The organism is Flavobacterium sp. AK-301, from assembly GCF_058310215.1.
In genome coordinates, this window is record NZ_JBZEES010000010.1 from 1 (window position 1) to 101,499 (window position 101,499).

85 protein-coding genes and 1 riboswitch are annotated in these 101,499 nt (G+C 33.5%); of the genes, 30 read left to right on the top strand and 55 right to left on the bottom strand.

Annotated elements, in window-relative coordinates; translation table 11 throughout:
* The 4 genes from AC4FQX_RS12195 to AC4FQX_RS12210 form a co-directional block, all read right to left on the bottom strand.
* A partial coding sequence (locus AC4FQX_RS12195) for a leucine-rich repeat domain-containing protein (RefSeq protein ID WP_491167984.1) occupies window positions 1–2,097 on the bottom strand: 2,097 nt, incomplete at its 3' end.
* A gap of 444 nt (window positions 2,098–2,541) precedes the next feature.
* Complete coding sequence (locus AC4FQX_RS12200) at window positions 2,542–4,740, bottom strand: T9SS type A sorting domain-containing protein (protein WP_491167985.1); 2,199 nt, start codon at window positions 4,738–4,740, stop codon at window positions 2,542–2,544.
* Window positions 4,741–5,166: 426 nt separating this feature from the next.
* Window positions 5,167–7,851 carry a T9SS type A sorting domain-containing protein gene (locus AC4FQX_RS12205; protein WP_491167986.1) on the bottom strand — a complete coding sequence of 895 codons (2,685 nt, stop codon included), beginning with the start codon at window positions 7,849–7,851 and terminating at the stop codon, window positions 5,167–5,169.
* A 485-nt stretch (window positions 7,852–8,336) separates the two neighbouring features.
* Entirely contained in the window at window positions 8,337–8,831 is a 495-nt protein-coding gene (locus AC4FQX_RS12210) for a YkgJ family cysteine cluster protein (protein ID WP_491167987.1), read from the bottom strand.
* Window positions 8,832–8,963: 132 nt separating this feature from the next.
* Between AC4FQX_RS12210 and AC4FQX_RS12215 the strand changes: the two genes are divergently transcribed.
* Entirely contained in the window at window positions 8,964–9,683 is a 720-nt protein-coding gene (locus AC4FQX_RS12215) for a class I SAM-dependent methyltransferase (RefSeq protein WP_491167988.1), read from the top strand.
* 8 nt (window positions 9,684–9,691) lie between these two features.
* Here the strand turns inward: AC4FQX_RS12215 and AC4FQX_RS12220 are convergent, their stop codons facing one another.
* From AC4FQX_RS12220 to AC4FQX_RS12255, 8 genes are all read right to left on the bottom strand, one after another.
* Complete coding sequence (locus AC4FQX_RS12220; RefSeq protein ID WP_491167989.1) at window positions 9,692–10,321, bottom strand: 7-carboxy-7-deazaguanine synthase QueE; 630 nt, start codon at window positions 10,319–10,321, stop codon at window positions 9,692–9,694.
* A gap of 147 nt (window positions 10,322–10,468) precedes the next feature.
* Window positions 10,469–12,148, bottom strand: coding sequence for a tetratricopeptide repeat protein (locus tag AC4FQX_RS12225; RefSeq protein WP_491167990.1), 1,680 nt, complete (start codon window positions 12,146–12,148; stop codon window positions 10,469–10,471).
* A 17-nt stretch (window positions 12,149–12,165) separates the two neighbouring features.
* Window positions 12,166–13,113, bottom strand: a complete 948-nt coding sequence (locus AC4FQX_RS12230) for a PstS family phosphate ABC transporter substrate-binding protein (RefSeq protein ID WP_491167991.1) — start codon at window positions 13,111–13,113, stop codon at window positions 12,166–12,168.
* Window positions 13,114–13,115: 2 nt separating this feature from the next.
* Window positions 13,116–13,694, bottom strand: coding sequence for an energy transducer TonB (locus AC4FQX_RS12235; RefSeq protein WP_491167992.1), 579 nt, complete (start codon window positions 13,692–13,694; stop codon window positions 13,116–13,118).
* A gap of 249 nt (window positions 13,695–13,943) precedes the next feature.
* On the bottom strand, window positions 13,944–14,759 hold the full coding sequence (locus AC4FQX_RS12240; RefSeq protein ID WP_491167993.1) for an energy transducer TonB: 816 nt from the start codon (window positions 14,757–14,759) through the stop codon (window positions 13,944–13,946).
* Between the two features lie 36 nt (window positions 14,760–14,795).
* Window positions 14,796–15,347 (bottom strand): ExbD/TolR family protein, encoded by a 552-nt coding sequence (locus tag AC4FQX_RS12245; RefSeq protein WP_491167994.1) that lies wholly within the window; start codon window positions 15,345–15,347, stop codon window positions 14,796–14,798.
* A gap of 21 nt (window positions 15,348–15,368) precedes the next feature.
* Window positions 15,369–15,983 carry an ExbD/TolR family protein gene (locus AC4FQX_RS12250; protein ID WP_491167995.1) on the bottom strand — a complete coding sequence of 205 codons (615 nt, stop codon included), beginning with the start codon at window positions 15,981–15,983 and terminating at the stop codon, window positions 15,369–15,371.
* A gap of 97 nt (window positions 15,984–16,080) precedes the next feature.
* Window positions 16,081–16,905, bottom strand: a complete 825-nt coding sequence (locus tag AC4FQX_RS12255) for a MotA/TolQ/ExbB proton channel family protein (protein ID WP_491167996.1) — start codon at window positions 16,903–16,905, stop codon at window positions 16,081–16,083.
* 458 nt (window positions 16,906–17,363) lie between these two features.
* Here AC4FQX_RS12255 and AC4FQX_RS12260 point away from each other — a divergent pair, with 458 nt between their 5' ends.
* A complete protein-coding gene (locus tag AC4FQX_RS12260; protein ID WP_491167997.1) occupies window positions 17,364–18,905 on the top strand; it encodes a helicase HerA-like domain-containing protein in 1,542 nt (513 codons plus the stop codon).
* 329 nt (window positions 18,906–19,234) lie between these two features.
* Here the strand turns inward: AC4FQX_RS12260 and AC4FQX_RS12265 are convergent, their stop codons facing one another.
* The 3 genes from AC4FQX_RS12265 to kynU form a co-directional block, all read right to left on the bottom strand.
* On the bottom strand, window positions 19,235–20,572 hold the full coding sequence (locus tag AC4FQX_RS12265) for an FAD-dependent oxidoreductase (protein WP_491167998.1): 1,338 nt from the start codon (window positions 20,570–20,572) through the stop codon (window positions 19,235–19,237).
* Between the two features lie 156 nt (window positions 20,573–20,728).
* A complete protein-coding gene (locus AC4FQX_RS12270) occupies window positions 20,729–21,820 on the bottom strand; it encodes an agmatinase family protein (RefSeq protein WP_491167999.1) in 1,092 nt (363 codons plus the stop codon).
* A gap of 105 nt (window positions 21,821–21,925) precedes the next feature.
* Window positions 21,926–23,203 carry a kynureninase gene (gene kynU / locus AC4FQX_RS12275; protein ID WP_491168000.1) on the bottom strand — a complete coding sequence of 426 codons (1,278 nt, stop codon included), beginning with the start codon at window positions 23,201–23,203 and terminating at the stop codon, window positions 21,926–21,928.
* Between the two features lie 214 nt (window positions 23,204–23,417).
* Here kynU and AC4FQX_RS12280 point away from each other — a divergent pair, with 214 nt between their 5' ends.
* On the top strand, window positions 23,418–24,149 hold the full coding sequence (locus AC4FQX_RS12280) for an SIMPL domain-containing protein (RefSeq protein ID WP_491168001.1): 732 nt from the start codon (window positions 23,418–23,420) through the stop codon (window positions 24,147–24,149).
* Window positions 24,150–24,310: 161 nt separating this feature from the next.
* Here the strand turns inward: AC4FQX_RS12280 and AC4FQX_RS12285 are convergent, their stop codons facing one another.
* The 17 genes from AC4FQX_RS12285 to AC4FQX_RS12365 all read right to left on the bottom strand — a co-directional run bounded on the left by AC4FQX_RS12285 (window position 24,311) and on the right by AC4FQX_RS12365 (window position 41,381).
* Window positions 24,311–24,748, bottom strand: coding sequence for a hypothetical protein (locus tag AC4FQX_RS12285; protein ID WP_491168002.1), 438 nt, complete (start codon window positions 24,746–24,748; stop codon window positions 24,311–24,313).
* Window positions 24,749–25,000: 252 nt separating this feature from the next.
* Entirely contained in the window at window positions 25,001–25,201 is a 201-nt protein-coding gene (locus tag AC4FQX_RS12290) for a hypothetical protein (protein WP_491168003.1), read from the bottom strand.
* Between the two features lie 42 nt (window positions 25,202–25,243).
* Window positions 25,244–25,879, bottom strand: coding sequence for a hypothetical protein (locus AC4FQX_RS12295; protein WP_491168004.1), 636 nt, complete (start codon window positions 25,877–25,879; stop codon window positions 25,244–25,246).
* The gene (locus AC4FQX_RS12300) at window positions 25,839–26,381 is read right to left on the bottom strand and encodes a hypothetical protein (RefSeq protein WP_491168005.1); all 543 of its coding nucleotides are present in this window, start codon (window positions 26,379–26,381) and stop codon (window positions 25,839–25,841) included. Before AC4FQX_RS12300 ends, AC4FQX_RS12295 begins: the two co-directional genes overlap by 41 nt.
* On the bottom strand, window positions 26,381–27,835 hold the full coding sequence (locus tag AC4FQX_RS12305; protein WP_491168006.1) for a DUF3289 family protein: 1,455 nt from the start codon (window positions 27,833–27,835) through the stop codon (window positions 26,381–26,383). Before AC4FQX_RS12305 ends, AC4FQX_RS12300 begins: the two co-directional genes overlap by 1 nt.
* A gap of 292 nt (window positions 27,836–28,127) precedes the next feature.
* Window positions 28,128–29,177, bottom strand: a complete 1,050-nt coding sequence (queA, locus tag AC4FQX_RS12310; protein ID WP_491168007.1) for a tRNA preQ1(34) S-adenosylmethionine ribosyltransferase-isomerase QueA — start codon at window positions 29,175–29,177, stop codon at window positions 28,128–28,130.
* A 205-nt stretch (window positions 29,178–29,382) separates the two neighbouring features.
* Window positions 29,383–30,618 carry a 3-phosphoshikimate 1-carboxyvinyltransferase gene (gene aroA / locus AC4FQX_RS12315; protein WP_491168008.1) on the bottom strand — a complete coding sequence of 412 codons (1,236 nt, stop codon included), beginning with the start codon at window positions 30,616–30,618 and terminating at the stop codon, window positions 29,383–29,385.
* 251 nt (window positions 30,619–30,869) lie between these two features.
* Window positions 30,870–31,196, bottom strand: a complete 327-nt coding sequence (locus AC4FQX_RS12320; protein WP_491168009.1) for a nucleotide pyrophosphohydrolase — start codon at window positions 31,194–31,196, stop codon at window positions 30,870–30,872.
* A 1-nt stretch (window position 31,197) separates the two neighbouring features.
* Window positions 31,198–33,222, bottom strand: coding sequence for a transglutaminase family protein (locus tag AC4FQX_RS12325; protein WP_491168010.1), 2,025 nt, complete (start codon window positions 33,220–33,222; stop codon window positions 31,198–31,200).
* Window positions 33,223–33,231: 9 nt separating this feature from the next.
* Window positions 33,232–35,136, bottom strand: coding sequence for a DUF3858 domain-containing protein (locus AC4FQX_RS12330; protein WP_491168011.1), 1,905 nt, complete (start codon window positions 35,134–35,136; stop codon window positions 33,232–33,234).
* A 49-nt stretch (window positions 35,137–35,185) separates the two neighbouring features.
* Window positions 35,186–35,638: a D-aminoacyl-tRNA deacylase gene (dtd, locus tag AC4FQX_RS12335; protein ID WP_491168012.1), complete on the bottom strand. Its 453-nt coding sequence runs from the start codon at window positions 35,636–35,638 to the stop codon at window positions 35,186–35,188.
* 12 nt (window positions 35,639–35,650) lie between these two features.
* Window positions 35,651–36,619, bottom strand: a complete 969-nt coding sequence (gene rsgA, locus AC4FQX_RS12340; RefSeq protein WP_491168013.1) for a ribosome small subunit-dependent GTPase A — start codon at window positions 36,617–36,619, stop codon at window positions 35,651–35,653.
* Between the two features lie 93 nt (window positions 36,620–36,712).
* Window positions 36,713–37,237 carry a hypothetical protein gene (locus tag AC4FQX_RS12345; protein ID WP_491168014.1) on the bottom strand — a complete coding sequence of 175 codons (525 nt, stop codon included), beginning with the start codon at window positions 37,235–37,237 and terminating at the stop codon, window positions 36,713–36,715.
* A gap of 199 nt (window positions 37,238–37,436) precedes the next feature.
* Entirely contained in the window at window positions 37,437–38,519 is a 1,083-nt protein-coding gene (locus tag AC4FQX_RS12350) for a chorismate mutase (RefSeq protein ID WP_491168015.1), read from the bottom strand.
* A 10-nt stretch (window positions 38,520–38,529) separates the two neighbouring features.
* Window positions 38,530–39,387, bottom strand: a complete 858-nt coding sequence (locus AC4FQX_RS12355) for a prephenate dehydrogenase (RefSeq protein ID WP_491168016.1) — start codon at window positions 39,385–39,387, stop codon at window positions 38,530–38,532.
* 22 nt (window positions 39,388–39,409) lie between these two features.
* Window positions 39,410–40,555: a pyridoxal phosphate-dependent aminotransferase gene (locus AC4FQX_RS12360; RefSeq protein ID WP_491168017.1), complete on the bottom strand. Its 1,146-nt coding sequence runs from the start codon at window positions 40,553–40,555 to the stop codon at window positions 39,410–39,412.
* A 1-nt stretch (window position 40,556) separates the two neighbouring features.
* Window positions 40,557–41,381, bottom strand: a complete 825-nt coding sequence (locus AC4FQX_RS12365) for a prephenate dehydratase (RefSeq protein WP_491168018.1) — start codon at window positions 41,379–41,381, stop codon at window positions 40,557–40,559.
* Between the two features lie 608 nt (window positions 41,382–41,989).
* Here AC4FQX_RS12365 and AC4FQX_RS12370 point away from each other — a divergent pair.
* Together AC4FQX_RS12370 and gldA are read left to right on the top strand one after the other, a co-directional pair.
* Window positions 41,990–42,754: a hypothetical protein gene (locus tag AC4FQX_RS12370; protein ID WP_491168019.1), complete on the top strand. Its 765-nt coding sequence runs from the start codon at window positions 41,990–41,992 to the stop codon at window positions 42,752–42,754.
* Window positions 42,755–42,833: 79 nt separating this feature from the next.
* Window positions 42,834–43,730, top strand: coding sequence for a gliding motility-associated ABC transporter ATP-binding subunit GldA (gldA, locus tag AC4FQX_RS12375; protein ID WP_491168020.1), 897 nt, complete (start codon window positions 42,834–42,836; stop codon window positions 43,728–43,730).
* 251 nt (window positions 43,731–43,981) lie between these two features.
* On the opposite strand, the gene metF is transcribed toward gldA, so the two are convergent.
* The 14 genes from metF to AC4FQX_RS12445 form a co-directional block, all read right to left on the bottom strand.
* Window positions 43,982–44,935 (bottom strand): methylenetetrahydrofolate reductase [NAD(P)H], encoded by a 954-nt coding sequence (metF, locus tag AC4FQX_RS12380; RefSeq protein ID WP_491168021.1) that lies wholly within the window; start codon window positions 44,933–44,935, stop codon window positions 43,982–43,984.
* A 17-nt stretch (window positions 44,936–44,952) separates the two neighbouring features.
* Window positions 44,953–47,814 (bottom strand): methionine synthase, encoded by a 2,862-nt coding sequence (gene metH, locus AC4FQX_RS12385; RefSeq protein WP_491168022.1) that lies wholly within the window; start codon window positions 47,812–47,814, stop codon window positions 44,953–44,955.
* 2 nt (window positions 47,815–47,816) lie between these two features.
* Window positions 47,817–48,170, bottom strand: coding sequence for a four helix bundle protein (locus tag AC4FQX_RS12390; RefSeq protein WP_491168023.1), 354 nt, complete (start codon window positions 48,168–48,170; stop codon window positions 47,817–47,819).
* Window positions 48,171–48,444: 274 nt separating this feature from the next.
* The gene (locus AC4FQX_RS12395) at window positions 48,445–49,443 is read right to left on the bottom strand and encodes a homocysteine S-methyltransferase family protein (protein ID WP_491168024.1); all 999 of its coding nucleotides are present in this window, start codon (window positions 49,441–49,443) and stop codon (window positions 48,445–48,447) included.
* Window positions 49,444–49,518: 75 nt separating this feature from the next.
* A riboswitch (SAM riboswitch) is annotated at window positions 49,519–49,641 on the bottom strand.
* Between the two features lie 129 nt (window positions 49,642–49,770).
* Window positions 49,771–50,772: an alpha/beta fold hydrolase gene (locus AC4FQX_RS12400; protein WP_491168025.1), complete on the bottom strand. Its 1,002-nt coding sequence runs from the start codon at window positions 50,770–50,772 to the stop codon at window positions 49,771–49,773.
* Between the two features lie 61 nt (window positions 50,773–50,833).
* A complete protein-coding gene (locus AC4FQX_RS12405) occupies window positions 50,834–51,271 on the bottom strand; it encodes an OsmC family protein (protein WP_491168026.1) in 438 nt (145 codons plus the stop codon).
* Window positions 51,268–52,569 carry an O-acetylhomoserine aminocarboxypropyltransferase/cysteine synthase family protein gene (locus tag AC4FQX_RS12410; protein ID WP_491168027.1) on the bottom strand — a complete coding sequence of 434 codons (1,302 nt, stop codon included), beginning with the start codon at window positions 52,567–52,569 and terminating at the stop codon, window positions 51,268–51,270. Before AC4FQX_RS12410 ends, AC4FQX_RS12405 begins: the two co-directional genes overlap by 4 nt.
* A 463-nt stretch (window positions 52,570–53,032) precedes the next feature.
* Window positions 53,033–53,962, bottom strand: coding sequence for a hypothetical protein (locus tag AC4FQX_RS12415; RefSeq protein ID WP_491168028.1), 930 nt, complete (start codon window positions 53,960–53,962; stop codon window positions 53,033–53,035).
* A 59-nt stretch (window positions 53,963–54,021) separates the two neighbouring features.
* Window positions 54,022–54,951, bottom strand: a complete 930-nt coding sequence (locus AC4FQX_RS12420; RefSeq protein WP_491168029.1) for a hypothetical protein — start codon at window positions 54,949–54,951, stop codon at window positions 54,022–54,024.
* Between the two features lie 61 nt (window positions 54,952–55,012).
* On the bottom strand, window positions 55,013–55,942 hold the full coding sequence (locus AC4FQX_RS12425; RefSeq protein ID WP_491168030.1) for a hypothetical protein: 930 nt from the start codon (window positions 55,940–55,942) through the stop codon (window positions 55,013–55,015).
* A gap of 49 nt (window positions 55,943–55,991) precedes the next feature.
* Window positions 55,992–56,921: a hypothetical protein gene (locus AC4FQX_RS12430; RefSeq protein ID WP_491168031.1), complete on the bottom strand. Its 930-nt coding sequence runs from the start codon at window positions 56,919–56,921 to the stop codon at window positions 55,992–55,994.
* A complete protein-coding gene (locus tag AC4FQX_RS12435; protein ID WP_491168032.1) occupies window positions 56,918–59,734 on the bottom strand; it encodes a hypothetical protein in 2,817 nt (938 codons plus the stop codon). The genes AC4FQX_RS12430 and AC4FQX_RS12435 overlap by 4 nt, the downstream gene beginning before the upstream one ends.
* A gap of 2 nt (window positions 59,735–59,736) precedes the next feature.
* Window positions 59,737–60,213 carry a PAAR-like protein gene (locus AC4FQX_RS12440; protein ID WP_491168033.1) on the bottom strand — a complete coding sequence of 159 codons (477 nt, stop codon included), beginning with the start codon at window positions 60,211–60,213 and terminating at the stop codon, window positions 59,737–59,739.
* Window positions 60,214–60,224: 11 nt separating this feature from the next.
* Window positions 60,225–61,247, bottom strand: coding sequence for a hypothetical protein (locus tag AC4FQX_RS12445; protein WP_491168034.1), 1,023 nt, complete (start codon window positions 61,245–61,247; stop codon window positions 60,225–60,227).
* 571 nt (window positions 61,248–61,818) lie between these two features.
* Between AC4FQX_RS12445 and metK the strand changes: the two genes are divergently transcribed.
* Both metK and AC4FQX_RS12455 read left to right on the top strand, forming a co-directional pair.
* Window positions 61,819–63,069 (top strand): methionine adenosyltransferase, encoded by a 1,251-nt coding sequence (gene metK / locus AC4FQX_RS12450; RefSeq protein WP_491168035.1) that lies wholly within the window; start codon window positions 61,819–61,821, stop codon window positions 63,067–63,069.
* A 115-nt stretch (window positions 63,070–63,184) separates the two neighbouring features.
* Window positions 63,185–63,799 (top strand): deoxynucleoside kinase, encoded by a 615-nt coding sequence (locus AC4FQX_RS12455; RefSeq protein WP_491168036.1) that lies wholly within the window; start codon window positions 63,185–63,187, stop codon window positions 63,797–63,799.
* A gap of 221 nt (window positions 63,800–64,020) precedes the next feature.
* Here the strand turns inward: AC4FQX_RS12455 and AC4FQX_RS12460 are convergent, their stop codons facing one another.
* The 3 genes from AC4FQX_RS12460 to AC4FQX_RS12470 all read right to left on the bottom strand — a co-directional run bounded on the left by AC4FQX_RS12460 (window position 64,021) and on the right by AC4FQX_RS12470 (window position 68,190).
* Window positions 64,021–64,554, bottom strand: coding sequence for an inorganic diphosphatase (locus tag AC4FQX_RS12460; RefSeq protein ID WP_491168037.1), 534 nt, complete (start codon window positions 64,552–64,554; stop codon window positions 64,021–64,023).
* Window positions 64,555–64,656: 102 nt separating this feature from the next.
* Window positions 64,657–67,146 carry a DUF5686 and carboxypeptidase-like regulatory domain-containing protein gene (locus AC4FQX_RS12465; protein WP_491168038.1) on the bottom strand — a complete coding sequence of 830 codons (2,490 nt, stop codon included), beginning with the start codon at window positions 67,144–67,146 and terminating at the stop codon, window positions 64,657–64,659.
* A 66-nt stretch (window positions 67,147–67,212) separates the two neighbouring features.
* The gene (locus AC4FQX_RS12470) at window positions 67,213–68,190 is read right to left on the bottom strand and encodes a pyruvate dehydrogenase complex E1 component subunit beta (RefSeq protein WP_491168039.1); all 978 of its coding nucleotides are present in this window, start codon (window positions 68,188–68,190) and stop codon (window positions 67,213–67,215) included.
* Window positions 68,191–68,474: 284 nt separating this feature from the next.
* Between AC4FQX_RS12470 and AC4FQX_RS12475 the strand changes: the two genes are divergently transcribed.
* From AC4FQX_RS12475 to AC4FQX_RS12490, 4 genes are all read left to right on the top strand, one after another.
* Window positions 68,475–69,221 carry an electron transfer flavoprotein subunit beta/FixA family protein gene (locus tag AC4FQX_RS12475; protein WP_491168040.1) on the top strand — a complete coding sequence of 249 codons (747 nt, stop codon included), beginning with the start codon at window positions 68,475–68,477 and terminating at the stop codon, window positions 69,219–69,221.
* Window positions 69,222–69,290: 69 nt separating this feature from the next.
* Window positions 69,291–70,259, top strand: coding sequence for an electron transfer flavoprotein subunit alpha/FixB family protein (locus AC4FQX_RS12480; RefSeq protein WP_491168041.1), 969 nt, complete (start codon window positions 69,291–69,293; stop codon window positions 70,257–70,259).
* Between the two features lie 169 nt (window positions 70,260–70,428).
* Entirely contained in the window at window positions 70,429–71,049 is a 621-nt protein-coding gene (locus AC4FQX_RS12485; protein ID WP_491168042.1) for a bifunctional nuclease family protein, read from the top strand.
* A gap of 129 nt (window positions 71,050–71,178) precedes the next feature.
* Window positions 71,179–72,003, top strand: a complete 825-nt coding sequence (locus AC4FQX_RS12490; RefSeq protein WP_491168043.1) for a thymidylate synthase — start codon at window positions 71,179–71,181, stop codon at window positions 72,001–72,003.
* 252 nt (window positions 72,004–72,255) lie between these two features.
* Here AC4FQX_RS12490 and AC4FQX_RS12495 read toward each other — a convergent pair whose 3' ends face one another.
* Window positions 72,256–74,637, bottom strand: coding sequence for a T9SS type A sorting domain-containing protein (locus AC4FQX_RS12495; RefSeq protein WP_491168044.1), 2,382 nt, complete (start codon window positions 74,635–74,637; stop codon window positions 72,256–72,258).
* 220 nt (window positions 74,638–74,857) lie between these two features.
* On the opposite strand from AC4FQX_RS12495, the gene AC4FQX_RS12500 reads away from it, so the two are divergent.
* The 4 genes from AC4FQX_RS12500 (at window position 74,858) to porT (ending at window position 77,202) form a co-directional block, all read left to right on the top strand.
* Window positions 74,858–75,211: a 2TM domain-containing protein gene (locus tag AC4FQX_RS12500; RefSeq protein WP_491168045.1), complete on the top strand. Its 354-nt coding sequence runs from the start codon at window positions 74,858–74,860 to the stop codon at window positions 75,209–75,211.
* Window positions 75,208–75,702, top strand: coding sequence for a dihydrofolate reductase (locus AC4FQX_RS12505; RefSeq protein ID WP_491168046.1), 495 nt, complete (start codon window positions 75,208–75,210; stop codon window positions 75,700–75,702). Before AC4FQX_RS12500 ends, AC4FQX_RS12505 begins: the two co-directional genes overlap by 4 nt.
* Before the next feature lie 65 nt (window positions 75,703–75,767).
* Complete coding sequence (gene ubiE, locus AC4FQX_RS12510) at window positions 75,768–76,499, top strand: bifunctional demethylmenaquinone methyltransferase/2-methoxy-6-polyprenyl-1,4-benzoquinol methylase UbiE (protein ID WP_491168047.1); 732 nt, start codon at window positions 75,768–75,770, stop codon at window positions 76,497–76,499.
* Window position 76,500: 1 nt separating this feature from the next.
* Complete coding sequence (gene porT / locus AC4FQX_RS12515; protein WP_491168048.1) at window positions 76,501–77,202, top strand: type IX secretion/gliding motility protein PorT/SprT; 702 nt, start codon at window positions 76,501–76,503, stop codon at window positions 77,200–77,202.
* Between the two features lie 75 nt (window positions 77,203–77,277).
* On the opposite strand, the gene AC4FQX_RS12520 is transcribed toward porT, so the two are convergent.
* Window positions 77,278–78,012 carry a TrmH family RNA methyltransferase gene (locus AC4FQX_RS12520; protein ID WP_491168049.1) on the bottom strand — a complete coding sequence of 245 codons (735 nt, stop codon included), beginning with the start codon at window positions 78,010–78,012 and terminating at the stop codon, window positions 77,278–77,280.
* A gap of 38 nt (window positions 78,013–78,050) precedes the next feature.
* Between AC4FQX_RS12520 and tamL the strand changes: the two genes are divergently transcribed.
* The 3 genes from tamL to accD all read left to right on the top strand — a co-directional run bounded on the left by tamL (window position 78,051) and on the right by accD (window position 82,666).
* On the top strand, window positions 78,051–80,606 hold the full coding sequence (gene tamL / locus AC4FQX_RS12525) for a translocation and assembly module lipoprotein TamL (protein ID WP_491168050.1): 2,556 nt from the start codon (window positions 78,051–78,053) through the stop codon (window positions 80,604–80,606).
* Between the two features lie 46 nt (window positions 80,607–80,652).
* Entirely contained in the window at window positions 80,653–81,720 is a 1,068-nt protein-coding gene (gene fbaA, locus AC4FQX_RS12530) for a class II fructose-bisphosphate aldolase (protein WP_491168051.1), read from the top strand.
* A gap of 82 nt (window positions 81,721–81,802) precedes the next feature.
* The gene (gene accD, locus AC4FQX_RS12535; protein WP_491168052.1) at window positions 81,803–82,666 is read left to right on the top strand and encodes an acetyl-CoA carboxylase, carboxyltransferase subunit beta; all 864 of its coding nucleotides are present in this window, start codon (window positions 81,803–81,805) and stop codon (window positions 82,664–82,666) included.
* Window positions 82,667–82,991: 325 nt separating this feature from the next.
* On the opposite strand, the gene AC4FQX_RS12540 is transcribed toward accD, so the two are convergent.
* Complete coding sequence (locus tag AC4FQX_RS12540; RefSeq protein WP_491168053.1) at window positions 82,992–84,242, bottom strand: ABC transporter permease; 1,251 nt, start codon at window positions 84,240–84,242, stop codon at window positions 82,992–82,994.
* A 198-nt stretch (window positions 84,243–84,440) separates the two neighbouring features.
* On the opposite strand from AC4FQX_RS12540, the gene purH reads away from it, so the two are divergent.
* Genes purH through rodA form a run of 6 tightly spaced genes read left to right on the top strand, consistent with a single transcriptional unit; the run spans window position 84,441 to window position 91,497 of the window.
* Window positions 84,441–85,967: a bifunctional phosphoribosylaminoimidazolecarboxamide formyltransferase/IMP cyclohydrolase gene (purH, locus tag AC4FQX_RS12545; protein WP_491168054.1), complete on the top strand. Its 1,527-nt coding sequence runs from the start codon at window positions 84,441–84,443 to the stop codon at window positions 85,965–85,967.
* Window positions 85,968–86,023: 56 nt separating this feature from the next.
* A complete protein-coding gene (locus AC4FQX_RS12550) occupies window positions 86,024–87,052 on the top strand; it encodes a rod shape-determining protein (RefSeq protein ID WP_491168055.1) in 1,029 nt (342 codons plus the stop codon).
* 14 nt (window positions 87,053–87,066) lie between these two features.
* Window positions 87,067–87,891, top strand: coding sequence for a rod shape-determining protein MreC (mreC, locus tag AC4FQX_RS12555; protein ID WP_491168056.1), 825 nt, complete (start codon window positions 87,067–87,069; stop codon window positions 87,889–87,891).
* Window positions 87,884–88,390, top strand: coding sequence for a rod shape-determining protein MreD (locus AC4FQX_RS12560; protein ID WP_491168057.1), 507 nt, complete (start codon window positions 87,884–87,886; stop codon window positions 88,388–88,390). The genes mreC and AC4FQX_RS12560 overlap by 8 nt, the downstream gene beginning before the upstream one ends.
* Entirely contained in the window at window positions 88,387–90,243 is a 1,857-nt protein-coding gene (mrdA, locus tag AC4FQX_RS12565; protein ID WP_491168058.1) for a penicillin-binding protein 2, read from the top strand. Before AC4FQX_RS12560 ends, mrdA begins: the two co-directional genes overlap by 4 nt.
* Complete coding sequence (gene rodA, locus AC4FQX_RS12570) at window positions 90,244–91,497, top strand: rod shape-determining protein RodA (RefSeq protein ID WP_491168059.1); 1,254 nt, start codon at window positions 90,244–90,246, stop codon at window positions 91,495–91,497.
* 1 nt (window position 91,498) lies between these two features.
* On the opposite strand, the gene AC4FQX_RS12575 is transcribed toward rodA, so the two are convergent.
* On the bottom strand, window positions 91,499–92,329 hold the full coding sequence (locus AC4FQX_RS12575; protein WP_491168060.1) for a DNA/RNA non-specific endonuclease: 831 nt from the start codon (window positions 92,327–92,329) through the stop codon (window positions 91,499–91,501).
* Window positions 92,330–92,437: 108 nt separating this feature from the next.
* Here AC4FQX_RS12575 and AC4FQX_RS12580 point away from each other — a divergent pair, with 108 nt between their 5' ends.
* Window positions 92,438–92,893, top strand: coding sequence for a hypothetical protein (locus AC4FQX_RS12580; protein ID WP_491168061.1), 456 nt, complete (start codon window positions 92,438–92,440; stop codon window positions 92,891–92,893).
* Window positions 92,894–92,941: 48 nt separating this feature from the next.
* Here the strand turns inward: AC4FQX_RS12580 and AC4FQX_RS12585 are convergent, their stop codons facing one another.
* Together AC4FQX_RS12585 and AC4FQX_RS12590 are read right to left on the bottom strand one after the other, a co-directional pair.
* Window positions 92,942–94,048, bottom strand: a complete 1,107-nt coding sequence (locus AC4FQX_RS12585; protein ID WP_491168062.1) for an ABC transporter permease — start codon at window positions 94,046–94,048, stop codon at window positions 92,942–92,944.
* Window positions 94,049–94,064: 16 nt separating this feature from the next.
* The gene (locus tag AC4FQX_RS12590) at window positions 94,065–96,254 is read right to left on the bottom strand and encodes a carboxy terminal-processing peptidase (RefSeq protein ID WP_491168063.1); all 2,190 of its coding nucleotides are present in this window, start codon (window positions 96,252–96,254) and stop codon (window positions 94,065–94,067) included.
* 135 nt (window positions 96,255–96,389) lie between these two features.
* On the opposite strand from AC4FQX_RS12590, the gene surE reads away from it, so the two are divergent.
* From surE to AC4FQX_RS12615, 5 genes are all read left to right on the top strand, one after another.
* Entirely contained in the window at window positions 96,390–97,166 is a 777-nt protein-coding gene (gene surE / locus AC4FQX_RS12595; protein WP_491168064.1) for a 5'/3'-nucleotidase SurE, read from the top strand.
* On the top strand, window positions 97,159–97,431 hold the full coding sequence (locus AC4FQX_RS12600) for a hypothetical protein (protein ID WP_491168065.1): 273 nt from the start codon (window positions 97,159–97,161) through the stop codon (window positions 97,429–97,431). The genes surE and AC4FQX_RS12600 overlap by 8 nt, the downstream gene beginning before the upstream one ends.
* Before the next feature lie 13 nt (window positions 97,432–97,444).
* The gene (gene lpxB, locus AC4FQX_RS12605) at window positions 97,445–98,557 is read left to right on the top strand and encodes a lipid-A-disaccharide synthase (protein WP_491168066.1); all 1,113 of its coding nucleotides are present in this window, start codon (window positions 97,445–97,447) and stop codon (window positions 98,555–98,557) included.
* A gap of 358 nt (window positions 98,558–98,915) precedes the next feature.
* Entirely contained in the window at window positions 98,916–99,596 is a 681-nt protein-coding gene (locus AC4FQX_RS12610) for a C40 family peptidase (RefSeq protein WP_491168067.1), read from the top strand.
* Between the two features lie 507 nt (window positions 99,597–100,103).
* Window positions 100,104–101,499: zinc-dependent metalloprotease family protein (locus AC4FQX_RS12615; RefSeq protein ID WP_491168068.1), on the top strand; the 1,396-nt coding region annotated here is incomplete at its 3' end.

A 101,499-nucleotide genomic window follows, 5' to 3' on the forward strand; every position in this document is an offset into this window, starting at 1 on the left:
TGTTACGGATAATGGTAAACGATCGATCCAATTAGCCCCTATTTCACGTTCCACTATTTTCACCACGCCATCCTCTACAGTATACGGCATAACAATGTAATTTCCTTCACTGATTTCAAAAGGCACTTCGCACCTATAGGTATACTTATTTTTAGCAATGGTAATATCAGTCAGAAAAACACCATTTAACTCAAACAATCCAATACGTGTAGTAGCGTCTGAAGAAGGTAAATACACCTGAAAAGACGCTTCTACTTCTACCTGAAAAAGATTGTCCTGCGCTGTTTTCAGCTGTAAATGTTTTAATACGGTTGCTATTTTTAAATTAGCTCTTACTGCTTCCAAAACAGTAATAGGTAACTTATCAATTAAATGGGATCCTAACGGACGCACAATAACTTGTTTCTTTCCATCTTTTTCTATATACGGTTGGATAATATATTTCCCTTTTGCTATATTTTTGGGTATTTGACAGGTATAATGTTTACCTTCTCGGGAAAGTGTAATATCAGCATAAAAAACATCATTATTACTAAACAAGCCTATTTTTACCTGTTCTTGATTTTTTGAAACCTCTGCCTGAACCTGAAACACTTCATCTACTACTACTTCATAAAGATAATCTGTTCCTGTTTGTATAGTTAAATGGTCTTCTAACTCTTCATTTCTGTTATCTTTTATTGTGATGCGATATTCAATAATAAGATCAGAATATATCTGTGAATTTAACATGTTCAAAGATGAACCCGGATAACTAGCATTAGTCATTTTACAAATAAGAGTTACTCCGTCATAAACCTTTCCGGCAACAAACTTACCATTAGCAATCTGTTTCAACTCTATTGGTGTTCCCGATTCGGTATACCAACTATATACTGTTGTATTACCCTTAATCGAATATTCATTACTTAAATCAATCTCTTTTCCGGCATCTATAAACCCTCCTTCAATACTGTTTTGAGGGGCATAGTTAAACTGACGAAGTGAGGAAGACGAACTTTCTATATTATATAAATCCGAAAACATAAAATAATTCTGTAAACAATCTAGATCAGTTAATTGTACGTTCTTAGAAATATCCAAACGCGTTAACTGATTATATGGACAATCTAAAAATTTTAAATTTACGTTTTTAGAAACATCCAAACTCGTTAATTTATTATCACTACAAAGCAAACCTGTTAAACTTACATTATTTGAAACATCCAAACTTGTCAACTGATTAATATTACAATTCAAATTGATTAATTTTACATTCTTAGAAACATCCAAACTGGTTATCAAATTAGCATTACAATCCAAAAGCCTTAAATTTAGATTATTAGAAAAATCCAAATTTGTTAACTGATTATCCCAACAATCTAAAGTAGTTAATTGCGCATTCTTAGAAACATCTAAACTTGTTATTGAATTAGATCCACAATCTAATTCAACTAATTTTACATTTTTAGAAACGTCCAAATTCGTTAACTGATTAAATCCACAATTCAATTCAACTAATTCTACATTTTCAGAAACGTCCAAATCCATTAACTGATTATACCAACAAGACAAATATTCTAAATCAGGAGCTCGCGAAACATCCAATGATATTAGTTGATTAGAATAACAACTCAAAGCATTTAAATTGGTTGCTCCGGAAACATTCAAAGATGTTAACAGATTATTATCACATCGTAAATTGGTTAAGTTCACATTATTAGAAACATCTAAACTCGTTAACTGATTTGAAGAGCAATATAATGCTTCTAAAAAAATAAATTTACCGGCATCTAATGTTCCATATACTTTATTACCATCATAATCACCGATTATATCTAATTTTATTAATCGTTTGGGAGATGATGTATTCCAAGTACAAACGGAAGAGGCGTTGTTTGGATTTATTAGTTTGGCAACCCATGCTTCGGAAGTGTTCCAATATAATGTATCTGCTATAGTCAAACCTAATCTATGCAGATTTAACTGTCCTAATTGATTTGTCGGCTGACGAAGAAAAACACGTAATCCTTCTTTATCGTCTTCATGATACGTTTGTGCCTGCGCACTACCACACAGAAAAAACACAAATAAAACAAATAGTAAATTATTTTTCATAAAAAATAAATTAAATTAAACATAATTGAATTAACTAAAATTAAAGCGATTACTTTAACTATGAAAAGAAGTAGTATTATTATATAATTAAGATTCTAAAAGTTAATCTAAACAATATGTTATAGATCAGAAGAAATGTAAAGTATTCAGTTTCCTGTACTCAGTATTCAGTGATCAGTATTCAGTACTCAGTGATCAGTATTCAGTATTCAGTGATCAGTATTCAGTACTCAGTATTCAGTATTCAGTATTCAGTGATCAGTATTCAGTAATCAGTACTCAGTATTCAAACTAGTGTAGTACCTTTCTGTTAAAAACATAAAGCTGAAAACTATCAATTAAAAACTATAAAAAAAGTCCGGTATTCGAAAGTTCTTCGAATACCGGACAAACTATAAATAACACTTATCTTGATTTTATTCTAAAACAAGAAGTGTATGTTTTTTAATTCTTTATTATTTTATGACTGGTCACTCCTTTTGAAGTATAGGCTTTTAAAACATGAACGCCTTTTTGAAGATTGCCAACGGATATCCCCTGATTCGGTTGGTTTTCTTGTTTTACTAAATGCCCGTTTAGATTATAAATCTCTACTTTTTCAATCTTATCTGACGCATTGATATAGATAATATCCATTACGGGATTGGGATAAATCGTAAGTGTTGCTGTCTCTATACTTTCTTCAGACTCCGAAACAATTACTTTGGATTCGGGTTGCCATATATCTCCTTCTGTTACACATAATGGTAAACGATCAATCAAATAAGATCCCGGCTTACGTTCTGTTATTTTTACGGTTCCGTTTTCTATAGTATACGGCATAATAATAAACTCTCCTTCGTTAATTTCAAAAGGCACTTCACATCTGTAGACATACTTGTTCTTTGCTACGGTAATATCAGCCAGAAAAACACCGTTTAACTCAAACAACCCAATGCTTGTTGCTGTTTCTGAGGAAGGAACATATACTTCAAAAGGTTCTTCTACTGCTACCTGAAAGAAATTATCCTGAGCTGTTTTCAACTGTAAATGTTTTAACATGGTTGCTGTTCTAAAATCAAAACCTTTTTCTCCTAAAACGGTAATCGGTAACTTATCAATCAGATGGGATCCTTCGGGACGGACAGCAATTACTTTCTCCCCTTCTTTTTCTATATACGGCTGAATAATATATTTCCCTTTTGGAATACCAACAGGGATTTGACAGGTATAATTACTTCCTTCTCCGGAAAGTGTAATGTCTGTATAAAAAACACCGTTGTTACTAAATAGCCCTATTTTTATCTGTTCCTGATCTTCTGAAACTGCCGCCCGAACATGAAAAACTTCATCTATTGCTATCTCATAAAGATAATCTGTTGCTGTTTTCAATACTAGATGTTCTTTTAATGACAGTACAGTATTTACCGTAACATAATAATCAATAGTAAGGTCGAGATATCCGGCATTAGTCATTTTACAAACAAGTGTTAGCCCGGCATAAACTCCTCCAACAATAAACCTACCTCCGGCACTCTGTTCTAACTCTATCGGCTTCCCTGATTGTGTATACCATTTGTAAACCGTTGTATTACCTTTAAAATCATGTTGACTGCTTAAATCAATTTCCTGTCCTACATCTACAAAGCCTCCTTCAAAACTTTTCTGAGGAGCATAATGAAACTGCTGAAGCGAAGAGCGTGGACTTTCAATAGCAAACAGATCTGAAAACATAAAATTGTTATAAGAGCACTTTAACTCTGTTAAGTTTACATTATTAGAAAGATCTAACGAGGTTAACTGATTAGAAAAACAACGTAAAATACTTAAATTCAAATTCCTAGAGAGATCCAATGACGTTAATTGATTCGAATAACATCGCAAATTCACTAAATTGACCGCTCCTGAAACGTCCAATGAGGTTAGCTGATTAGATCGACAATTCAAAGTAGTTAATTTTCTATTTCCGGAAACATCCAGCGAGGTTAATTGATTAAAATGACAGTGGACATTGGATAAGTTTGCATTTTTAGAAAAATCTAAAGAGGTTAACAAATTAGACCCGCAATCTAAGTACCTTAAGGCTACATTATCAGAAAGATCCAATGAGGTTAACTGATTAGAAAAACACTTTAAAATCACTAAATTAGCAGCGCGCGAAACGTTCAACGATGTTAGCTGATTAGAATGACAATTCAAAGTGGTTAATTTTCTATTCCCGGAAACATCTAAAGAGGTTAACCGATTACCATAACACTCTAAAATGGTTAGCTTCGCATTCCCGGAAACATCTATAAATGTCAACTGATTGTTATAACAATATAACTCTTTTAAAAAAATAAATTTACCGGCATCTAATGTTCCGTATAACTTACTGACTCCATCAGAACCAGCTATGTTTAACTTTATTAAACGCTTGGAAGACACTTTTTTATTCCACATACAATAATCGGACAATTTAGCAACCCATGCTTCTGAGGTATACCAACCTAAAGTATCCGTCTCTACTAAACCTAATCTATGCAGATTTAACTGTCCTGATTGATTCGTTGGCTGACGAAGAAAAATACGCAATCCCTCTTTATCGTCTTCATGATATGCTTGCGCCTGTACACTACCATACAGCAAAAACACAAAAAACACAAATAATAAATTATTTCTCATAAAACATGATTTAAATTAAGTTTATTAAGTCAATTTCACAAAAATAAGTTTTATATTTTTATTTTAACTAATTAAAATAAGTAAATTTAACTAAAAATACAACAAACACACTTATACAATACAGATATTGAAGCTATAATGGAAAATATGTTATAATAATGAAAAATTACAAATTATAAATAAACCAAATATTATTATTTATTTACAATAATATCGTAAAAATAAAAACAACAATACTATTAAAAAAACATCTATTACCAATAAATAAAGACTCTGCTTATAAAATTTTGAAAACCCCGAAAGAATCCAGGCAAATAAAATTTACAATAAAAAAATCCGGCATTCGATTGGTTATCATCGAATACCGGACAAACTATAAATAACATTTATCTTGATTTTTTTTCTAAAACAAGGTGTTCTGTTTTTTTAATTCTTTATTATTTTATGACTGGTCACTCCACCGGAAGTATAGGCTTTTAAAACATGAATGCCTTTTTGAAGATTGTCAACGGATATTCCTTGATTCGGTTGATTTTCTTGTTTCACTAAATGTCCGTTCAGATTATAAATTTCCACTTTTTCAATTTTATCTGGTGCATTGATATAGATAATATCCGTTACCGGATTAGGATAGATCGTAAGCACTGCTGCTTCTGCAACTTCTTCTTGTGCCAAAGCCAACTTATACCCCCATATATCTCCTTCTATTACGGATAACGGCAAACGATCAATAAAATAAGATCCCACTTCTCGTTCTGCTATTTTCACAACTCCATCCTCTACGGTATACGGCATAACAATATAATTTGCTTCAACAATTTCAGAAGGAACTTCGCATGTATAGGTATACTTATTTTTAGCAATGGTTATATCGGTTAGAAAAACACCGTCTAAACCAAACAACCCAATTCTGGTAGTATTATCTGAAGAGGGAGCATATAGCTGAAAAGGTTCTTCTATTTCTACCTGAAAAAGATTGTCCTGCGCGGTTTTAAGCTGTAAATGCTTTAATATGGTTGCTACTTTTAAATCAGCTCCTTCTGCTCCTAAAACTGTAATCGGCAACTTATCAATTAAATGAGATCCTTCGGGACGTGTAATAATTTCTTTTTCTCCGTCTTTTTCTATATACGGCTGGATAACATATTTTCCTTTTGTGATATTTTCTGGTATTTTACAGCTATAATCCTTCCCTTCTCCGGAAAGCGTAATATTAGCATAAAAAACATCACTATTATCAAACAAACCTATCTTTACCTGTTTCTGATTTTTTGAAACTGCTGCCTGAACCTGAAAATCTACACCAACTGCTACTTCATAAAGATACTCTGTTGGTGTCTGTATAACTAAATGTTCTTTTAATTCCTCTTTTATGTTACCCTGTACAGTTATACGATATCCTATAACAATATCAGGATATCCGACATTGACCATTTTACAAATAAGAGCCACTCCATCATACCCTTTTCCGGCAATAAACTTACCATTAACAGCATGTTCCATCTTGATTGGTATTCCTGATTCTGTATACCATTTATACAACGTTGTGTTGCCGTTAATAGAGTATTCTTTACTTAAATCGATTTCCTCTTCAGCAGTTATAAACCCTCCTTCAATAACCTTTTGAGGCGCATAGTCAAACTGACGAAGTAAAGAAGATGAACTTTTCATATCAGAAAAATCTGAAAACATAAAATAATTATCAACGCACTTTAATGTCGTTAATTTTGTATTATTAGAAACATCCAAACTCGTTAACTGATTAGAAACACAAGACAGACTGGCCAAGTTTACATTATTTGAAACATTCAAATCTGTTAACTGATTAGAATTACAATTCAAAGTAGTTAAGCTCTCATTCTTAGATACACCTAATGATGTTAACTGATTTGAACCACAATTCAAATAAGTTAATTTTATATTATTAGAAACATCTAATGACGTTAACTTATTAAAAGAACAATACAAATTGGTTAAGCTTATATTATTAGAAACATCTAAACTCGTTAACTGATTTGAACGACAATCCAAACTCGTTAATTTTATACTACTAGAAACATCTAAACTTGTTAATTGATTAGACTTACAATCCAAAGTTTCCAAATTTAGACCACTAGAAATATCCAAACTCATCAACTGATTAGAACTACAATTCAAACTCCTTAATTTTATATTACTAAAAAGATCTAATGACGTTAACTTATTATTATAACAATTCAAAGTTGCTAAATTTAGATTACCAGAAACATCTAAACTCGTTAATTGATTAGAACGACAATCCAAACTCGTTAATTTTATATTATTAAAAAAATCCAAATTCGTTAATTGATTAGAACGACAATCCAAAGTTGTTAAATTTGCATTATTAAAAACATCTAATGATGTTAACTGATTTGAATAGCATTGCAAATTCACTAAACTAACAGCTCCGGAAACATTCAATGATGTTAACTGATTTGAATAACAATTCAAAGTAGTTAAGTTCACATTCTTAGATACATCCAATGATGTTAACTGATTTGAATAACAATTCAAACTCGTTAATTTTATATTACTAAAAAGATCTAATGACGTTAACTTATTATTATTACAATGCAAAGTTCCTAAATTTAGATTACCAGAAATATCTAAACTCGTTAATTGATTAGAACGACAATCCAAACTCGTTAAATTTATATTATTAAAAACATTCAATGACATTAACTGGTTAGAATCGCAATCCAAATACTTTAAATTTACATTCTTAAACACATCCAAAACCGTTAAGCTATTATTATAACAATATAATCCTTCTAGAAAAAGAAATTTACCAGCATCTAATGTTCCACTTACACCGGCAGAAGATACCGCTAGTTTTATTAATCGTTTGGGAGATGCTGTATTCCAGGTACAACGATTTGATAGTTTCGTAACCCATGCTTCCGAGGTATTCCAGTTTAAGGTATCTGCTGTAACTAAACCTACCCTATGCAGATTCAGCTGTCCCGACTGACTCGATGGCTGACGAAGAAAAACACGCAATCCTTCTTTATCATCTTCATGATACGTTTGTGCCTGTACACTACCGTACAGCAAAAACAAAACAAAAACAAATAGTAAATTATTTCTCATAAATATTAATTTTAATTAAATACATTAAGTTAATTTAACTAAAATAAGTATTAATTTTTTATTATACAAGAAATATAAATAATTAATTTAACAGTTAAATATGAGGTAATTCGATTTTAGTCACAGTATTCAAAATAACTCTGCGTTTCTGCTTTGCGAGCCTTGCATAAGTCTTTGTGTACATTGGGGTTAAAACGTTAGACTGTTTTTATACGGAAGGTCTTTTTTGATTCGGCTTTTTTCTTGTTTTTCTAAAAAGGAATATAATCCCGTTTTTAAAAACATATAGTACTATCAACAGAACAAACAGTAGTACTGTGGTAAAGAGTATTTCAAATATTTTTGCCGACAGACTCGACACAATTATATCTTGTGCTACAAAAAAATTAAGCACTGACAGTACTACTGAAATACAAAAAATAATAAATAGATTTCTTTTATGTTTCATTTCAACTGAATATATATCTTCCAGACCATAAATACTTTTACAAAAGTATTCTTTTTTTCATTTCTTCTACAATATTGAAAGCAGCAGGACAAATGGCTACGTTTTTTAGCGTTAGATCGGCTATTTGCTGAAACTTCTTTCTGTCGGTATGCGGAAATTCTCTGCATGCTTTTGGGCGTACGTCATAGATCATGCAATAGTTTTGATGATCCAGAAAGGTACAGGGAACATTTTGCAACACATAATCATTGTCTTCATCTACTCTCAGATACTGCTCAATGAACTGCTGTGGCTTCTGACGGAGGTATTTTGCGATCCTTTCAATGTCGGCAGAAGTAAATAAAGGACCTGTTGTTTTACAACAATTAGCACAGGTTAAGCAATCGGTACGTCTGAACTCTGCATCGTGTAACTCCTGCATTACATAATCGATATTTTTGGGCGCTTTCTTTTTAAGCTTATCAAAATACTTTTTGTTCTCGTTATGCTTATCTTTGGCAAGTTTTGGGAGTTGCTTCAGTATTTCATCCATATACTATTTATTAGTGTGCTCTGTTCTGAATTATGAAAAAACACTTTGCAAATTTACATAAAATAAGCTTTATTATCTGAAACCAAATTTCATATAATGTATACAATTAACCTTTTTTAATTCAAATTCAACATGAAAGATCTTTTTGGGAAAGCCATTTTAGATTATCAGACCAACAATAAACCGGAGGATATTATAACGGAAACTTCTATTTCTGAAGCGGATGAAATGTCTGTTGCTTATCTGTTCCGCTCTTTTAAAGAAATGCCGGGAATAGAACAAAAAGCACTACTGTCTGCTAAAGGAAAAACACTTGATGTGGGTTGTGGTGCGGGAAGTCACAGTCTTTATTTACAGAATGAAAGACAAATGGACATTACTTCTATTGATATATCTGCAAACGCAATTGAAGCTTGTAAACTCAGAGGCTTGAAAAAAGCTGCTGTTCAGGATGTAATGCAAATGGATGCTGAACGCTCTGAAAACAAATTTGATACAATCTTGTTATTGATGAATGGCGCGGGAATGTGTGGCAGACTGAAAAACATATCTGGTTTTCTGGAAAAACTAAAATCACTTTTACTACGGGGAGGACAGATATTACTGGATTCGTCTGATATTATCTATATGTTTGATGAGGATGGGGATGGTGGAAAATGGATCCCTACGGACACGGATTATTATGGGGAGGTAATCTTTAATATCAGCTATAAAAATCAAAAGGAAGATCCGTTTAACTGGATGTATATTGATTATAATACTTTACAGAATGCGGCGCATTCTACGGGTTTTACCTGCGAATTATTACTGGAAGGCGAGCATTATGACTATCTCGCCCGATTAAGCTTTTAAACGAACGATTAAGGTATATTCAAATATTTATGGGTCTGTAATGATATTCTCCATTTTGGATTATTCATTACATACTCAACAATTAATGGTGTCATTTCTTCTCTTTTACTCCATTCGGGCTGTAAAAACAAAACGGCTTTCCCGTTTACTTTTGCAGCTTGTTCTTCGGCAAAAATAAAATCATGTTTATTAAATACGATTACTTTTAACTCGTGTGCATTATCATAAACAACCTGTGTGGGTAATTTATTCTTCTTTGGGGAAAGACAAATCCAGTCCCATGTACCGGACAATTCGTAAGCTCCTGATGTTTCTATATGAACCCGCAGGTTTTTTTCTTTTAATTTTTGTGTTAATGGCGCCATATCCCACATTAACGGTTCTCCTCCTGTTACTACAACTGTATCTGCAAGGGAACTTGCATTCTCAACGATCTTTTCAATAGCTGTTGGCGGATGCAGTTCTGCATCCCAGCTTTCTTTAACATCGCACCAGTGACATCCCACATCACATCCTCCTATTCTAATGAAATAGGCAGCTGTTCCGGTATGAAAACCTTCTCCCTGAATAGTATAAAATTCCTCCATTAAAGGCAGCATCTGTCCTTTTTCAACTAATGCACTAAACTCTTGCTTCATGATCGTTCTAAATATATAAGTCTGCAAAGATACTTCAATAAATTATTTTTATATTGTCTAAAGACAGTAATTCTCTGTTCTGTAAAAACAAATGACGGATAGAGCTGGCTCCATCCGTCATATATATTCGGTAAATTGATCTTTTTATTAGCGTAATGCTTTTAAGGAATCAATTACATATTTATCATTTGGATCAAGCGCTAATGCTTTTTCAAAATTTTCAATTGCTTTTGCTTTATCTGAGATACCGTAATAAGCACCAATATAGGAATAAGCTTCTACAAGGTTTACTTTTGCTTTTGCTAACTCATCAGCTCCTTTTTCGGTTACTACTTTTATGTATTCTTCATAATGTGTGACCATTAATTGTCTTGATTCGCTTGTATCTAGTAATCTGTTTACACGTGCTCTGTATAAATGGGCATCCTGAGTGGTTGGTGAGGCATCAATAACTTTTGAAAATGCTACGTCTGCTTTTTCTAATAATGTTTTATCCGGTTCTCCTTGTCCTCCTGTCTGACTTGCGTATTCAAAATAAAGGGCATATCCTAAATAGAAATTATCATATAGGAAATTCTGAGATTTTGGATTTAAAACGGCAACTTCAAATATTTTTGATGCTTCTGCGTATTTTTTTTCTTTAAATAATTTTAAACCAACGCCATTTAACTCATTGGTAACTTCTATATCAATATCTGCTGCTTTTTGAATATCTGCCGCTGCCAGATTGAATAACTCAGTATTAATCTTCCCTTCTTCTTTGCTTGCCTGAGCTATTTTAGCTAAACCTAAGTAAAGGTAATCTTTACCGATAATACGTTTTGGTTCTACTTTTCCAATGAAATCCTGCAGTGCTTTAATACTGGCATCATAGTTTCCGTTCTCATAAGCTGAATATCCTAAATAACGTAGAATTCTAGGATTCACTTTATCCATCTGAGCCATTTTATTTGCTTCAACTTCTAAAGCTTTATAATCTTTGGACAGGATCAGGAAGTCAGCATAACGCATGCGGGAATCTAAAGAGAAATCGGTTAACGTCATGTATTTTGAATAATACTCTAATGCTTTTTTCGTATATTCATCATACTTTTTTCTGTCATGGTTTGCCCATAAATAATAGGTTTCTGCCAACTCTCTGTAAACGGGTCCGTAATTTGGGTTTTTAGCCTGAATAGAGTTGAAATCTTTTACAGCTTCCGGAAACGCTCTTGCATTTTTAGTAATTACTGCCATCTGAATCTGAGCTCTTAAAGCAGTGTTATCTACATCCAGAGCATTACGATAGGCTACATAAGCTTCATTATTATTTTTTGCTTTGTGGTAAGCATCACCTATTGCAATGAATACATCAACATCATTAGCATTAATCGATTTTGCTTTATTTAAACTGGCAACTGCTTTTTGATAGTTTGGATTATCAGAGTCCGTATAGGCTTCTCCAATATACATATACTCTAAATAATCTCTCTTTTTTAAATCTTTAATTGCTAAATTAAAATTTGTTTCTGCTGCTGCTGTGTTATTATTATTTAAATCGAGTTGACCTAAACCAATATAATTCCAGTTTGCATTGCTTTTAACGGCAATACCTTTTTGAAAGATCGCTTTTGCGGAATCGGGCTGATTCAGAATTAAATAAATATCTCCCAGAAAAAAATAATTTTTCCCGTCGTCTGCTTTATTCTGAATTAATCCTTTTAATATGGTTTTTGCTTTTTCATATTGTTCGGCATCTATGGCTTTTTTGGCTTGGTCTAAATCCTGACCGTAACTTACAGTTCCAAAAACCAATGCTACTAAACTCAAAATCATAGTTTTTTTCATGGTGGTTATTAAATTTATTATTTAGTTTTCTTTTTGTTTTCTATTTCTGTTCTAATCAGTATTTCTCTTCCCGGGGTTCTAACGGGATATAATCCTGATTTTAAAATAATTCTCTGACCTCTGTCTCCTGCAATGAAGGATGCAAAACCCATGCCTAAACCTGCTGTTCCCTGATAATTTAATAAATACAGTTCTCTCTTTAACGGATAAAAACCATTGGCTATATTGGTTTGACTGGGTTTATAATAATTATCATTTCCTGTTGCTCCTTTTACTCCGAGAACTTTAATATCTTTTACCATCTCTGTGGAAACTGTGGAAGGCTGTAGAATCCAGTTTACACCTACTACTCCGATCGCATCTTTATTATTAAAGATATATTTTATAACGTCATCATTGGTTTTAAAGGAATAAATTCCTTCTACGGGTTTTTCACGTAAAGTTCCTGCAATTTCATTCATATATCTATAGGTACTTGAATTTGCATTATCAAAAACCAGTTTAGTAATACTTTTTGATCCTTTGCCCTGCATAAAGTGAATCACTTCTTCTAAATCAATAACGGAGTCTGTGGCTCTTTGATTTACAATTAAAGCGATAGCATCTGTTGCAAATGGAGTAATGCGGGGTGTTATTTTTTTACTCCGGAAAACCTGAGATTCAGATTCTGTTAGTTTTCTTGGCAAAATTGCTATTCTGACGGAATCATTTAATAAAAGTCGGACTGCTTCTGCTTCCGGTTTATTCACTAAAGTGATCTTTGCATCATATTCATTTTGAAATACGGCAAGCTGGTCTTCTATAATAGGTCCAAAAGTTTCGTCTACTACTATTGTAGCAGATCCTTTAATAATAGTTTCTTTTTCTCCTTTTTCAGCCTCTTTTTTGTCTTTACAGGAAATAGCCAAAATGCTTAAGGTAATAATTCCTATAAATATCAATCTGTTTTTAAAGCTATTTATCATGATTATTCTATTTGAATATTAATAGGCAATGAATATCGAACTCTTACCGGATGTCCATCTTGAATCCCCGGTTTCCATTTTGGAGAACTCTCTAACACTCTTTTAGCCTCTTTTCCTGCTTTTCCTCCTCTGCTACTATCTCTGACAACTTGAATATCTGTTAATGAACCGTCTTTTTCAACAATAAAATTAACAATTACTTTTACAGTACCATCTATAGCATCTGTTCTGAAACTTCTCTTAATGTATTGGTAAAAATCAGGCATTCCTCCGGGAAAATCTGCTTTAACTTCAATACCTACATTTGAATATACTGTTTCTTCTGGTATTGTAGATTCAACTCTGACATTATTATAATCCTGATCTTCAATAAAACCTTCTTCATTTTCCTTGTCTTCTTCAACATCGCTCAAAGATATACTATTATCCGGTACTGCTCCTGAATCATTCAGTTTTGAAAGATATACTTCTAAAATTTCTTTAAGTGACTGACTTTCTGACTGCTGATCTTTTGAAAAAAAAGAGGTTAATAAAGCGGCAACAACAGCACTAATAAATATTCTCGTGGTTACACTCTCCATAAATTAATTATTTCTATCCTGAAAAAGTCTTATAAACCTTAAAAAGGAATAGACTATAAGTACGATCCCAAACAATGTTCGTTGTGTACTTGATAAAGCTAAAGGGAAATCTTTCCAGAAAATAACGATGAGTCCTAAAGCAAAATAAAGTAAAAAAAACAAAATTCCTATAACGACAAGAAATCGCTTTTGGGGCGATTTCTTATCTTTTCTATATCTATCAGAGTTAGACACTGTTTATTCTCAGTATTAATTCACTTGAATATTAATCGGTAATGAATATCGAACTCTCACGGGACGACCGTTCTGAACACCCGGTTTCCATTTTGGAGATCTTTCTAATACTCTTTTAGCCTCTTTTCCTGCTTTTCCTCCTCTACTGATATCTCTGGCAACCTGAATATCTGTTAATGAACCGTCTTTTTCGACAATAAAACTAACAATTATTTTCACTGCTCCATCCATATCATCGGTTCTGAAACTTTTCTGGATGTACTGATAAAATTTTTGCATTCCACCAGGGAAATCTGCTTTAACTTCGATCCCTGCATTTGAATAAATACCTGTATCTTCTGTTACTTTAGATTCTTTTGGTCCTTCTCCTACTGGTTTGTCAATAACGATGTCTCCATCGTCTGAACCTTTAATTGTTTTAGAACCCGGATTTGCATCTTTCAGTTCTTCTACTTTTGGTGGTTCTTCATCACGTACTTTTTCTTTTTCTACCACTTTAGGAGGCGGGAATCTTACTTCATCCACTGTACTCTTAGGTGGTTCCGGCGGCGGCGGCGGTGGTAAAACCTTATCTTCCTCCGGTGGAGGGGTTAAATCAACCATTGTTATTTCTACATCAATTGGTTTCTTTTCGTCTTCTTTTTCTTGTCCTGAAATAAGTCTTAAAAGAAGAGGAGTACTCAATAATAACGCGAATATAACAGCACCGATTGCCAATGCTTTTGTCATTGTTTTTGGGTTCTCCGCACGCAACTCATAGGCTCCGTACTTTTTATTACGACCCTCAAAAACCAAATCAAGCCATTGTTTTTTAAATATGTCTAATTTCATTTTTCTGTGCTTTCTTAATTAAGTTTTGAGGAGAGATTAATACAACCCTTCACTTTCTAACAATTTAATTTCATCCGGAGTAATATCTACAATTGCATAAGAAGGTACTTTTGTAATTGCCATTTCGTCCAGTACGTCAACCAAATTCCTATAACTTGATTTGTCACTTGGTTTAATAATTACTATTAATCCTTTTTCAGAATTCCCGGTTGCCTGAGGAACAGACTTCACACGTTCTAATAATTCTTTACGAACACCATCTTTACCGTATTTATCTTTTGTAGGACCTGAGATTGGTTCTGCTAAACGTCCCATATACCATTCTAACTGATTGTCTTTACCTAACAAAATTGTCAATGTACGGTTATCAGCTACTTCTATTACATCGTCTTTCTTTTCCTTATTTTTATCCGGCATTGCTAAACTCATCGACTGAGGTTTTGACAAAGAAGTGGTTAACATAAAGAAAGTGATTAGTAAGAAAGCTAAATCCACCATTGCTGTTAAATCAACACTGCCTCCTTTTTTCTTACTTCTAACCTTGCCTCCTTTTTTCTTATCTTCTCCGCCAGTATCTAATTGTGCCATTTTTACGGTTTTAAATTCTTATTAAAAATCATCACTTCTTAAACTTGTTACCAAGTTAAATTTATTGATTTTCTGATCCTGAAGGATATCAATCACTTTCTTGATCTCTGGATACTCTTCTTTAGCATCACCTTTAATAGCTACATTAAGATGTATGTTAGCCAATTCTTTTGTTGCTATACGAGCATTTAAAATCCATTCTCTCAACTGGTTGTTCGTAGAATCTGCTGGAATACCTTTTTGAATTCCTTCTTTATTTCTTTCTGAACTGTTTAATGCAATCAGATTCTTTAAATCACCTAGGGGAACACCAAACTCATCGATCAGAGCAAATCTGTTTGCTTCTTCTGGGGTAAAAGTAACTTTGTACTTTTCTCCCATTAGTTCAAGTGTTCTTTTTCTAACTTCTGTTCCTGTAACACCAAAAAAGTATTTTCCTTCTCCTACTGTAATTGTGGCTAAATCAGATTCAGGCAATTTTGTCTGAACTGTAGATGCCGGCATATCAACTGGTAAAGGTTCCGGAACTCTCGCTGTAGATGACATAATGAAAAATGAAAGCAATAAGAACGACACATCACACATTGCAGTCATATCAATAGCTGCACTCTTTTTGGATACTTTTACTTTCGCCATTAACTTTTATTTTTATTAATTAAGTTGCTGTAAGGTTTGTTTATAATAAACACCTTGCCCACTACTATTATACTGTTTACAAAAAATCTACTTAACGTTATGAACGTTTGTGTAAACGCTTGTAAGTTTCAGCGATAGAAAAACCTGCTTCGTCAATTGAGTAAGTAAGTTTATCAATTTTTGTAGTAAAAAAGTTATAAGACACAATTGCTAATGTTGAAGTAGCAATACCTGTTGCAGTATTAATCAAAGCTTCAGAAATACCATTTGCTAATGCTGCTGAATCGGGAGTACCTGCACTTGATAAAGCAGAGAACGCTTTAATCATACCTGTTACTGTACCTAATAAACCTACTAATGTACCGATAGAAACTAATGTTGATAATACCACTAAGTTTTTCTCTAACATTGGCATCTCAAGAGATGTTGCTTCTTCTATTTCTTTTTGGATAGCTTCTGATGCTTCTTCAGCATTTAACCCATCACGTTCTGCTTGTCTATATTTTTCTAAACCTGCTCTAATTACATTAGCAACTGATCCTTTTTGTTTATCACATAATGCCATAGCTTCGTCAATGTTTCCACCTACAATCTGCTTTTGTACATTTTCAACAAAAAGAGCTACATTTCCTACTCCTGCTGATTTGCTAATCACAAAATAACGCTCAATAGAAAATACTACTACCATAAGAAGTAATCCCATTAACACTGGTACAACATAACCTCCCATATAAACCATTCCTAAATAGTTTCCTGGAATTGGGTGTCCTGCTGCATCAAAGTTTGATGAATCTCCCATTACGAATCTCCAAACAAGAAATCCCACAATAAAACAGGCTACAATACTTAATCCTGCAAAAATACCTGACCCTTTAGAACCATTTTCTTTTTTCGCTATTGCTGCGTTTGATGCGTTTGCCATTTTTTTAATTTTAGTTTTTTTTAATTTTTAATTTTTTTAAGTTGCAATACCTATGTAAAACGTATAAACACCTCACATAAGAATGACAAATTTATATTTTTAGTAGATATAAAAAAATAAAAAATTACTTTTTATTGTTTATTAACAATAAATTATAAAATTATTAACCCTCGAATATAGTAAAAACACATACAAAGCCAGTATACATCACTATTTCCTATAAAATTTACTCTATAACTATTATACTCTTATTCTATTCGGGAAGAAGAAGAATAAATAAGAAAATACATAATTTTAATAGTATAAAATTAGAAAAACAAGAATCTACTTACACAAAAAAAGTGCACTAAAAACGCAACTTTCTGTCTGATTTCACTAATCTGAGAGAAAACTATAGTATTTTCGCATTAAATTTTTTTGAATTACAATATCAATATATTTAAAAGTATCTATTTATTATGGCAAACAAAACAGCGTTTACTGAAAGTATAATTAAAGGATATCAAACAAAGGGTGATGCTATAATTTTAGGAACGGCAATGCTTAATGGGGAAACAATCCCTGAAGCGCATATAAGTATTCCTTTAAAAACACTTAATCGTCACGGACTTATTGCCGGTGCTACGGGTACCGGAAAAACAAAAACATTGCAGGTATTGTCAGAACAACTTTCTGAAAACGGAATACCGGTTCTAATGATGGATATTAAAGGGGATTTAAGTGGTGTTGCGGAACCGGGAGTGGAAACCGATTTTATTACTGAACGTCATAAGAAACTAAATCTACCTTATTCAACTAAGGGTTTTCCTGTTGAATTAATGACTCTTTCTGAACAGGACGGAGTGAGATTGCGAGCTACTGTTTCGGAATTTGGACCTGTGCTATTTTCAAGAATTCTGGATCTGAACGACACGCAGTCAGGAATTATATCTATTATTTTCAAATATTGTGAGGATAATAAAATGCCTTTACTGGATCTGAAAGATATTAAGAAAGTTATTCAGTACGTTACGGAGGAAGGAAAGGAAGAAATAGAGAGGGAGTACGGACGTGTTTCAACGGCTTCAACGGGTTCTATTCTAAGAAAAATAATTGAACTGGAACAACAGGGTGCTGATCTGTTCTTTGGGGAATTATCTTTTGACATTGATGATCTGATGCGAATTGATAAAAATGGAAATGGATACCTTAATATTATCCGACTTACTGATATTCAGGATAAGCCAAAACTATTTTCTACTTTTATGCTTTGCCTGCTAACGGAAATCTACAATACTTTACCGGAACAGGGAGACAGCGGAAAACCGGAACTGATAATTTTTATTGATGAAGCGCATCTGATCTTTAATCAGGCAAGTAAGGCTTTATTAAATCAAATCGAGAATATTGTAAAACTAATCCGTTCGAAAGGTGTGGGTGTTTATTTTGTTACACAAAATCCTACTGATGTACCTAATGGGGTATTAAGTCAGTTAGGTTTAAAAATACAGCACGCTTTGAGAGCTTTTACTGCAAATGATAGAAAAGCAATCAAAATGACCGCGGAAAACTACCCTACTTCTGAATTTTATAAAACGGATGAAGTTCTGACTTCACTGGGAACGGGGGAGGCTCTGGTTACTGCACTGAATGAGAAAGGAATTCCAACTCCATTAGCGGTTACTATGGTAAGGGCGCCTATGAGCAGAATGGATATACTGAATCAATCTGAGATCGATTCTATTAATGCTAATTCTAAATTAGTACGAAAATATAAGGAAACTCTGGACAGAGAGAGTGCTCATGAAATCCTGAGTAAAAAAATCGAACTTATCGAGGAGGAAAACCGAAAGGAACAGGAGAAAAAAGCTTTGGAAAAGGAAAATAAAGCCAGCAGAACAACTTCTTCAAGGGGAGGAAGCAGCTCTACTGAAAAAGCGGTTATTAAAGTGCTTACCAGCGCTACTTTTATTAAAGGCTTTATGGGAGTAATCACTACTCTTTTCAGCAAGAAAAAATAGTTTTGTGAAATTGTGAAATGTTATTTGTAAAAAGTAAAATGTGAGGGGTGCCCGCAGGGCGGGGTGGTTTTTAATTTATAGTTGCCACAACTGTGTTAAAACGCACCTCTACGCATATCTAATATCGTAAAGTTAAAGTAATACCTACAAGGTCGAAAAAGACCTTGCAGGAGGATCATATATAATAATATCTTGACTCTTATCTCTTTCTTCTAAATATCTAACATCATAAAGTAAAGTATATCTAACAGGTTAAAAAAACGGGTTAGGATAACCGTATATTATAATCTCTTTCTTCTTGACTCTTTTCTCTAAAATGAACTCTGAATTTATAATTTACTGAGGATCATTTTCTCTACTTCTTCGCTATCCCAGATGGTCTCAATATTTTCTAAATCCATGATCTCATCCATGATCTCTTTTTGCTGGTCTCCTATTACTAGTGCTTCGGAATAGGGACGATGGGTAAAGGTAACTCTACTGTATAAAGGAAGCCATTTCTGAGGATGTTTATCGGAAAATCTTTTTTCTATTTTTTTACGCAGTAAAAATGTATTATCTGCTGTTTTTGAGCTCATTTCCATAAAATTGCGATAGGAAAGTTCTGCTATGGCATCTGCATTTGGTTTTCTTTCTTTTTGATATTCTTTAAAAACGGTACTCCAGTCATCTCCGAATTTTTTCATTAAATCATACAAAACGGTAATATCTTCGAATCCGGCATTCATTCCCTGACCGTAAAAAGGAACAATCGCATGGGCTGCATCTCCTATTAAGGCTACTTTATCTTCATAGGTCCACGGGTAACATTTCATGGTTACCAAAGTACTAACCGGATTTCTGAAAAAATCTTCTGTTAATGTTGGCATTATTTCTTCTGTATCAGGAAAATGTTCCCGAAAAAAGGTTTCTACTCTATTTCTGTCCGTTAAAACAGCAAATGAATTTTCTCCTTCAAAAGGCATAAACAATGTACTGGTAAAACTTCCGTCAAGGTTGGGCATTGCCATTAACATATAATCTCCTCTTGGCCAGATATGTAGTGAGTTTTTATTCAGTTTACAGGTTCCGTCCGGATTTGCAGGAATATACAGTTCTTTGTATCCAATATTTAAAAACTCCTGAGTGTAATTAAATCGGTTTTGTCGCTGCATACGATGTCTTATTCTTGAAAAAGCACCGTCTGCTCCAAAAACTATATCGAATTTTAATTCTTTCCATTCTCCTTTTTCGGTTTCTCCCACATGGAGGGTTGCGTCTGCTAGTGTAATATCCCATATTTTTGTATTAAAGAAAAACTCTACTCCTGCATTTTCTGCCAGTGAGATCATCTTTTTATTTAATGTGCCTCTGGAAATAGAATAAATACTTTCTCCTTCTTGACCATAATACTGAAAGGTAAGGGATTTGTCTTTTAGATGAATTGCTCTTTTTTCCATTGGGACTGCAATGGCTCTTACTTCATCTCCGATTCCTGCTTCATCTAATGCTTTCCACCCTCGATGGGACATTGCTAAATTTATTGATCTACCGGAAAATTCTATATTTCTAATATCGGGACTTCTATCATATACGGATACTTTATGTCCTGCCTTTTTTAAATAAATGGCAAGTAACGTACCTACTAAACCTGAACCAACAACTGCTATATTATGTATTTTCTGCATATCCTTTTTTATTAAAAACCGATTGTAAATTTAATTAATTTATGGTTGCTTTTTCATTAATCTACTGTTACTTTTCGGACTAATTCAACATAATAAAAAAGAGGCTGTCCGGAAAACATTTCCCGGACAGCCTCTTTTTAAAAAAATAATGTTTTCCTATTTCAAAAACTGAATCTTCGCTCCTACTTCCATTTGATTTGCTTTTGCAAACATACCACACATATGAAATAACATTCTCGCTCCTACATTTCCATCCCAGTCATCGTTTTCTCCGGGAGCAACTTCTACCAGATCAAATCCTATAATCTCTTTACCGCTCTCGGCTAATCTGGATAACAGATAGGCTGCCTGCTCAAAGGAAAAACCTCCGGGAACGGGTGTACCGGTATTAGGGCAATACCAGGAATACATTCCGTCAATATCAAAGCTTACGCATACTTTATGTGGTAAAGAGGAAATGATCTCTTCACATTGCTGCTTCCAGGTTACTCCGTTATAGCTTTCGGCTTTCAGATCCATATCTGTATATACGTCTACTCGATTAACTTGTTTTTTTACTACGGCTACTTCTTGTTCGCAGAAATCACGAATACCTACTTGTACCAGTTTGCTTACTTGTGGTAATTGTAATGCATTATACATAATGGAGGCATGGGAATAGGTAAATCCTTCGTAGGCTATTCTTAAATCCATATGTGCGTCTAAGTGCAGAATACCAAAACTATCATGTTGTGCTGCGAGTGCTTCATAATACCCTAAGGGACTGCTATGATCTCCTCCGAGAAGAGCTACTTTTTTTCCTTTTTTAGTCCAGTATAAAACGCGTTCTTTTAATTGTTCTTTTAACTCTGCACCTACTGCATTGATAGCATCCAAATCTTTCTTTAAAGAGGGATTATCTTCTATTTTCTCTCCTCTTTCAAGGGCTTCGATAATGGGCTGTGCTAATAGTTTATATTTCTCGCTGTTATCTGCCCATTGTGCGGTTTGTTCATTTAAATCTAAATAGATTCCCAGTTTCCATAATTCGGGAAACTCCTGATGATGTAAATCTACCTGAAAGGAAGCTTCTAATATAGCTTCGGGTCCTTGTGAGGCTCCTGCTCCGTAACTTACGGTTACTTCCCACGGAACGGGAATAATAATGATCTCACTTTCATCGGCTGTGAAGGGTAATCCAAAGATGCTTTCATCGGCTAAACCGGGCTGACTTGGATCAAAACTATCTATTTTTTCTAATTTGGTCATTTATTTTTGATTGTTAGATTATTCGACTATGGAACAATGTTATCGTAAGAGCTTATTTAATTCTTAGACAGACTCTTGTTATTTTGTGCAAATTTACATCTATTTCTACAGAAACATAATTCCTTGTTTTAATATCTGCCCGAATTCATATACATCTTCATAGGAACAATATAATGGTACGGGTGCTAACCGAATCACATTGGGTTCTCTCCAGTCAACGATTACTCCACTTTTCATCAAATAATCAAACAGACTTTTTCCCTGTCCATGTAACAGAACGGATAACTGTGAGGCTTTTTCTAATGGCTCTTCGGGTGTAATAATTTCAAATGTGCTGTTAACTTGTCCGGCAATATCTTTTAAAACAAACTCTAAAAAGGAAGTGATCTTATCTCTTTTTTCTATTAATGAACTCATCCCTATTTCGTCAAACATTTCTACGGAAGCAAGATAAGGTGCTAGTGATAAAACAGACGGATTACTCACCTGCCAGCCTTCGGCTCCGCAAATGGGATCAAATTTAGGCTCCATCAGAAAGCGTCTTTGTTTGTTATGTCCCCACCATCCTGCAAAACGAGGAATATCGGTATCGGTATGATGTATTTCATGTACAAAAATACCGGATGCATTTCCGGGTCCTGAATTCATATATTTATAACTGCACCAGGTGGCAAAGTCTACTCCCCAGTCATGTAATTCGAGTTTCACGTTTCCGGCAGCATGTGCCAAATCCCAGCCTACATAAGCTCCAACATCGTGCCCGGCTCTGGTTATGGTTTTCATATCAAATACCTGTCCGGTGTAATAATTAACTCCTCCTATCAGAATTAATGCTAATTCGTCACCTATTTCTGCTATTTTGGCTAATACATCTTCTGTACGAATAGTATGTTCTCCTTTTCTTATTTCTATTTCTACGATAGCTTCTTTAGGGTCTAATTTATGGAAATGAACCTGACTTTGTATCAGATACTGATCGCTCGGAAAGGCTTTTGCTTCGCAGAGAATCTTATACTTTTTTGGTGTCGGACGATAAAAGGAAACCATTAATAAATGTAAGTTAACCGTCAGGGTATTCATTACGGTTACTTCACTTGGCTTTGCTCCTACAATCCTACTTAGGGGCGCTGCAAAACGTTCCTGATAATTCCACCAGGGTTTATCAGCATAGAAATGACCTTCGACGGCTAATTTTGCCCAGTCTTCCATTATTTCATCTACATACTTTTTAGCCCGGACGGGTTGTAATCCTAATGAATTTCCGGTAAAGTAAATTACCTGCTTTCCATTAATCTGCGGAAACAGAAACTCTTCTCTATATTTATGTAGTTTATCTTGCCGGTCAAGCTGCTGTGCAAATTCTCTTGTGTTTTGAAATATCATTTTTGCCGATCTATGATTGTCTTGTAAATTTAAGGAAAATGTTTTATGTGAAATATGAGAAATCAAATGTTTTATGAAAGAGATCGTTATCAGTTTGAAACTCTAATCGTTTCGACTTATTATCTTTATTTTTAAAACATAAATTAAATATTTGTAATCATAAACTTAAAAAAAATATTTAAATTTGTAGACTTACGTCAATATTTATTTATTTATGAAAAATTATATTAGTGCGCTGATTATTGCTATTGCTGTAATTACATCAGCTTTTTTCTTTTCTTATGTTTATCAAACCCGAAATCAAAGTAATGATACAATAAGCGTTACCGGACTGGGTAAAAAGGATTTTGTTTCTGATTTAATTGTCTGGAACGGTTCTTTTTCTAAAAAAAATCTGGTCTTAAAAGAGGCTTATACTGAACTGGAAAATGACAGAACGGTTATCAAAGATTATTTGATTGCTAAAGGAATCGCTGAAAATGAGATTGTTTTTTCTGCTGTTTCGATCAATAAGGAGTTTGATTATCATTACAACGAGAAAAGCGGTATTCGCGATCAGACTTTTACCGGTTTTTCATTAACTCAGGGTGTGCAAATCGAATCGAAAGAGGTGGATAAAATTGAGAATATATCCAGAGAGATTTCTGAACTGATCGACTCGGGTATTGAATTTTATTCTAATCCACCGGAGTATTATTATACAAAACTTGCTGAACTTAAAATACAAATGATCGCTGAGGCTACTAAAGATGCTAACGCAAGAGCAGAGAGCATTGCCGAAAATGCTAACGCTAAAATAAACAGACTGAAAAAATCTGATATGGGTGTTTTCCAAATTACTGCTCAAAACTCATCTGAGGAGTATTCCTGGGGTGGTTCTTTTAATACCAATTCTAAAAAGAAAACAGCTACAATTACGGTAAAACTGGTTTATCAAGTTAAGTGATAGTTGATAGTTGATAGTTGATAGTTGATAGTTGATAGTTGAAATATACAATTTACGATATTAGATATATACTAGAGGTACGTTTTAACGCATCTTTACTGAAACAAAAAGCCTCAACGATGTTGAGGCTTTTTTACTTTATAACTAACTGTTTTGTGTAATTACTCCGGTTTCATCAATAAGGCTAGATTTCGTTGTAAAACGGTGTTTTCTTCTTCGAGATTTGCTATTAACTGTTCCTGAGCTACGGTTTTCTTTACTAATTCTGATAGTGAATTCATTTTTACTAATTGAGATTCGGAATCTTTATCTTTTTCTAAAAACAACTTGTCCAGAAATGCCATTTCACTTGCGGGATGTATTTTTAAACACATTTCGGACAGATAACGAATCTGTGAGGTGATCTCCGAATCTTCCAGAGAAGACAAATCGGAAATACTGTTTAGAAAACTAATGGTAAGGGTGGATAAATGATAATAACTATCTAACTCCATTGTAATGGTTCTCGGAGCATTACTCTGATTTCCTTTTAGTGTATTACAATAATGATCTGCACATTGTAAAGCTTCAAGGTTAATTAATTTTTTGATTGTACTCATAATGTGAAATTTTAGGTAAAAATAAGACCCGTATAGCTTAGCAGTCCTACGCTTTCACAAACGCTGGGGCGTTTCCGCTACCCACCACATACCATACGGGAAAATCATTTGTTGTGTTCATAATGTGAAATTTAGGAAGTACGAAGATAAAAAAATTGTCGACAGTAGAGGGTATAAATGTATATTAAAACATGTTTTTATTTATTATTTGCAAGGTTTTTAATTAAAATGCAGATGTGTATTAAATGTAAATCACAGATTAATACCTAACAGATTTAAAAAAAACCTACCGTCTAGACATATCTCTAAAAAGTGTCCATTCCTGCCTAATTGTAGTGAATTTTTGGTTTCTCCTTCTAATACTAGAATTTGCAGCTCTAAACATTCTAGTTCTCCTTCTGAAAAACAGCTTCCGGACTCCGTTTCTTCTTCTGTTGTATAGACAATTTGCATGATAAAGAGCTTTACAATAGTTTCAAGAATCATTAAAGACAGTTAGTTTGTGTACTGCTTATCTCCTCTCCATTTAATATCCTCATTGTAGATTTTATCCTTACAACCTTCACAATAAATAGTATCCTGATAATGGATATTATAATTTTTTACATCCGCAACCCATTTACAAGGATCCTGTTTGTCTCTCCAATACACAATAGAAATGATTTTATCATTAAAACAATCATCTTCCATTATATTACTGGAAAATCCTCCCGGATCTTCTGCTTTATCTATAAAATAGCTGGTACAACGGGTTTTTTCATAAAAACGATAACTACAAGCTTCAAAATTTAGTGGTAAACTGCATAAATCAATATGATTGACTTTAAAATATGTTACCATTTCCTGCATTAATAACTTATCGCCTTTTATGGAATGATTTACTAAATAAGTTTGGATATATATATATATATATCCTCCTCTTTTACTACTATAAGTAGAAGTTGTTTTACCACTTAATTTAGGTAAATAAATAAATTCCAGTTCTTTTTGTTGACACGAAAGAAATAGAAAAACAATAAATAGTATACTTAGTTTTTTCATTATTTTTGAGTTAAGCGTTCCTGTAAGCCTTCTTTGAAATGCTCTATAACTATTCCCATTGCTTATCTCCTCTCCATTTAATTTTCTCATTATAGATTTTATCCTTACAACCTTCACAATAAATAGTATCCTGATAATGGATATTATAATTTTTTACATCCGCAATCCATTTACAAGGATCCTGCTCATCTCTCCAATATACAATATCAATGATTCCATCATCCAAACAATCATTATATATTGATTCTTTAGAATAGCTTCCCGGACCTTCGGCATGTTCTATAAAATATTTTGTACAACGGGTTTTCTCATAAAAACTATAAGCATATGCTTCAAAATTTAGTGGTAATTCACATAAATCAAACCTGTTTTTTTTATAATAATCTATAATCTTCTGTGTTAATAATTTCCGGTCTTTATAAGTATTATCAACTAAACTCGTCTCTCTATATATATATATATCCCCCCCTCTTTTACTACTATAAGTAGAGGTTTTTTTACCGCTTAACTTTGGTAAATAAATAAATTCCAGTTCTTTTTGTTGACACGAAAGAAATAGAAAAACAATCAATAGTATACTTATTTTTTTCATTATTTTTGAGTTAAGCGTTCCTGTAATCCTTCTTTAAGGCTACCTGTAAAGGTTTTTTCAAAAGTCATTTTAGTTAAAAAAGGTTTATACCCTCTAAGGTGTTGTAGTATAAACCAGGATCGAAAACCGGCAATGTTATAAAAACCTTTATCCAAATTCATATCGGACAGATTCAGTCCAAAATGATCCCAAAGGGTAACCTGATATATTGCAGTATAGTTTTCACCGGAAAATTGTATCGTTTTTAAAATCACTTCAGTTGCCCAAATATCGTTTAAAGCCAACGTTCTTCCTTCCAGTAAATTATTATCCCGGGTATAAGGATATAATGGATTTGTAAAAATAGCCTCTTCTCCTGCTTTATCTTTTTTCCCAGTAACTTTATTTTTTCTTCTTCTTTTTGCCGGATCAAAAAAATCAGCTTCTATATCTTCTATTTTTTGAGCATCAGTAAAATAGTCTTTTATTTTCTGGGCTATATAGTTTTCTACCTGAATACAGTAGCGCTGAGTACTGGGATTACCCTTTATCGACTGTGTTAGTTTTTCATTTTCATAGATCCCTCCTTCATTATTTTGAAACTTTGTAATCATTTCATCCAGTACCGGAGATAATTCTCCCCATACCAGAACGCCTTTTAAGGCTCTAAAATTCGCAAATAAAACTGCATCGGAATCCTCTGCATTGAATCGCATCAGCTTCCCTAAATTAAGGATTAATTCCCGATCATAAAAAGCAGGATGTACAAAACCAGGTAATGGTTCTGTATTTGAAAAAAGAGCATGCTTTTGAACATCAAAACCGTTTTCTTCATATTCTTTTTTATATTTATTAACTATTGCAGTAGAAAAAACGATTTTATCGGGCATTCTGAACCCCTGCCCGTAACTCATATCTTCGGCAATATCGGTACCTTCTTCATTTAATCCGGGCATTTTATAACGATCAATAACAACCGGAAGAGATATTGTTATTCCTTTACAATTTAAACTGACCGAATCAATCGGTTTGATAAAATAAGCATAGAGCTTCATTTCTCTATAGGCTACAGAAATAGCAATATTCTCTCTGCTTTCTTTTACTGGAGAATAATCGACAGGGATTTCATAAATCTTTCCGCCTATTTTCATTTCCCATTTGAGACGTTTTATTTCTCCTTTTGTTGCTTTTCTGTTAAAGGAGGCTTTAAACCAATATTTTGTTCCGGGGATCGGTTTCTCTACTTTTTCATACTTATCATTAAAAGGACCTTCCAGCCTTGTAACCAGAACGGCATCTTCATCTATTTTATCGGGATCAAATTCTCCAAACTTTACTCCTCCGTTTTTCCCCCGTATGATAATTTCCTGAGCTGATGTTATTGTATAGCTACCTTTAGTAGCCCGAATAATGATTTCGCCTGCCTTCTTTTCGGATAATCCAAATATATTTCGCGTAATAGTCCCATATTCCATTTATTATATTTTAACTTTATCTATTGCAAAATAAGAATTTATTTTAAATATACTTCTAATATTGCACTTTACTTTTAGATAAAAAAGTATAAGAAAATAATATTAATTCCTGCTTTCCTTCAAGTAAAAGCAAACGTTTATAGTATCGTAAAATCAAATCTCTAATTTCATGAAAGAGTGTATCCGTTTCTGACTAACGTCATAATTATTATTTAATGTAGCTTTTTAAAAATAAAAGTCCCATTTCTATTACTAGAAACGGGACTTTATATATTGGGTTTTCTTATCTGGATTAGATGATTAACATCGCATCTCCGTAAGAATAGAATTTATATTGTTCTTTTATGGCTTCTTCATATGCCTTTTTCATTAAATCATGTCCACAGAAAGCGGAGATCATCATTAATAAAGTCGATTTTGGCGTATGGAAGTTGGTTATCATACAGTTTGCAATACTGAAATCGTATGGAGGGAAGATAAATTTATTGGTCCATCCTTCAAACGGGTTTAAGGTTGCTTGTGATGATACGGAACTCTCAAGGGCACGCATTGAGGTTGTTCCTACGGCACAGACACGTTTTTTCTGTACCTTACCTTCGTTTACAATATCGCAGGCTTCTTGGGTAATCTTTAGCTCTTCGGAATCCATCTTGTGTTTTGACAAATCTTCTACCTCAACTGGGTTAAAGGTTCCGAGACCTACGTGCAGTGTTACTTCGGCAAAATGTACTCCTTTTATTTCGAGTCTTTTTAAAAGATGTTTTGAAAAGTGTAATCCTGCTGTTGGTGCTGCTACTGCTCCTTCTTCTTTTGCGTAGATGGTTTGGTAACGTTCTGCATCTTCGGGTGTTACTTCTCTGTTAATATATTTTGGGATTGGAGTTTCTCCAAGCTCTGTCAGTTTTTTTCTGAATTCTTCATAGGATCCGTCATACAAAAAACGTAGGGTTCTACCTCGTGAGGTGGTGTTGTCTATTACTTCTGCTACTAATGAATCGTCATCACCAAAGTATAGTTTGTTTCCTATTCTGATCTTTCTTGCCGGATCTACTAATACATCCCAAAGTCTTTGTTCTGCATTTAGCTCTCTTAACAGGAATACTTCGATTCTTGCTCCTGTTTTTTCTTTGTTTCCGTATAAACGTGCCGGGAATACTTTCGTATTATTTAAAACCATCACGTCTCCTTCATCAAAATAATCAATAACATCTTTAAACATTTTGTGTTCGATTGTCTGTTTCTTACGATCAATAACCATCAAACGCGCCTCATCTCTATTCTCTGCCGGAAATTCTGCAAGTAATTCTTTTGGTAAATTAAACTGGAATTGTGATAATTTCATATTTGCTTTTTCTGTTTTATTAAATAATAAATCGGTATTCTGCTTCTTGAATAAAAAAACAAAGATTTATATCTTTTTCTGTATTTTTTATTCAGAATGCAAATATACTATCATCAGATAGGCGAAGTCAAGTGTTTTGCCTTATTTCTTTTCTATAACGGATATGCTATCAAAAAGTTATCGTTTTTAAAGAGTCTTTATAACGCTATAGCTCTTGTGTAATATGGAATCCGAGTTTTGTGAGATCATTCCAAAAATCAGGATATGATTTTGAAACTACTTCTGCTTCTTCTATGATTATGGGTGTTTTTATGGCTAATGGAGCAAAAGCCATTGCCATTCTGTGATCATTATAGGTTGGGATTGCTATATTTGGACGAATAACGGGAGTGGCTTTTAAGGTCAGACTGTCATTGGTTACGGTTATATCTGCACCGAGTTTTGTAAGTTCTGTTTGTAGTGCTTCGAGTCTGTCTGTTTCTTTTATTTTCAGGGTATGTAATCCTGTTAAATGACATTCTATCCCAAGTCCGAAACAGGTAACTGCTATGGTCTGAGCAATATCAGGAGTATCATTCAGTTGATAGTTGATGGTTGATGGTTGATGGCTGTTGATGGTTGGTTGGCGTTTTAACAGAATGGTATTTTCTTCAAAAATGGTTTCTACTCCCAGATGTTTATAAATTTCGACTAAAGCGGAATCTCCTTGTAAACTGTTTTGTTTATAGCTTGATAATCGAATTTCTGCATTTTCTGAAAGGGCAACAATACTGTAAAAATAAGACGCGGAACTCCAGTCGGATTCCACAGTTATGGTTTTGCTTTCTACTTGTTGTTTTGGTAATACTACGATTTTATTATCGCTGAATGTGGTTTCTATTCCTAGTTCGTTCAGTAAACTTAATGTCATATTAATATAGGGAACGGAGGTAATGGTTCCTTCGAGTGCTAACTCGAGTCCGTTATCTAATCTGGCAGCTATGAGAAGCAATGCGGATATATACTGGCTACTTACGTCTGCTGATAATGTGACTTTATTTAAAGTAATCTTCTTCCCTTCAATCTGTATTGGTGGAAATCCTTCGTTTTCCAGATAGATTATTTTCACCCCCAACTGACGCAGGGCATCTACCAAAATTTGTATAGGACGTTGTTTCATTCTCGCGGAACCGGTAAGGGTTACGGTTCTGTCTTGTCGGGTGGCAAAGAATGCTGTAAGGAATCGCATCGCTGTTCCGGCATGGTGAATGTCGATAACGGAGTCCTGAGTCGCAAGAGCCATCTGCATCACCTCACTGTCATCGGAGTTTGAGGTATTCTCTAAACTAATATTGGGAAACAAAGCCTGTAACAATAACAAACGATTGGTTTCGCTTTTTGAACCGGTTATATTAATTGAAGAATTGAGAATTGAGAACTGAGAATTAAGAATGGCTTTCATTTCGATTAGTTGATAGTTTTTAATTGATAGTTGATAGTTTTGTAAAATGTGATTTGTAAGAGGTTATTTGTGGCTTCGCTAACTTTGAAACTCTATAACTGTTGATCGTTTTAATTGATAGTTGATAGTTCTCCGGTTTATCTTTTAACCACAAAAAAGCGCAAAGATTTATTTCCCGCAAAGACGCAGAGCCGCAAAGTTTTTGAAATATCCTATATCTACTATCGTAAATCATCTCAATACTATTTCTACTATTTCAGCTTTTCATTATTATGATGACGGTCATGGTCTCTTTTGGATTTCAGATCCATCTTTTTATCAAAAGCCTTTTGAAGATCAATTCCTGTCTGATTTGCTAAACACAAAACCACAAAAACAACATCTGCCAGTTCTTCACCCAAATCTTTATTTTTATCACTTTCTTTTTCGCTCTGCTCTCCGTAACGTCGGGCAATAATACGGGCTACTTCTCCTACTTCTTCTGTAAGTTGTGCCATATTCGTTAATTCATTGAAATATCGAACTCCGTGTTCTTTAATCCATTTATCTACTTCTTGTTGTGCGTTTTGTATATTCATTTTATATTTTTTTAAGAACAATTTTCTCTGTCTGTTTTTCAAGCATTCTCTGATAAAAATCTTTTAAAGCCGGATAACCTTCTGCTCTGACAATTATATTATTAATATCCTGACTCATTACAACTTGAATATTTTTTCCTGAATTAACAACATTGTATTTAAATATACTCGTATTATCTTCTAATTGCATTACAAACAGCTCCGGAACAGATTCTACTTCATAACCTTCAGGTATCTGGATATTTATGGTATATTTCTCCTGATGGGGATAAACAAAATCTACGGGATATTCTCTATTGTCCTGTTTAAACGGATTTTCGGTTGTTACAGAAAACAACAAAGGTGAAAAATAAATTTTATCTCCGAGTATTTCGCCGTGTTTATTATCTCTAAAAGAATATGTTTCTACAACAGGCTTTGATATATCCACAGCATTGTCCACAATATACTTCTCTATTTCGATATGGTTTAATTTTTTCTCAAGTTGCTCTAAATAGCTATCTTCATTCACTCCGGTATATTTTTTCCTGAACAAAAAGGCATTATGATCTGTATATTGTGTTCTTAACTTTCCTTCAATTACTCCGCTTTCTAAAATCGCATAATTCATTATAGTGTTTTCTTTAGCATTACTCTTAGGCATAAGGTCGATTTCTACTGATGTTCCTTCCGGCCTTATCAATCTCCCAATCCAGTTAAGTGCTCTAACGGGTAATATATTCGGAGCACTGTATTTGTCCGTTGCGTCTAAAAGTATATAACCATTATTCTGTTCGACTGCTGCAATTACATAATTAAAACTGGTTCTACTGGGAAATAAAGAAATCCCATTGGATCTGGTACTTACAATCACCGGATCTGCTACAATACCGGCATATCTTAACATCGCTGTCAGCATCAGATTAATTTCGGCACTGTTTCCGGTTCTGCTTGTATAGGCTTTTCTTACTCCGTCATTACACGAATATCCATAATAATTATTCCAGTTCATTCTTGATTTAACATAATTGAAAATCAATGTTATTTTTTCTTCTCTATTATTTATTCCTGACAGCAACTCATCAATATCTTTCTCAAAGTATCCGGTTCTTTTTAATTCGGATCCAAAATCACTGTTGTTATTAATTGATTTAGCAACCTCATCCCAAGTGGTAGAATAAGACTTAAATTCACTATCAGGGAATCGTGTCATAGATAACTCATTCTGAAGACTGGCTCTATAATTATTTATATTATTAACATACGATTCTCCTTTTAATGCGGGTATATTCTTTAATGTATATATTGAACTCGTTTCGTTAAATTCTAATATTCCTGAAACTAAACGAGATCCTGAATCAGCCGTCAAACCACCTATTTTCGCAGATACTCTGCTGGAATAATTTTGCTTTTTTATTTTTTTCTCTGTTTGAATTTTTGGAGAGAAAAACCCTCTTGACCGCGTATTATAAACATAATATTCCGGAACAACTGTTTTATATTCTGAATAATCAACCGGAATACCATACTGAAACTTCCATTCCGGTAATGTTGCCGGATTAGGGGATTTTATAGTATACTGGTATTCAATAACAGAACCCTCTTTTACATTAGGCATTGTGATTTTCTTTTGTTCCCAATATTTATTTATAGATTGTGTAAACTCTCCTTCATTTTTTAATTTTGTTTTTTCAATTTTACCATCTACTAGATTATAGGTAAATGCTTTTGAAAAAGTAACGACTTCTTTTGGTGTGCCAAAAATATAATAATTGACTTCTCTATTTGCCCAGCCATATCCTTCTTTGGTATAAATTTTAATCTTCATCTCTACTTCGGTAACTACAGTAAATCCTTTTTCTGTACTATAATCAAAGTAGGTTTTTCCTCTACTAAATAGTATTGCTGCGGATGCTTCAGGATCTTTAGAGTGTTTTTGTTCTAAAAGTTCCTCAATAGTAACTTTTCCTAATTCCTGCTTCTGAGCAAAAAGATCACTAAATATAAATATATTTAGTAAAGTTAATAATAATGTAATTTTTCTCATAAGTAATAATTAGTTTTTTGTCAATATTAATTTTGTGCTGTCATAACGAACAATCTGTTCTCTGAATAATCGGTAATCATTATACTCACTACTCGCATATAAACCTTCTTTCATTAATATGGAGCGTTTATAGAGTATTGTATTATCTTCATTCCTACTAAACTCCAGTTTATAATCTCCATATTTGTTGCTTAACGCTACATTTTCCGGTATCATTTCGACATCAAATCCTTCGGGTAAAGTTATAATCACCTCATCTATATCGTAAAACCCTCTCTTTACCTCGAAAGAACTACTACGCTTTCTATATCTCTTAGGAACACTTGTATTTAAATTAAATGCATTTGCTACAAAAATTAATTTATCTCCTATTTTATCAGCGTAATTCACCGCAGAAAATCCAATTTCTTCTGTAAAAACAATTCCTTCTTTATCATTGTTTAATTTAAAATCATCTATCTTAAGATTATTGACATTATCAAAATAATATTTATAATATTCAATCCGATCTGTAGGTGATAATCTTTCTTTTGTTACTCTCTCATCATACTGAGAACCATTGGTAATAATAGATAGTCTGGCTTTAATATCTCCTTTTTCAGTAATTGAATAACGCCCTTTTGTTTCTTGTTTATTTACTTCTCCAATAAATGCTTTTGTAGTAACTATTTTGCTGTCATTCGGTTTTATCATCAGAACATCTCTGTTATCGGTAAATATTCCCTGAAACCCAAAAGGCTGGGTCTGGCTTGTGCATTCCAGCCATATTATATCTTCTCCATTCGGGATTGCCAAAATTGCATGGTTCCCCTGCATAGCAACAAAATCCGACTGGATATTTCTACTTGGTTCTCCACTATATACTAAAGTGTAATAGGAGGGTACCCCTACTACTTCTAATAAAGCTTTTGTATAATTTGTCAATGCCTTGCAATCTCCGTAACCCAAACGATCAACGTCTTTCGCTAACATTGGTTTCCATCCTCCAATGCCTATCTGAATACTTACATAACGTGTTTTATCTTGTACATACTGATAGATTATTTTTGCTTTTTTGACAGGATCTTTTTCTATACCTACGAGGTCTTTAATTTTATTTTGTGTTTCAATACTTAATTGGTCTGTACCGACTAATAAATTCTGGTAACACCAGTCTCCAAACTCTATCCATGTTTTTGCTTCTCCATTAACTCCTTCTAAATGAAATTTATTGAAAGTAATCATTAAATGAGGTGCGGTTTTATAGAAAGACGGGCTATATTCTTCTTTTTTTATAGCGGCTACATTCTCTATGCTATAACTTAACTTTCCTTCTTGTTCTTCTTTTTTTATTACATAATCGGATAGATTTACCTCTTTTTTTCGTAAACCCAAATCAGAAAGATAATTAAGATTAAAGATGTTTTTTTCTACACTTACAAAATACCCTTCTAAAGGGCGCCAATACGGTAAAAAAGCAGTATTAGAAGTTTCTATCTCACTTTCATATATAACTGTAAAAGGATATGCTATTGGAGTATAATCCAGATAGAGAATCCTGTCATTGGAAAAAACCGAGAAACCATCTACCAAACTGGTGTCTTTGAAATCTTTTTTGGTAATTTTTTTGATCTCTATTCCTGAAGCATTATAAATCACAGCTCCAATTTTTTTCACCTTATAGTTTGGGCTATACCTCTCGAAAGCGCTAATATGAATAATTCCTTTTTCATTTAAAACAGTTACTATTCTTCTGTTTTTTACAATAAGATTCTTCTGTGAGGAAAGATTGACATCGATCTGATTCAATCGAATAACAGCACTTGCATTCTCTTTAAGTTTGGAAGGGATTAAAGCAACTGATACATCTAATTTCTGGGCTTTTACTGATGAAAATTGGCAGAATAAAAAAAATAAAAAAACTCTTAAAGGCATGTTAAAACAATTTCGCCAAAAGTAGAGTATTTTCTTATATTTCCAAACTTTAGTCTCTCTTTTTACTGTCAATAATTATTGTAACAGGTCCGTCATTCAGAAGGCTTACCTTCATGTCTGCTCCAAACTCTCCGGTTTGTACCGATTTCCCCAGTTCTTTTTCAAATTGCCTGATGAATTGCTGATAGATTGGAATAGCTGTATCGGGCTTAGCAGCCTTGATATAGGAAGGTCGATTTCCTTTTTTTGTACTTGCCTGAAGTGTAAACTGACTTACTATTATTACTTCTCCGTCAATATCCTGAACGGAAAGATTCATTATATCCTGATCGTCTCCAAAAATTCGCATCTTCACAATTTTTGCAGCTAACCAGTCTATGTCTTCCTGAGTATCAGCTTCTTCAACTCCAACAAGAACTAACAACCCTTGTTTTATTTCACTTACTTTTTTGCCTTCAATGGTTACTAAGGCTTCGCTTACTCTCTGGATAACGGATTTCATAATGGGTATTTACTATTCTTGTTCGTCGGCTCGTTCTTCTCCATAAATATCAACCCGGTAATGTTCGTCATCACCTTCTAATATCTGGATATAACTTCTATAACGAGACCAAGCTATTTTGTCTCTTTCTAATGCTTCTTTTACTGCGCAATGGGGTTCGTCTTTATGTAAACAGTTGTTAAACTTACACTGATCTTTTAATTTGAAAAATTCAGGGAAATAATTACTTATTTCTTGTTTTTCCATATCAACAATTCCAAAACCTTTGATACCGGGGGTATCTATGATTCTGGCATCAAAAGATAAATCGTACATTTCTGCAAATGTCGTAGTGTGTTGCCCCTGTTTACTCTGTTCTGAAATCACTGTTGTTTTTAAATTCAGCGAGGGCTCCATTGCATTAACCAAGGTGGATTTGCCTACTCCTGAATGTCCTGAAAACATACTGACCTTACCAATCATCATTTTCTTTAACTCCTCTACTCCTGTTCCTTCTGTGGAAGATACTCTGAGGCATTTATATCCTATCTGAGAATAGGTATACTGTAAATACAGTTGTTCTTCTAATGTGGCTTCGTCAAAGGAATCTATTTTATTAAAAATCAAAACGGCTTCTATTCCGTAGGCTTCTGCTGTAACTAAAAAACGATCAATAAAACTGGTCATCGTAGGCGGATTATTAATCGTAATTAATAAAAAGACCTGATCAATATTAGAAGCAATAATATGCATCTGTTTTGACAGATTTACCGATTTTCTTACAATATAATTTTTCCTGTCATGGATGTGGTGAATCAGTCCTGTTGTTGTATCTGAGGTTTCTTCGAGATCAAAATCTACTATATCTCCTACTGCTATGGGATTGGTACTTTTAATTCCTTTCATACGGAATTTCCCTTTCATGCGACATTCCATAAAGGTGCCATCCTCAGCTTTTACTGTGTACCAACTTCCTGTAGATTTATATACGATTCCTGTCATACCGCAAAGATAATCAGATTTTTTTGGTTTAATAAAAAAGAAAGGGGCTATCTATTAATAGACAACCCCTTTTTTAAATACAAAAAGTTCTTTTTAATATTTATATGCAATTCCTTTTTTAATCGCCTGAGATCCTCCAATACTATTTGAACTCGCTCCAACTGTTGTTTTATCATCAGTCATTAAAACAAAAGGACAGCCTAGTTTTGCTGCTTCCATTTTTAATTTTTTCTCGGCTTTTTTATCTCCGGTATTTCCGGTCTGGAAATTAATCAAACCAGTTTTTCCTCTAACTTCTCCAGCTTTTTTCAAACCTGATGAATAACTCTTATCTTCAAGAATTACAACCTTTTCCCAATCTTTTTCTGATTTGATTTGAATTTTATCGCTTACCTCCTGAACACGACCACTCTTACCATAAGTAATCTTTTCAACAGCATATTTTCCAATTGTATTTTCGGCATCTTCATTAGCGTATTTAAATACAATTGTATACTCTTCAACTTTTACAACATTCCCATTAACTACCTCTCCATTATGTTTAATAATAACATCGGATTGTGCTTTTAATGTACTGAAACTAAAAGCTAAAACAAGCAATAAAATAATTTTTTTCATTTGTTAGAATTTAAAATTTAAAAACGCAATAGTACGAAAAAAATTACAAATAAAACATACTATTAAAAAAACACCTCTATAAAATCTAAAAGATTTATAAAGGTGTTTTGTGTTTTATAACGTAAAAAAATATTCAAGAAACAGGACAAATCCTATTTTAATCATTATTATAAACGAATTTATCCTGTTTTTATGATTTTTATCCGTTAATTATTTTTTCCTGATGGTTAATGGATTCCTGATGGATCGCTTTGAACATTCTTAGAATAAATTCTTCACTTAATCCTTTTTCATCTCCTTCTAACACCATTTTCCCAAGAATCTCATTCCAACGTTTGTTTTGTAAAACGGCTACGTTATTCTCTTTCTTTAATGCTCCGATCTGATCTGCTACTTTCATTCTCTCAGCCAGAATATTCAGTATTTTACTGTCTGCATCGTCAATTTTGATTCTTAATCCTGCCATTTTCTGATTGTAATCTCCTTCGCTTTCTGTTTCTTTACGAATAATCAGACTTTTAATGATCTGTTTTAAAGCAGTTGGTGTTACTTGTTGTGCTGCATCACTCCACGCATTATCCGGATCAATATGGGTTTCGATTATCAAACCGTCATAATTCAGATCTAATGCTTGTTGTGATACTTCCTGAATCATATCTCTTTGTCCGGTAATATGTGACGGATCACAGATTAATGGTAAATCAGGGAATTTATTCTGTAATTCAATAGCAACCTGCCACTCCGGAATATTTCTGTATTTTGTTTTTTCGTAAGTTGAGAAACCTCTGTGGATAACTCCCAGTTTTTTGATATTAGCATTGTATAAACGTTCTACTCCGCCTAACCATAAAGACAAATCAGGATTTACCGGATTTTTAACCAATACTATTTTATCTGTTCCTTGTAAAGCATCTGCAATCTCCTGCACTGCAAAAGGGTTAACGGTTGTTCTGGCTCCTATCCACAATACATCTATATCATGTTCTAAAGCTAATTTCACATGGGCGGCATTTGCCACTTCTGTTCCCATTAATAATCCGGTTTGAGCTTTTGCTTTCTGTAACCATTTTAATCCGATTTCTCCAACTCCTTCAAATCCTCCGGGACGTGTTCTCGGTTTCCAGATACCTGCTCTGAAAACGCTTACTTTTGAATCTTTTAATTCGTTTGCAATTGCTAATACCTGCTCTTCTGTCTCGGCACTACATGGTCCTGCGATCACTAATGGGTGAGGCAAATTGAAATCTTCTAACCATGTTCTCATTTCTTTACTGTTTTTCATAACTAATAATTTACTTCTTGATTTGTATTCCTTTTAATATTTCTTTTATTCTGTTTACGCCTTCCATCTCTTGATAAATGGCTTCATAATTATCGTCTTCTAATAATTGTTTGAATTGGGTAAGATTACTAATGTATTCTTCTAAACTCTGAACAACTTGTTCTTTATTCTGCTGAAAGATGGGTGTCCACATTGCCGGTGAACTTTTAGCAAGACGCACTGTACTTTCAAATCCACTACCTGCCATATCAAAAATATCTCTTTCGTTTTTCTCTTTATCGATGACTGTTTTCCCTAACATAAAGGAGCTGATATGCGACAAATGAGACACATAAGCTATATGTTTATCGTGTGCTTTGGGGTCCATATACCGAATACGCATCCCAATATCAAAAAACAACTGTAAAGCTTTTTCCTGAATCAAAAATGCTGTTTTTTCTACTTCACAGATAATATTGGTTTTTCCCTGAAAAAGACCTTTTATGGCGGCTGATGGTCCGGAAAATTCTGTTCCGGCTATTGGATGTGTTGCTATAAAATTTCGTCGTCTCGGATGATCTGTTATTGCATCACAAATTGGTTTTTTTGTAGATCCTACTTCAAAAACAATGGCTTCATCTGAGATCAAATCCAGAACTTGTGGTACTATTTTTAAAGCTATGTTTACCGGAACTGCTACAATAACCCAGTCTGCTTTTTTCAAATCATCAAAACCGGCAATCTCATCTATAACTCCTAATTTCTTTGCTTCTTGCAAATGATCTTCATTCTGATCAATTCCAAACACGATTGCCTCAGGATGCAAAGTCTTTATATCTAAAGCTAATGACCCTCCTATCAGTCCTATTCCTACTATAAATACGTTCACTTTAATTTTTTTTATTCAGCCTCTAAAACCGACTGATTGCTTCCTTAATTTTTTCTTCTTTTATACATAATGAAAATCGGATATATCCTTCTCCGTTACTTCCAAATATGGTTCCGGGTGTTATAAACAAATCTTTTGTATATAATATCTCATCGATAAAATCTTCTGCTGATTTTACTCCTTCGGGTAATTTTGCCCAAACAAAAAGACCAACGCTTTCTTTATCATAGGTGCATCCCAATTTATCTGCTAACTGAAACATCAGGTCTCTTCTCTTTTTATAGATTACGTTTAAGGCTTCAAACCAGTCTTTTTTACTTTTTAAAGCTTCGACTGCTCCTTTCTGAATACCGTAGAACATTCCACTGTCCATATTACTTTTTACTTTAAGTACGGCATCGATCGCTTTTGCATTTCCTAAAACCATTCCTACACGCCAGCCTGCCATGTTGAATGTTTTACTCAGAGAATTCAGTTCCAGGGCTACTTCTTTTGCTCCTTCTACTTGTAATAAGCTGATTGGATTATCATTTAGAACGAAACTATACGGATTATCATTTACTAATAATATGCTGTGCTTTTTTGCAAAAGCAATTAGTTTTTCAAATAAAGGAATAGTTCCATTCGCTCCTGTCGGCATATGCGGATAGCCTATCCACATCATTTTTACTTTTGATAAATCCTGTTTTTCTAAGGCTTCAAAATCCGGCTGCCAGTTATTTTCTTCTGTTAAATTATAATACAGAGGTATTGCTCCTACTAGTTTTGTCACAGATGTATAGGTTGGATAACCGGGATTAGGAATCAGAACGGCATCTCCTTCATTTAAAAAAGCCATCGAAATATGCATGATTCCTTCTTTGGATCCCATTAACGGCAATATTTCTGTATTGGGATCTACTGTAACATTAAAGTTCGTTTTATAAAAATGGGCAATTCCTTCGCGTAACACCGGCAATCCCTGATAACTCTGATACTGGTGTGCTGTCTCGTCTTCCATTGCATTCTGAATGGCGCTAATTACTGCTTTTGACGGAGCGAGATCCGGACTCCCAATACCCATGTTGATCACAGGCTTTCCTTCTGAAAGTAGTTGTCTTACTTCTCTCAGTTTTTTTGAAAAGTAGTATTCTTCTACTGTATTCAAACGTTGTGCTGCTTCTATCATATTACATTGCATTTTTATATTCTCCTAATACTTTAAATTCTTCTGCCATTATTTCCAGTAATGATTTTGCTTTTGCATAATCTTTATAGGTATCAAATGTTACATCTACAAAAAAGGCATATTTCCAGGGTGTTTCTATTTTTGGTAAAGATTGAATTTTAGTTAAATTCAATCGGCAATCACTCATAACATTTAATACGGTCGCCAAACTTCCTCTTTTATGATCTAGTGAAAATTTTAAAGAGGCTTTATTAATTTCTTCGTGTGATAGTACTGAGTTTTGCTTTTTAACAATCACAAAACGGGTCATATTATTTCTTATCGTCTGAATATCGGGAGCGATTATTTCCAGATTGTACATCACGGAAGCAACTTTACCTGCAATTGCTCCGATTCCTTTTAATTGGTTTTGCTCTATTCTTCTGGCTGTTTCTGCTGTATCTACATCTTCAACCATTTTAATATGAGGATACTGAGCAAAAAAATCGGCACACTGTAATAATGCCATCGGATGGGAATGCACTTCTTTAATATCCTGAATGGTCTGACCTTTTAAAGTCATCAAATTTTGTGAAATATCTAAATAATACTCTCCTATAATATGCAGATTATTTCTGTCAATCAAAGCATAGTTTGGAATGATAGACCCTGCTATAGAATTCTCCAATGCCATAATCCCCTGATCGGATTTATCTTCCATCATGTTTTTAACTAATGCATTAAATGAAAGACATTCTTCTACAATAACATCCTGATTGAAATACTCAAGGGCTACCTGATGATGAAAAGAGCCTTTAATACCCTGAATTGCGATTTTTGTGTTCATATATGAGCAAAAAAAAATCCCGATTTTCATCGGGATTTTATATTAGATTTATTTAATTACATTTTTAGATTAAATAACAATACGACAATCCCTTTCTTCTTTCCAGAAAAAATAAAATGAATTGCTAAAATAAAAACTGTTATTTAACATTGACTTGTTCTTTTATTGATTAACGTCAGGAGCAAATTTATAGAATAAAAACATAGGTTCAACAAAAAAATTAAAAAAAGTAGAAAATTAACTGATTTTTAAGTTTTAAAAATAAAATAGATACTTATTTAGATCTCTTATAAACATTCTTATCTATTAAATTTTGTAAATAAACCCAACAGCTAGACAAGAAAAGAATCAATAACATTATTTTTTTATGAAAAATAATCTTCTTTTTCAATTTTTTTCGTTATTGAAGATATTAAATTAACTTTCAACACCTATATTGATTACAATCTAAAAAAGATAATTCTCTTTTTTTTAATTAAAAAAAATTAAAAAATAATGTAAAAAATCAATATATATATATATTTAATCTTAAAACACAGCCAATTACACACAAAAACCTTAGATAACCATACAAAACCAATACATTTGCATAATTTTAAAAAATAAAAATGGAAATAAAGAGAATAACCTTATTATTGATATTACTGATTGTTGGAACAAAGTGTTTTTCACAAATTAAAATCGGAAATACAACTACTCCTAATGAACCTGAAACCCAATTAGACATCTACAGTAAAGGAGGTAAAGTCATGAAATTAGTAGACATTAATAATACAGAAATACTTACAATATTAGATAATGGTAATATTGGAATTTCTAACCAAAATCCAACTAATAGATTAGATATTAATGGAAATATTTCTATTAAAGGTAAAACCTATGTAAGCAAAACAACAGCTAAGCCTACAGCAGATGTGTCTCCGGTTGTAATTGATAATAGTACTGGAGAATTAATGTCTCTTGCACCATCTTCGTCTGGAAATAATAAGCATTTTTCCATTATAACTTATAAATTGGAAAATGTAGAGGGCGACTGGGTAGGAAATTTTGATACAAAAATACCGGTGAGCGAATATTCTGTAATAGTAACCTCAGCAACTTTTAACCTTCAAAATATTTATCCTAGTCATATAGATACTTCAAAGCCTCATTTTAATCCAGTAGAATATTATGCTTATGTACCTACTAGCTCCTCAACCTGGAGTCTTTACGCTGATTATGCTGGAGGTGCTCCTGCTAAAAACAGCAATGGTAGCTGGACTATCACCGCATTAGTAATCTCTAAAGCTTTTTCACAAGTAATTCCTTCAACAACATATAATCTTGGAGGAAAAAATACTGGTAATGCAAGTACTAAACCAAGTCAATTATAAATTAATTACTATTTTTAAATAGGAGCGTTTTAAAACCTAGTTCGTAATTTATTATTACTTTTGTCTAAAATCATCTATTATGTCAATAGAAGTCACTAATATCACTAAAAGCTACGGTAAGCAAAAAGCATTAGACAGCATTTCTTTTTCTATCAGAAAAGGAGAAATTGTAGGGTTTTTAGGTCCAAATGGTGCAGGAAAATCTACTTTAATGAAAATCCTTACTACTTATATTAGTGCTGATGAGGGACAGGCTTCTGTAAATAGCAGTGACGTAAGTACACAGCAACTTGCGGTACAAAAATCCGTTGGTTATTTACCGGAACATAATCCTCTTTATCTTGATCTGTATGTGAGAGAATATTTGGGTTTTAATGCTGATGTTTATAACGTTTCTAAATCCCGTATTCAGGAGGTTATTGAACTAACGGGATTAACTCCGGAAGCACACAAAAAAATAGGAGAACTTTCTAAGGGATATCGTCAGCGTGTGGGATTGGCAAATGCTTTACTACACAATCCGGAAGTATTAATTCTGGATGAGCCTACAACGGGTTTAGATCCGAATCAACTGGTAGAGATAAGACAATTGATTAAGAATGCGGGTAAGGATAAAACGGTTTTTTTATCTACGCATATTATGCAGGAGGTTGAGGCAATTTGTGATCGTGTAATTATTATTAATCACGGTAAAATTGTTACGGATAAAAAACTGAATTCTCTGATAACAGAGAAGGAACAGGTTATTGAAGTGGAATTTGATTATCGGGTTGAGGAAAAACTAATTTCCGGTATATCAAATATAACGGGGTATGTCAACACGCATGATTTTGTCTGGGAACTGACTTTTGCTTCTGATAAGGATATGCGTCCTGTTGTATTCGATTTTGCTCACGAAAACGGACTGAAAACACTACAGCTTAATCAAAAAAACAAAAATCTTGAGGCTCTTTTCAGAGAGATAACTAAGGGATAGTGCTCAGTATTCAGTAATTCAGTATACAGTTCTCAGTATTCAGTTTAATAAGACTACGGAAATGTAAAAGTCCATTCTATTAGTAAATTTAAAAATATCAAAGTGTATTTTTTACTGATAGAATATATCTTAAATCTCTGTCGTTTAAAAAATAGAAAACTAGCCTCCTTTTTTGTAAACTGAATACTGAAACTGTAAACTAATTCTCCTCTTTCTTCTTGATTCTTGATTCTTGGTTCTTTCTTCTAATTTTAGAATAATTCTGAAGCGATTTTTTTTACACTTTCTGCTTTGCCCATGGAGTAGAAATGTAATATGGGAATGCCTGCTTTTATTAATTCTTTTCCTTGTTGCAAACACCATTCAATGCCTATTTCTTTTATATTTTTATCTTCACTTTTTACAATGCTCATAATTAATTCATCGGGTAGGTCTACTTTGAAACGATGTGGAATCAGATTTAGCTGTTTTTTTGTTGCAATAGGTTTTAACCCGGGAATGATAGGTACTGTAATTCCTTCTTTTCTGCATTTTGCAACAAAATCAAAGTATTTCTGGTTATCAAAAAACATCTGGGTTACAATATAGGTGGCTCCATTTTTTATTTTTTGTTTCAAATAATAAATATCACTGTCTAAACTTGGTGCTTCCATGTGTTTTTCGGGATAACCTGCTACTCCTATACAAAAATTAGTTTCTGATAGATTTTGCAAATCACCGTCCAGATAAATTCCTTTGTTCAGATTATCAATCTGGGTTACTAATTCAGTTGCATAGCAATTCCCATCTTTTTCGGCTTTAAAATAGGTCTCACTTTTTACAGCGTCTCCTCTTAATGCTACTACGTTTTCAATACCTAAAAAATCGAGATCAATCAGAAAATTCTCGGTATCTTCTTTTGTAAAACCACCACACAGAATATGAGGAATAGCATCTACTTGATATTTATTCTGAATAGCGGAACAGATACCAACTGTTCCAGGGCGTTTTTTTACGACTTTTTTCTCTAATAATCCATTCGATAATTCTTTATAAACATATTCCTCTCTGTGGTAGGTCACATCTATAAAAGGAGGTTTAAACTCCATTAACGGATCTATTCCATCAAAAATAGATTGTATCGTCTGCCCTTTTAATGGGGGTAATATTTCAAATGAGAATAATGTTTTTCCTTGTGCGTTTTCTATATGTTCGGTAACTTTCATTTTTTTATATTATTTTATTAATCTGCAATATTTGGATTCAGCCACTTTTGAGCGGTTTCGAAAGGAATATTTCTCCTTTTGGCATAATCTGTTACCTGATCTTCTTTTATTTTTCCTAATCCGAAATATTTACTCTGAGGATTTCCAAAATAATAACCGGATACGGAGGAAGCAGGCCACATTGCCAGACTTTCCGTCAAAATAATTCCTGTTTCTTGTTCTACATTTAATAGTTTCCAGATCGTACTTTTTTCTAAATGATCGGGACAGGCAGGATAACCGGGGGCGGGTCGGATTCCTTCGTAACTTTCTTTAATTAAAGCCTCATTCGTCAGAACCTCATCAGAAGCATAACCCCATATTTCTTTTCTGATCTTTTTATGTAAATATTCAGCAAAGGCTTCTGCTAAACGATCTGCTAATGCTTTAATCATTATCGAATTGTAATCATCCTGATTTTTTTCAAATTCTGCTGCTTTTTCGTCTACTCCAAATCCTGTGGTAACACAAAAAGCGCCCATATAATCTGTTTTCTTCGTTTCTTTAGGCAAAATAAAATCTGCTAATGCAATATTGGGAGCTCCTTTTGTCTTCTGAGACTGTTGTCGTAATGTCAAAAAAGTAGCAAGTTTCTTTCCTTCTTCATCTGAAATAACAATATCATCATCATTGACCTGATTTGCAGGGAAAATACCATATATCCCTTTTGCTTCCAGCCATTTTTCTTTTATAATGGCATCCAACATTTTTTTAGCATCGTTAAATAATATTACTGCTTGTTCTCCTACTACTTCGTCTTTTAATATATTAGGATATTTTCCATGTAAATCCCAGGTTTTAAAGAAAGGTGTCCAGTCAATATAATCTATCAGAAGATCTAGATTGATCTCTATTTTTTGGGTTCCGATAAAATTAGGTTTTACAGGGGCATAATTCTCCCAGTCTAATTTTAATTTATTGGCTCTTGCTTGTTCTATATTCAGAAAGTTCTTATCTCTGGATCTGTTCAGATATCCTTCTCTTAAAGTATCATATTCCAGTCTTACTGATTTTGAGTATTCTAATTTTGAAGCAGGATGTAATAAGTTTCCTGCAACTGTTACAGCTCTGGAAGCATCATTTACGTGAACTACTGTTTCTTTATATTCCGGCGCTATTTTCACAGCTGTATGTGCTCTGGAAGTCGTGGCTCCGCCAATCATAATAGGGATTTTAATATTCAGCTTATCCATTTCTTTTGCTAAATAAACCATCTCATCTAATGAAGGTGTTATTAAACCGCTTAATCCGATAATATCTACATTTTCTTTAATTGCTATTTCAATAATTTTTTCAGGGGCTACCATAACACCTAAGTCAATAATCTCAAAATTATTACAGCCTAAAACTACTGCTACAATATTTTTACCTATATCATGAACATCTCCTTTTACGGTTGCCATTAAAACTTTTCCCGCCGACTGTGCCACGCCTCCTTTTTGGGCTTCGATAAAAGGTAAAAGATAGGCTACTGCTTTTTTCATTACACGGGCAGATTTAACTACCTGCGGTAAAAACATTTTTCCGCTTCCAAACAAATCTCCTACAACATTCATCCCGTTCATAAGATGAATCTCAATTACTTCAATTGGATTACGGACGCTTAGTCTTGCTTCTTCAACATCTATTTCTATAAATTCATCAAGTCCTTTTACTAAGGAATGAGACAATCTCTCTTCTACGGGTAAAAACCTCCATTCCTGCGCCTGTTTTTCTGTTACTTTATTTTCTCCTTTAAAGCTTTCTGCAAAATCTAAAAGACGTTCGGTAGCATCATCACGTCTGTCCAGTAAAACATCTTCTACATGTTCTAGTAAATCTTTTGGAATCTGATCGTAGATTTCGAGCATTTCAGGATTTACAATCCCCATTGACATACCGTTCTGAATGGCATAATATAAAAACACGGAATGCATCGCTTCTCTTACTCTGTCATTCCCTCTGAAAGAGAAAGAAACATTACTGACTCCTCCACTTATATTAACATAAGGCAGATTTTCTCTGATCCATTTTGTCGCTCTGAAAAAATCAATTGCATTTTGACGATGTTCTTCCATTCCTGTTGCAACAGGGAAAATATTAGGGTCAAAAATAATATCTTCTGCGGGGAAGCCTACTTCATCAACCAGAATATCATAGGATCGTTTACATATCTCTATACGACGCTCATAATTATCTGCCTGACCTTCTTCGTCAAAGGCCATCACAATTACGGCTGCTCCATATCGTTTAATTAATTTTGCCTGATGAATAAAATTTGCTTCTCCTTCTTTTAAACTGATCGAGTTAACAACACTTTTTCCTTGTGTTATTTTTAGCCCTGCTTCTATAATCTCCCACTTGGAACTGTCGATCATCACCGGAACTCTTGAAATATCGGGTTCGGACGCAATTAAATTCAGGAAGGTTGTCATGGCATGGACACCGTCTAACATTCCTTCATCCATATTAATATCAATAATCTGAGCTCCTCCTTCTACTTGTGCTCTGGCAATATCCAGTGCTTCTGAATATTTTTCTTCTTTTATTAATCTCAGAAATTTTCTTGAACCGGTTACATTGGTTCGCTCTCCTACGTTAATAAAGTTACTTTCGGGTGTTATAATTAAAGGTTCTAGTCCTGATAGTTTTAAGGTTTTAGTCTTATTGGTTGTTGGTTGTTGGTTGTTGGTTGTTGGATCCAAGCTGTTACCTACTGGTTCTTGGCTATTGGTTGTTGGTTGTTGGTTGTTGGTTGTTGGATCCAAGCTGTTACCTACTGGTTCTTGGCTATTGGTTGTTGGACCCAAGCTGTTGCCTACTGGTTGTTGATCAACCGTAATTATTTTTTCAGATAGCATTTTTACAATTTTTTATAATAATTGATAAATCCATTCACAAGTCTCTTGCAAGACTGAATGACTTCTAAAATGTTATTAAAATCATTCTCATTGATATATTTTTGATCTAAAGCGATATAACATTGTGTTTCTACTTCAAATAAAGAGCCTCTGGCAATATGAAGGAAATATATGGTTTCTTTTGATGTTTGTCTGCCACATCCTTCTGCTATATTTGACGGAACTGAAACGGAACTTCTCCTTATCTGATTCGTTAATCCGTATAATTCTTCTTTTGGAAATACTTTTGAACGCTCATATATTAAATTCGTTAATTTTCTACTTTCTAACCACACTTCTAATTTTGTATATCCCATATTGGTTGTTGGTTGTTGGTTGCTGGTTGTTGGTTACTGGTTGTTGGTTACTGGTTGTTGGTTACTGGGTATTAGTTGCTGGTTGCTGGTTCTGAACTGGTACATTTCGATTATCGGTTATTAGCTTATTTCGCTTTCGTAAATAAAATTCTATAGCTTTATATTCTTGTGTGTTTTTCATCCTTTTATTTAAGATTATTCTATTCTCTAACAATCATTAACTCATCCTTCAACGACTAACAACCAAATACCAACAACTATCAACCAATACCCATCAACCAACCACCACTCTCCTCGGCTCATACTGTGCTGCTAATTCAGCAATTAATCGAATATGTTCGGGATTTGTCCCGCAACATCCTCCGATAATATTAATTAAATCGTCTTCTAAATATTCTTTGATAAAAACCTGCATTTGTTCGGGTGTTTCATCATACTGACCGAATGCATTGGGTAATCCTGCATTGGGATGTGCTGAAATATTCAGTGTTGTATTTCTGGATAATCTTTTGAGATACGGTTTTAACTGATCTGCACCCAAGGCACAATTGAATCCGATACTTAATAACGGAATATGTGAAATGGAAATTAAAAAAGCTTCAACGGTCTGCCCGGATAATGTTCTTCCGGAGGCATCTGTAATCGTTCCGCTCACCATGATCGGAATATCAATTTTTCTGTCTTCTTTGACTTCTTCAATAGCAAATAATGCGGCTTTTGCGTTTAGTGTATCAAATATGGTTTCTACTAACAAAAGATCGGAACCACCATCGATCAACGCCTCTACTTGTTGTTTATAGGCTGTTTTCAATTCATCGAAAGTAATGGCTCTGTAACCGGGATCGTTTACATCCGGTGACATGCTCGCTGTTTTATTAGTCGGTCCGACAGAACCTGCTACAAATCTTGGTTTGTCGGGATTCTGAAGTGTAAATTCATCTGCCACTTCCCGTGCCAGTTTAGCGGATTCATAATTCAGCTCATATACCAGATCTTCTAAATGATAATCTGCCATTGCAATGGTTGTTCCTGAAAAGGTATTGGTTTCAACAATATCTGCTCCTGCTTCAAAATACTGACGATGAATATCACGAATAGCCTGAGGCTGGGTAAGAGACAATAAATCATTATTCCCTTTTAATGAATGAGGGAAATCTTTAAAACGTTCTCCTCTAAAATCTTCTTCAGAGAAATTATAACGTTGTAGCATAGTTCCCATAGCTCCGTCAAGGATGAGAATTCTATCTTGTAAAATTTTAAAAATATCGGACATAGAATGATAAACTTTAATTATTATCGATATGTCATCAGGAAAGAAAAAGGGGTTCTCCTCAGTGGAGTATTCTTTTTGTTATCTATCCGATATTTCCGGAAATAATCCGAAATTATGGTAGAATGTAGCACCTTCTTTATGGATAAAGGGTTGCTAAGGCTTCACCGGGTCTAATCCCTCTGCCTTTCGTGATAACGATCAATATTTGAAATGAACACTGCAAATTAATGTATTTTTATGCTACTAAGCAAGTTTCTTTTGTTTTTATTATATCTGTTATTTTCAGAATATCCGTCAATACATTTCCTATTCAAAATGATATTTACTTTATGAGTTGGCATAACTAATGATTTTTTGTTGATTAAAAATGGGTCCGATTATTTTTGACAGTTGTTCGTATTCTATTAAAAAAGCATCATGTCCGTGAACTGATTTTATCTCATGATAAAAAACATTTGATTTTACGGTTTGTATTGCTTCAAATGTTTCTCTATTTTCATCTGCTGTAAACAACAAATCTGTATCTACAGTAACCAAATGGATTGAAGACTTTATGGTTTGTACGACTTCTTTAAAAGGACTTCTTCCTCTTGTTATATCAATTGTTTTCAGCAAATGATTCATCAATTGGTAAGACGGCAATTCAAATCGTTTTTTCAGTTTACTTCCATGATGAAGTAACCATTCTTCAATCGAAAACAAATTCTCCTCATCGTTAAAAGAACGATCAAATTCTTTTCTGAAAGACTGCGGCGTTCTGTATAACATCATCGCATTTAGTCGGGCATCATAAACAGGATTTGTTGAATTCTTTAAAATTTTATCCTGCACCAGACAGCTTGCAATGACCCAGTTTGATGCCTTCCAGTCCGTTGCAACGGGAATTAAATGTTGTATATAATTCGGTTGTAAAGCAGCCATTTCCCAGGCAATGCCTCCGCCTAAACTTCCTCCGATTAATGCATATATTTTTTTGACCTGTAAATGCTGTAATCCTGAAAGAAAAAGAGAGGCAACGTCTCTGGCTGTAAAATCCTGATAATTTTCAATTAAATGATCTGCATCTCCATCAAAACCATTTCCGGGAATATTAAAAGATAGCACTGTGAATCGGTTAGTATCAATTATCTTATTTTCTCCTATTAATTTTTTCCACCAGCCTTTTGGACCTGCTACTTCTGAATTTCCGGTCAGAGCATGATTTACAACCACTACTTCTGCTGTTCCCAGAGGTAAACCAAAAGACTGATAGAATAAAGGAATTTGTTTATACAACTGTCCTTTTTCATTTAGAAAATCCGAGATAATTAACTTTTCTAACTGCTTCATAATTTTAAATACTATTTTCTTCTATATTCTGATATCAACCGCTACTAAATTGTAATTCTGATTACGAATGCGGGTTTATTAATGTCAGAATTACTACATTATTATTTACCAAATTATTCTGTACGGGATAACGCTCTTCTACTAATTGAATCCATTTTTGCAACTGACCAGATGTCGCATCCGTTGTTGGTTTCACAACAATCTCTATTTTTTTAAAACAGGATCTTTTAACACCTGCTTTCTTCTGATATTCAAAAGCTTCTGTTTCTCCTGAAATCTCAACCTGAAGCCCTTTTAGTGTAATTTCCAGCTCTTTTGCTACTAATTGTGCTACGGCATTAATATATCCTGCAAATCCTGCTAATAGATATTCTAACGGATTAGGCTCTTCTATCTCCGATCTTCTTTCGTTTATTTTTACATCAAACTTTTGTGATTTTACAAGAAATTGTTCTTCTCCTGCGATATACCCAAATGTGTTTATTGTTTTTAAGTTCATGACTCTTTTATTGTTTTCCCTTTCCTTATGGTCTCAAAAACTGATTTTAAATCTGCTTTTAAATCTTCTATATCTTCTAATCCTACGGAAAGTCTGATTAAATCTTTTGTTACTCCTGTTGTTACCTGTTGTTCATCGCTTAATTGCTGATGTGTTGTGCTTCCCGGATGGATAATCAGGGATTTTGTATCTCCGATATTCGCTAATAAAGAGAATAGTTTGGTTTCATCTGCTATTTTCTTAGCTGCTTCAAAACCTCCTTTGGGTCCAAATGTGACTACTCCGCTTTGTCCTTTTGGTAAATATTTTTTTGCGAGACTACGGTATTTACTACTTTCCAATCCCGGATAATTTACCCATGCAACCTCATCCTGATCTTCTAGCCATTTTGCTAATGCGAGCGCATTTTCACTATGTTTTTTCACTCTTACTTCTAGTGTTTCGAGTCCCTGAATAATCTGAAAAGCATTGAAAGGACTTAATGCGGCTCCGTAATCCCGTAGACCTTCTATTCTTACTTTTGCAATAAATGCCGCATTCCCTAAAGCTTCATGATATACTAATCCGTGATATCCTTCTGAAGGCTCTGTAAATTCAGGAAACTTACCGTTACTCCAGTTAAAATTTCCGCTATCAATAATAACGCCTCCTAAGGAAGTTCCGTTTCCTGAAATATATTTGGTCAGTGAATGAATCACAATATCAGCTCCATGTTCAATAGGATTTAGTAAATACGGAGAAGCAACGGTATTATCTACAATAAAAGGAACCTTATACGCTTTGGCTGCTTCCGAAATACCTTTCAGATCAATTACATCTAATTTTGGATTCCCTAATGATTCTGCAAAAAACACTCTGGTATTTTCTTTGGCCGCTTTCGTAAAATTATCAGGATCAGATGCGTCTACAAATGTTGTTGTTATCCCTAATCTTGGTAAAGTAACATTCAGCAGATTGTAAGTTCCTCCATATAAACTACTTGAAGCTACTATGTGATCTCCTGTTTTTAACAGAACGAGTAAAGCAGTTGCAATGGCTGCGGTTCCGGAAGCGGTTACTACTGCGCCGATACCTCCTTCGAGTTTTGCCAGTCGTTGTTCCAGAACATCATTAGTCGGGTTATTTAATCGGGTATAAATATAACCGGGTTCTGCGAGTGAAAACAAATTTGCTGCATGTTCTGAATTATCAAACACATAGGAAGAAGTCTGATAAATAGGAACGGCTCTTGTTCCACCATTTTTAGTTACGTCATGTCCTGCATGTAAAGCGTTGGTTGAAAATTTTAATGTACTCATAATTTCTATTTTTTAGGTTAGGTTAAAATCGTTGTAAAATAAAAAAGCCCTTTTGGAATGATTACCAAAAGGACTTTAAGGATTAGTATAAAACTAAGAATTAAGTCGTTCGCTTTTGGCAATAGCAACATCGGATACACATGTGCAACCTATTCATATTCATCATTTTTGCTATTACGGTTTTCATTATTAATTATAATTTGGTGTTAAACAAAAAAAGCCTCTGCGGTTTGCAGAGGCTTTTGCTGTATATTTTAAAAATTTAAAATTTAGGCAATAGTGTCCTCTGCGGAATTTTCCACATCATCATACACATATTGCAAATAGTAAATTTCATTTTTTCTCTTATTTAGTTTAACAAACTTCCGAACTATTTTTGGATTTACCAAATTTATTTTTAATTTTTTATTATTGTTATGTTTGGTTGCTGGTATTTGGTTGTTCGTTGTTGGATCAAAAAAACTTATCGAATCGGCTCAAAAGTACCACTGCCCTGTGGTTTATGAAGCATGAAATGAATATAAAAATCCGAATTATCATAATCATACATTAATGCATTCCAACCTCTAAATTCTTTATCTATTCTTTCTAATCTCACTAATTTACCATTACCATATAACACCATTTTATAATTTTCTATAGGATACATATTACCAGTACATCCTATATTTAGATTATTAAAATTATTTAAAGCTGTTTGATAAGCTTCTTGTGAATTAAAATAAAGAGAAATAGCCATCTCTTTATCGGCTGTTTTAGTTTTACTAAAAAAAACATTTGTTTTTCCTTTCTGCAATAAATCCCACATCTCATTATAATACGCCACTACTTCCTGTTCCAGTTCTTTTTGATCTAGTTTAGACAAATCAACACTGTAGCGCCAACCCTCCAGTTCATATGGTAAATCATTAATTTCAATTTCCCATTGCTGTTCATAATACGGTACCGGTGCCGGTAGTGTATCAAAAGTAAAACTATACAGTTCTTCTCCTGTTTTATAATCCATACCATCTTGTCTATAGTATTCAAAATTGTAAAGACGCATTGCCCAACTAAGACCTCCATCATGAATATCCTTAGGGTCAATCTTATCTCTGGTAGGAAGCAATGGTAAAAATTTAATTTTTATAGTATGTTTTCCATTGGTTAATAAAAAAGGATTAATTTCAAAAGTAGCATTCATCCCCCCCCCTTCATAGTTTCTATCAATAGGAAAGTCATCTAAATACAATTCATAATTAGTAAAGGCATTAATTTGTAAATCATAGCCTCGTTTTAGTTCATTAGTGTACGGATACGGTTCCATAGGTTCGAGTATATAGGTTTGATTGTTATTTTGTCCACAACTACTTAGGCTCACGCCTACTAATAGAATAAAGAATATTTTTTTCATAATCATTTGGTTACTGGTATTTGGTTGTTCGTTGTTGGATCAAATTATCATCAAAAAACTTATCGAATGGGTTCAAAAGTAGCACTGCCTTGAGGCTTATGGAGCATAAATTTTAACGAAGTATAGGAATCATCATAATCATACAGTAAAGCACCCATTCCTTTTAGATAATCATCTGTTCTTTCCAGTTGCACTAATTTACCATTGCCATATACCACCATTTTATAGTGTTCTATAGGAAGCATATTACTAGTACATTTAGTGTTTAATTCATTATAGTTTTCTATCCCTGTTTGATAGGCTTCTTTAGAAGTTTGATAAAGATAAACCGACATTTCCTTATTTCTTTTATTTCTTTTTATTTGATAGTCTCCTGCTTTCCCTTGCTGTAATAAATCTCGCATCTCATTATAATATGCCACTACTTCTTTTTCCAGTTCTTTTTGATCTAGTTTAGACAAATCAACACTGTTGCGCCAGCCCTCCAGTTCATACGGTAAATCATTAATTTCAATTTCCCATTGCTGTTCATAATACGGTACCGGTGCCGGTAGTGTATCAAAAGTAAAATTATACAGTTCTTCTCCTGTTTTATATTTTATTCCTTCCTGTCGATAATATTCAAAATCATATAATCGCATTTTCCAACGAATTGCTCCATTATAAATATCCTTAGGTTCAACCTTATTTCTAGCATGAAGCAACGGTAAAAATTTAATTCTTATAGTATGTTTCCCATTAGTTAATAAAAAAGGGTTAATCTCATAAGTAGCACTAATCCCCCCCCCTCTATACCATTTTTCAATAGGAAAATCATCCAAATAGAGTTCAAAATTTGTAGTACTATTAATTTGTAAATGATAACCACGTTTTATATCATTTATGTAAGGATAAGGTTCCATAAGTTCAGGGTTATAGGTTTTTGTTTTATTTTGTCCGCAACTGTTTAGGCTAATACCTGCTATCAGTATAAATAGGATTTTTTTCATAATCATTTGGTTACTGGTATTTGGTTGTTCGTTGTTGGAACAAATTATCATCAAAAAAAACTTATCGAATCGGTTCAAAGGTGTCACTACCTTGTGGTTTATGAAGCATGAATTTTAACGAAGTATAGGAATCATCATAGTCATACAATAAAGCTCCCATTCCTTTAAAATAATCATCTATTCTTTCCAGATATACTAGTTTACCATTCCCACACACTACCATTTTATACTTTTCTATAGGAAGCATATTACCGAAGCATTTAGTATTTAATTCATTATAATTGTCTATATCTGATTGATAAGCCTCTTTAGGTATTTCATAAGTACAAATACTTAATTCTTTATTTCTTTTTTTCCTTTTTATCTGATATTCTCCTGTTTTCCCTTCATTCAATAAGTCCCGCATCATAGTATAATACGCCACTACTTCCTGTTCCAGTTCTTTTTGATCCAGTTGGGATAGATCAACACTATTGCTCCAACCTTCTAACTGATATGGTAAATCACTAATTTCAATTTCCCATTGCTGTTCATAATAGGGTACTGGTGCTGGCAACGAATCAAAAATAAAATTATAGAGTTGTTCTCCCGGTTTATAATCCATTCCTTCCTGTCTATAGTATTCAAAATTATAGAGACGCATTTTCCAGCTAATTTCTCCATCATGGATATCACTAGGCAGTACCATCGTTTCTGCTGGAACACGAGGAAACAGCTTAATTTTCACAATATGTTTCCCATTAGTTAACAAAAAAGGATTAATCTCAACGGTTGCCTGAAATCCTACTCCTCTATATTCCTTTCGTATAGGGATATCATCCAGATAGAGTTCAAAAAAAGTACGGGCATTTACTTGTAAATCATAACCTCGTTTTACATTGGTAGTATACGGATACGGTTCCATAGATTCAGGTTTATAGGTTTCTGTTTTATTTTGTCCACAACTATTTAGGCTACTGCCTGCTACTAGAATAAAAAATATTTTTTTCATAATCATTTGGTTGCTGGTATTTGGTTGTTCGTTGTTGGATCAAAAAAACTTATCGAATCGGTTCAAAAGTGTCACTTCCCTGAGGTTTATGAAGCATAAATTTTAACGAAGTATAGGAATCATCATAATCATACAGTAAAACACCCATCCCTTTAAAATAATCATCTGTTCTTTCCAGATATACTAATTTACCATTACCACACACTACCATTTTATACTTTTCTATAGGAAGCATATTATTGGTACATTTAGTGTTTAATTCATTATAATTTTCTATAGCGGTTTGATACGCTTCTTTAGTAGTTTGATAAACACAAATCGATACTTCTTTATCTCCTTTTTTAGTTTGATTAAAAAATTCATTTGTTTTCCCTTCATTTAATAGGTTTCGCATCATAGTATAATATTCCACTACTTCTTTTTCCAGTTCTTTTTGATCCAGTTGGGACAGATCAACACTATTACGCCAACCTTCCAGTTCATACGGTAAATCATCGATCTCAATTTCCCATTGTTGCTCATAATACGGTACCGGTGCCGGTAGCGAATCAAAAGTAAAACGATACAGTTCTTCCCCTATTTTATAGTCCATTCCTTCTTGTCTATAATATTCAAAATTATAAAGACGCATTTTCCATCTCAATTCCCCATCATAGATATCATCAGGCAATACCATCGTTTCTGCCGGAACACGTGGTAATAGCTTTATTTTTATAGTATGTTTTCCATTCGTTAATAAAAAAGGATTAATTTCAACAGTTGCCTGAAATCCTACTCCTCTATATTCCTTTCGTATAGGAATATCATCCAAATAGAGTTCAAAAAAAGTACGAGCATTTACTTGCAAGTCATAACCTCGTTTTATATTAGTAGTATAAGGGTATTCTTCCATAGGTTCGGGTTTATAAGTTTCTGTTTTATTTTGTCCACAACTGGTCAGGCTTATAATGCCTACTAGTAATATTGCTATTTTTTTCATAATAAATTGACTTTCCAGCTTTCCGGCTCTAAAATGGTAATTATTTTTGGTTTTTCTTCTTTTGGTATTGTAGTGTTATTTCTATTTGTAGCTTTTAGTTTTATATATAATTCAGCATTTAAACCCTCAAAGGTTACCATTCCGGGGCAGGTATTGGTACGTTTATCATAGGTTGCTGTTATACTAAAACCTGCTTCTGCTTTTGCACTAATGGTAGCATTAATTGGTTTTACTTCAGGAATATTTATAGACGCTTTGCCTTCGGCAATAAGTCCTATGGTAAACTTAAAATCTAATTGTATTTCGACGCCTCCCCAACCGTCAATGCTGTGATAGGTTACTAAGGGTAAATCCAGATTAGCTTCTCCGAAAGCAAAAAGATCAAGACGGTATTCCAGATTTACAGCTCCGAAGGTAAGGAGCTTTACATTATCTGCAATCGTGGTTAGACTTTTTACAATCGCTTTTAATGGAGGGACTTGCTCGGCAAAGAACAGCATATCCAGTGTTCCTTTTATTTTTACTAACGGATTAAACTGTGCTTTAAAGGTATACATTGAACCTATTACGGCATTGTTTGTTTTACTGGGCGCATAACACCCATGTACTCCAATACTAAAGGAGGGCTTGGACACTTCTATTCGTATCGGTAATTCTTCTGTTCTTCTGTGTTTGTAGCGTCCTGCCATAATCCCTGTTGCGGCATTTTGTTCTTCTCTTTCGGTTTCATCGGCAAAGGTCAGCTCTCTTAACGTTTCGTAAGCGTCCAATAAAAAGTTAATCGCATTCAGTATCGGAATTCCTTTGCCGGTATCAAAGCCATAGGTTTGTCCGTTTACTTTATATTGTGCTTCTATTCCCAGTTTATAACCGTTGGTATTGAATCCGCTTTTTCCTCTTTCGGCTTGATAGTTTCCGTTTTTTCTTCTGTTTTGATTGGGTTCGGTAACAAATTCACGATGTTGATAATTGGGAGTTTGCTTTACATATAAAGGTGTATCGGAATTGTATTTTAGATTAACCCACCATTCAAAATCAGGGTATACTTTTATTCTTACGGTTTGATCAGGATAAGCACAACTATTGATCGGAATAATATACGGCATCGCATGACCGGGATTCATAATCATATAGCGCACAATCCAGGCAATATTGGTTTGTTTTAAACTGGCAACAGTAGTAATGGCGTCTACACCATTTCCCAGCCATTGCTCTGCTCTGGAATCATAGGCTTTACTATACGGATATTTTACAAAAAACGCCATTACATTACCATTGATACTATAATCAATTCCTTCTGTTAGTTGCTGTTCGGTCAGAATTTCTTTTTTGGTTGTTTCTTTGTTTAGAATATATTCTTCAAACAACGAAGGGTGAATTGTTGCTACTTTAAATACGTTTTTTGTATGAGTATGTTGGTCGTCTTTGTTTTGTATACGACATCGTTTAGCAGACAGATTCTCTAAGGTTATGGTTACTTTTTTTGTTTTTTCATCGCCTGCAATAATACCAAAAACGGTTCGTGTGCTATCTACTATACCTTCATCTGTTTCTTCAAAAGCAGTAAACAATCGCTCTCCTTCCTGTACTTCTATAGCGGTATATTTGCAGGGAAACCCGCTTTTTGCCTTTAATAATTCGTCCCCTACCGTAACAAACATATTGTTGGTTTTTGTTTTCTGTTGTTCCAGAATATCGCTTTGGGTATCGTATTGGATATAAAAATGATGTTTGGTACTAATATTCCTTACTGCTGTTTTCCGATAGGTTTCTGCATGCTGCCGCGAGAAAAATTCGTTTCTTTCTCTCGGATCAATTCCCATATGAGGAGCAAGGTTTTCGTTAAAACGTTCTATTTTCGTGTATTCTGATCTTACTTCCAAATCATTCGGTGCTCTGAAAACATGGGTTCTTTCTTTGTTCTGCGTCTGTTTTAGTATCGCTTCAAGATCAAATGTTTCCGCTTTCACCGGAGAACTCTCCGGTTGCTCTGTAATCGGTTTGGTTTTTTCATTATAATACAAAGCGGTTTCTATTTCGGCATAGAATCCCTCAAGCTCTCCGAATTGGTGGTTTACTTTTCCTCTCCATTCTTCTTTCGTTACAATGGGAATTCGGGTAACGGATTGTAAAGTATCAGAGCTTTTTTCTACGGACTGATAATACGTAATAGTTTCGGATACAGGCTGATAGGTCTTTTCGGAATAAATCGTAACTGCAAATACGCCAAAAGTATGATACTCAACCAGACCGTCGGGCATTCTGTGACTTTTCAGATAGAGATGGATCGGAGTGCCGTATTGTATAATGGGAACGGCAGTCTGAATTTCTTCTTTCGGATATAGAGTATGTTCTTTTTTAGAAAAACCCATTTCGATTACCTGCGGATCATCGAGAAAGGTAACATAAATTCCTTTTGGATTATCAGTTGTAGTAAACTCGGGATACTCAAAAAAAGGTTCGAGCCAGTAGAGCTCTCCCAACGTATGACGGGCATGACCGGATACGGATACGGTTTGACTTGTAGCATATTCATACGGAGTGCCGTCTACCTCTTTTGACAATCGGGTTTCTCCCTGCCAGCCTATTTCATCCCATTGCTCTCCGTTCTTTTTTGCAAAAATCCAGTTGATCCTTTTAAATTTTCCTTCTTCGGGTTTTGGGTTTTTAATTTTTAGTCGTACGGTTGCGGTCACTCCCTTTTTTACAAACAGAATACTTACCTGTTTGCCGTCAATCCGGACATCGTTATGAAGTTCCGTTTCTCCAAATACGGGGTTTTCTAATGCTATTTCATAATTTTTGAACCCCATAGTTATTGGTTTACTGTAATTTCTATTCCTGTAAAACTCCCTTTTTCTTCAATCGTAGCGGGATTGACTAACGGATTAATCTGACTGTGAACGGCTGTATTTCCATTCTTAAAATTTTGTCGGATCGGTTCTGCCTGCTGTCCGTGATGCACTATACTGATACAATCTGCTCCTCCAATGGGACAGGAGGCTTTAGAAACTTCGGTTATCATTTTCCCGACATTCTGTATTCCGCTATTAACAGGTTCACTCCAGGCGGTAACGACCGCAATGCAGACACTGTTATTCTGTTTTGAACAACTGCCAAAGGAATTGTTTTCAAATGTTGCTCCTATGTCTCCGGTCGTTGCCGCCAGTTTTTTTTCTGTTTTATAATCGTTATGATACACCTTTGTATGGGTTAGTACCTGTAATATATCGGTTGTTGTACCAAAGTCACATTGACATTCTGCTCCGTGTACTAAATATTTCTTTCCCATAGGTTTTATTATTATAGTCCGAAAAGTTTTTCAAACCAGGTTTTATTTTCTTGTTCCAGATACTTAGCATATTCTGCTTTTTCTTTTTCTCGCCTAAGTATATTCTGTTCATCTATCGCATCATAATCTACAAATGCTTCTTTTTCTCTCAACAGATATATATCCGCCCGGATAATGACCTCTTTTTCTGTTTCTGATTTCACTTTTTCTACTGTCGCTGTGATGTCTTCTATTCTGAAAGTACGATAGTGTAGGTTATATTCTACATTCAGTTCATACTGCTCTTGTTTTGGTATCCCGTTTTCGAGTATCATTCTTTTTGCGGTGCCTTTAAAACAGACCAACACACCTTCAAAATTATTATTTTGCGATTCTATCGTCTGCTCTCCTTCAAAACACAGTAAAGTAGCATAATCACCGAGAGGAATCTCTAAAAAAGTTTCTCTTTTTAAGGTTTCGGAATAAGAACCATAAAGGAAATGGGTATATAAAGCTAAAAACAGATCGTTTTTAGCAAAACAATCCGTTAATTCCTCATCATCCTCAATTATCGCTTCTGTTTTTGACAAATACTCTTCTACAACGGCACCTGCATAATTTTTTTGAAGCACCGCCTTAGTTATTTGCCAACGTTCCCGGATCTCTTTGTAGTTTACTATTTCTTGTTTACCCGTTACATGCTCCGATACAATGATTATGGGATAAAAAACTTCTGAACACTGTACCGCAATCTCATCTACTACTTTGTCCGGCTGAAATCCATTGATAAAAAAGTACTTTTTATACAACTCAATCGTTTGTTTCTCCCTGTTATAAGAGGGTATTTTTACACGAATATCATAATCCGCCTGTGTTTTCTGCTGTGAAAACTGTATTCTTGTTCTGTAATATTTCGTATCAAATGAACTTAAATAAATAGAAAAATCTTTATCAAACCGTACTTTTTCAGTATCAATACTTTCTCTTTTCTCTTTGTCTTTTTTAACGGGATACTCCGGATCATCATTAAAATATACTTTATTTCTATACTTCATTATTCTTAAATGTATGCTATTTCCGGTTCTTTAATTCTATAAAATAAATCACAATTCTCTTTTTTCAAATATAGAAAATGTTTTAAAATAATGAACTAAAAATAATAATTTTAGTTAAAACAAACAGTTTGACTATCACTTTCTGTTATTTTATTGTATTTTTTTACGATTTGTATAAAAACAAAAATTACTGTTGTTCCGATCAAAAAGCAGTGACTTACAACTAAAAATCAGGCTTTTACTATATTATATATTTTACAAAAATTATCCTGGAATATAAAAACCCGGTTTTCTTTATGTTTTCTTTAATTTTAATTCTCTGTTTAAAAACGCACCATAATTATTTGAAAAATACAGATATAAAACACAGATTGAAAGATGGTCCAAAATAAACGTTAAGCTTTCTTTCTTATTCAAATTGGTTTTATACCTTTGTATATTCAAAATAAAAAGAGGAAAAATTTGTACTGATTGCAACCTCATTAAAAAATGCTAAAGCAGATTTTCTTCTTTAGACATTTTGTTTTTGTGATCGAATATTTCCTTAATTCAATTTAAAACAAATACAATTATGTCCTATTTATTTACCTCAGAATCCGTTAGCGAAGGGCACCCTGACAAGATAGCCGATCAAATATCAGACGCATTAATCGATAATTTTTTAGCTTTTGATCCCGAATCGAAAGTAGCATGTGAAACTTTAGTTACTACAGGTCAGGTAATCCTTGCCGGAGAAGTAAAATCTAAAATATATCTTGATGTACAACAAATTGCTCGTGATGTAATCCGAAAAATCGGGTATACAAAAAGCGAATACATGTTTGAAGCTAATTCCTGCGGAATACTGTCTGCCATACACGAACAGTCTCAAGATATTAATCAGGGTGTAGACCGAAACAGTAAAGAAGAACAAGGAGCAGGAGATCAGGGAATGATGTTCGGTTATGCAACGAACGAAACGGAAGATTTTATGCCACTGGCTTTAAATTTATCTCATAAATTGTTACAAGAACTAGCTGTTCTAAGACGTGAAAATAAAGAAATCACTTATTTACGTCCGGATGCAAAATCACAGGTAACACTGGAATACGATAATAACAATAAACCGGTTCGTATTGATGCAATAGTAATTTCGACACAACACGACGATTTTGACGAAGAAGCGGTAATGCTTGCCAAAATCAAAAAAGATCTGGTAGAGATTTTAATTCCGAGAATTATAGCTAAAAATCCTCCGTACGCTCATTTATTTAATGACACAATAAAATATCATATTAATCCAACCGGCAAATTTGTAATCGGAGGACCACATGGAGATACCGGATTAACCGGCAGAAAAATCATTGTAGATACTTATGGTGGTAAAGGGGCTCATGGTGGTGGTGCTTTTTCCGGAAAAGATCCGAGTAAAGTAGACCGAAGTGCTGCTTATGCGACAAGACATATTGCAAAAAACTTAGTTGCTGCAGGTGTTGCCGAAGAAATTTTAGTACAGGTAAGTTATGCCATCGGAGTTGCTAAACCAATGGGAATCTATATCAATACCTACGGAACAAGCAAAGTGGGTATAACAGACGGACAAATCGCAAAAAAAGTAGAAGAATTATTTGATATGCGCCCTTATTTCATTGAGGAACGTCTAAAACTACGTAACCCTATTTATAGTGAAACTGCTGCTTACGGGCATATGGGACGCAAACCGGAAACGGTTACTAAAACATTCTATTCTCCTGACGGAAAAGAAAAAAAAGTAACTGTTGAATTGTTTACCTGGGAAAAATTAGATTTTGTCGATAAAATAAAAACCGCATTCGGATTATAATTGATTTTTTTCTGTTTTTTTAGGAACAAATAAAATCTTTCTTGATAAGTATCAGAACATTGACTAATTTTACCATAATCAAAAACAGTAAACCTATAAAAACTATTTTACTATAATGCATATAGCAGTAGCAGGGAATATCGGAGCAGGAAAAACAACCTTAACACGTTTATTGGCAAAACATTATAAATGGGAACCTCACTTTGAAGACGTGGTTGATAATCCTTATCTGGATGATTTTTATCACCAAATGGAACGCTGGTCATTTAACCTTCAGATCTATTTCCTGAACAGTCGTTTTCGCCAGATATTACAGATTCGTCAAAGCGGTAAAAATATCATTCAGGACAGAACGATTTATGAAGACGCCCACATTTTCGCTCCCAACCTCCATTCTATGGGATTAATGGCTAACCGCGACTTTATAAACTATAAATCGCTGTTCGAGTTAATGGAAAGCCTGGTTGAAGCACCGGATTTACTAATTTATTTAAGGAGTTCTATTCCTAATCTGGTAAGCCAGATTCATACGCGGGGACGTGAATATGAGAACTCTATAAGTATTGATTATTTAAGCCGATTAAACGAAAGATATGAAGCCTGGATCGAAAGTTATGATAAAGGAAATTTACTAATCATAGATGTGGATAAGGTCAATTTTGTAGACAACCCGGAAGATTTAGGCAATATAATCAACCGAATTGATGCGGAGTTCAACGGACTTTTTTAATTGATAATTGATAGTCATTAATTGATAGTTTAGAGGTTTAAAGTTAGACTCTCTGTAAGCCATTAACTTTAAGCCTTAAAGAAGATTACCCTCCATTATCAATCACTTCATTTTAAAATATAAAAAAAGGATCCATTGTAATAAATTACAATGGATCCTTTTTTATTGTCTGTTTAAAGCCAACTTTAAACCTTAAACCTTTATCTTTTTTTAAACAAAACTTAGTATCGAATACTGAAAGTTTGTTTTTTAGCTGCATCTAATGCCTGAAAACGTTTCGCACATTCTTCAATCATTTCTTTTGCTACTTTTACATCTCCCCAACCCTGAACATCTACTTTTTTGTTCTCAAGATCTTTATACACTTTAAAGAAATGTTCGATCTCTTCAATAAGGTGTGGATTCATATCTGAAATATCATTCAGTTTATTCATAATCGGATCAGAAACAGGTACACAAATGATTTTCTCATCTGGTCCTTTATCATCTGCCATTTTAAAAATCGCGATTGGTTTAACCTCTACAATACAACCCGGAACGGATGGCTCTGTAAACAGCACCAACACATCTAACGGGTCTCCGTCTAATGCTAATGTTTCCGGAATAAAACCGTAGTCTGCCGGATAAAACATTGCAGAATATAACATTCTGTCAAATCGTATTCTTTTTAACTCAAAATCATATTCATATTTATTTCTGCTTCCTCTTGGGATTTCGATTAACACATCGAAAGATTCTAATTTTACTGCGTCCATTTTACTTCTTCTATTATCTTTTCTAGTTTTAAAGGTTGCAAATGTATGAAAACAATATTTCGATTACAACTATATATGTTAGAGTCTTATATAATAAACACCTTAGAAATAAAAACCTAAAGAACCTTTAACACCAAACTTATTAGCATTTGGTGTATCCAGATAACTTCCTCTCCAGATAAAATCAATTCTGAAAACTTTAAAAATATTTCCTACACCTACATTATATTCCCAATATACATCCTCAGGAGCCACATATTTCAGTCCGGAAGCATTCAGCATTTTATTCTTATCAGAAACCGTTCCGTATATTCCTTTGACCCCCACAATCTCTCTTAAATTCAGATTTCTTAACCCCGGAATCCTGGATAAAATCATCCCGTTAAAATGATGTTCTATTCCAAGTGAAACGTAAGTGTCTGCTACAAACTCATAATAATCTAAAAGGCTGAAAGTATTCTTTATAATAAAATAAGACTGGTTACCGGGAACAGCTCCCATTAAACCTAATGGTACTTCTCCGTAAATCTTGCCTAATTCTAATGTAGTAAACAGTCTTCCAAGACCACCTATAACAATAGGTTGTCTATAATACAACTGTAATTTTTCATATTTAAAATCACTATCCAGAATACCTTTCATCCCCTGACTGTAACTAAAAAACAATCGGGTATAATTTTTATGCACTATCGTTCTTTCGACACCATATCCTATTGTTTTTCTTTTCGGAGTATATTCAACTCCAAAATTAACTTCAGACTGTTTTATCTCACTTGCAATCTTTGTCTGAGATAAATCTGTATAATAATCCAGACTAAAAAGATCAGATGATGCGGATTTCAGGGTTCTGTATGAAAAGCCCGTATGAAAGGTCAGATTCCTGATCGGTTCAATCTCAACAGAGAACACAGACATACTAATTGAGGTTAACTTACCATTATTTCCTGTAGAAAACAAAGCGGAGGACGCAAAACTTCGCCCGAGAACATCATTTGTTTCAGTAAGACTCGCTCCTATCTGTTCAACATCTCTTCTATGTCCGGCACTTAAAATAATTCTGTTTTTCTTATCTGCCAGCCATTTTCCGGAAAGTCCGTATTTAAACTGATTATCTTTAAATCCATAAGCGGTATATCCCTGCAATCTCCAGAGGTCATTCTGTCCAAAATAAGTTCTTCCTCCTACACGTAGCCTAAGTCCTTCTACTTCATTATAACCGAAAGTAGAAAGTAAAGGTCCATAATCTATAACTCCTTTTTGAATATAACCACTTCCTAAAATACTTACTAAATCATATAACTGCTTAAATTTCTTGACCGTCTTCAATGTATCCAGCATCTTATATATGCCTAACTCATCTTTGCTTAGTGTCTCAAACCTGTTTTCAGCCCAGAAATCATCACTTCTGTTATAAATATCTTTATCATAATAATTGACTTCTTCTTTATAGAACTTATCCGATTGTTTGATATTGAACTGATGATTCTGATACAAGGTAGTTCGTTTTCCGTAAATTCCTTTTGATTTTTCTTTTTTAGACAAACTGAAATCCGACATCATATAATCACGTGTCAGAAGAAATACAGAATCATTTAAAACATCAAATTCCTGTTCAATATAAATTTCTTTGACCCAGTTAATATTAGCACTTTTTGTTACTTCAAGATTAATCTTTTTAATTGCAAACGTGGTGTCATTTACCCAGAAATCTCCTTTAAAAGTCAACTCATTTTTTCGTCTCGGATAGTATACAATCTTGTAACAAAGCTTGTTATCTATATAAGCGGTATCTGCTAAAACATAATTATAAACATCAATTCCTGTTCTTGACAACGGACTCACAAAACTCTTATCAAAAAAATACAGATAATTATTATAGATATCATAATCAGCATACAGGTCTTTAATAAAAGCTGTTAACCGCTGATTATCACTAAAGCCGGAGTTTTTGATCCCTTTTGTAATTTCTTTTTTTCTTCCGGTTGTGTTATCACCATAGACTTCAAAAAGAGATTCATTAATAAATATTGGTAAATAAGTTTTTCCGGTAATTCTTGAAGTGTCTACTTTTTCAAAGATAAATTCCATACCTTTAAATATCTTACTCTTCATAAAGGCACTGTCAATAGTATTCATATCAAACTCAACCTTCTCATACTTCTCCATCTGATACTGATCGAACTGACGCAGACCATTTTTTCTTTTTCTTTCCCATATCTTTCTCAGAATATCTAAAGCCGGATTGTTTTTTTTAGAAGTTTTACCGGAATAAATAACCACTTCTTTCAGTTGTTCTCCTTCTTCTAGTATTACTTTCATATCATAAGTAACTGCTTTTTCCAGTTTAACTTCCTGAGAAGTATAACCTATAAAAGAAATTACCAGACTGGTCTGATTATCCTTAGATTCGACATAAAAGCGTCCGTCTTCATTAGTAATAACCCCTTCGCTTGTATTTTTAAAATATACGTTCGCAAAGGAAATAGGTCTATTATTCTGATCGATCACTACTCCGCTAACTTTAGTCTGAGCAACCACATTACTTGCTATTATCAATAATAGACAAATAGAATAAAATAGTTTCTTTTTCATAATACAAAAAACTTCATCCAAATTATTCGGATGAAGCTCAAATATAGTTTATATTTTTTTATTTTCTTATTTATACAAAACCTTTTTGACAGCCTTAATAACATCTTCAGAATTCGGCAACCATTCTTTTAATAAATTAGGAGAATATGGAGCCGGTGTATCGGCGGTTGTTATTCTCTGAATCGGCGCATCTAAGAAATCAAATGCTCTTTCCTGAACAATATAAGTAACCTCTGAAGCAACACTTCCAAAAGGCCATGCTTCTTCAAGAACGACTAACCTGTTTGTTTTCTTAACAGAATTTAAGATCGTTTCATGATCCATCGGACGAATCGTTCTTAAGTCAATAATTTCACAACTAATACCTTCTTTTGCTAACTGATCTGCTGCAATAAAAGCTTCTTTAATAATTTTACCAAAAGAAACAATCGTTACATCTGTACCTTCACGTTTAACATCTGCAACACCTAAAGGAATAATATATTCTTCTTCCGGCACTTCTCCTTTATCTCCATACATTTGCTCTGATTCCATAAAAATTACAGGATCATTATCACGAATAGCTGCTTTCAGCAAACCTTTAGCATCATATGGATTTGAAGGAACCACCACTTTTAATCCGGGAGTATTAGCAAACCAGTTCTCAAAAGCCTGAGAATGTGTTGCTCCTAACTGACCCGCAGAAGCTGTAGGCCCTCTGAATACGATCGGCATATTAAACTGCCCTGCTGTCATCTGACGCATTTTTGCAGCGTTATTAATAATCTGATCAATACCAACCAAGGAGAAATTGAAAGTCATAAATTCCACAATAGGTCTGTTCCCATTCATTGCAGAACCTACTGCAATACCTGAAAATCCAAGCTCAGCGATAGGTGTGTCAATTACTCTCTTAGCTCCGAACTCATCCAGCATCCCCTTTGAAGCTTTGTAAGCACCATTATATTCTGCGACCTCTTCGCCCATTAAATATATTGACTCATCACGACGCATCTCTTCACTCATTGCCTCACAAATCGCTTCTCTAAACTGTATTGTTCTCATATATAATTATTTTCTTTTAATCAATTTTATTCAAAGAGCAAAAATAAAAATTTTATACAACTTAAAAGCATAAACTAATTAAATTAAATAAACAATGTACAATAATCAGGAAAATAGCATTAAAAATCACTAAAAACAATGCTTAGCATAGGTCTTTACAGTAATGCTTAATTTTTTATTCTATTTTTTAGAGAAAATATATTTATTATGCACGCATAGTTTTTTATTCAAAAATAAATACTTACTTTCGTAAGCCTTATTAGAAACTTTATAACATAAATAAAATGAAAATATTAGTTTGCATCAGTCATGTTCCTGATACTACTTCAAAAATTAATTTTACAAATGGAGATTCAGAATTTGACACCAACGGCGTTCAGTTTGTCATTAACCCAAACGACGAATACGGTCTTACAAGAGCTATCTGGTTCAAAGAACAGCAACAAGCCACAGTTACCGTAGTAAACGTAGGTGGTCCGGACACAGAACCTACTTTGAGAAAAGCATTAGCAATCGGAGCAGACGAAGCAATTCGTGTCAACGCTACACCAACAGATGGTTTTTTTGTTGCAAAACAATTAGCCGAAGTAATTAAAAACGGCAACTACGATCTGGTTATAGCCGGTAAAGAATCACTGGATTATAACGGAGGAATGGTTCCGGGAATGATCGCAGGAATATTGGGATATAACTTCATCAATTCTTGTATCAACATTCAGGTTGACGGTACAAATGTTAAAGCTGCAAGAGAAATTGACGGTGGAAAAGAAACTATGAGCACCACATTACCAATAATCATTGGCGGACAAAAAGGTCTGGTTGAAGAAAAAGATCTGCGTATTCCAAATATGAGAGGTATTATGATGGCTAGACAAAAAGCACTGACTGTTTTAGAACCTGTAGGAGCTTCAAACAACACTAAATCTGTAAAGTTTGGAAAACCTGCACCAAAATCAGCTGTGAAATTAGTAAACGCCGATAATCTTGATGAATTAATTAACTTACTACATAACGAAGCAAAAGTAATTTAGATTATCTGAAAAGTAATTTATGTGGTTTTTTAAACTTTATTCAATCATTCAAAAAAATTAAATAGAATTATGTCAATACTTATATATGCAGAATCAACCGAAGGAAAATTCAAAAAAGTAGCTTTTGAATTAGCTTCTTATGCAAAAAAAATAGCGGAACAAACAGGAACAACTGTAACTGCACTTACTATTAATACAGGTGATGTATCTGCTCTGTCAAAATACGGAGTAGACAAAGTTTTAAAAGTAACGAATGACAAACTATCAACTTTTAATGCAAAAGCATATGCTGATGTAGTAAAACAGGCTGCTCAAAAGGAAAATTCTAAATTTATCTTATTATCATCCACAACAGATAGTTTATATCTTGCTCCTCTTGTAGCAGTATCTCTTGAAGCAGGTTATGCTTCAAATGTAGTAGCACTACCGGAAAGTGTATCTCCTTTTTTAGTAAAAAGAAATGCTTTTTCAAATAAAGCTTTTAACTTCACAGAGATTAGTACAGATATAAAAGTTCTTGCAATTGCTAAAAACTCTTATGGTATTTTCGAAAACAGTTCAACCGCAACAGAGGAAGATTTTACTCCTACATTAAACGATGCTGATTTCAATATAAAAATAGATTCAGTAGAAAAAACATCCGGTAAAGTAACCATCGCTGATGCTGAGATTGTTGTTTCAGGAGGCCGAGGATTAAAAGGTCCTGAAAATTGGGGTATGCTTGAAGAGCTTGCTTCTGTTCTAGGTGCTGCAACAGCATGTTCTAAACCGGTTTCTGACCTGGGATGGAGACCACATGACGAACACGTAGGACAAACGGGTAAACCGGTGGCTGCAAATCTTTATATTGCGATAGGTATCTCCGGAGCTATCCAACATATTGCCGGTATCAATGCTTCAAAAGTAAAAGTAGTTATCAATTCTGACCCGGAAGCACCTTTCTTTAAGGTAGCAGATTACGGCGTAGTTGGTGATGCTTTTGATATTGTTCCTAAGTTGACTCAAAAATTAAAAGAATTTAAAGCACAAAATTCATAATTTTTCATAAATTGTGCCTTCTAAAAAGGCTATCTAAACAAGATAGTAGTATCTTTGTTTAGATAGCTTTTTTATTTAACATAAAGCATTGATATTTATATCTTTAAATAAACATTAATTCTTTAATAAATCTAATTGATCTGTACAAAGTTTGTACACATAATGGCTTATGAGTTTAGTAAAATTAACAATAAAAGGGATTTCTTACAGTCAGACTCAGAATGGAGCTTACGCATTAATACTGAATGAAATTGACGGAGAGCGTAAACTACCAATTGTAATAGGTGCTTTTGAGGCGCAATCGATAGCTATTGCTTTAGAAAAAGAAATAAAACCTCCACGTCCGTTAACACATGATTTATTTAAAAATTTTGCCGATAGATTCGATATTGTCGTAAAACAAGTCATTATCCATAAACTGGTTGATGGCGTATTCTATTCAAGTATTATTTGCGAAAGAGATAAGATCGAAGAGATCATAGACGCCAGAACTTCTGATGCTATAGCTTTAGCATTACGGTTTAACGCACCTATATTTACCTATAAAAATATACTGGATAAAGCCGGAATTTATTTAAAAGTAAATCCACTGGAATCCGATAAAGAGAATGATGATGTACTTACTAATCCGGAAACTTTTGGCACAGAAGATGAAGAAATTACAAGCGGCATATATGAACAGTACAGCTTACAGGAACTAAACGAATTACTGGAAAATGCAGTCCAGAATGAAGACTACGAAAAAGCTGTTCAGATAAGAGACGAGATATCAAAAAGAGAATCCAAATAATCCGATAGTTAATAATTATTGGATAACACTTCTAAAGCTTCTTATATAATGTAAGAAGCTTTTTTTATCTTCGCACCATATTATAAGTTATTCACAAAATAACTTTATCCCAATTTATACAGAAAGATTATGAAGCAGTATTTAGATTTGGTTAAACATGTTTTTGAAAACGGAAATCAAAAAGGAGACAGAACCGGAACGGGAACAAAAAGTGTTTTTGGTTATCAGATGCGATTCGATCTAAATGAAGGCTTTCCAATGGTAACTACTAAAAAGCTACATTTAAAATCAATTATTTACGAACTGCTATGGTTCTTAAAAGGAGACACAAACATCTCTTATCTAAATGAAAACGGTGTAAAAATATGGAATGAATGGGCTAACGAAAATGGAGATCTTGGCCCTGTTTACGGTCATCAGTGGCGTAACTGGAACAGCGAGGAAATTGACCAGATTACGGAACTAATTGAAACCCTGAAAAGCAACCCAAATAGCAGAAGAATGTTGGTATCTGCATGGAATCCGTCCGTTTTACCGGATACCACTAAATCTTTTGCAGAAAATGTTGCCAACGGAAAAGCAGCTTTACCTCCTTGCCATGCTTTCTTCCAGTTTTATGTGGCTGACGGAAAACTATCCTGCCAATTGTATCAACGCAGTGCGGACATATTTCTTGGAGTTCCTTTTAATATTGCCTCTTATGCTCTGTTTACTTTGATGGTTGCTCAGGTTTGCGGATATCAACCAGGAGAATTTATTCACACTTTTGGGGATGCTCATATTTACAACAATCATTTTGAACAACTCGAATTACAGATCTCACGTGAGCCGAAACCTTTACCTAAAATGATCTTAAATCCTGAAATTAAAAATATTTTTGATTTTAAATTTGAAGATTTCACTTTAGAAGGGTATGATACACATCCGCATATTAAAGGAGTTGTTGCTGTTTAAAAATAGTATTCAGTATACAATTTTCAGTATACAGTATTTAAAAGAGTTCAAAGTTTAAGGTTTATAAAGTCCAATGTAAAAAGTCTGAAGGCTGTAGAAACGCAAAGTTTTTCTGAATACTGCAAACTGAGTACTAAGACTGATGACTTTTTACAGAAAACATTTCACATTTAAAAAAAATAGCCCGGTTTTCCTAATTACAGAAAACCGGAGCTACAATTATTACTATTGTACTGCTTTTAAAAACAAAAACTAATTTTTTATAATTTTATGACTGGATATTCCTTTATCTGTATACACTTTTAAAACATGTACCCCTTTTTGAAGACCTCCAACAGATATTCCCTGATCCGGGTGGTGTTCTTTTTTAACTAAATATCCGTTTAGATTATAAACTTCTACTTTTTCAATTTGATCCGGTGTGTCAATATAGATAACATCCATTACCGGATTAGGATAAATTGTAAGTCCTGTTGTTGCTCCTGCAACTTCTTTTTGTTCTGAAAAAGCAACTTTATTTTCCCATCCCCACATATCTCCTTCTGTTACAGACAATGGTAAACGATCTATAAAATGGGAACCCGCTGTGCGTTCTACTATTTTTACCTGTCCATTCTCCATGATATAAGGCATTATAATATAATTCCCTTCTGTTATTTCAAAAGGAACTTCGCACTTATAGGTATATTTATTTTTAGCAACAGTAATATCTGTTAGAAAAGCACCGTTTAATTCAAACAAACCAATACGGGTAGCCACCTCTGAAGAGGGAGCATTAACCATGAAGACTTCTTCTGTTTCTACCTGAAAAAAATTATCTTTAGTCGTTTTCAACTGTAAATGTTTCAATACCGTTGCTACTCTAGGCTCAAAATTGCTTACTCCTAAAACAGTAATCGGCAACTTATCGATCAAATGAGATCCTTCCGGACGGGTAACAATTTCTTTCTTTCCACCTTTTTCTCGATATGGCTGGATCATATAATTTCCTTTTAAAATATCTGAAGGGATCTGACAATTATAATTCCCCTCTTTTCCGGAGAGAGCTATAGCTCTATAAAAAATACCATTGGTACTAAACAACCCTATTTTCACTTCTTCCTGAGCTGATGCTACAGCAGCGCGAACATAAAAAAGATCTCCGGGTTTTACCTCATGAACATACTCTACTGCTGTTTGTAACGTTAAATGATTTTTTAACTCTCCTTTACTCTTCTGTATGGTAATACGGTATTCAACAATAAGATCGTGATATTTATTAGAACATGATACCGAATCCCATAGTTCTGACCCCGGGTAACTGGCATTGGTCATTTTACAAATCAGCGTTTCACCACTATAAACGGCATCCGCAACAAACTTACCGTTCCCTTTATCAGTTAACGTTATCGGAACTCCTGCTTCAGTATACCACTGAAATATGGTTGTATTGTCTTTAATACTATATTCACTGCTTAAATCAATTTCCTGTCCGGCAACAATATTCCCTCCTTCGATTCTATTTTGAGGACTATAGTGAAAAAGACTAAGCTTTGGCTCCCGAATTCCCATAGCAGATAAAGCAGAAAAAGTAAATCGATTATACTCTATTTGCAACTCATATACTTTTGTGTTATTGGAAACATCTACAAAACTTAAATCATTTTTTGAATAATCCAACCTTTGCAGATTTACATTCCTGGAAAGATCCAATGACTGTAATTCATTATTACCACACCACAAAAGGTCTAAATTAATATTCTTAGTAACATCTAATGATGTCAACTTATTATCACTACAGTATAGTCCTTTTAAATCGAGATTTCCAGAAACATCCAATGATTGCAATCCATTAATACCACACCATAAATCTTCTAATTTTAAATTATTGCTAACATCCAGTGACGTTAAATTATTAGCTTGACAACCTAACCTTTCCAAATTAATATTCCTGGAAAGATCCAAAGACGACAAACGGTTATAATTAAAATACAATACCTTCAAATTTACATTATTAGAAACATCTAAAGCTGTTATCCAATAGTTATAAGAACAATATAAACTTTCCAATTTTACATTCTTGGAAACATCCAATGTTGTTATATTATTAAAATTACACATTAAATACTCCAAATTAACATTCTTAGTAATATTCAATGACGCTATATTATTTTGATAACAATCTAAATACTTTAATTTCAGATTCTTAGAAACATCCAATGCTGTTATATTATTACGATCACAGCTTAAATGTTCCAAATTAATATTCTTAGTAACATCTAATGCTGTTAAATAATTAGAACTACAATATAACTTCTCCAAAAAAACAAATTTACCGGTATCTAATTTTCCCCAGAATTCATTACTATAACCATATAAATTTAATTCTTTTAATCGTTTAGGAGAATCTGTATTCCAGGTCAAAGTATTAGCAAATTTAACCTTAATTTTAGTAACCCATTCTTCTGAACGATACCAATCCAGTGTATCTGCCACAGTAAGGCTCGCACTGTGCAAATTCAGCTTTCCCTCTATATTAGTAGGTTGACGAAGAAAGACACGCAATCCTTCTTTATCATCTTCATGATAGGTCTGTCCCTGTATTGTTGTACACAATAACAATATAGAAAAACAAAATAGTATTTTTTTTCTCATAATAAAACAGTTTAAAATTAATATATTAATGAATTTTAACAAATATAAACAATACATATGCTATATAATAATTTTAAAAACAAAAAAATTAACAATATAGAAAATAAATACATAAATAATTATTACAATCCAAAAAACCACGACTAGAAACCTTTTTAGAATTATTATTTTCTACAATTCTTTTTTAGTATCTTTATTTTCTAAAATAATAACGGTATTTATGGAAAATAATCAGTTTGAATTATACGATTATGCACGCAGAAGAGTAAAACAGAAAAAACGTCTTTATTTTCATTTTATTCTTTTTCTGGTAGGCAGTGTATTTATGATTATCATAAATAAGTTTTTAAATATCGGGGCTCAGTATAACTGGTTTGTATGGGCAATAATTGCTTGGAGTTTTCTGTTTATTCTTCATTTTATAAAAGTTTTTATCACAGAGAGCTTTATGAATAAGAACTGGGAAAAACAACATATTGAAAAACTGGTTGCCCTGCAGGAGAAAAAATTACAGAAATTACAGAAAAAAGTTGAAGACGACTTTTCAAAAAACGCAAATACACCTATAGAATGATAATAATGATTGCTGCTGCTGCAGAAAATAATGCATTAGGTAAGGACAATACTCTTTTATGGCATCTGCCGGATGACTTTAAAAGATTTAAATCTTTAACTTCCGGGCATTACATTATTATGGGACGAAAAACATTTGAAAGTTTTCCAAAGCCTTTACCAAACAGAACTCATATTATCATCACCAGACAAAAAGAGTATCATGCAGAAAACTGTATAGTTACAGACAGTATAGAAAAAGCGATTGCCTCTGTTCCAAAAAATGAAGATACTTTTATTATTGGAGGTGGTGAAATATACAGTCTGGGATTAAAATGGACTGACAAAATTGAGTTAACCCGCGTTCATGCAACTCCTGACGGCGATGCTTTTTTCCCTGAGATCAATAAAAATGAATGGAAACTGGTAAAGGAAGAATTCCATCCGAAAGATAAAAAACATGCTCTCGAATTTACCTATCAAACCTTCTTAAGGAAAGAAAAAGAGATTTGAAAATTTGAAGATTTGAAAATCTGAAGATTATAAAGATTGTTCTATCTTTGCCCAAATTAAAAAAAATGTCAAAAACAATCACACCATATAAAGACTCTTCACTAGGCAAGAAAGAACAAGTAGCTCAAATGTTTGATACCATATCCGGAAAATACGATGGATTGAACAGAGTAATCTCTTTTGGTATTGATATTAAATGGCGCAAAAAAGTTTTAAAAATGGTCTCTAATACAAAACCTAAAACCGTTTTGGATATCGCAACAGGAACAGGCGATCTTGCTATATTACTATCAAAGACCAATGCAGAAAAGATTACCGGACTGGATATCTCTGCGGGAATGCTGGAAGTAGGTAAACAAAAAATAGCTGATAAAAATCTTTCTGACAGAATCGAAATGTTATTAGGAGACTCAGAAAATATCCCTTTTGAAGATAATTCATTTGATGCAGTTACAGTTGCATTTGGTGTTAGAAATTTTGAAACTCTTGAAAAAGGACTTGCCGAAATACTTCGGGTTCTGAGACCTAATGGTATTTTTGTTATTCTTGAAACTTCTGTTCCTGCAAAAACACCGTACAAACAATTCTATCATTTTTATACCACAAAAATATTACCTTTAATAGGAAAAGCTTTTTCAAAAGACAAATCAGCTTATGCTTATTTATCCGAATCCGCAAATATTTTTCCACATGGAGAAGCTTTGAACAATATTTTAAGAAAAATTGGGTTTATAGATGTTATAGCTAACCCACAGACATTTGGTGCAGCAACAATATACTCGGCATCTAAAAAATAGTATGAAAAAAATATTTATTTTTATTTTATTATCATTTGCCCTAAACGGATATGCTCAGTTTGGCAAAAAAACTTTTGGTAAAGACCCAATTATTAATCTTGAAAACTGGGACAAACAACGCGTGTACTGGGGCTATTACCTTGGTTTTAATGTTTATGATTTTAAATTTGATTACAAAAATGTAGGAGAAGATGTTTTGGTAAAACGAAGTACCGGTTTCAATGTTGGTCTTGTTGGCGATTTACGTCTTCAGGAATACATTAATCTCCGTTTTGAACCAGGTCTGTATTATACCCAAAGAGATCTAATGTTTCCTGATGCCCCTGTTAACCAACAATTAAGAGAAGTAAAATCGACTTATATTCATTTTCCTTTACTGGTAAAATTCTCATCTCTCCGTACAGGAAACATCCGCCCTTACATTGTTGGAGGTCTATCCACTTCCCTAAATTTATCCAGTAACGAAAATTCAAAAGATGATAATCTTGAAGAGCGTTTCAGAATGAAAACATGGACGTATAATTATGAACTTGGAGTTGGAATCGATCTGTATTTTGAATATTTCAAGTTCTCTCCTTCTATAAGAGGTGTATTCAGTCTTAATGACGAATTAGTTCCTGACAATGACCCAAACAGCCCCTGGACGGGCAATGTTAAATCTATGAAAACAAGAGGTATCTTTGTAAACTTTACTTTTCATTAATCTTTATATTAAATTTTGTTAGATTTTTGGATTATTTGATTTTTAGAAAGTTCGAATAATCCAAAAATCTAACCATTAATTAATAGATTTTCTTTTAAACTCGCTCAGAATAATTGCAGTAGCGGTAGCGACATTTAAACTTTCTGTTTGTTGCAAATCACCAAATCTTGGAATAGTCAGTCTCTTACTTATCATTTTTTCTATATCTGAAGAAATTCCGTTTGCCTCATTTCCCATCACAATAATTCCTTCCACAGGTAAAGCCTCACTATAAATAGCATCTCCATCCATAAAAGTTCCGAACACAGGAAGTTTTGTTTGTTTCAGATAAAACTCAAGATCTACATAATGTAATTCAACTCTGGAAACAGACCCCATTGTTGCCTGTACTACTTTTGGATTATAAAGGTCTACTGTCTGCTCTGAACAAATTATTTGCTTGATTCCGAACCAGTCACATAATCTTATAATAGTTCCTAAATTACCCGGATCTCGTATATCATCAAGAACAACAATCAATCCTTTATCTTCTATTTCTTTCTGCTTTGGAATTCTGAAAAGAGCCAGACAGTTATTCGGAGTAGTTAAAGCACTTATCTTTTTCAATACACTGTTTTCCGTCACAATTTTCTTTTGTGCAGGTACTTCTGTAAAAATATCCTCTGTAACAAATAACTGTTCTAAATCAAAGTTGGATTGTAACAATTCTTGAATTACTTTTATACCCTCAGCAATAAATAATTCATGTTGCTTTCTATACTTTTTTTGTTGTAAACTTGTTATTAATTTTATTTGGCTTTTACTAACCATGGAAATAATGTACTTTTAAATTAAATACTCTTAATCACTTGAAAAAGAATTTAGCAAAAATATCACTATTTATTCTAATTGGCACCATTATTTACTCCTGTAATAGTGTAAAAAGAGTACCCGAAGGAAAACATTTACTCACTAAAAATGTAGTTTCAGTAAATGGTAAAAAAATAAGCGATGAAAAAATAACGGATCAGATCTATCAACAGCCAAACTCTACAATAATGGGCTACAGACTTCGTCTGGGATTATATAATATCGCAAAACCAAATCCGGATTCTTCTTATAATGCCTGGCTTTACAAAAAACCGAACCGATATAGAAATCTTTCTTACCTTCTTTCAGAAAAACAAGTTGAAAGATTGGGACAGTCCTTTCTCGTTTCCGGTTTCAGTAATTTTCTTAAAAAAACAGGAGAACCACCTATCATTATAGATCAAACAAAAACAAAAAAATCAATCAACAGATTAAAAGCTCATTATTTTAATAACGGCTTTTTTAATGTTAGAACAAATTATACAATAGACACTACCAGTTTAAAAAAAGCACTGATTAACTATAAAATAGTAACTGGAGATCCCTATATTATTGATACCATAACGACAAATATCAGCACCCCTGCTCTTGACTCTATTTATCAAAAAATAAAATCAGCATCTCTTATCAAAGAAGGACAACAATACACTACTACTAATTTTGATCAGGAAAGAGATCGTATCACTACAAGTTTCAGAAACAGAGGAGCCTACTATTTTCAACAAAACTATATTTCGTACAATATTGACACTGTAGACACTAAACACAAAGCAAATATTGACCTAATCATTGCGGACCGGGCTGTAAGAGAAGGTGATTCTACCATGAAAAAACCTTTTAAACTATACAAAATAAGTAAAGTAAATATTTTTACAAACAATTCTTCAATAAAAAAATCTACAGATATTGCAGATAGTATCTCCTATAAAAATTTTAACTTATATAGTTCTGATAAACTAAACTACAGACCAAAGGCAATAACAGACGCTATATTTATCACTAAAGGATCTACTTACAGTGATTTCAGAAAAACACTGACCTATCGCTATTTAAGTAACCTGAGAATTTTCAATTATCCTTCAATACAATATATTGAAGACACAGAAGACGAAAAAGGAGAATCTTTAATTGCCAATATTATATTAACTCCAAGAAAAAAGTACAGCTTTGGAGCCGGTATAGACGTTACACATTCTAATATTCAGGATTTTGGTTTAGAAGCAACTACTTCTATTTCTATCCGAAATATTTTTAAAGGGGCAGAAACCTTAGAGATTTCAGCAAGGGGAAATATAGGATCTTCAAAGGATCTTGCAAACCCTAACGACGTATTTTTTAATTTATCAGAATACGGATTAGATTTTAAACTGAATTTCCCACGGATATTTATGCCTTTTAATACCGAAAAAATCATCCCTAAAACCATGATCCCTTCTACCATGATGAGTTTTGGATATGCAAAACAGCGAAACATTGGTCTGGATAAAGAAAGTTTCACAGGAATTGTCAATTATAACTGGAACCCGAAACGTAATGTGACAAGCCGGTTTGATCTAGTAAATATTCAATATGTAAAGAACCTTAATACAGCTAATTACTTTAATGTTTATACTTCTTCTTACAAACAATTAAACCGTTTGGCTCAACAATATAACACAAATCCGGATTATGTTGACGAGAACAATGACCTGACCATTGAACAGGGAACATCTGGCTTTATTAATGAAGTTCTGACAGGAAACAGCACTATTCCTCTAAACTCTCCCGATATGAAATCAGTCAGAAGTATTGAAGAACGACGCAAAAGACTTAGTGAGAACAACCTGATATTTGCTTCTAACTTTACCTATACAAAATCTACCAAAAGAGATATTTATGATGATGATTTCTATATTTTTAAAACAAAAATAGAAACTGCAGGAAATTTTCTGGATCTAATGGCAAATCTGGCAGGACAGAAAAAAAATGAAGATGGTAAACGCGATCTCTTTAATATTGAATATTCTCAATATGTAAAGACTGAAGTTGATTTTATTAAACACTGGGATTTTGGAAAAAAACAGGTATTCGCAGTAAGAGCTTTTAGTGGCATTGCCATTCCTTATGGAAATTCATCAAACATTCCTTTCTCCCGAAGCTACTTTGCAGGAGGATCAAATGATAATAGAGGCTGGCAATCTTATAGTTTAGGTCCTGGAAGCAGTGGTGGAATAAACGATTTTAACGAAGCGAATTTAAAAATAGCAATAAGTGCTGAATACCGATTTAGAGTATTTGGCAATTTCCATAGTGCACTTTTTATTGATACAGGAAACATCTGGAATGTATTTGATGATATTGAAGATGAAGCCTATACTTTTAATGGATTAAGATCGTTAGAACAACTTGCAGTCGGGTCAGGATTTGGATTACGTTATGATTTAAGCTTTTTTGTAATCAGACTGGATATTGGTTTCAAAACCTATGATCCAGGAAAAAGAGAAGGTGAACGTTGGTTTAAAGGCTACAACTTTAGCAAGTCCGTATTAAATATTGGGATTAATTACCCGTTCTAATCTTATAAATTATTATTTTTGTAAACTCATTTTAAAAACTAACATAATGGCTCACAATATTAAACCGGGAGTTGCGACTGGAAATCAAGTTCAGGAAATTTTCAAATATGCGAAAGAAAAAGGATTTGCACTACCTGCTGTAAATGTTACAGGATCTAATACAATCAATGCTGTCCTTGAAACAGCAGCGAAACTAAAAGCGCCTGTGATTATCCAGTTTTCAAATGGTGGAGCAGCATATAATGCAGGTAAAGGGTTATCAAATGAAAATCAAAAAGCTGCAATAGCAGGCGGGGTTGCCGGTGCAAAACATATCCACACATTAGCAGAAGCTTATGGTGCAACTGTAATACTTCATACAGACCATTGCGCTAAAAATTTATTGCCCTGGATCGACGGGTTGTTAGATGCCAGTGAAGTACATTTCAAAGAAACCGGAAAGCCTCTATTCAGTTCTCATATGATCGATCTTTCTGAAGAGTCAATCGAAGAAAACTTAACCATTTCTAAGAAATATTTAGAAAGAATGAGTAAAATGGGAATGACTTTAGAAATCGAATTAGGAATTACAGGAGGCGAAGAAGATGGTGTTGATAATTCAAATGTTGATAATTCAAAACTATATACTCAACCGGAAGAAGTAGCTTATGCTTATGAAGAACTTCTTAAAATAAGTGATAAATTCACTATTGCTGCTGCTTTTGGAAACGTTCACGGGGTTTATAAACCGGGAAACGTAAAACTAACTCCAAAGATTCTGAAAAACTCTCAGGATTATGTACAGCAAAAATATAAAACAGGATCAAATCCTGTAGATTTCGTTTTCCACGGAGGTTCAGGATCTACACTTGAAGAAATTAGAGAAGCTATTGGTTACGGAGTAATCAAAATGAATATTGACACTGATCTGCAATTTGCTTTCACTGAAGGTATTCGCGATTATATGACTGATAATATTGAGTATTTAAGAACACAAATCGGTAACCCTGACGGTACTGATCAGCCAAATAAAAAATATTACGATCCAAGAAAATGGATGCGAGAAGGAGAAGCTACTTTCATCACAAGATTAGAGCAAGCTTTTAGGGATTTAAATAATATTAATACATTATAACTATAGTTTATACATGATTATAATCATTGTTTTATTTTTAAAACTAATGATTATAATCATGTGTTAGCTAAAAATTTGAAATATGGCTTGGTTTAAAAGAACAGAAAAAGGAATACAGACAGCAACGGAAGACAAAAAAGATGTCCCTAAAGGACTTTGGTATAAGTCTCCTACAGGAAAAATAGTTGACTCTGCTGAATTAGCTAGAAATTTTTATGTTAGTCCGGAAGATGATTACCATGTAAGAATTGGCAGTAAAGAATATTTTGAAATATTATTTGATAACAATGAATTCAAGGAACTGGATAGAGGTATGACCTCAAAAGATCCTTTAAAATTTGTTGACACTAAAAAATATGCTGATCGTTTAAAAGAAGCTACAGAAAAAACCAACCTGAAAGATGCAGCACGTACAGCTGTTGGAAAATCAAAAGGAAAAAATCTGGTTGTATGCTGTATGGATTTTGCTTTTATCGGAGGCTCAATGGGAGCTGTTGTTGGTGAAAAAATTTCCAGAGGAATTGACTACTCTATCAAAAATAAAATCCCTTTTATGATGATCTCTAAATCAGGAGGGGCTCGTATGCAGGAAGCTGCTTATTCTTTGATGCAACTAGCAAAAACATCAGCAAAACTAGCTCAGCTTGCTGATGCAAAAATCCCTTATATTTCTTTATGTACAGATCCTACCACAGGGGGAACAACCGCTTCTTATGCTATGCTGGGAGATGTTAATATTTCTGAGCCCGGAGCATTAATTGGATTTGCAGGACCCCGAATTGTAAAAGATACTACCGGTAAAGATCTACCGGAGGGTTTCCAGACATCCGAATTTTTGCTGGAACACGGTTTTCTGGATTTCATTACTCCAAGAAAAGAACTAAAAGACAAAGTCAATCTGTATCTTGATTTAATTTCAAATCAACCTGTCAGACAAGATAAATAATCTTATATTAAAAAAGCTTCAAGATACTTGAAGCTTTTTTAATATATACTACTTGTGTTTTCTAATCAATTATTATATTAATCTGCTCTGCAAAGACTCTGTCTTTGTAGGAGTGACTCAAGGTCTCCTGACCTGTTTAACTATTATTCCGAAAGAACTTAGTTGAGACAGCTACAAAGTAAAGCGAGAATTCAATTATTAATTTAAGGCGTCCCTTAATCAACAATACCTAACAGGTTTTTTAACCTGTTAGGAGAATCGTATATCTCTTTCTTCTTGTTTCTTTCCTCTAAAATATCGTAAATCTAATATCGTATATTCCTTCTTACATTCCTGTACGAATTGCCTCAACAGGATCTAATTTTGAAGCTATTATTGCTGGCAATATACCTGATATCAATCCGATTATAGCAGCTAATGAAGTTCCTAAAAACATATTTTTGATACTTAATACAAATTCAAAATCTAGTAAATTAGTCATTAATAAAGCAATTATCCAGACAAAAATCAATCCTACAATACCTCCAATCACAGATAATATAACTGCTTCAAATAAAAACTGAAACAATATAAACTTGTTCTTTGCGCCTAACGATTTCTGAATACCTATCAGATTAGTTCTTTCCTTTACTGAAACAAACATAATATTTGCAATACCAAAACCTCCTACTAATAATGAAAAACCACTGATTATCCAACCTCCCAGATTTAACCCACCCAGAATCCCATCAATTAAATCCGTAAATCCAGACAAAACATTAATAAAAAAATTATCTATTTCTCCTGTTTTTATTCCTCTGTAATTCCTGAGTTTTTGTATTAATTCACCTTTAAAAGCCTCCATATCAATCCCTTTATCAGGTTTTACTATTATTACAGGAGTAAGTGCGGTATTATTATCTCCGTATAGTTTTCGAAGAAAATTAACCGGAAAATAAACGGTAATATCATTATCTTCTCCAAAGATCCCGCTCCCCTGTTTCTTTAAAACACCAATAACAGTAAAACGCTGTCCATATAGCCTGATTTTCTTCCCTATAGGATCAACACCTTCAAAAAGACCTTTTGCGACTTCATATCCCAGTACAATCTGAGGAACACCTGAATTGGATTCTGATTCGTTAAAAAATCTTCCTTCTTCAAATTCTAGTGACTGAATATCCAGAAATTCATAAGTTGTAGGTATAACCTTAACAGAACTTACTGTTTTAGCTTCATATTTTATATTTTCATTTCTGGTAAAAATCTGGAAACACAGTTTATCGGCATTATTAAGGCTTCTTTTCAAATACTGGTACTCATCATAAGTAACATCAGGAAACTGTTCTCTCTTCCATTGTGGTACATCGGACGGACCAAATGAAAAACGCATTAAATAAACTGTATTCTTATCTAAACTGCTCAGATCATTTTTAATTTTTTTATCTAAGGAATCAACGGCTGCCAAAACTGCTATTATAGAAAATATACCGATTGTTACTCCTAACAAAGATAAAAGTGTACGTAACTTATTATTGCGTAAAGCATTTATAGCAAAAGTGAAACTTTCTTTTAACAATCGGAAATAAACTACCATGGGTCATTATTTGAATAAATGTAAAATTCAATAAAAAATAGACAAAAACCTAAAATTTAATTATCAAAAAACAGGAAGACTAAAACGTAATAAAAGTATTAACAAATTTTTATAACAATATGCTATTTTATTGACTGCTTACTCGTTGAATGTTATATACTAAATACCTACTTTTGTGTTTTAATTCTAACTACTATAATGAACACAACAAAAACAATTCAATCTGCATTAATCTCTGTCTTTTCCAAAGATGGACTTGAATCAATCGTTAAAAAGTTACATGAACTTAATGTTACTATCTATTCTACAGGAGGAACAGAAGAATTTATCAATAAATTAGGAATTCCTGTTATTCCTGTTGAAGATGTAACCTCTTATCCGTCTATTCTTGGCGGCAGAGTAAAAACCCTACATCCAAAAGTATTTGGAGGCATCCTGAACCGTCAGGATCACGCAGAAGACGTACAACAAATGCAGGAATACAACATCCCTCAAATCGACCTAGTTATTGTTGACCTGTATCCTTTTGAAAAAACGGTATTATCCGGTGCATCAGAAGCTGATATTATCGAAAAGATCGATATTGGAGGAATTTCTCTAATCAGAGCAGCTGCAAAAAACTTTAAAGACACTATTTGTATTGCTTCTGTAAATGAATACAACACGCTCCTTGACATTATTACACGTCAAAACGGAACAACAACTATTGAAGACAGAAAATTATTTGCTACTAAGGCATTTCATGTTTCTTCTCATTATGATACAGCAATCTTCAATTATTTTAATACTGATGAAACAATTTATAAAGCAAGTATCGGTGATGGTCAGGCTTTACGATATGGTGAAAATCCACACCAGAAAGGTTTCTTCTTTGGAGAATTTGATACTATGTTCAGCAAACTTCATGGAAAAGAATTATCATACAATAACTTGCTAGATGTTGATGCTGCTGTTAATCTGATGCAGGAATTCAAGGATAGTGAGCCTACATTTGCAATCTTAAAACATAATAATGCCTGTGGACTTGCAACAAGAAATACAATGAAACAAGCATATCTTGATGCTTTGGCTGCTGATCCTACTTCTGCTTTCGGTGGAGTTCTGATTGCTAATAAAAATATCAATACTGATACTGCTAAAGAGATCAACCAATTATTCTGTGAAGTGGTGATTGCTCCAAGCTATGATAAAGAAGCCATTACAATACTAGAAGAAAAAAAGAACAGAATTATTTTAATTCAGAATAATATTATTTTACCTGCTAAACAGATAAGAACCTGTTTAAACGGAATTTTAATTCAAGACAAAGATAACGTTACAGATACTAAAGAGCACTTAAAAACCGTTACAGATACAACACCTACCGAACAAGAAATATCAGATTTATTATTTGCTTCCAAAATTTGCAAGCACACTAAATCAAATACTATTGTTTTTGCCAAAAACAATCAGCTCATTGCTTCAGGCACAGGTCAAACCTCAAGAGTAGATGCTTTAAAACAGGCAATTGATAAAGCAAAATCTTTTAATTTTGACTTAAAAGGGGCAGTAATGGCAAGCGATGCTTTTTTCCCGTTCCCAGATTGTGTAGAAATTGCACACCATGTAGGAATAACAGCTGTTATTCAACCAGGTGGATCAATAAAAGATGAATTAAGCATTAATTACTGTAATAAAAATAAAATTGCAATGGTATTTACTAGTATACGTCATTTTAAACATTAATTTCACTAACTTTGAGAGCTCATTTAATATAAACTTTTTTAACCTTAGAACAACTTATGGGATTTTTTGATTTCATGACTGAGGATATCGCAATAGACCTCGGTACCGCTAATACACTTATTATTCATAACGACAAGGTCGTAATCGATAGCCCGTCTATAGTTGCTCGTGATAGAGTTACAGGTAAAATAATTGCTGTTGGAAAAGAAGCAAGTATGATGCAGGGTAAAACTCATGAAAACATAAAAACCATAAGACCTTTAAAAGACGGTGTAATTGCCGATTTTGATGCTTCTGAGAAAATGATTAGTATGTTTATCAAAAGCATACCTGCTTTAAAAAAGAAATTGCTTGCTCCTGCTCTACGCATGGTAGTTTGTATTCCTTCAGGCATTACAGAAGTGGAAATGCGTGCAGTAAAAGAGTCTTGCGAAAGGGTAAATGGTAAAGAGGTTTATTTAATACACGAACCAATGGCAGCAGCTATCGGTATCGGCGTAGATATAATGCAACCTAAAGGAAATATGATTGTTGACATAGGAGGTGGTACAACTGAAATTGCTGTAATTGCTCTTGGTGGTATTGTTTGTGATAAATCTGTTAAGATTGCAGGTGATGTTTTCACTAATGATATTGTATATTATATGCGTACTCAGCACAACCTATTTGTTGGAGAAAGTACAGCTGAAAAAATAAAAATTTCAATTGGTGCAGCTACTGAAGATCTGGAAACACCCCCAGATGACATGTCCGTTCAGGGTAGAGATTTATTAACAGGCAAACCAAAACAGGTGGAGGTTTCTTACAGAGAAATTGCTAAAGCTCTGGATAAATCAATCCAACGAATTGAAGATGCAGTAATGGAAACCTTATCTCAAACACCTCCGGAATTAGCCGCCGATATTTACAATACCGGTATTTATCTTGCAGGTGGAGGTTCTATGTTAAGAGGACTAGACAAAAGAATCTCTCAAAAAACAGACCTACCTGTTTATATCGCGGAAGATCCTTTAAGAGCTGTTGTAAGAGGTACAGGAATGGCTCTTAAAAATATCCCAAAATTTAAAAGTATTCTTATCAAATAAATAAGTAAATATTCATGCAGCAAATATTTAATTTCTTATTTAAAAACAGTAATAAGTTACTGTTTTTGCTGCTTTTGGGAATCTCACTGATACTAACAATTCAGTCCCACTCATTACAGAGAAGCAGAATTGTTAATTCTGCAAATGAAATTACAGGGGGTGTTTATTCTAAAATAAATGCCTTTACTGATTATCTGAACCTTAAAGATCAGAATGAAAAACTAGCCTTTGAGAATGCACAATTAAAAAGTATTCTCTTTAATAAAGACTCTGTTAAAACTGTTTTCACAGACAGTATCATAGAAAACTATCCTATTAAAGTAATTCTGTCAAAGGTAATTCATAATACTTATAATGTTCCTGAAAACTACCTGACAATCAACAACGGAAAAGCTTCCGGAGTAAAACCATATATGGGTGTAATCAACGGTCTCGGTATTATAGGAATAATTGAAAACACTTCTAAAAACTATGCTACTGTAACCAGTATCCTGAATACAAAATCTCAGATCAATGCCAAAATTAAACAATCAGATCATTTCGGCTCACTAATCTGGAATGGAAAAAATACCGGTTTTGTACAACTGATAGATGTTCCTCGATTAGCTTCAGTTAGGAAAGGAGATACAATTGTTACCGGAGGTACTTCTGAAATATTTCCTGAAAATATACCTATCGGAACTATTGACAAAATTTATATTGATAGTAAAACAAACTACTATACATTAGACGTCAGATTATTTAACGACATGACTAATATCGGTCATGTATATGTTATACAAAACCCTGACAGAGAAGAAATAATCGAATTAGAGAAAGAAACAATTAGTAATGAGTAGTGTTTTAATAACAAATATCCTCCGTTTTATTTTACTACTACTTGCACAGGTAGCTATATTTAATAATATCAATCTTTTTGGTTTTATTAATCCATTCCCCTATATATTATTTATACTGCTTTATCCTGTAAATGGACCGCGATATGGTTTAATCTTATCCAGTTTTGTATTAGGGATTTTAATGGATATGTTCTGTAATTCAGGTGGAATACACGCCACAGCATGCATCATTATAGCTTATTTCAGACCTTCTTTTCTGAAATTCTCATTTGGAATTAGTTATGAGTATCAGACTATACGGGTAAATGACCGATTAAACCCTGAACGTTTTTCTTTTCTTCTGACAATGATCGCTGCACATCACAGCATCTTGTTTTTACTGGAAATATTCCGTTTTAGTTTAATGACAGATATTCTTTTAAGAATACTATTCACAACAATCTTTACGACTGTTCTGTGCATCATTATCATTTACATCTTTAAACCTGCAAGAAGATGAGAAAGATACTATTTCCTGTATTAATAATAGGAGCTTCAGTTATTCTTATTGGTAGACTTTTCTTTCTCCAGATTTTAGACAATTCCTTTAAAATCAAATCCGATAATAATGCTATCAAAATCAAATATGATTATCCTGAGAGAGGTTACATTTATGACCGAACCGGAAAATTACTGGTAGCAAATCAACCTTCTTATGATATAATGGTCATCCCTCAAGAGGTAAAAGAACTAGATACCTTAGAATTTTGTAATCTACTGAAAATCACAAAGCAGGACATTGACCGACAAATAGGAAAAGCATGGAAATATAGTCCCAGACTTCCTTCTGTATTTTTACCACAATTAAATAAAAAAGAATTTGCTGCTTTTCAGGAAAAAATCAGAAAATTCAAAGGTTTTTATATTCAGAAAAGATCACTCCGTGATTATCAAGTAGATGTAGCTGCAAATGTTTTTGGCTACATCACTCAGGTAAATGACAATAATATCAAGACCAATTCTTACTACAAGAGTGGTGATTTAATTGGTATGCAGGGAGTGGAACAAACCTATGAAGAAATCCTAAGAGGTGTTAAAGGAGTAAAATATATTCAGAGAGACCGTTTCAATAGAGAGATTGGAGCATATAAAAACGGAGCATATGATACTATTGCCGTACAGGGGCAAGACATACACCTTTCTTTAGACATAGAACTTCAAAAATACGGAGAATCTTTAATGATCCACAAAAGAGGTGGTATTGTGGCAATTGAACCTAAAACGGGTGAAATATTAGCTCTGGTCACAGCTCCTTCTTATGATCCTTCTATCCTTGTAGGGAGAGAACGATCTAAAAACTATACCGCTCTATACAGAGATTCAATCGCAAAACCTTTATATGACAGAGGGCTTCTCGCAGAATATCCTCCGGGATCACCTTTTAAAATCTTAACAGGACTGATTGGATTACAGGAAAAAGTTATCGATGAGAATACCACTTTTGTATGTAATCATGGGTTTTTCTACGGTAAAGGTGCTTTTATGAAATGTCATGATGCAGGCGCTTTTAATTTACATCAGGGTATCTACAGATCCTGTAATACTTATTTTGCCAATACTTATAAAAAAACTATTGAAAAATATTCAAAACCGGAAGATGGTGTGAATGCCTGGAGTAATCATCTGGAAAGTTTTGGATTAGGTCAGTTTCTAGGGTATGATCTACCTCCGGGAAGAAAAGGACATATCCCTAATTCAAAATTTTATGACCGCTACTATCCTAAAGGGGGATGGAGAAGCACAACAATTATATCTAATGCTATTGGACAGGGAGAGGTTCTTACCACCCCTATTCAATTAGCTAATGTAATGGCAGCAGTAGCAAATGAAGGCTATTACTATACTCCTCATATGATTAAAAATATTGAAGGTCAGAAAATTGATGAAAAATTCACTACAAAGCATATTACTACCATAGATAAACAATATTTTAAACCTGTAATTGAAGGTTTGTACGATGTATATAATATGGGAACTGCTTCCAGATTCAGAGTAGAAGGGATTGATATTTGTGGAAAAACAGGTACTGCTGAAAATTTCACAAAGATTGATGGTAAAAGAACACAACTGACGGACCACTCTATCTTTGTTGCTTTTGCACCTAAAGATAATCCGAAAATAGCAATTGCTGTTTTTGTTGAGAACGGATACTGGGGAGCCCGATATGCCGCACCAATAGCCAGTGTTATGATAGAAAAATATCTAAAAGGAACGATTACACGTACTGATCTGGAAAAAAGAGTACTGGAAGGAAGTCTGGAAAGTGAATATGCAAAAGCAATAAGTGGCAAACCTTTTTCAATAAACAGATAAATGAGAAATCAGAACGTCATCAATAATATCGACTGGATAAGTGTACTATTATATATTGTATTAGTATGTATGGGATGGGTCAATATCTACTCTGCTTCTTCACCTATTGATCAAACAAACTTTGATTTCACTCTGATCTATGGAAAACAGTTTATTTTAATAACCCTGTGTATCCCTCTCATATTTATAATATTAACCTTAGATGCTAAATTTTATGAACGGTTTGCCAGCGTTTTATACGCTTTAGCTCTTCTTTCTTTAGCTGGATTATTTGTCTTTGGAAAAACCATAAAAGGACAAACCAACTGGTATGCTTTCGGAAGCTTTAGTATACAACCTTCTGAATTTGTAAAAGTAGCAATAGCGCTCGCTCTTGCAAAATACTTAAGTGACATACAAGTCAATCTTGATCATTTTGGAGATCAGATAAAGGCTTTTCTTATTATTGGAATACCTATACTTCTTATACTCGGACAACCTGATGCCGGTAGTGCAATCATTTTACTTGTATTTGTATTAGTCCTTTACAGAGAAGGTCTGCCTTCTTGGTTTTTATGGGTAGGATCTATAAGTATTTTTCTGTTTATACTCTCTCTGGTAATAGAGCCTATATATATAATTCTCGGAGCATTTGTAGTGAGTTTATTCTTTTATTTCAGAGTAAGAAAACCACATAGAAACCTGATCTTAATATTTATTTGTTTTCTGCTGACTTCGGGGTTTGTATTTACGGTAGATTATGTGTTTGATAATGTACTTCAGAAACATCAACAAGACAGGCTGAACATCTTATTAGGAAAAGAAGTTGACCTTCAAGGAATTGGATATAACACCAATCAGGCACAAATCGCTATTGGTTCAGGAGGCTGGATCGGAAAAGGTTTTTTGGAAGGTACACAAACAAAAGGAGACTTCGTTCCGGAACAGCATACGGATTACATCTTTACCACAGTAGGTGAAGAATGGGGATTTGCAGGTTCCGTCTTTATTATAATCTTATTCGCAACCTTAATTCTGAGAATACTTTATTTAGCAGAACACCAGAAAACAAAATTTGGCAGAGTATACGGATATTGTGCTGCTGCAATTCTATTTATACATTTCTTTGTGAACATAGCAATGGTCATTGGAATATTCCCAACAATCGGAGTACCGTTGCCTTTCTTTTCATATGGAGGATCCAGCCTCTGGGCATTTACAATACTGCTCTTTGTTTTTCTGAAATTAGACGCCAATAGAGTTAATGAATGGTAGGTCATTTAAAACTCCATTCTTTATAGTCATCGTCTTTTTCCAATCGATTTTCAATATCATCCGGTAATGCAGGAAAAAAATCTATTCCTGTCAACTTTTCAATACTGTCTACACTAACAACAAAATCATAAATTGGCTGTGACGTGTCTTTATGAGGGACAAGAAAAGCAATCATTCTGTAATGTCCATTTTTCTTATTAAAGAGTATTTTATAAAAATATTTTGGAACGGCTACTTTCTCTGTACCTATCGTTTTCAGACTTTTTGTAAGAACACCTCCTGTAATTACATAAAGTGTATCATATTTTGTTGCCCAATAACGAACTTTCTGCTCTAATCTGTTCCATATTCCGGCATTAAACCTCGATAGTTGTGGAGAAATATTAGAAGTATAAAAGGTTTCATTATACGCTTCTCTTGAAAATTCCCTATCTCCTGCGGGACAGAGATGTCCTTTATCATATCCTGATTTTCTATAATTTCTCCAGTCTGCAGAACGGGTTTTCACTAAAGGATCTTCAATGAAATAAGGCCTTTTGTAATTATTATTCACTATCTGGCTTTTTGTTAATTTATACGCCACCCATTCTGCCTGCTCATATGGTTCTGCATAAGATAATGTATAACTATTATGCTCTACGATCTGATTTGTTGTTGAAGTTGGAAAATAATTAAATTCACCCTGAAGTTCTTTGGGTAATGTTACTGAAGCAGATATGCTGTTATTGTCTGAAATAAAATCAGAAAGATGGATTCCTTCTTCTTTACAATAGAACACTATTCCGGAAACAAACAGTAAGAGTGCTGTCAGATAAAATTTATACTTTTTCATTCAAATTATTATCATTGTATTAACATTGCAAAGTTAATCTAATGTTTATCTTTCACCCACATTTATCAAGTTAATTAACCCCCCTAATTATTAAATCAAAATTAACCAATGAAGAACAAATTTTTATTTATCGTTTTACTTACTTTGTCATTCCATATTTTTTATGCACAGGAATCTATTGAAGATCAAGAGATCGCCTTAATGAAACAACAAGAGCAAATTGATCTGACAAAACAAAAGGAACTGATAAAAGCAGAAAAGGCAAAAATAAAGGAAGCTAAAGAATTAGAAAAAGAGCATAAAAAAATTGAAAATGCTCAGAATAAAATTGAAAAAAAGAAACAATTAATTGCTGAACGAGAGCAGGAAATAGAAGAAACAAAAAAGAAGATTAGTAAGGAAGAAAATAAATTACAGAAAGAAACTCAAAAATATACTGCAAAAAAAGCAGAAGGTATCCTGTCAACCGATGCAGTCACCAAATGGGAAATTCGACTTAGCAAACAGGTAACAAAAATAAACATTCTGAAAGATAAACTTCAGAAACAACAAGTCAAAATTTAATAAAAACTGCCTTATAAGGCAGTTTTTATATTTTAACAATATCAATCTTTATGTTTTTACATCTAATGCGTCTCTTAGTGCATTCCCTATCATCATAAAAGCCAGAACCAAAAACATAATCGCTAACCCTGGTACAATTGCTAAATAGGGTTTTCCTAAAATAATATAATTGTAATGATCTTTTATCATTGCTCCCCAACTCGGAATGGGTGGCTGAGCTCCTAATCCGAGAAAACTCAATCCACTTTCAACCAGAATAGCAGAAGCAAAGTTAGCTGCTGATATTACAATAACAGGAGCCATAATATTAGGTAAAATATGGTTTACTATTATTCTAAAATCACTAAAGCCCAAAGCTCTTGCTGCGGTAACAAACTGCATCTCTTTTACGCCAATTATCTGTCCTCTAACAACTCTGGCTACTTCTACCCACATTGTGAGACCTACGGCTACAAAAACCTGCCAGAATCCTTTTCCAAGTGTTAGTGTAATGGCAATAACGAGCAGAAGTGTAGGAATAGACCAGATAATATTGACGATCCACATTACAAAAGCATCTGCTTTACCTCCAAAATAACCACCTATGGACCCAAAGAAGATTCCTAATACTAATGAAATAAATACGGCTACAAAACCTATGGAAAGGGAAACCCGTGAACCGATCAGCATTCTGCTCAATAAATCTCTTCCGTATTTATCTGTTCCCAGATAGAATTTTTTAGTGGCAATATATTCTTTTTCAATTGTTTCAGGCTCTATATTCTCTTTGAACTTACCGAAGGCAATCTGTTTGGTAATCGCAAGTGAGGGCTCGTCATTATACTCTACATATTCCAGACTGTCTTTTTTAAACTGATAACTTCTGATCGGTATTTCTGTCACAGTATTCGGATGTCCTGTAAAATAATAACTGAACTTATTTTCTGTTTTCTCACCCAAAGGAATGGACAGCATCTTAACCTTAAATCCGGGTGATTTTGAATGAATCGATAAATGCATCTGATTTGCATTAACAGAATTATCAGGAGCCAGAACATATGCGAAAACAGACATAAAAATCAGAATCAGAATGAACCCTAAACTGAAAACGCCCCAGAAATTCTTTTTGAATTTCTGAAGCGCTAAACTAGTTAATGACTGTGAAGTACTGCTCATTAAATGCTTTCCTCAATTATTGTGAAATGACTAACTTACTTTTGATTTCTTTATTAGATTCTTTATTTACTTTAGTAAGTGATTTTGATGTCTGATCACTTAAAATATTTAATCCTTCTTCAACATAAACATCTTTTGAGAGACTTTCATGCCATCTTACTCTTTTCTGCTCAAAAACAGTATCATTTTTCATCAGCTCAACTTCGTAAGGGAGAGATTTAAAAGTAAGATTGTTTTTATAATCTGATATAGCTTTAAACTTCTTAGCATCTGCCTCTACTTTATCTAAATCGATTTTAAATCTCTTATAATTCAAATGATATAGATTATCTTCTCTCCTTTTACTAATCCATTTTGCATTCTCATCTATTAACTTGAACTGTTCATTATCTGCTATACGGTGTTTACTATTAGAAATTACAATATCCTGATTATTTTGTTGGTTACTCCACAATTTATAATTTGCAGGATCAATTTTATCCCATGGCATAGCATTTTCCAGGTCACGCTCTCCTATATCAATATAAGAATATCTGTCTGGCATTACCACATCACTGGCAACTCCTTTTAACTGGGTTGATCCTCCGTTAATTCTGTAAAATTTCTGTGTTGTAATTTTCACAGCTCCGAAATCACCTAAGGAATTACCTTTGATAAACTTATTCAGATCGACAACGTTTTGTACGGTCCCTTTTCCATAACTCTGCTTGCTTCCGATAATAACTCCTCTTTTATAATCCTGTATTGCTGCTGCAAAAATTTCCGAAGCAGAGGCAGAAAAATTATTAATCAAAACTACTAATGGACCATCCCAGTGCACTTTACTATCTGAATTTGATAACACTTCTTTATCTGTTCCGGCAGATTTTACCTGAACCACAGGTCCTTTTTGAATAAATAACCCTGTAATATCTACAACTGTTTTTAAAGAACCTCCTCCATTATCTCTCAAATCCATTATGATTCCTTCAACACCTTGTTTTTTTAACCTGTCGATCTCAACAGCAATATCCTTCCCTGCGTCTCTGTTATTCTTATCTTCAAAATCGATATAGAATTTAGGAAGATGGATCACACCAAATGTTTTACCATCTTTTTCTACTATGCTGGACTTAGCATAAGTTTCTTCTAATTCAACAATATCTCTAACAATTGGTATGACTTTAATTGTACCATCTACTTTTTTTACGGTTAATCGAACTTCGGTTCCTTTAGGTCCTTTTATCTTCTTAACAACATCATCTAATCGCATTCCAATCACATCGATAGGCTCTTCTTTTCCCTGACCTACTTTCATAATCACATCTCCTGCTTCCAGCTCTTTTCCTCTCCATGCGGGACCTCCGGATATTAGTTCTGTAATTTCTGTAAAGTCATTCTTCTTCTGAAGTTTTGCTCCGATACCTTCTAATTTACCACTCATACTGACATCAAAACGTTCTTTATCATCAGGAGCAAAATAAGAAGTATGCGGATCTACTCTTCCTGCAATAGAATTAATATAAACAGTAAACCAGTCATTTCTCTCCAGATCATCTATGAATCCAAAATAATCATTCAGTGATTTTAAGGTCGATTCTCTGGATTCTTTTTCAATATCTTTAAATACTTTTGGCACATATGTGGCAGTAGAATCTGCTTTTTTCTTATCTTCTTCTAATTTTACCTTATCTGTAATAGTAGATAAAACGGATAACTTCAACTGTTTTCTCCATTTATCTTCTAATTCTTTTTTGTTTTTTACATAAGGTGCTTTTTCATAATCGGTATTAAAATCCTCATCTATATTATAGTCAAAGGGCTTACTTAAAATGGATTTATAAATCTCTTTAGATTCTGCCATTCTCTGCATTAATCTGTCATAGGTAAGGGAGAAAAAGCTCAGATCATTATTTTTAAGCTGATCGTCTATCTGATCTTCATAATTTGAAAACTCATCAATATCAGACTGTATCAGGAATCTTTTTGACGGATCCAGAGCTATAATATAATCTTTATAAACGCCTTTGGAAAAAGCATCATCTATAGTAACGGGATCATAGTGTCCTTTTTCAATTACAAACATTAATAATTCCAAAAGCACTTTATCCTTTTCAGGGCTCTCTGTTTTTTGCTTTGGGATAAAACTCCATAAAGCTGCCGAAATAATAGCAACTAATAATATTACTTTATAATTCTTTTTCATAAATTGCCAAATTGCATTCATCAATTTTTTAACTAAATTACACAAAAATTGCACCAGCCTAAATTACATGCGCATAATTTTTTGTTAAAGATACAAAATTAGGAGGCAGCAAATAAAATTTCTTATTTTAGCGAAAGTATTAAAAAATAACCATAAATGAAGAAGAAACCACTTATATTAGTTACTAATGATGATGGAATTTCAGCACCGGGAATCAGAGCACTGATTACTGTAATGAAAGAAATAGGAGACGTTGTTGTTGTAGCACCAGACAGTCCTCAGTCCGGAATGGGACACGCCATTACGGTAAATAACACACTATATCTCAACAAAATAAACATTGATGATGATGTAAGTGAGGAATACAGTTGCTCAGGAACTCCGGTAGACTGTGTGAAAATTGCTGTACATGAAATTCTAAAACGTAAACCCGACCTTTGTGTTTCGGGCATAAATCACGGATCAAACTCCTCTATAAACGTGATCTATTCCGGTACTATGAGTGCTGCTGTGGAAGCTGGTATAGAAGGAATTCCTGCTATTGGTTTCTCTTTACTGGATTATGACTGGAATGCTGATTTTGAACCTGTAAAACCATTTATCAGAAAAATAGCCTTAGAAGTTTTAGAGCATGGTTTACCGGAAGGTGTTGTTTTAAACGTTAACTTTCCAAAACTAAAAGAAAATGAAATAAAAGGTATCAAAGTATGTCGTCAGGCAAAAGCAACTTGGGTGGAAGAATTTGATAAACGCAAGACACCACATGGTCGTGACTACTACTGGTTAAAAGGTGAATTTGTCAATCAGGACAAAGGTGAAGATACAGACGAATGGGCTTTATCACAAAATTATATCTCATTAGTGCCTGTTCAGTTTGACTTAACAGCGCATCATACTATTCAAAATTTAAATACATGGAAATTAAATGAGTAAAAAAGACTTATTAATTGGATTTACAGTTGGTTTTATTGCCACTTTATTAGGAATGTTTCTATTTTTGGAATTTTTCACTATTCACGGATTTATAAATGGAGTTTCTGTTTTAAAAGCACAGGGTTATCTCGGTAAAGTAATTACTATTGGTGCTATATTAAATTTAGTCGCTTTTTTTATTTTTTTACAAAAAAATCAGGATATAAAAGCAAGAGGTGTTATTTTAGCAACGGTTACACTGGCTCTAATTACCATATTTATATAAATCGAGAAAACGAATGAAATATTACATCATAGCGGGAGAAGCATCGGGTGATCTACATGGCGCAAACTTAATGAAGGCATTATACAAGGAAGATTCTCAGGCAGAAATACGTTTCTGGGGAGGTGATCTGATGCAGCATGCGGGAGGAACTTTAGTAAAACACTACAGAGAGCTTGCTTTTATGGGGTTTGCCGAGGTGGTAATGAATCTCAAAACTATACTGAACAATATCAAATTCTGTAAATCAGACATAGAACAATTCAGTCCGGATGTAATTTTATTTATCGACTACCCCGGTTTTAATATGCGTATTGCAAAATGGGCAAGACAAAAAGGATACGCAACACATTACTATATTTCTCCTCAAATATGGGCATGGAAAGAAAATCGTATAAAAGCAATTAAAAATGATGTGGATAAAATGTATGTTATTCTACCTTTTGAGAAAGATTTCTATGAAAAGAAACATCAGTTTCCTGTTGCTTTTGTAGGGCATCCTCTTATTGATGCGATACACAACAGAACGCACATGGATTTTGATACTTTTATAAAAGAGAATAATCTAGGCAATAAAAAAATAATTGCATTATTACCGGGAAGCCGAAAACAGGAGATCACTAAAATGCTTTCAATCATGCTGAGTATTGTGGATGATTTCCCGGATTATCAGTTTATAATTGCAGGTGCTCCGAGTCAGGAATATGATTTTTATACTCCTTTTCTTAAAAACAAAAATGTTCATTTTATAAATAATAAAACTTACGATCTGTTAAGTGTAGCATATGCAGCACTTGTAACTTCGGGTACAGCTACTTTAGAAACCGCTCTTTTCAAGGTTCCTGAAGTGGTTTGTTACAAAGCAAACTGGATTTCTTATCATATTGCGAAAAGAATAATTACTTTAAAATTTATTTCTCTGGTCAATCTGATTATGGATAAAGAGGTAGTTACAGAATTAATTCAGAATGACTTTAATAAGAAAAGAGTCAAAGAGGAATTAACAAAATTACTGGAACCTAAATATCGTAAACAACTTCTGGAACAATATGATATTCTGGAACAAAAACTAGGTGGTATAGGTGCCAGTGAAAAAACAGCCCGATTGATTGTAGAAAATCTAAAATAGGGATTCTTCGATTTTTAGATTGTTTAATAGATAACTAGACAATTGAACAATGTCCTTTTTGTTTTTATTATAGAATATGTCTTATCTTCTATAATGTAGTAAACTGAGCGTTGTGACTGGAAATTGTTTTTTTAGCAATCTGAATCAATTTTATTTTCAAGGGATTTTGTTAAAGTTTATTATTTTAAGAACAGTCTTTTGTACCTTGAAGCATTAAAATGAACGAATTACGTTTCTAAATCTTGAAATTTCACAAAAACAATTTATTTTGGCAAAGTAATTGTAGTTCAAAAAAACTTATAACTCTTTCTGTTATAAAAGATTAAAACAAGCGGATTTTATTAATAAAGGTTGAAAAATGGAATTAAAGAAACTACTTTATATACTACTTATTTTATTGTTTTTTACTTCTTGTAAAACAACTTCGACAATAATAACATCAAAAAGTGAAGCAGAACGTAATGGAATCTATTCTCCGTCTTTAAATAAAAGAGCAACTGCATCTGTTACTTCTTCAAAAACACGTACTTCTTATTCTGCTGCTGCAAAAGCCGGTAAAAAAAACAAAGAATCTAAAAAAACGAACAACACTCCTCTGAAAGATAACGAAATAGAAGATGATTATGCTTTTAATGACGATGATAGTGCAAGCTATTTAGTAAAACAGCTAATCAATACAGCTATGGAATATACAGGAGTCAGATATCGTTTTGGAGGGACTACGAATGCAGGAATGGATTGTTCGGGATTAATCTTTACCACTTTCAATACATTTGACATCAAAATGCCCCGAACTTCTATTGATCTTTCGAAAGAAGGAACAAAGTTAAAAAATTCAGAAATTAAAAAAGGCGATCTAGTCTTCTTCAGAACAAATCCTCGTAAAAAACAGATCAATCATGTGGGAATAGTAGTAGATGTTCATGATGATGAAGTAAAATTTATACATGCTTCTGTACAACGTGGCGTAATTGTTTCTTCTACAAAAGAGGCCTATTATAAAAATGCTTTTGTACAAGCGAACAGAGTTCTGAATTAATTTTATTCTATATTGATTGAATATTTTATTAGACTACTCTATATCAACCTATCTAATATATTATTTAGAAGTTTAGATTTCATCTATTTTGTAACATAATGCAAATAACAATCTTTCTAGATTTCTAAATTGAATATAATAAAGCTAGAATTATCATGACTTCAAAATGAATGATTCAGAGCTTCTTGACTATCTAAAATAGGGAACACAATTCTACACTACAAATAAAACCTTTATAGTATCTCTTTTTTAAGCTTTCTTATTACCATAAATAATCTATTGACTTTAGTTTATTAAATATATCAATTCGCTAGTTTTATGTTTTTATCTAAAAAACACAAACAGTATATACAATAAATACATTAAACAACGTTATTTAAATAATTATAATTTTTTTGCTCAATTAAGTTTAAATTTTAAAAAAACATAAAAACAGACTTTAATTTAAAAAATGTGATAATAATCTATTTTTTTAACTTCAATTAATTCTCCAATAAAAATTACCAAATGAAACAATATTTATTATTTCTATTGCTTTGTGTAATACACTCATATGCTCAAAACAGGGAAATTAACCTTAATGATAAGAATCTTATTGAAGTTGATAGTCCAATTCTACGAAACCTGTCGAATGACGATTCCCCTAAAGCGATACGTAAACGCCCCTTCACTATGAGTAATGCACTACTTTCAAGCAGGACTGTAGGTAAAAAAGATAAAATAGTATTGGATTTGTTTGAAAACAAAAAGTATACCGCCCTGATAGAGAAAGTGGAAACAGACCGTGAAGGGGTAACATCAATCGTAGCTAAAATTGAAGGCTACCCCTTAAGTCACTGTATTATAAGCTCCTTTTCCGGTAATAGTTTAATAAGTATAGATATTCCTGAGTTACAAGAAAGATATACTACTCAAATGGATATTAATACTAAAAAGAGCTATTTATTAGAATTGGACAATACTGAAAAAGAACTTGATTGTGGCTCACCTTCTCACCAAGAAGAAAAAGAACATAAAGCTTCTATGGGTCCGGAAACAACTAATGCCCCTGCCTTAAAATCTACACGAGCTACCGGAGTAAATGATCCCGCTACCATTGATCTTATGATTGTATATACTCCTGCTGCTAAAAATTATGCTGCTAAAAAGAATGGAGGGATTCAAAACGCAATAAAACTATTAATGGAAAGATCCAATATAGTTTTAACGAATAGTAAAGTTAATATCAATCTTAAATTAGTTCATTCTCATGAAGTAAATTATACGGAAACCGGAAACAGTTATACTGATTTAGATAACTTAACCAGCAAAAAGGATTCTTATATGAATGAAGTTCATACATTAAGAGATCAATATAAAGCAGACTTAGTTATGCTTTTACTCAAGGTTGAAGAGGTTGGAGGATTAGCCTGGTTACTAACATCACGAAATGGAAGTCCAAATCAGGGTTTTTCATTAGTTCGGATCCAACAAGCCGCTAACACTGATACTGCAATTCACGAAATAGGTCATAATATGGGTATAGACCATAATAGAGATGCCCCAGATAATAGCTTACTTTATCCTTATGCGGCAGGATGGAAATGGAAAGGAAATGATAATCAAATGTATTGCTCTGTAATGTCTGTTCAAAGAAGCAATATTCCAGGTGGACCATCCGCAACACGAGTTCCTAATTTTTCAGACCCTACTGCTTATCATAAAGGAGCTGCTATGGGAAATACACAAATAGGGGATGCTGTACGTACTTTAAAACAAATCAAACATGTAGTGGCTGCATATAGAACAAATGATTGTACTCTTAAAGCTACAAATTTAACTGTAAATTCAATTACTGGAAAAGACGCTGTTCTTTCATGGAATACCGTTAGTGGGGCTTCTTCCTATTCACTAAGATACAAGG

Excerpts from the sequence above, each read along its gene's own strand:
- AC4FQX_RS12200 (WP_491167985.1), bottom strand. The coding sequence starts at position 4,740 with ATGAGAAATAATTTATTATTTGTGTTTTTTGTGTTTTTGCTGTATGGT.
- AC4FQX_RS12205 (WP_491167986.1), bottom strand. The coding sequence starts at position 7,851 with ATGAGAAATAATTTACTATTTGTTTTTGTTTTGTTTTTGCTGTACGGT.
- AC4FQX_RS12210 (WP_491167987.1), bottom strand. The coding sequence starts at position 8,831 with ATGGATGAAATACTGAAGCAACTCCCAAAACTTGCCAAAGATAAGCAT.
- AC4FQX_RS12215 (WP_491167988.1), top strand. The coding sequence starts at position 8,964 with ATGAAAGATCTTTTTGGGAAAGCCATTTTAGATTATCAGACCAACAAT.
- AC4FQX_RS12220 (WP_491167989.1), bottom strand. The coding sequence starts at position 10,321 with ATGAAGCAAGAGTTTAGTGCATTAGTTGAAAAAGGACAGATGCTGCCT.
- AC4FQX_RS12225 (WP_491167990.1), bottom strand. The coding sequence starts at position 12,148 with ATGAAAAAAACTATGATTTTGAGTTTAGTAGCATTGGTTTTTGGAACT.
- AC4FQX_RS12230 (WP_491167991.1), bottom strand. The coding sequence starts at position 13,113 with ATGATAAATAGCTTTAAAAACAGATTGATATTTATAGGAATTATTACC.
- AC4FQX_RS12235 (WP_491167992.1), bottom strand. The coding sequence starts at position 13,694 with ATGGAGAGTGTAACCACGAGAATATTTATTAGTGCTGTTGTTGCCGCT.
- AC4FQX_RS12240 (WP_491167993.1), bottom strand. The coding sequence starts at position 14,759 with ATGAAATTAGACATATTTAAAAAACAATGGCTTGATTTGGTTTTTGAG.
- AC4FQX_RS12245 (WP_491167994.1), bottom strand. The coding sequence starts at position 15,347 with ATGGCACAATTAGATACTGGCGGAGAAGATAAGAAAAAAGGAGGCAAG.
- AC4FQX_RS12250 (WP_491167995.1), bottom strand. The coding sequence starts at position 15,983 with ATGGCGAAAGTAAAAGTATCCAAAAAGAGTGCAGCTATTGATATGACT.
- AC4FQX_RS12255 (WP_491167996.1), bottom strand. The coding sequence starts at position 16,905 with ATGGCAAACGCATCAAACGCAGCAATAGCGAAAAAAGAAAATGGTTCT.
- AC4FQX_RS12260 (WP_491167997.1), top strand. The coding sequence starts at position 17,364 with ATGGCAAACAAAACAGCGTTTACTGAAAGTATAATTAAAGGATATCAA.
- AC4FQX_RS12265 (WP_491167998.1), bottom strand. The coding sequence starts at position 20,572 with ATGCAGAAAATACATAATATAGCAGTTGTTGGTTCAGGTTTAGTAGGT.
- AC4FQX_RS12270 (WP_491167999.1), bottom strand. The coding sequence starts at position 21,820 with ATGACCAAATTAGAAAAAATAGATAGTTTTGATCCAAGTCAGCCCGGT.
- kynU (WP_491168000.1), bottom strand. The coding sequence starts at position 23,203 with ATGATATTTCAAAACACAAGAGAATTTGCACAGCAGCTTGACCGGCAA.
- AC4FQX_RS12280 (WP_491168001.1), top strand. The coding sequence starts at position 23,418 with ATGAAAAATTATATTAGTGCGCTGATTATTGCTATTGCTGTAATTACA.
- AC4FQX_RS12285 (WP_491168002.1), bottom strand. The coding sequence starts at position 24,748 with ATGAGTACAATCAAAAAATTAATTAACCTTGAAGCTTTACAATGTGCA.
- AC4FQX_RS12290 (WP_491168003.1), bottom strand. The coding sequence starts at position 25,201 with ATGCAAATTGTCTATACAACAGAAGAAGAAACGGAGTCCGGAAGCTGT.
- AC4FQX_RS12295 (WP_491168004.1), bottom strand. The coding sequence starts at position 25,879 with ATGAGAAAATTAAATGGAGAGGAGATAAGCAATGGGAATAGTTATAGA.
- AC4FQX_RS12300 (WP_491168005.1), bottom strand. The coding sequence starts at position 26,381 with ATGAAAAAAATAAGTATACTATTGATTGTTTTTCTATTTCTTTCGTGT.
- AC4FQX_RS12305 (WP_491168006.1), bottom strand. The coding sequence starts at position 27,835 with ATGGAATATGGGACTATTACGCGAAATATATTTGGATTATCCGAAAAG.
- queA (WP_491168007.1), bottom strand. The coding sequence starts at position 29,177 with ATGAAATTATCACAATTCCAGTTTAATTTACCAAAAGAATTACTTGCA.
- aroA (WP_491168008.1), bottom strand. The coding sequence starts at position 30,618 with ATGAAAGCCATTCTTAATTCTCAGTTCTCAATTCTCAATTCTTCAATT.
- AC4FQX_RS12320 (WP_491168009.1), bottom strand. The coding sequence starts at position 31,196 with ATGAATATACAAAACGCACAACAAGAAGTAGATAAATGGATTAAAGAA.
- AC4FQX_RS12325 (WP_491168010.1), bottom strand. The coding sequence starts at position 33,222 with ATGAGAAAAATTACATTATTATTAACTTTACTAAATATATTTATATTT.
- AC4FQX_RS12330 (WP_491168011.1), bottom strand. The coding sequence starts at position 35,136 with ATGCCTTTAAGAGTTTTTTTATTTTTTTTATTCTGCCAATTTTCATCA.
- dtd (WP_491168012.1), bottom strand. The coding sequence starts at position 35,638 with ATGAAATCCGTTATCCAGAGAGTAAGCGAAGCCTTAGTAACCATTGAA.
- rsgA (WP_491168013.1), bottom strand. The coding sequence starts at position 36,619 with ATGACAGGAATCGTATATAAATCTACAGGAAGTTGGTACACAGTAAAA.
- AC4FQX_RS12345 (WP_491168014.1), bottom strand. The coding sequence starts at position 37,237 with ATGAAAAAAATTATTTTATTGCTTGTTTTAGCTTTTAGTTTCAGTACA.
- AC4FQX_RS12350 (WP_491168015.1), bottom strand. The coding sequence starts at position 38,519 with ATGAAAAACAGTAAAGAAATGAGAACATGGTTAGAAGATTTCAATTTG.
- AC4FQX_RS12360 (WP_491168017.1), bottom strand. The coding sequence starts at position 40,555 with ATGATAGAAGCAGCACAACGTTTGAATACAGTAGAAGAATACTACTTT.
- AC4FQX_RS12365 (WP_491168018.1), bottom strand. The coding sequence starts at position 41,381 with ATGAACACAAAAATCGCAATTCAGGGTATTAAAGGCTCTTTTCATCAT.
- AC4FQX_RS12370 (WP_491168019.1), top strand. The coding sequence starts at position 41,990 with ATGGAAATAAAGAGAATAACCTTATTATTGATATTACTGATTGTTGGA.
- gldA (WP_491168020.1), top strand. The coding sequence starts at position 42,834 with ATGTCAATAGAAGTCACTAATATCACTAAAAGCTACGGTAAGCAAAAA.
- metF (WP_491168021.1), bottom strand. The coding sequence starts at position 44,935 with ATGAAAGTTACCGAACATATAGAAAACGCACAAGGAAAAACATTATTC.
- metH (WP_491168022.1), bottom strand. The coding sequence starts at position 47,814 with ATGCTATCTGAAAAAATAATTACGGTTGATCAACAACCAGTAGGCAAC.
- AC4FQX_RS12390 (WP_491168023.1), bottom strand. The coding sequence starts at position 48,170 with ATGGGATATACAAAATTAGAAGTGTGGTTAGAAAGTAGAAAATTAACG.
- AC4FQX_RS12395 (WP_491168024.1), bottom strand. The coding sequence starts at position 49,443 with ATGTCCGATATTTTTAAAATTTTACAAGATAGAATTCTCATCCTTGAC.
- AC4FQX_RS12400 (WP_491168025.1), bottom strand. The coding sequence starts at position 50,772 with ATGAAGCAGTTAGAAAAGTTAATTATCTCGGATTTTCTAAATGAAAAA.
- AC4FQX_RS12405 (WP_491168026.1), bottom strand. The coding sequence starts at position 51,271 with ATGAACTTAAAAACAATAAACACATTTGGGTATATCGCAGGAGAAGAA.
- AC4FQX_RS12410 (WP_491168027.1), bottom strand. The coding sequence starts at position 52,569 with ATGAGTACATTAAAATTTTCAACCAACGCTTTACATGCAGGACATGAC.
- AC4FQX_RS12415 (WP_491168028.1), bottom strand. The coding sequence starts at position 53,962 with ATGAAAAAAATATTCTTTATTCTATTAGTAGGCGTGAGCCTAAGTAGT.
- AC4FQX_RS12420 (WP_491168029.1), bottom strand. The coding sequence starts at position 54,951 with ATGAAAAAAATCCTATTTATACTGATAGCAGGTATTAGCCTAAACAGT.
- AC4FQX_RS12425 (WP_491168030.1), bottom strand. The coding sequence starts at position 55,942 with ATGAAAAAAATATTTTTTATTCTAGTAGCAGGCAGTAGCCTAAATAGT.
- AC4FQX_RS12430 (WP_491168031.1), bottom strand. The coding sequence starts at position 56,921 with ATGAAAAAAATAGCAATATTACTAGTAGGCATTATAAGCCTGACCAGT.
- AC4FQX_RS12435 (WP_491168032.1), bottom strand. The coding sequence starts at position 59,734 with ATGGGGTTCAAAAATTATGAAATAGCATTAGAAAACCCCGTATTTGGA.
- AC4FQX_RS12440 (WP_491168033.1), bottom strand. The coding sequence starts at position 60,213 with ATGGGAAAGAAATATTTAGTACACGGAGCAGAATGTCAATGTGACTTT.
- AC4FQX_RS12445 (WP_491168034.1), bottom strand. The coding sequence starts at position 61,247 with ATGAAGTATAGAAATAAAGTATATTTTAATGATGATCCGGAGTATCCC.
- metK (WP_491168035.1), top strand. The coding sequence starts at position 61,819 with ATGTCCTATTTATTTACCTCAGAATCCGTTAGCGAAGGGCACCCTGAC.
- AC4FQX_RS12455 (WP_491168036.1), top strand. The coding sequence starts at position 63,185 with ATGCATATAGCAGTAGCAGGGAATATCGGAGCAGGAAAAACAACCTTA.
- AC4FQX_RS12460 (WP_491168037.1), bottom strand. The coding sequence starts at position 64,554 with ATGGACGCAGTAAAATTAGAATCTTTCGATGTGTTAATCGAAATCCCA.
- AC4FQX_RS12465 (WP_491168038.1), bottom strand. The coding sequence starts at position 67,146 with ATGAAAAAGAAACTATTTTATTCTATTTGTCTATTATTGATAATAGCA.
- AC4FQX_RS12470 (WP_491168039.1), bottom strand. The coding sequence starts at position 68,190 with ATGAGAACAATACAGTTTAGAGAAGCGATTTGTGAGGCAATGAGTGAA.
- AC4FQX_RS12475 (WP_491168040.1), top strand. The coding sequence starts at position 68,475 with ATGAAAATATTAGTTTGCATCAGTCATGTTCCTGATACTACTTCAAAA.
- AC4FQX_RS12480 (WP_491168041.1), top strand. The coding sequence starts at position 69,291 with ATGTCAATACTTATATATGCAGAATCAACCGAAGGAAAATTCAAAAAA.
- AC4FQX_RS12485 (WP_491168042.1), top strand. The coding sequence starts at position 70,429 with ATGAGTTTAGTAAAATTAACAATAAAAGGGATTTCTTACAGTCAGACT.
- AC4FQX_RS12490 (WP_491168043.1), top strand. The coding sequence starts at position 71,179 with ATGAAGCAGTATTTAGATTTGGTTAAACATGTTTTTGAAAACGGAAAT.
- AC4FQX_RS12495 (WP_491168044.1), bottom strand. The coding sequence starts at position 74,637 with ATGAGAAAAAAAATACTATTTTGTTTTTCTATATTGTTATTGTGTACA.
- AC4FQX_RS12500 (WP_491168045.1), top strand. The coding sequence starts at position 74,858 with ATGGAAAATAATCAGTTTGAATTATACGATTATGCACGCAGAAGAGTA.
- AC4FQX_RS12505 (WP_491168046.1), top strand. The coding sequence starts at position 75,208 with ATGATAATAATGATTGCTGCTGCTGCAGAAAATAATGCATTAGGTAAG.
- ubiE (WP_491168047.1), top strand. The coding sequence starts at position 75,768 with ATGTCAAAAACAATCACACCATATAAAGACTCTTCACTAGGCAAGAAA.
- porT (WP_491168048.1), top strand. The coding sequence starts at position 76,501 with ATGAAAAAAATATTTATTTTTATTTTATTATCATTTGCCCTAAACGGA.
- AC4FQX_RS12520 (WP_491168049.1), bottom strand. The coding sequence starts at position 78,012 with ATGGTTAGTAAAAGCCAAATAAAATTAATAACAAGTTTACAACAAAAA.
- fbaA (WP_491168051.1), top strand. The coding sequence starts at position 80,653 with ATGGCTCACAATATTAAACCGGGAGTTGCGACTGGAAATCAAGTTCAG.
- accD (WP_491168052.1), top strand. The coding sequence starts at position 81,803 with ATGGCTTGGTTTAAAAGAACAGAAAAAGGAATACAGACAGCAACGGAA.
- AC4FQX_RS12540 (WP_491168053.1), bottom strand. The coding sequence starts at position 84,242 with ATGGTAGTTTATTTCCGATTGTTAAAAGAAAGTTTCACTTTTGCTATA.
- purH (WP_491168054.1), top strand. The coding sequence starts at position 84,441 with ATGAACACAACAAAAACAATTCAATCTGCATTAATCTCTGTCTTTTCC.
- AC4FQX_RS12550 (WP_491168055.1), top strand. The coding sequence starts at position 86,024 with ATGGGATTTTTTGATTTCATGACTGAGGATATCGCAATAGACCTCGGT.
- mreC (WP_491168056.1), top strand. The coding sequence starts at position 87,067 with ATGCAGCAAATATTTAATTTCTTATTTAAAAACAGTAATAAGTTACTG.
- AC4FQX_RS12560 (WP_491168057.1), top strand. The coding sequence starts at position 87,884 with ATGAGTAGTGTTTTAATAACAAATATCCTCCGTTTTATTTTACTACTA.
- mrdA (WP_491168058.1), top strand. The coding sequence starts at position 88,387 with ATGAGAAAGATACTATTTCCTGTATTAATAATAGGAGCTTCAGTTATT.
- rodA (WP_491168059.1), top strand. The coding sequence starts at position 90,244 with ATGAGAAATCAGAACGTCATCAATAATATCGACTGGATAAGTGTACTA.
- AC4FQX_RS12575 (WP_491168060.1), bottom strand. The coding sequence starts at position 92,329 with ATGAAAAAGTATAAATTTTATCTGACAGCACTCTTACTGTTTGTTTCC.
- AC4FQX_RS12580 (WP_491168061.1), top strand. The coding sequence starts at position 92,438 with ATGAAGAACAAATTTTTATTTATCGTTTTACTTACTTTGTCATTCCAT.
- AC4FQX_RS12585 (WP_491168062.1), bottom strand. The coding sequence starts at position 94,048 with ATGAGCAGTACTTCACAGTCATTAACTAGTTTAGCGCTTCAGAAATTC.
- AC4FQX_RS12590 (WP_491168063.1), bottom strand. The coding sequence starts at position 96,254 with ATGAATGCAATTTGGCAATTTATGAAAAAGAATTATAAAGTAATATTA.
- surE (WP_491168064.1), top strand. The coding sequence starts at position 96,390 with ATGAAGAAGAAACCACTTATATTAGTTACTAATGATGATGGAATTTCA.
- AC4FQX_RS12600 (WP_491168065.1), top strand. The coding sequence starts at position 97,159 with ATGAGTAAAAAAGACTTATTAATTGGATTTACAGTTGGTTTTATTGCC.
- lpxB (WP_491168066.1), top strand. The coding sequence starts at position 97,445 with ATGAAATATTACATCATAGCGGGAGAAGCATCGGGTGATCTACATGGC.
- AC4FQX_RS12610 (WP_491168067.1), top strand. The coding sequence starts at position 98,916 with ATGGAATTAAAGAAACTACTTTATATACTACTTATTTTATTGTTTTTT.